Here is a 111,593-nt window from a genome sequence, read left to right as displayed (position 1 = left end):
GTGTCGTACTCGACCGCGACCCGGAGCTCGGGGAGCAGGATGTCGGGCCACACCTCCCGATGGCGGAAGAACGGTCGCGTCACCCGGACCGCCGTCATCCCCTCGGTGAACAGCATCGCCGCGGTCAGATCCGCGCGCAGCCGCGCTTCGGCAGCGGATGCCGGTGGGGGAGCGCACGCGCTGACGAACGGCTCGCCCGCGGGAAGGTCCGGGGTCTTTTCGCAGATGGCCGGCACCGCGCGCTTCCGCGCGGGAGCTTTGGCGGGGGCTACCGGCATCCGCACCGCTTTCGCCTGCTGCACGGCGGCGAGGACCGCGCCCGCGTCGATGCGTTCGACGACCCGCACGGGGCGGGGCGCCGCGAGCGCTGAGCACTCCGGGCACCAGGCCGACCGCCGTCGCACGCGCCCCGGACGCTCGCGCTGCTCGGTCGGCGTCGCGGCGAACCGATGGCCGGCGGAGCACTCCCAGCACAGCAGCACGTCTGCGGCGGGCGGGATCTGCGAGAGGACGATGCCACCGTTGAGGTCGGGGTGGTACTGCCGGACGAGCTCCGGGTACGCGGCCCACGCCGACCCGTAGGTGCCGACGGCGTAGGGGACATCGGTGCCGCGCGAGAACTGCCGCCGCTCCCACCACCACCGCACCGGTTCCGTCACGGGTCGACGGTAGGGGAGGGGGCGGACACGTCACGCGGCTCGGGCACCATACTGGCGAGATGCGATCACTCCCAGGCCTTCCCATCGTCCTTGTGCTCGCTGTGCTCGCTGTCATCCTGACCGGGTGCGTGTCGACGAATGGCCTCGAGTCGGAACAACCACGCTCCGCTGCGCCGACTCCCACGATCGCCCAGCCGGCGGAGGAGGCTTCGTGCACTCGAGAGATCCCCTTCGACGCCCCCTTCGCGAACGCCCTCGACGGTACGCCGGTGGGTGAGGACATGATCCAGATGACGTCGACGTCCCACGGCTACACGCGCGGGAAAGGCGCGTGTACTCCCGCAGGAACGCTGCCCGGGCCGTCCACGGAGATGTGTACGGTCGCGATCGGCGACAACCCCGCCAACTCGGAACCGGTGGACTACATGTTCGCCGCCGGAGCGACTGAACAGCTCTCGGCCCGCGTCACCGGGAAGACCGAGAGGGGATCCATGGCCGCCTATGTTCTCTCCTCATGGAGCTTCGCGTCGGCTGCGGACGCTGCTGCGGCCCCGTGGGTCGACCTGGTCGAGTCGTGTGACGGCGTGATCGAATCGACGGAGGGCGACCGGCGGAGCGAAGACCTCTTCGAAGGCGATGAACCGCATCTTCGACTAGTCGTCGCCAATACCGATGTCCTGCTGTACCGCGCTGTCCGACTCGCCGACGGATCAGAAGGGTTGTCGTCGACGGCGTCGGGTCTGCTCCCCGCCGCCGTGGTCGATCAACTCGAGACGTGGTGGCTGTCGAACGCCGCGGGCGCGACGGTCACCGAGCCCTGATTCCGGCTCAGGCGACCTGCTGGCCGCACATCCCGCACTCGCCGGTCGCGGAGACCTCGACGAAGCAGTTCGGGCACATGGCGCGGACGACGTCGAGCGAGGCCGCAGGGCGCTTTGGCGCAACGGTCCGCTCGAGACGCGGCTTCGGCGCGGTGCCGCGGGCCTTGCCCGGCCGGGCGACCGACGGCGGGGGCGGCGGCGCGGTCTTGGGGGCGTGCTCGGCGCAGTAGTAGCGCACGAATCCAGCGTGGTTGTTGGGATGCCGGTGCTTGACGGCCCACAGTTCGGTCCGCTCCAGCGGCTCGCTGCCGGCGGGGCAGCTGACGCAGCGCGTCGGCTCGCCGGGCACGGCCTCGGCGGCGAGGACGGGTACCTCGAACGGAAGAGCGTCCCGCCAGTCGGATGATCTCGTGATCTTCATGCGGGGGTCCCTCCGCGGCCTCGTCGGGGGTGAGGGCCGCCCTACAAGCTTCGCACGATCGGACCGCCCGTGGGGCCCGCGCGTAGGCTGGCAGGGTGACCGTCTCCGAGCTCTTCGACCCGTCGGAGTGGACCGAGGCGCCCGGCGCCGCGGACTACACCGACATCACCGCGCACGTCTCGATCGACGGGCGGATCGCCCGCATCGCGTTCGACCGTCCCGAGGTGCGCAACGCCTTCCGGCCGCACACCGTCGACGAGCTGTACCGCGCGCTCGACATCGCGCGGCAGGACCCGAAGATCGGCGTCGTGCTGCTCACGGGCAACGGCCCGAGCGCGAAGGACGGCGGCTGGGCGTTCTGCTCCGGCGGCGACCAGCGCATTCGCGGCCGAGACGGCTACACGTACGCCGCGGATGACGCGACGACACCCGATCCGGCACGCGCGGGGAGGCTCCACATCCTCGAGGTGCAGCGCCTCATCCGCTTCATGCCCAAGGTCGTCATCGCCGTCATCCCGGGCTGGGCGGCGGGTGGCGGGCACTCGCTGCACATCGTCTGCGACCTGTCGATCGCGAGCGCGGAGCACGGCAGGTTCAAGCAGACGGATGCCGACGTCGGATCGTTCGACGCCGGGTACGGCTCGGCGTACATGGCTCGCCAGGTCGGTCAGAAGGTCGCGCGCGAGGTGTTCTTCCTCGCCGAGGAGTACTCCGCCGAGCGCGCGTACGAGATGGGCGCGGTGAACCGCGTCGTCCCGCACGCCGACCTCGAGCGCGAGGCGATCTCGATGGCGCGGACGATCCTCGGCAAGTCCCCGACCGCGATCCGCATGCTGAAGTTCGCGTTCAACGCGATCGACGACGGCATGGTCGGCCAGCAGGTCTTCGCCGGCGAGGCGACGCGCCTCGCCTACGGCACCGACGAGGCCGTCGAAGGGCGCGACGCCTTCCTCGAGAAGCGCGATCCGGACTGGTCGCCGTACCCGTACCACTACTGAGTCCGCGCCATGCAGCTGAGCCGCCTCGATTCCGCGGATCCGCGTGACGTCCTCCGTGCGCTCCGCGCGGCGGTGCTCGGCGCGGGACCGGCGGTCGCCCTCGGCGCGGCATCCGGTCTTCCGACCGACGTCCCCGCGGGCACGGCCGTCGTGGTCACGACGAGCGGGTCGACCGGGTACCCGAAGTCCGTCGCGCTCAGCCGGTCGGCGCTGACCTCGTCTGCACTCGCGACGGCGGACCGGATCGGCAGCGGCTCGTGGCTGCTCGCCCTCCCCGCGACCTACGTCGCCGGCGTCCAGGTGATGGTGCGGGCACTGGTCGCCGGTCGCGACCCGGCGATCCTGGCCGGCTCCTTCACGGCGCAGACCTTCACGGCCGCAGCGTCCGCGATGGCCGCGAGCGAGGGCGGACACCGGGTCCCGACCTACACGTCCCTCGTCCCCGCCCAGGTGCAGACCCTGGTCGAGGCGGGGGAGGCGGATGCCGCGGTCGCCCGCGCATTCGCCTCGTTCGACGCCGTGCTCGTCGGCGGGCAGGCGCTGCCGCCCGCGCTCGCCGACCGCGCCGCAGCTCTCGGCGCCCGCATCGTCCGCACCTACGGGTCGACCGAGACGAGCGGCGGATGCGTCTACGACGGGCGTCCGCTCGAGGGTGTGCGGCTGCGTGTCGAGGACGGCGAGGTCCAGCTCGGCGGTCCGACACTGGCCGACGGCTACCTCGGCGATCCCGAGCGGACGGCCGACACGTTCGTCCGCGACGGCCACGGTGCGCGCTGGTACCGCACGGGCGATTCCGGGTGGGTCGACGACGGGGTCCTCCGCATCACGGGCCGTCGCGATAACGTCATCGTCTCGGGCGGCGTGAACGTCTCGCTCGACCGCGTCGAACAGGCCGTCCGGGCGCTCGAGGGTCTCGAGGGCGCGGTCGTCGTGCCGACGCGCGACGAGCGGTGGGGTGAGGCATCCGTCGTCGTCCTGGCGCGCCGCGCGCTCAGGGGCCGGGCCGAGCCCGACGTGCTCCACGACGTGCGCCGGGTCGTCGCCGAGGCGATCGGGGCACCCGCGCGACCGCGTGAGCTGCTCGTGCTCGATGAGGTGCCAATGACTTCGACCGGCAAGCCCGATCGCGCGCTTCTGCGCCGACTGCTCGCGGACGACGAGGAGCCCACGCCGCGCGGGGAATAGGATCCTTGCTCGTGGCCGCATCCCGAAAGACCCCCCGCAAGCCCGCCGCGAAGCGCTCGGCGCCGCGAGGCAACCCGGCGAAGGCGCGCGTGTCGTCGGCGCCGCCGAAGCCCGCCCCGGTGACCGCTCGCGACTGGATCGGGGCGGCCCGCCTCCGGACGCTCCCCCTCGCGATCAGCCCGATCCTGGTGGGCACGGGCGCGGCGATCGCCGTCGGCGGCGGCTTCCACTGGGTGCTCGCCCTCTGCTGCCTCGCCGTCGCCGTCTCGCTGCAGATCGCGGTGAACTTCGCCAACGACTACAGCGACGGCATCCGCGGGACCGACGACCACCGCGTCGGCCCCCCGAGGCTCACGGCGTCGGGTCGCGTCACCCCCCGCGCCGTGCTGATCGCCGCCCTGCTGTTCTTCGCGATCGCCGCGCTCGTCGGCATCGCCGTGGTCATCCGCACGCAGCACTGGTGGCTGCTCGCGGTGGGCGCGGTGTGCATCGTCGCGGCGTGGTTCTACACGGGCGGCAAGCGGCCTTACGGCTACTCGGGCCTCGGCGAGGTGTTCGTCTTCGTCTTCTTCGGGCCCGTCGCCACGATCGGGACGACCTTCGTGCAGGCCGGATCGGTGCCGCAGGAGTCGTGGATCCCCTCGATCGGGGTGGGAGCGCTCGCGTGCGGTGTGCTCGTCACCAACAACCTCCGCGACATCGCGCAGGATCGCGTGGCGGGCAAGCGCACGCTGACGGTGCTCATCGGCAAGCGCGCATCGCAGGTGCTCTACACCGTGCTCATGCTGGTGCCGTTCGCGACCGTGCCCGTCGTCGCACCGTTCTACCCGGTCGCGTGGCTGTCGCTGCTGGTCCTCCTGGCGACGCTGTCGGCGACGCTCATCGTCTGGACATACCGCACGGCGCGCGAACTGATCGTCGCGCTGCAGCTCAGTTCGCTGGCGTCGCTCGCCTGGAGCGGCTTCATCCTCTGGGCGTACGTCGCCGCCTGAGGCTCAGCGGGCGGAGTCGTCGGATGCCGACTGCGGCGTCGCCGCGGCATCCGGATCGTGCTCGTCACGGAAGGCGTCTTCGACGGCCTCGTCGCTGTCGGTCCGGCGCCGCGCCTCTCGGCGCTCGGCCATGCCGACGGAGACCTCGTCGAGGGGACGGCGCAGGAACAGCACCGACAGGCTCAGGCCGATGAGGGCCGCGAAGATGGCCGCGAGCCAGTACTGCTCGCGCAGCACCGGGAACAGCATCATGACCCCGAAGGGGACGAAGAAGGCGAGCAGCCGCAGCAGCGCGTAGACGAAGGCGGACCGGGCACGCATACCGACATTCTACGGCCGCCGGCTGTGCGGTCGGCGTCGGTGCGCGGCGGCCTCGGGGCGGGGGAGCGCGCCTAGGATGGGGGGATGGCGCGCGTGTACCTCGTTCTGGCGCTGCTGCTGGCCGCCTTCTGGGTCTACAGCATCGTCGACTGCGCGGTTCAGCCGCCGACACGGCATCGCGGTGTCAGCAAGCCGATCTGGCTGCTCATCGTCATCCTGCTGCCGGTCGTGGGCGGTGTGCTGTGGTTCGTCATCGGCCGGTCGCGGGCCTCGTCGAGCCGGGTCGTGTTCAGGGCGCCCGACGACGACCCCGACTTCCTCGGACGCATCGGCACGTCGAGCGACCAGGACGACCGCATCCGCCGCCTCGAAGAGGAGCTCGCCGCGCTCGACTCCGAAGCGCCGGACCCGCGGGACCGTCCGGCGGATCCACCCGCCGAGGACGACAGCGACGAGCAGTCGCGCGGCTCGCGGTCCTGAGATGGCGACGGACGGACCCGGCCGTGCGCCCGCGACCGATGCCGCAGCGGCGCTCCTGACGCGACTCGTCGAGCGGGGTCTGCGTCACATCGTCCTCTCACCCGGGTCGCGCTCTCAGGGGCTCGCCCTCGTCGCCGCCGAGCTCGAGGCGCGCGGGCTGGTCCGTCTGCACGTCCGCATCGACGAGCGCGTCGCGGGTTTCACCGCGCTCGGGATCGGCCGCGAGGACCGGATGCCGGCGGTCGTCGTCTGCACCTCGGGTACCGCCGTCGCGAACTTCCTCCCCGCCGTCCTCGAAGCCCATCATTCCGGTGTGCCCCTTCTCCTCCTCACCGCCGATCGGCCGCCGGAGCTCCGTGGCATCGGCGCCAACCAGGCCACGCGTCAGCCGGGCATGTTCTCCGGTTTCGTGCGCCTCGAATCCGACCTTCCCGTCGCCGAGGCGCTCGCCGAGTCCGCCGAGGCCGACGAGGTCGCCGCCTTCCGGGCGGCCGCCGACGTGGGGTGGGATGCCGCCGTCGGCAGCGGTTCGCGGGTCGCGGGGCCCGTGCACCTCAACATCCCGTTCCGGGAGCCGCTCGCGGGCGAACTCCCCGGGTGGGTGCCGTCGTCGAGTGCGGAGGATGCGGCATCCGATCCGACCGAGGCCGACGTCGAGGCGGAGACCGTCGAGGCCGAATGGGGCGCGCATTACCAGGGCGGCGGCGGTGTCGGTGCGGCACTCGAGGTCGTCGAGTCGGAGCCGGTCGTCCTCGAGGCGGGACCGCGCACGGTGGTCGTCGCCGGCGCGGATGCCGGGCCGGATGCCGAGGAACTCGCGCACGCCGGCGGCTTCCCGCTGATCGCGGAGATCGTGAGCGGCGCGCGGTACGGACGGCACCTGGTCCACGGCTACCGCACGCTGCTGTCGGATGCGGAGCTCGGCGGTCGCATCGAACGAGTCGTCGTGTTCGGGCATCCGACTCTGAGCCGCGAGGTCGCGAGACTGCTCAGCCGCAGCGACGTCGAGGTGATGGCGGTCCGCGGGCCGGGGGAGCAGCTGAATCTCAACGGCGTGACGGTCGCGGTCGACGATGTGACCGCGGCGCGAGGCACGGGCGACCGCGACTGGCTGGGGGCGTGGATGCGCGCGTCGCGAGACCAGGTGGTCGACCTCAGCCCGGCGGCACCCGACGCGGATGCGCTGTCCTCGGCCGTTCCCGCCGAACGGCTCGGCGCGATCTCGGCCGAGCTGGGGGCGGTCCGTGCCCCGGTCGATCGGGCCGCTCTCGTCGACGCGGTGTGGCGGGCGACGTGGCCGCACGACCGGCTGCTCTTCGGATCGTCGCGGCTGGTGCGCGTGGCCGACGAACTGCTCGGCGGAAAGAAGGTCCCCGTTCACGCGAACCGTGGGCTCGCCGGCATCGACGGCACCATCGCGACGGGTCTCGGCATCGCTGCGGCGTCTCAGCGCGGCGCGGTACCGGGCGTCACCCGGGTGTTGCTCGGCGATCTCGCCTTCCTCCACGACGTCGGAGCGCTCCTGCATCCGGCCGCAGAAGACGAACCGCGCATCCAGGTCATCGTCGGCAACGACGGCGGCGGGACGATCTTCGACGGCCTCGAGGTCGCCGGCGTCGCGAGCCCGCCGGCGTTCGATCGGGTGCAGTACACCCCGCAGACCGCGCGTCTCGAGGAACTCGCCCGCGCCTACGGCTGGGAGTACCAGCGCATCACGACGCGGGGTGCCTTGGATCAGGCGCTCACGTCGCCCGCGGGAGGACGCCAGATCATCGAAGTGCCCCTGAGCCGGTAGTCGCGGCATCCGCAAGGCGGTCGCGCCGGTCACGGCGGCACGGCAGGATGTGGCGCATGACTGACGCTCACTGGACCGCTTCCCCGTCGACGCTGCTGCGGGTGGGGCCGAGATTCGGGCTCGCGGACGTGGACCCGGCATCCACCCCCGGTTACGACGGCGGCAAGAAGGCGGGGCAGGCGGATCTCGCCGCCGCGGCGGAGCGGTTCGACCAGCTGCAGGAGCGGCTCTACGCGCAGAGCCGCACGCAGCCGGATTCGCCGTCGGTCCTGCTCGTGCTGCAGGCGATGGACTCTGCAGGCAAGGGCGGCATCGTCCGTCACGTGATCGGGGCGACCGACCCGCAGGGCGTGCATCTGAAGGCGTTCAAGAAGCCCACGGCAGAGGAGTCGGCGCACGACTTCCTGTGGCGCATCGAGAAGGAGGTGCCGGAGCCGGGGTACATCGGCGTCTTCGACCGTTCGCACTACGAGGACGTCCTGATCGGCCGGGTCCGCCAGCTCGCACCCGCGGAGGAGATCGAACGACGTTACGGAGCGATCGTCGATTTCGAGGAGCGGATGGCGAGGCGTGGGGTGCACATCGTGAAGGTGATGCTCCACATCTCGGGCGACGAGCAGAAGTCCAGGCTCGCCGAGCGGCTCGACCGCCCCGACAAGCACTGGAAGTACAACCCCGGCGACGTCGACGAGCGCGAACTGTGGCCGGCGTACATGGAGGCCTACCAAACGGTGTTCGAACGCACCTCCACCGACCGGGCGCCGTGGTTCGTCGTCCCCGCGAACGCCAAGTGGTACGCCAGGCTGGCCGTGCAGGCGCTGCTGATCGACGTCCTGGAACGCATCGATCCGCAGTGGCCCGTGGCGGACTTCGACGTCGAGGCCGAGAAGGCGCGTCTCGCGGCGACGTGACGTCCGTCAGGGCAGATGGGAGCGGATGGCGCGCACGACGGCATCCGCTCGCTCGACCGGGACGAAGTGCCCGCAGTCGGTGACGACCTCGAGGCGGGCGTCGGAGAAATGCTCGGAGAGGTTGTCGGCCCATTCGACGGGGAACAGCGGGTCGCTGTCGGGCCACAGCATCGTCGTCGGCACAGTGATCGGCTCATCGTCCGCGGCGTATCCCCGGTTGGCGACGTACCACTGCAGGCTCGCGGCGAAGGCCCCCGGCCGTGCGTAAGCCGCGACGATCTCGTCGAGGTGCGGCGGCGGCGCGGCATCCGCTCGCCACGTGTCCCAGAGGTAGGTGAGGTACGTGCGGACGGCGCGTTCGTCGCCGTCGATGAGGGCGGCGGCGACGGGTTCGCGGTGGAAGTGCTGGTACCAGAAGGTCGAGGCGAGGGCGGGGGATGCCGCGCGGTCGCCGATTCCCGGATAGGCGGGCGTGAGCACCGCGCCGCGGAACCGGTGCGGAGCCGTGCGGAGGGCGGCCTGCGCGATGCGGCTGCCGATGTCGTACCCGACGATGACGATTCCGTCGGCGGCGCCGTGATCGTCGAGCAAGGAGAGGAGCCGGTCGGCGTGCGCCGCGGCCGTCGCATCGAACGGGGCCGACGTGCCGGCGAAGCCTGCGCCGAACCCTGAGAGGTCGGGGACGATCACCCGCTGCCCGCTCAGGTGGGTCACCACGTCGTCGTAGTCCGAGGGGAGTCCGGGCCAACCGTGCAGGAAGACGACAGTCATGCGACGAGGCTAGCGACGCCGACGGACACGGAGCACGTTCGCGATTTCCTGACGGGAGCGGACGGCACCCCGTAGGTTGAAGGCATGATCAAGGCCTATATCGCGATCCTGCTCATCGTCGGTGTCGCCATGGCGGCCTTCGGCATCTTGTTGCCTCTCGGCGGTGGGTTGATCATCGCGGCCATCGGAACGGCCGCGATCGCGGCGGGACTCACGCTCATCGGCGTCGAACTGCGGTCGCCCGCTCGCTGACCTGAGGAGATCCGTTGCCTTTCGAACCCGTTGCGCTCGACCACACCTTCACGGCCCCGATCGGCGTGGAGGTCAAGGGTGAGACCTGGTCCTGCGTCGAGATGCCCGGTTCGGCGGACTTCTTCGGCACCGGCCGTTCCGTCCGGGTGGACCTCACCGTCGACGATGTCGAGATGTCGAACGTCGGGTTGATGGTGACGGGCACGGGTGGGCACATGGTCTCCCTGAACGCTGGGGTCCGCCGGAAGCTGGGCAAGGACATCGGCGACACGGTGACCGTCCGCCTGACGCGTCGGCTGAGGTAGGTCAACCCCGCATTCGTCGGCGCAGGTGACGGCTAGCGTGGTGCTCCTCGATCTCGGCTGCGCTTGTCGAGACGAGCGGGAAGGAACGTGTGAGTCTTCGTCGAAGCGAGCCGGTCGTCCATGTGCTGACGGTGGACGGGCTGAACTTCCGCATCGTGCGTTCGTCCCATGCCGCTGCTCAGCGCACTTTCTTCCTCATCCACGGAATCGGGATGTCGCATCGGTACCTGCGTCGGCTCCACGCCGAGCTCGCGCTCACGCACTCCGTGATCTCGATCGATCTGCCCGGCTTCGGCGGCCTGCCCCGCCCCTCTCGAGACCTCGACGTCCGCGCGATGGCGGGTGCCCTCGCGACGCTGCTCGACCGCGTGGCGGTGACGGATGCCGTCGCCGTCGGCCACTCGATGGGGAGCCAATGGGCCGTCGAGCTCGCGGTGCAGCGCCCCGACCTGGTGACGCACGTCGTCGCGATGGGACCCGTCGCCGACGATCACCACCGGACGGCGTTCGCACAGGCGCGCGCTCTCGCACTCGACGTGGTGGGTGAGACGCCGCGCGCGAACTGGCAGGTGCTGAGCGACTACGTGCGATGCGGCATCCCCTGGTACCTGCGTCAGCTGCGGCACATGGTCGCGTATCCGATCGAGGAGCGCGTGGGACTGCTGACGAGGCCGCTGCTCGTGCTCCGCGGTGCGCAGGACCCGATCGCAGGGCTGTCGTGGTGCCGCCGGTTGCGGGATGCCGCTCCGGATGCCGCGGTGATCGAGGTTCCGCGGGGGTGGCACGTCGTGCAGGACCGCGCTCCGCGGGCGGTCGCCGGAGCGATGGAAGCGTTCCTTTTCGGGCATACGTCGCCGAGCCCGGGAAGGTCGTCGCGATGACGGCGCTCGTGCGCAACGCCGTGTGGTGGGCGAGGGACTACCTGTATGCGGCGGTGTGGCAGATCCGGGCGACGCTGAACCGCACCGACCCCCAGACGTTCTCGGAGGGGGATCGCACGCCCATCGTCATCCTCCCGGGCGTCTACGAGACCTGGCAGTTCATGTATCCCCTCATCACCGCGATGCACGACCGGGGGCATCCGGTCCACGTCGTCCAGGTGCTGCACCACAACCGTCGCCCGGTCGACGAGGCGGCCGCCCGGGTCATCGAGTATCTGCGCGCGAACGGTCTGCGCGGCTGCGTTCTCCTCGCACACAGCAAGGGCGGGCTCGTCGGTAAACGCGCGATGGTGATCGACGCGGGGGACGGGCGGATCGCCCGCATGCTCGCCGTCGCGACGCCCTTCGGCGGATCGCGGTACGGCCGGCTCATGGTGTTGCCGTCCCTCCGGATCTTCTCACCGAGGAGCGCGACGATCCGTACCCTCGCGAAGGAGCGGGAGGCGAATGGCCGGATCGTCTCGGTCTTCGGGGAGTTCGACCCGCACATCCCGGAAGGGAGCGAGCTCGCCGGTGCGGCGAAGAACGTGCGGCTCGACACCGGCGGCCACTTCAGGGTGCTCGCGGACCCTCGTGTCATCGCGGAACTGATCGCCCTGTCGGAGGGCGACCGGAGTCCGAACGGTCAGGCCACGCCCTGAGCGACGAGCGCGTCGTCGACGAAGGCGTAGACCTGCTGCGGACGGAACCCCGCGAAGAACGTCGCGCGATGCTTCTCGATGCGCACAGCGTGCCGTTCCTGCTGGCCGACCTCGAATGCCCACGTCTTCACCGTGCTCACGGAGAATCCGCGAACGGTGTCGACGACGCTCTGCCCGTCGACGGTGATGGTCAGCCGACCCCAGAACTTGTCGAAGGAGAAGACGACGGTGTGCTTCTCGGTGTCGCCCACGGGGAAGGTCATGATCACAGCGTCAGCCTAGGGGTGCTCGGGTTCATACCCGACTGGAGTGCGGCACGCTCCCCGTCACTGAGGGGAGCGAGCGGGTAGCGGGTGGCGTCCTCGCGGAACTCGTAGCCGTCGCCCGGCTGGCGGGGGATGACGTGGAGGTGCGCGTGCGGGGTGCCCTGGTCGGCATCCTCTCCGTTCGACATCACGAGGTTCGTCCCGGTCGTCGTCGCCGCGAGCACGTCCCGGATGGCGCGATCGGCGGCCTGTGCGACCAGGGCGAGCTCGATCACCTCATCCGACGTCAGCGACGCGAGATCTGGGGCGTGGCGGAGCGGGATGACCAGCACGTGCCCGCGGTTGATCGGATGCCGGTCGAGGACCGCGAGGACGCGTTCGCCGCGGGCCACGACGTCGAAGCCGTCCTCGGCGATGTTCCGACAGAAGCTGCAGGCGTCGTCGTTCATACCGGTGAGACTACGGCGGGCGGTCATCGTCGATGAGTTCCTCGAGGCGCTGCCGTGGCGGAGGATGGAACGATGGACACCGCCGTGCCGATCGACCTCGATACCTGGCCGCGACGCTCGCACTTCGAGCACTATCGCCGCCGTGTGCCCTGCACGTACGCGATCACCGTCGAGATCGATGTGACCGACTTCGTCCGCCGCGTCCGTTCCGCTCGGCGCCGGACGTACGTCGCGCAGGTGTGGGCGATCGCGACCATGGTGAACCGGTACGAGGAGTTCCGGCTGACGCTCGACGACGCCGGCGCGCCGGCGGTGTGGTCGCGTGTGCATCCGTCCTTCACGGTCTTCGACTCGGACCGCGAGACCTTCGCGAGCATCTGGGTGGAGTACGACGACGACTTCGGGGCGTTCCACGATGCCGCCGTTCGGGTCATCGCCGACCATGCGCGCGCGACCGAGCTCTTCCCCCAGGGCGCGCCGCCGGCGAACACCTTCGACGTCTCCAGCATCCCGTGGACCAGCTTCACCGGCTTCACCCTCGACGTCGACGGCGCGTGGGACCATCTCGCCCCGATCTTCACGCTCGGCCGGTACGTCGAGCGCGACGGGAGGACCTTCCTTCCGCTCGCTGTGCAGGTACACCACGCGGCGGCGGACGGCTTCCACACCGCCCGGCTCATCGATGCGCTCCGGGACTTCTTCGCCGATGCGACGTGGCTCGGCTCAGACGTCTCGGTTCCCGACTCGTCCGCGATCGATTCCCGCCGGCACGGCTGAAACCACCGAGCGCCGGGGCCTACGGCGCACCTCTCCTTCGACGACGGCCGCAACGGAGGCGAACACCAGCGCGACGCCGCAGACCTGCGTCAGGGTGAGGGTCTCTCCCGCGACGAGGCCGCCGATCGCGAGCGCCACGACCGGGCTCAGGAGTCCGAGAAAGGCAGGGACCCTTGCCGGCAGTGCGGCGACGCCGCGGAACCACACGGCGTAGGCGAGCGCGGTGCCGATGAGCGTGAGATAGGCGTAACCGGCGATATTGGTGAGCGTGGGGGGCTGCTCGGGGAGCGGCTCGAAGACGGCGACGAGCGCGGCGAGGATGAGGCCGCCGGCGACGAGCTGCCAGGCGGTGACCACGAGGGGCGGGTGATCGTGCGACCACGCCTTCGTCAACACGACGCCCGTCGCCATCGACACGGCACCCAGAAGGGCGGCGGCGACGCCGATCGCATCGAGCCCGCCCGAGGCCCGCAGGACGATGAGGGCGACGCCGATGACCCCGGCGGCCCCCGCGGCGACGACCCGCCCCGTCAGCTTCTCGGCGAGCACGCGCGAGGCGAGCACCGCGACCAGAAGCGGTTGGATGCCCCCGACCACCGCCGCGACGCCGCCGGGCAGTCGGTCGGCGGCGATGAACAGGAACGCGAAGAAGCCGCCGATGTTGAGCGCGCCGAGCACTGCGGACTTCCACCACCACGAGCCGCGGGGGAGTCGCCGTCCGATGAGGAGGAGCAGGATGCCGGCGGGCAGTGCGCGCACGGCCGCGGTCAGGAGCGGATGGCCCACGATGAGGAGGGTCGTCGCGGTGAGGTACGTGGTGCCCCAGAGGATCGGAGCGACCGCGGTCATCGCGACGACCGACATCGTTTTGCTAAGCACTTAGTTAATATAGCTCACTGCTTAGCGATACGGTCGAGGCATGGACCACGTCGATCGCATCCTCAGCCAGTGGCGCACCGCTCGGCCCGGTCTCGATGTGAGTCCGATGGCGGTGATCGGTCGCCTCAGTCGCGCCGCGGCCGTCGTCGACGCGAGACTCGCGGCGACCTTCGCGTCTCACGGCATCGATGCCGGGACGTTCGACGTGCTCGCGACGCTCGCGCGTCAGGGCGAGCCCTTCCGGATCACTCCCGCCGAACTCGCCGCCGACGCCATGATCACCTCGAGCGCCGTCGCCCAGCGCCTCAACCGCCTGGATCGGCTGGGTCTCGTGGTCCGCGAGCCGAATCCCGACGACGGACGCGGCAAGTTCGTGCGACTCACCGATGCCGGACGTGAGCTGCTCGACGCGGTCCTGCCCGATCATCTGGCGACCGAGCGCGAGATCCTCGCACCGCTCACGGCCGCTGAGCGGGACACGCTCGCCGGGCTGCTGTCGAAGCTGACCTCCGAAAGGTGAGCGACGCGCCCGTCAGGCGAGCGCGTCGACGATCGGGCGGAACTTCACCCGGGTCTCGAGCATCTCCGTCTCGGGGTCGCTGCCGGCGACGATTCCCGCACCGGCGTGCGCGATGAGCGGGATGTCCGCCCCGGCATCCGTGTGCACGTCGAACTGCGCGCAGCGCAGGGCGATCGCCCACTCTCCGTCACCCGCGGCGTCGATCCAGCCGACCGGGCCGGCGTAGCGGCCTCGGTCGAACGGCTCGACCCGGCGGATGACCTCGAGCGCAGCCTGTGTCGGCGTGCCGGCGACGGCCGCCGTCGGGTGCAGGACCTCGACGAGGTCGAGGGACGACGCGTGGCCTGACAGGGTGCCCTCGACGTCCGTCGCCAGGTGCCAGACGTTCGGCAGTTTCAGCATGAACGGCTCGGGCTCGGCGACCAGGGCCGACGTGTGCGCACGCAGCGAGGTGAGAACGCTCTGCACGGCGTACCGGTGCTCGTCGAGGTCCTTCGGGCTCGTCGCCAGGGCGAGGGATGCCGCGGTGTCGGCATCCGCGTCGGCTCCGCGCGCGGCGGTCCCGGCCAGCACGCGGGCAGTGACCGTGCCGTCCGAGACGGTCACGAGGGTCTCGGGGCTCGCCCCGATCGCGCCGTCGACGGCGAACGTCCAGGTGTCGGGGTACGCCGTCGCCAGCGCACGGACGAGCCGGCGCAGATCGGAACCCGCCGGCACGGTGCCCACCAGGTCGCGGGCGAGGACGACCTTGGCGACCTCGCCGGAGGCGATCGCCTCGAGCCCGGCGCGCACTTCGCCCTGGTAGCCGTCGGGCGTGCAGGCGCCGGGGCCAACGGTCGCCGACCAGTGCGGTCCGAAACCGATCGCCTGCGGCTCGTCGCGCTCCGGCTCGCCCTCGACGAAGACATGGGTGACCCAGCTCGTGTCGCCGCGGCGACCGATGATCATGCGCGGCACGGCCAGCGCGGCGCTCGCCGAGCTGTTCGCGGGGTCGAACGGCAGCGTGCCGAAGGCGACGAGGCCGGACCCCGGCATCCCCACCTTGTCGTCGATCTCCGCGACGGCAGCGACGTCGCGCCACCACTGCGCAGCAGGCGTGCCCGCGGGGAGCTCGGCGGCACGACCGACACCGACGAGCAGATCACCGCGACGCGACCACACGGTCGGGTCGTCGGGAGAGGCGTAGACGAGCGGCTCGTCGACCGGTTCGATCCGGCGGGTCACGGCATGCAGCCGCGGGATGCCGAGTGCAGACGTGGTCACCCCGCCAGCCTAATCCGGCGGTGGTGCGGCGGGCCGCGCCTCTCAGCCCCGCCGCACAGCCTCACCGCACCCTGCCCGGATTAGGCTCGACACGTGACCGACCAGCCCTCCCGCACCCCGTCCACCCGCGCGGACCTCGGCAAGGACCCCGCGCGCGTCAGCGGCATGTTCGACGAGGTCGCGGCGGCCTACGACCGCACCAACACGGTGCTGAGCCTCGGCAACGACAAGCTGTGGCGCATCGCGACCACCCGAGCCGTCGCCCCGCGTCGCGGTCAGCGCATCCTGGACCTCGCCGCCGGCACCGGGGCGAGCTCTGTCTCGCTCGCCCGCTCGGGTGCCGAGGTCGTCGCCGGCGACTTCTCGGCCGGGATGATCGCCGAAGGGAAGCGGCGGCACGGCGGCATCCCGAACCTGTCGTTCGTCGAGGCCGACGCGACGGCCCTGCCCTTCGCCGACGAGGAGTTCGACACCGTCACGATCTCGTTCGGCCTGCGCAACGTCAACGATCCCGAGAAGGCGCTCCGTGAGATGCTCCGCGTCTCGAAGCCCGGGGGAACGCTCGTCATCTGCGAGTTCTCGCACCCGCCGGCGGCGCTCATGCGTGGGCTGTACCGCTTCTACAACGACCGCGTCCTGCCCATCGTCGCCCGCGCGTTCAGCTCGAACGCCGCCGCCTACGACTACCTCAACGAGTCCATCCGCGACTGGCCCGACCAGCGCACCCTCGCCGGTCGCATGCGCGAGGCCGGCTGGGATCAGGTGGCCTGGCGCGACCTCAGCTTCGGGATCGTGGCCCTCCACCGCGCACGCAAGCCCGTCACCCCGGACCAGGCGTAGGGCGCGACGGGTACGCTGGAGCCATGACCCCCCGCCCCGGTACTCCGGGCTCGCAGATCGCGAGCCGACTCGGCGTCACCGAACGCATTTTCGTGGGACCGCGGATGCGGAAGCTCCTCACCACGGTCGAAGAAGGGCTCGACCTCGTCGAAGCCCGCCTCGCCGGTGAGTTGAAGGTCGGCGACTCGCTCGCCGACGTCACGTCCCGCTACCTCTACGAGGCCGGTGGGAAGCGGATGCGGCCCATGCTGGCGATCCTGACCGCGCAGCTCGGCTCGGGGGTGACCGACGACGTCCTCGCGGGTGCGACGGCGCTGGAGATGACCCACCTCGGCTCGCTGTACCACGACGACGTCATGGACGAAGCCGACCGTCGACGTGGCGTTCCCAGCGCCCACGCCGTGTGGGGCAACAACGTCGCGATCCTCACCGGCGACCTGCTCTTCTCCCGTGCGAGCCAGCTCATGGCGCAGGTGGGGGAGCGGGCGATTCGCCTGCAGGCCGACACCTTCGAACGTCTCGTACTCGGGCAGATGCACGAGACGGTGGGCGCCCAGCCCGGCGACGACCCGGTCGAGTTCTATCTGCAGGTCCTGAGCGACAAGACCGGTTCGCTCATCGCCGCCGCCGCCGAGACGGGCGTCGTCTTCTCCGACGCGTCCGACGAGTACGCGGCTCCCGTCCGCGAGTTCGGTGAGCGCGTGGGCGTCGCCTTCCAGTTGCTCGACGACGTCATCGACCTGTCGGCCGACCCCGCCGAGACCGGCAAGGTGCCCGGCACCGACCTGCGTGCCGGCGTCCCGACCATGCCGTACCTGCTTCTCGGCCGCGCGACCGACCCGGCCTCGCAGGCCCTCAAGGTCACGATCGACGAGGGTGTCGCGCGCATCTCCGACGGCGCCGACCCCGCGATCCTCGACGAACCGCTCGCGCAGCTGCGCGTCCACCCCGCGACAGAGGCGACCCGCCTGCTCGCGCACGAGTGGTCCGACCGCGCCGTCGCGGCTCTCGCGCCGCTCCCCGACGGGCAGGTGCGGGATGCGTTGACCCGCTTCGCCCAGGTCGTCGTCGACCGCTCCAGCTGAAACCCGGCGGAATCGCCGCTTCTTCGTCACGCCCGTTCGCGGGCTCTCGGAAAGGACACCCATGACCAAGCTCCGGCTGGCCATCGTCGGCGCAGGACCCGCCGGCATCTACGCGGCGGACATCCTCCTCAAGGCAGAGCGCAAGTTCGACGTCTCGATCGACCTGTTCGACCACCTGCCCGCCCCGTACGGGCTCGTCCGCTACGGCGTCGCCCCCGACCACCCGCGCATCAAGGGCATCATCAACGCCCTCCGCGACGTGCTCGACCGCGGTGACATCCGCATCTTCGGCAACGTCCGCTTCGGCACCGACATCACCCTCGCCGACCTCAAGAAGCACTACAACGCGGTCATCTTCGCGACCGGCGCCATCAAGGATGCCGACCTCGACATCCCCGGCATCGACGCCGAAGGGTCGTACGGCGCCGCGGACTTCGTCAGCTGGTACGACGGGCACCCGGACTTCCCGCGGGAGTGGCCGCTCGATGCGGCATCCGTCGCCGTTCTCGGCAACGGCAACGTCGCGCTCGACGTCGCGCGCGTCCTCGCCAAGCACGCGGACGATCTGCTGTCGACCGAGATCCCCGCGAACGTCTACGAAGGGCTCAAGGCCTCTCCCGTCACGGACGTCCACGTCTTCGGTCGCCGCGGTCCCGCGCAGGTGAAGTTCACGCCGCTCGAGCTCCGCGAGCTCGGCGAGCTGAACGACGTCGACATGGTCGTCTACGACGAGGACTTCGACTACGACGAGGCTTCCAAAGCGGCGATCGCGTCGAACAAGCAGGTCATGGTCATCGACCGCGTGCTGCAGTCGTGGCGCAAGCGGCCCAGTGTCAACAACGCCGGCGGCGAGGCCAGTCGTCGTCTTCACCTCCACTTCTGGGCGCGTCCCGTCGAGATCAAGAAGGATGCCGACGGTCGCGTCAGCGCGATCGTCACCGAGCGCACGCGGCCCAACAACTCCGGCGGCGTCGAGGGCACGGGCGAGATGCGCGAGATCGCCATCGGCCAGGTCTACCGCGCGGTCGGTTACTTCGGTTCGCCGCTGCCCGACGTCCCGTTCGACAAGCGCCACGGCGTCATCCCGAACCACGAGGGTCAGGTCGTCGAGAAGGGCTCGAACGAGCGCGTCCCCGGCGTCTACGCGACGGGCTGGATCAAGCGGGGCCCGGTCGGACTCATCGGCCACACCAAGTCCGACGCCATGGAGACCATCCGTCACCTCATCAACGACCAGGCGTCCTGGTGGACTCCCGAGGACCCGTCCGACGAGGCGATCATCTCGCTGCTCGCCGAGCGCCAGGTCGCCTGGACCGACCTGGACGGCTGGCACCGACTCGACGAGCACGAGGTCGCCCTCGGCGCCCCGCACGAGCGCGAGCGCATCAAGGTCGTCGACCGCGACGAGATGGTGCGGGTCTCGCGCGGGGAGTGATCACGCGATGACCGGCGGCTGGGAGCAGGACGTCCTGGGGCGTCCGTTCGAGCGGCTCACGCTGCCCCTGGGCAGCGACCAGGAAGGCGAGGTCGTCGCGACGCTCGTCCGGCTCGATCCGCCGAGACTCGCGAGCCTCACGGGACCGTTGCGCGACGTCGACGTTCTGTACCTGCACGGCTGGTCGGACTACTTCTTCCAGGTGGAGCTCGCCCGGTTCTGGGCGTCGCTCGGCGCGCGGTTCCACGCCCTCGACCTCCGCAAGTACGGTCGAAGCCTCCGGCCGGGGCAGACGCCCGGCTTCGTCACCTCGCTCGACGTGTACGACGCCGACATCGCCGCGGCTCTCGAGGCCATGGGGCATCCGCTCGTGGGGCCGCCCTCACGTCGCCGACTCGTGATGATGGGTCACTCCACGGGTGGTCTCACCGCGACGCTGTGGGCGTCGCGGCATCCCGGCCGGCTCTCGGCGCTCGTCCTGAACAGCCCATGGCTCGAGCTGCAATTGGGGACCCTCGGTCGGCAGGCGCTGTCGCCGCTGGTGCAGATGCGTGCCCGAGTCGATCCGATGGGGGCGCACCCGGTCGTCGACCTCGGGTTCTACACGCGCGCGCAGACCGAGGTCGGTGCTCTCCCGGTGCGCGGCTACCGCCGGGAGTGGCGACCCGAGCGCGGGTTCCCTACGCATCCCGCCTGGTTGGCGGCGGTGGTCGAGGCGCACCGGCGGGTCGCCTCGGGCATCGACGTGGCCTGCCCGACGATCGTGCTGCTGTCGACGAAGTCCACGAATCCCTTCGCCTGGAACGCGGAGATGACCGGGAGTGATTCGGTCCTGGTCGTCGACGACATCGCGCGCGCCGCGACCCGCATCGGCCGCGACGTCACGCTCGCGCGGATCGACGGCGGCATCCACGACCTCTTCCTGTCCCGTCCCACCCCGCGCGAACAGGCCTACCGGACGCTTGAGCGATGGCTCGCCCAGGGTGCCCTCGGGCGACCACGCGGATCGCGGCGAGGGCGGTCCGCGCACTGACGGCGGACGCGGTCAGGCCGGCCGCAACAGGGCGCCGAGGGTTCGGAGCGTAGGCTCCAGCCCGACGCCGGGGTCGAGCAGCCACTGGATCTGCAGACCATCGGATGCCGCGATGAGAAGGGCTGCGAGGTGCTCGGCGGGGACGTCGTCCCGCACGAGACCTTCGCGCTGCTGGACCCGGAGGCTCTCGGTGATGGATCCGCGGAGTCCCTCGAAACGGGTCGTGAAGAAGTCCCGCCCGACGCCCTCCTCGTCCTCGAGGGACGCGGCGAGCAACGTGGAGTAGAGGGTCACGAGGCCCGGGATGTCGACGTTGCGCCGCGCGGCGTGGATCATCGTGTCGATGCCGGGTCGGAGCTCGGGCGGATTCTCGTGGTTCTGCTCGGCGTGCGCGTAGACGGCGACGAGCAGCTGCTCGCGCGAGTCGAAGTAGTGCAGGAGAGCGGCGTGGGACACTCCGATGGCCTCGGCGATCCTGCGGAGCGACGTGCCGCTGGCACCCCGCTCGCGGAACACCTCGATGGCGCGGTCGAGGATCTCCTGGCGCCTCGCGACGCCCTTGGGCATCGATCCGCGGCGACCGATGACGTCGTCCTGACCCTGCTGCATGGGGCCAGCGTAGGCCCGCAGAATCAAAACCTCCACATGGAGGTTAATTCTGTTATCGTCGGGGTCACGCCGCCTCGCGGCATCCGACAACGACGTTACGAAGGAAGGCCCATGGCTCTGCCACTCGCCTCAGTCCAGCTCTACACGCTCGCGAAAGAGTTCAGCGAGGACATGTCCGGATCGCTCGACAAGCTGGCTGCTCTCGGCCTGCGCAACGTCGAAGCGTTCGACTTCGTCCGCCGTCCCGATGAGATCCGCGCGGCGCTCGACGCCAGCGGCCTCGCCTCGCCGACCGGCCACGCGCCCCTGCTGTCGGACGAGCTGTGGACGCCGGACGGCTCGATCCCCACCCCCGCGCCCGAGGTCGTCTTCGAGGCCGCCGCGAAGATCGGGATGACCACGGTCATCGACCCCTTCGTCCCCGCCGAGCGCTGGTTCACCGAGGAGGGCGTCGCCGACATCGCCGAGCGCCTCAACCGGCTCGCCGAGACGGCCGCCGGTTTCGGCATGACCGTCGGCTACCACAACCACGCGCAGGAGTTCGTGAAGTCCTTCGACGGACAGACCGCCTACGAGCGCTTCCTCGAGCTCACCGACGACCGCGTCGAGATCGAGCTCGACCTGTTCTGGGCGCTCACCGGCGGCCAGGACGTGCCGGCTCTCGTCGAGAAGCTCGGCGACCGGCTCATCGCCGTGCACGTGAAGGACGGCATCGCCCCGGCATCCAACCCGTGGGCTCCCGGCTCCGACGAGTTCGGCTCCGACTCGCTCGAGCAGTTGCGCGCCGGCACCGGAGACGTCCCGCTCGCGGCATCGCTGCGCGCCGGCACGAACATCCGGTACGCCGTCATCGAGTACGACAAGGCCCCCGGCGACGTGTTCGAGGACATCGCGGCGTCCTACGCCTTCCTGAAGGACGGCGGGTTCATCGCATGACCGGTCCCGTCGGAGTCGGCATCGTCGGTGCCGGTGTCATCAGCCAGACCTACCTCGAGAACCTGACGTCGTTCCCCGACGTGAAGGTCGCCGCCATCGGCGACATCATCCCCGAGCGCGCCCAGGCCAAGGCCGAGGAGCACGGCGTCCCCTCGTGGGGCACCCTCGAGGACGTCCTCGGAAACCCCGAGGTCGAGCTCGTCGTCAACCTCACGATCCCCGAGTCGCACATCGCGGTCTCGTCGCAGGCGGTCGCGGCCGGCAAGCACGTGTGGACCGAGAAGCCGCTGGGCCTGGACCGCGAGGGTGCTCGCCAGTTGTTGAAGGATGCCGACGCTGCCGGCGTCCGCGTCGGCTCGGCGCCCGACACGATCCTCGGCCCGGGCTTCCAGTCCGCGAAGCGTGCGATCGCTGAGGGCGTCATCGGTACGCCCCTGTTCGTGCAGACGGCCTTCCAGACGCAGGGGCCCGACCTGTGGCATCCCGAACCGGCGTTCCTGTTCGCGAAGGGTGCGGGACCGCTCCTCGACATGGGACCGTACTACTTCTCGGCGCTCGTCAGCCTGCTCGGCCCGATCGCCGGTGTCGCGGCGCGCGGTTCGCGCTTCCGCACGGAGCGTCACATCCACACCGGCCCCCGCGCCGGTGAGACATTCCCCGTCGAGGTGCCGTCCTCGGTGCAGGTCCTGTCGACGTTCGAGGGCGGCCAGCACGGCACGCACCTGCTGAGCTTCGACTCGGCGCTTGAGCGTCACGGCGTCGTGGAGATCCACGGCACCGAGGGCTCGATCGTGCTGCCCGACCCCAACCGCTTCGACGGTCCGACCCGTTACGTGAAGCCGCTCGGCGTCTTCCGCGACGGGATGAAGACCGAGCAGGAGTGGATCGACGTCGAGCAGGAGGGAACGGTCGTCGGACGCGGCCTCGGCGTGCTCGACATGGTCCGCGCGATCGCGGAGAACCGCACGCACGTCGCGACCGGCGAGCTCGGCTTCCACGTGCTCGACGTGCTGCTGTCGGCGCAGGACTCGGCCGAGACCGGCCAGTACCTCGAGATCGACAGCACCGTCGCGCCGGTGCCTGCGGTCCCGGTCGATTTCGACCCCTTCGCCCGCACGCTCTGATCAGCTGACAGCACGACGGCCCGGATCCCTCGGCGGGGTCCGGGCCGTCGTCCGTTCGTCAGCGCGGTTGGTGTGCGCGCACCCGGAACCAGAGGCTCAGCTCGCGTGCGGCGCGGAGCGTGGCCGACGGGTCGCCGTGCGCTTCGAGGTCGTCGAACGTATCCCGGAAACCTTCGGGTGCGTCGCCGTGGGAGGTCGTGATCGCCTCATAGCCCATCGTCCACTCCGCGAAGTGGCGCTCGTCGATGAACTCGTCGATCAGTACCCGCAGACGGTCGTGGCGCGGGTCGCGTTCGATCTTCCCCATCGTTTCGCGGACGGCCTGCTCGGGGCCCTCGAGGATCTGGATGAAGCGGCCGTTGCGATACAGCAGCATCCCGGTCACGTCGCGTTCCGCATTGGACGCGCGACACTGCTCCAGCAACTCGCGGAGCGCGTCATCGTCCATCGGCTCGGTCGCCGTGCTCGAGTACACGACGGAGAAGACCGTCTCGTCGGTCGCTGTCATCGGTTCTCCCGGATCGTGAGGATGCCGGGGGTCTCCGGAGTCTGGGGGGCCGCCGACAACACGCGCATCGCACTGACGAGGTCCGCGAACGTCCCGACGGCGGCGGAGCGCATGTCGAAGGCAGTGTATCGGCCGTCCCGGCGCCGCTCGATGTAGCCGAGGAAGTTGCCGTTACGGCTGCCGACATGGAAGCCGTCCTCGACGCGCGACCACACGGTCCCGGGGGCGTGACGTTGACTCTGGGGCACGAGGGATCCTCACTTACGGTGGCGCTTCCGCCACGCTAAGTGAATGGCCGTTTCTGCGGCGGGGCTTGACACTCGGGCGGGTGACTGTTGCAGGCTGGCGCTGTCTGGTAGGCATGGGGTCGGCATCGGGGCGTGCCGACCTCATCGAGCCGGGCGGAGCTGAGCGTGGAAGAGCGCAATCGTGTGGAGATGATCGCTTCGTTGAATCAAGAGGAGCTGTGGTACATGACGGGTGAGGTCGAGCTCACCGTCGGTGAATGCGAAGCGATCCTCGACCGAGGCGACGTGAGTGTGCGGGTGGCTCTTGCGTCGAACCCTGACGTTCCTCAGTCGGTCCTGGCGGTTCTCGCGAACCTGCCCGACCCCGTCGGGCGGGTAGCCAGGGAGAACACGAATGCGCCACCGGAGGCCAAAGAATTGTCGCCTATCGGTTCACAGGCCAGCTACGGGATCACCCTCTACTTGGAGCAGCGGGGTGCCAACCGTCGTCAAGCGCAGTTCGTCGCCGACGAGTACGAACGAGGACCCCACCCCGGCGGGCGCCTGCTGAGGGATGTCTGGGCAGAGGCATCCGACCTCTGATCAGCGGTAGTTGATGAACTGCAGGTCGACGTCGAGGTCGGCAGCCTTCAGCATCCGCTGCACCTCCTGCAGATCGTCGCGCGACTTCGACTGCACGCGCAGCTCGTCGCCCTGGATCTGCGCCTTGACCGACTTGGGTCCCTCGTCGCGGATCAGCTTCGTGATCTTCTTCGCGTCCTCGGAGGAGATGCCCTCCTTGAGCGTGGACACGAGACGGAACTCCTTGCCCGAGGGCTGCGGGTCCTCGGACTCGAGGCTCTTCAGCGAGATGCCGCGCTTGATGAGCTTGGACTGGAAGACGTCGAGCACGGCCTTGGCCCGCTCGTCGCTGTTCGCCTTGATGAGGATCGACTCACCGCTCCACTCGATCGAGGCGCCGGTGCCCTTGAAGTCGTAGCGCTGCTCGACCTCTTTGCGCGCCTGGTTGAGGGCGTTGTCCGCCTCCTGACGATCTACCTTGCTTACCACGTCGAATGAGCTGTCGGCCATGGCTTCGAGAGTAGCGGCGGCACGGCTGAGGGGCGACATCGCTGCATGAGCGCCGCGCTAACTTCCACGCAGCTGAGGAGCACGGATGCGGAGCATGACGGCATCGCGATACTGTGCAGCCAGCAGGTGGCCATGACCCGGAGTTTACCTTTGCCTAAAGTTGAGCGTACGATCGTAGCTGAGGGGAGCTACAGCGTCGTCGAAGGTGCGGTGGACGCTGATGGCGTCCACCCCGTGGTGGAACTGCTCCACCTCCTAGGCCAGAACATGTGGCCTAATCCAAATGTGGAGGAGCTGCCGGATGAATATCAGACCAATCAACGTTCGCGCCTGATAGCGCTGCTCGAACTTCTTGCGGAGGGGGAGGATCTTCCTCCCCGGTCGGTGAATTACCTGACGGATGGCATCTGGGAGCTAGTGGTGAACGACCTGAGGGTGACGTTCTACGGGACCGAAGGGGACGGCCTCCTTGACCTCAAGGAACCGCCGCCTCGAGGATTCTGGACCAATGCATCCTTCGAAGGCGACTACGCGTCACGCATTCGAGTAGGCCACTTTTTCGCGAAGACCGGCCAGAAGACGCTCGAGAGCGAGATACAAACTGCAATCCGAATCCGAGACGAGGACTTAGCTCATGACCGCGATTGATCGGAAACGCACCGTCCTTGATGTGGAAAATGCAACCCCCGCGAGCGCGCAAGAACTTTCCGCTGCAAGGGCGGAGATACGAGCCGAGATCCTCCTTGGAGAAGCCTTTCGCGTGAGCGGGAAGAGTCAGCGTCAGCTAGCTGACGACCTTGGAGTAACGGAAGGACGGGTCTCGCAGATTCTCTCCGGCGGAGCCTCTCTGAAAGTCTCTACACTCGCTCGCTATCTTCGAGCGCTCGGGTTCCAGCTCGAAGTAGCGGCGGAACCTCTTGAGAAGGGGCTCGATCGACTACCACGACCCAAGCGCGCCCGAGGGCGAGTCGGCAGTTCGCTGATTCTTCACTCGCGCCGCGCAGAAGGCACGAATGGTCCCTCTCAACAGATCATGTTCGCGCTCGAGCGAGCAGATGGCTCCGAAGGCTGGAAGCCTGTAGGTGAGGTCCGTGAGCTTCGCGGCCACCTGACCTCGCTCTCGAGCAACGGCTCGTCTAGCTCGGGGTCTTCTGAGTTGCGGCTCACGACTTCGGAGGAGCGATGATCCGCCTGGCAGTCTCCGTTCTCGCAGATGCGGTGAATGTTCGCGAGAACATGCTGAGCATCCTGTCTGCAGGCGTTTCCACCATTCGTGTCGAAGCCTTGCCAGCTTCGGTGAGCCTTGTTGCCGCGCTTATGCTCGAAGTGACCGGTGATGATCTCTCCACCTCCGAGACGAGGTCAATCCACTTCGCTATTGGGCACCCTGAATCTGACGCCATGCTCGTGGAAGGCGAAGGTCGCGTTGGGTGGGACGCGAGCAACTCGTCAAGCGTTTATATTCCGATGCCCATCGAGTTACCGGTCGTCAACTTCGAGTCCGCTGGCCTACACATGGTTGTGATCGCGATTGAGGGGATCGATCCCATCGAGATCCCACTAACCATCGCCCTCGACGCTTCGGCGTGACGCGCGGCTGTTTGCCCAATCTTGGGGGCAAGGTGAACCGACCGGGGTCGTCTGCATCTGCGGAGCCGTCCGGTGTGTGGATGACTTGCGCGCAACGAACGGTGTATTGAATTTCGCTGGCGCGCTCGCTCTAGCGCCAAGCAGCCGGGTGAGGTGGTTTCGCACGACTCCCATCGGCGGATTTCAGCTCAACCAACCGATTTCTGGTCGTGAATCTCGCGGGTACAACGGGGACTCGCCGACAAGAGGGATCCCGTTCGCCCGCGCCGAGGGAGAGCCCCGTCACCTTTACGGACCGCGCTTTGGGGAAAGGTGGCGGGTGCGGCGTGTGGCACGCTGTATGGCCCACGGGGCTCGTAGGGCATACGGTCGTGGCGCAGTGGCGCGTCCGGCCGACAGTTAAAGAAGCTCTTTGTCGAACGAAGAGTCTGAAGCCATGCGTTCGAGGGTACCGCTGTGCCGAGCGGATGCCGCGGGTCGCGACATCCACATCGTTGCGCGCCCGTGATCCGCGACCGTTAGCGTCGAGGCATGGATCGTCGGGGGAAGATCATGCTCGGAATCGCCGTGGGGGCGGTCGTGGGGTTGCTGGCGCTTGCGGCGCCGGCGGTCATCGGCATGATCCCGACGGATGAGGTGTTGGCGGAGGCGCCGTCGCCGTCGGCCAGTCCCGCGCGCATCGCGCCGCCGACCCCGACTCCGACCCCGACGCCGGAACCCACGGAGCCCGCACCCGTCGAGACGACGCCCGCACCGCCCGAGAGCAAGTGCCTGGGGGTCGCACCCGGCAAGGATCGCGGGTCGATCTCTCCCGGGGCGACCGGCGTCGTCGAGCGATCCAACGGGAAGGGTCTCGCGACGGTCTACCGCGTGGTGTCGAACGATTCGTACTGGGCGATCGTCGAGCGCTTCTGCCTCGACAGCGGCGACTTCGACGCCGCCAACGCGTTCGACGGTGCGGGCGACATCTACGAGGGCGACTACCTCGCGATCCTCCCCGAGGGGACGGTGACGGCGGCGGCGCTCAACGAGGCGAAGAAGGGCGGCTATCGCACCCACCAGGACTGCGACGGCATCGCACGCATCGAGGTGTCCGAGCCCACCTCGTCGGGGCGGATCTCCGTGAGTATGTCCGGCGCCCTCACCGACACCGGCACCGGCGAGTACGCGGAGGGTCCCGTCGAGAAGGTGGACGGGAAGCCCACGTTCTACACCGTGCAGCCCGGCGACACCTATCGCGGTATCGGCGACCGCTTCTGCGTCGACGCGATCACGGTGCAGCGCTTCAATGAAGCAGGCGGTCCCGAGCACATTCTGCAGCCGGGCGACCGGGTGCAGCTCCGGCCGACGAGCCGCTCCATCGAGGCCAAGGGCTGAGCCCCGCGCGCCGCCCGGCGCGGGCGCGTTCCACCCGTAGCCTGACGGGGTGAGCACGCCCGCACCTCCTCAGCTCGCGCAACGCGCGTGGGGAATCGCCGCTGTCGCCATGGTCGTCCTGTCGGTCCTGCCGACCCTCCTCGTGCTCGTCCTGGTCGCGACGGTCGACGAGCAGTACGGGTGGCTCCTCATCCTCACCTTTGCGCTGCTCGTCGCGGGCGGGTCGGCGGCGATGCTCGCCGGCATCGTCGGTCTGGTGTTCGCCGGCATCCGTCGACGTGGGTTCGTCTGGCCCGCGGCCGGAACAGTCCTCGGGATCGCACTCGTCGGCGCGGCCTCGATCATCCTGGCCGTCGGGAGCTGACGGCGGAGCCGCGGCATCCGTCGCTTCGTAGACTGGAGTGATGCGGCCGCTGACAGAGGACCAGTTGCGCGACGTGCTCGTCAATGCGACGAGAGACGAGCGGGAACGTCTCGAACTGCCCCACGACTTTCCGATCCTCGAGTGGGATCACCTCGATTTCCTCGCCTGGCGAGACCCCACGACGCGCAGCCGGGGTTACGTCGTCGCCGAGATCGGCGGCGAGCCCACCGGCATCGTCCTGCGCGCCGCGAACGGCGCCGCCCGCGCCCGGTCGGCGATGTGCAACATCTGCCACACGATGCAGCCGGGCAACCAGGTGACGATGTTCACCGCGCGACGGGCGGGGGATGCCGGTGACCGCGGCGACAGCGTCGGTACCTACGTGTGCGCCGATCTGACCTGCCACGACAACGTGCGGATCGCCGGTCCGCTCGCGCCGAGCGAGATCCGCGCGAGCGTCGATCGGCGGATCGACGGCACCCGGCACCGACTCGAATCCTTCGTGGAGCGCGTCGCCTCCGCCGCCTGAGGCCTCGGTTTTCGACATGCCCTCGGGGAGGGTAGTATCGGTGATCGCGCCTCCGGTCGACTGAGAAAGCCGGGCGGGTGCGCACCTGGCGAGTTACCCAAGCGGCCAAAGGGATCTGACTGTAAATCAGACTGCATTGCATTCGGGGGTTCGAATCCCTCACTCGCCACCAGACGAAAGAGCTGCGGACATCTCCGCGGCTCTTTCTTGTTTCTCCCCGCGTGCGCAACCCCTGTGGACATCTCCGTCGCCCACGGGGCGGTCTGACAGGATGGGGGATCGAGGGCGGGGGAGGCCTCCGCCGAAGGGATGCCGAGGATGAGCGAACCGAGCACTGCGCCGAATTCGAGCAAGATCTTCCGAGCCGCGATCTGGGTCGCGATCGGCGCCTTGATCGCCGCGGCGATCGTCTGCGTCGTCTGGGTCCTGGTAGGCGACTCCAACGGGATGGTGGCCCGGGCGTTCCTGACGATCCTCCTGCTCGCCGCCTTCGCTGGAGTGTCGATCCTCGAGGCATCCCTTGCTGAGCGCCGCCCGGCCTGGTTCGCACTGGCGAGCATCGTGTCGTGGGTCGTCGCGCTGATCGCGGGGGCGTTCATGATCTGGATGCCGGAGGCTCCCGGCGACTACGGCGTCGGCGCCGAGCGGTTCTTCAAGTTCATCCTGATCGTGCTGATCCTGCAGGCGGCCCTGCTCCACATCCGGCTCTACAGCAAGTCGTTCGCGCGACACCAGACGACCTTCACGAGCATCGTCGCCTACGTCACCATGGGCCTCGTCGTCATCCTGGCCGTCATGCTGATCATCCCGCTGCTCTTCGCGGAGTTCACCGACTTCCGCGACATCTACTGGAAGGTCGTCGTCTCGGTGACGATCCTCGCCGCCGTCGGCACGGCACTCGTCCCGCTCGTGAACGCGCTGTTCGCCCCCAAGCGCGATCGCTCCCCGATCTCCGGCTACGGTTCCCAGGGTTACGCCGCGCAGCCGTACGGCTCCGTCGCGCAGCTCGACCCCGCGCTGACCGCCCCGGCGGCTCCTGTCCAGGCCTGGCCGACGTACGCGGACGGCCGCACCCCGCTCCCGGTCATGCCCGACGGGTCGCCCGACTGGAACGCCTACTACACCGGCCAGCCGAGCTACCCGCAGCAGCCGTACGGCGCGACGGCTCCCCAGGCACCCCCGGCTCCCGAGTCCGTTCCCGCGGATGCGCCGGCGGTTCCCCCGGCACCGTCGGTTCCGGGCGACGCGTCCCAGCCCGATCAGCCTGCACCGCCGGTCCCGCCTGCGCCGGGCGCGCCGGACGTGCCGCCGCCGCCGCGCTACTGAGGCCGCGGGTCGGCTAGACCGGCAGCATCTCGAGAGCGGCCATCGCCGCGTTGTGTCCGCCGATCCCGCTGACCGCTCCACCACGGCGGGCACTCGATCCGCAGAGCAACACACCCTCGACACCGCTCGAGACTCCCCACCGTTCGGCGGGGGTCTCGAGCGGTTCGTCGTCTCGAGCCCACGGCCACGACAGCTCGCCGTGGAAGATGTCACCTCCGACCATGCCGAGGTCCCGCTCGAGGTCCGCCGTCGTGCGCACCTCGACGCAAGGGCTCCCGTCCGGTGCCCGGTAAAGCAGGTCGGCGATCGGCTCGGCCAGCACCGAGTCCAGCGACCGCTCGGCCGCCGTCCACAGGGCGTGACGGTCCGCGGCACCTCTGGCGACCAGTCGATGGGGGACCTGCAGCCCGAACAGGGTGAGTGTTTGCGCCCCCGACGCGCGCAGCTCGGGTCCCAGGATCGACGGGTCGGTGAGGGAGTGGCAGTAGATCTCCGCCGGCAGCGGATCCGGGATCGCTCCGTCCGCCGCACGGTCGTGGGCGGCATCCACCTGCGACAGGGTCTCATTGATGTGGAACGTGCCGGCGAACGCGGCGCGAGCGTCGACCGAGGTGTCCCGCAGTCGGGGCAGGCGGGACAACAGCATGTTGACCTTGATCTGCGCCCCCTCGGGACGGGCGGCGCCGGTGCCGATGCCGCCGCTGGCGCGCAGGAGGCCGTCGAGCACCGCCGCGCCCACGCCGCTCAGAATGAGCCGCGCCCCGAGCCGTTCGCCGTCGGCGAGTTCCACGTCACCGTCGGGGGAGACCGCGACGACCTCGGCGCCGGTTCGGATCTCGGCGCCCGCCGACCGGGCCGCGCGCTCGAGCTCGGCGCTGACGGCACCCATGCCGCCGACCGGGACGTCCCAGTCCCCGGTTCCGCCACCGATGACGTGATAGAGGAAGCAGCGGTTCTGACGGAGCGACTCGTCGTCTGAGTGGGCGAAGGTTCCGATCAGGCCGTCCGTGAACGCGATGCCGCGGGCGACGTCGGTCGCCAGTGCCCCTCGGATGAACTCGCCGAGCGGACGGCCCGACACCGCCTCCCAGAGGGCGTCGTCGCCGACGGCGGCGCGGACGCCGGACTCTCTCCGCAGAGGCGCCGTGACGGTCGGGAAGAGCGCCCTGCCCAGCGGGGCCACCCTCTCGTACAGTGCCGAGAACCGTGCCGCCTCGCCGTCGTCGCCCGTCGCGTGCGCGAAGCTCGCCGCGGTGGCGGCGGCATCCGCGTTGTCGATGAGGATGCCGCGGTCCGGGGACTCCGGCATGGGCGTGTACGACGAGTAGCGTCGCCGCTCGAGTCGGATGTCGAGTCCGAGATCGTCGATCACGGTGCGGGGGAGCAGGCTGACGAGGTACGAGTAACGAGACAGGCGCGCGTCCACCCCCGGCCAGGGGCGCTCCGAGACGGCTGCGCCGCCGACGTGACCCTGACGTTCGAGCACCGTCACGGTGCGTCCCGCGCGGGCGAGATAGGCGGCGGCGACGAGGGCGTTGTGCCCTCCGCCCACGATGACGACGTCGCGGATGGCGCTCATGATGCTCAACCTAGCGGCGTACCGTGGAGGGATGGATGCCGCTGCGCTCGCCGACCTCGCCCTCGACATCGCCCGTGACGCCGGCGCCCTGGCGCTGCGCCGTCGCCAGGAGGGTGTCGCGATCGCCGCGACCAAGTCCGTGATCGCCGACATCGTCACCGAGGCGGACCGCGAGGTCGAAGCCCTCATCCGCGCGCGGCTCGCCGCCGAGCGCCCCGACGACGGCTTCCTCGGAGAGGAGTCCGGCGCCGAGCGGGGCACCTCCGACATCACGTGGGTCGTCGACCCGATCGACGGGACCGTTAACTACGCCTACGGGATGCCGCACTACGCCGTGAGCATCGCGGCGGTGTCCGGAGAGCCCACGCCCCCGACCTGGACGGCCCTCGCCGGTGTCGTCCACAACCCGGCTGTCGGCGAGACGTTCCACGCGGTGCGCGGTGGCGGAGCCTGGCGGGGCGAGGAGCGCCTCGCCGTGTCGAGCGTCGGCGAGGCGGGTGGGCTCGTGGCCACCGGCTTTGGGTACGACCCGAAGTACCACGAGGAGGACCTCGCCCGCGTCGCCGCGGTCATGCCGCTCTTGCGCGACCTGCGGCGCGCCGGAGCGGCGTCGCTCGACCTCGCCTACGTGGCCGCCGGGCGGCTGGACGGCTACTTCGAGCGCGGCCTCCACCCCTGGGATCACGCCGCCGGCGCACTGCTGGTGGCCGAGGCGGGCGGGCGGGTCGCGGGCGCTCCCGGTGGATTCCCCGGGCGCGACATGACCGTCGCGGCGGGCCCCGAGCTCTTCGCGCGACTGACGGCCACCATCGGGTTGTGAATGGACATCCCATTCCCAGGCCCGTTCGTGTAGCGTGTTTATCTGATCGTTACCTTCGCTGCCCGAGCGAGGGTGTCTGTCCTTGAAGCCCCGCGGCCCAGGCCGCTCTACCCGAGAGCCCGCACGTTTGACTTTCGAGACCTCCCCGACTGACGCGCCCGCTGCGCGTCGCGATCGGCGACCCGCCGCGTCCGGCTCCATGCCGTTGACCCGTGCGGAGTATCGCAAGCAGGCTGCGGCCCCGGTCAGCGACGCCGAGACGGCAGCCGTCCAGGCCGTCGCCGCTATGGGTGACGTCATCGCCCTGATCCAGGCCACCGACACCCCGGCGCTGCGTCGTCGCCGCACGCGTGCCGTTGCGGCGGACTCCTCGGCAGCAGACCTCGGGCCTGTGTCGCTGGCGGAATCCGTCGTGTCCGAGACCATCGTCGACGCCGTCATCGCCGACTCAGTCCCCGTGCCGTCTGCCGATGTCGCATCCGTCATCGCGGCGAGCCCGGTCGCGCAGACCCCGGTCGCCTCCGTCCCGCTGCGTCGTCGCGTTCGCGCTGCGCGCTCCGCGACTGCCGAGGCCACCGCGACCCCCGAGGCGACGCCGGTTCGCGAGTTCCTCGACGAGACGATCGTCCTCCCGTCCGCGGACTCGACGCACGCCTCCGGCCACGACGCGGCTCCCGGCATCGACGAATTCGAACTCGCGGCGAAGGTGTTCTCCTTCACCGGCGAGACGCCGATCCAGGTCGCCCGCGCAGCCGCTGACGCCGACGAGCAGACTCAGCGCAAGACCCGTGTCCGCATGGCCGACCAGCCCCCGCGCCCTCGGCGCGGCCGCGTCGTGTTCAAGCGGCTGGCCGCGGCATCCTTCTCGGTCAGCGTCGTCGGCGTCGTCGGCCTTCTCGCCATTGGAACGACCACCCCGGTTGCGGCCGTGGGTGCGTTCGGCCAGGAGGTCCGCGGCGACATGACGCTCGCCAGCGAGAAGACCACGACCGAGGCTCCCGAGATCCAGGCGTACGTCTCGGGTTCGACGGCCGCCGCCGGCGATCTCGCGCGTTCGGACGAGTACGACATCGAGTCCATGGCCGACGTGGCCGCCGAATCCGGCGTCACCAAGTTCGCGGGAACGTGGGTGAACGATGCGACCGCCGAGGTGCAGTGGCCGTTCCCGGTCGGTGTGCCGATCTCGGCGCAGTTCGGATCCACCTCGTACCTGTCGAAGTTCTCGCGGGTGCATCACGGCACCGACTTCACCCCCGGGCGCGGCGCCGAGATCCACGCGGTCGCAGCGGGTACCGTGCGCATCGCCACCGAAGCGGGCGGGGACTACGGCGTGACGGTCGTCCTCGACCACATCATCGACGGCCAGCTCGTGTCGACCCGCTACGGCCACATGGAGTACGGCTCCCTCCGCGTTTCGCCCGGCGAGACCGTCAAGGCCGGCCAGGTCCTCGGCAAGGTCGGCAGCACGGGCAAGTCCACCGGTCCTCACCTCCACCTCGAGGTGCTGCTCGGCGGAACCACCCGCATCGATCCGCTTCCGTGGCTGAAGGAGCACACGCGAGGCTGACCCGGTTACAGAGGGATGCCGCGACTCTGGTATCCTCTTCTAGTTGCCCGCTTGCGGGCAGCACGCCCCGATAGCTCAGTGGCAGAGCACTTCCATGGTAAGGAAGGGGTCGTCAGTTCAATCCTGACTCGGGGCTCGCAGCATCCTTCAGATGCGCCACGGCGGGGTAGCTCAGCTGGTCAGAGCGCACGACTCATAATCGTGAGGTCGCGGGTTCAAGCCCCGCTCCCGCTACGCAAAACCCCTGGGCTCCACCCCGGGGGTTTTGTCATGTCCGGGCGGGGGTCAGCTCGCCGTTCCCATCGCGTCCAGCAGCGCATCCTCCGGATCGACCGGTCGCGGTGGCCGCCGCTCACGGCGTGCACGTGACAGGAACGCCACTGCTCGCGCCGCTGCTACGCAGATGCCGCAGAGTACGGCGACACCCAGCATCCGCAGACTAAGGACGGGTTCGCCCTCCAGCGACGTCCACGGGAGCATGACCCAGACGACGGGGACGGAGGCCACAGCGCCCAACGCCCCGAACGCGACGATGTGCACCCACGTCGAGGTGACGGTCCGCAACGCTCGCGCCGTCAGCCACGCCAGCGGCGAGCCGAGGCAGCAGAGGATGAATACGGCGACGGTGCTGAAAGCGAGGAACCAGCCGAGATAGTCGAACCCGCCGCCCGGCGAGGACGCCTCCGCCACCCAGTACGCGCCGACCATGACCGATCCGAGCGCCCACGTCGTGAGCGTGTGCACCGTGATGTCGGCCGACGTGAACGGCACCTGCGCATCGGGAGCGGTATTCATGACCTGAATCTGACACAGATCTTCGGGGAGATGAAGACGCAGGTCGAACCGCGGCATCCTCACCTATCGGCGGATGCAAGGGATTCGACGCGACACGCCGCCTCACCGGGTCGGTGGGCGGCGTGTCGAGCACGATCTGTTGCATCGGTGAACGCGATGCGTCGTTCGAGATGTCAAACGTCGATGGGGGAGAGGTCGCCCTCGCCCTCCTCGCCGAGCTCGACGACCACCGGATCCTCGCCCTGCGATTCGGGCTGGATGTCGGTTGCGGCATATGTCTCTTCGGGCTCGTCCGCAGGGATGTCGAGGGGGCGTCCCTCGAACTCGGCGTCGGCGGCCTCGGTGTCTCCGACCGTGGTGTCCTCGGTGGGTGCGTCATTCGGGTCGAGGCGGATGCCGTCGTCGCCGGTCTGCTCGGGAGTGCTCATGGTTGTTCCTTCCTTCGAGAACCCCACCTTCACCCACTCCACCTTGCTCACGCAGAGGCTGTCGCGTCGCGCCGGGCTGGGCTACCCTGCCGCGGTGACCACGCGACTGCTGCTGATCTCCGACACCCACATCCCCGGCCGTGCGCGCACTCTGCCCGACGCGGTCAGGCGCGAAGCGGATGTCGCCGACCTCATCGTCCACGCGGGGGACTGGGTCGCGGCATCCGTCCTCGGCGACCTTCGTGACCACGGTGACGTGCTCGGCGTGTACGGCAACAACGACGGCGACGATCTGCGTGCCGTCCTCCCCGAGATCGCGCGTCGCGAGATCGAGGGCGTCCGCGTCGCCGTGGTGCACGAGACCGGGCAGAAGCAGCGCCGCGAGGAGCGGATGGATGCCGCCTTCCCCGATGCCGACCTGCTGGTCTTCGGCCACAGCCACATCCCGTGGGACACGACGTCGCCGAGCGGGATGCGGCTCCTGAACCCCGGTTCGCCGACCGATCGACGGCGTCAGCCCCATCACACGCTGATGGTGGTGGAGCTCGCGGACGGCGGCATCCGTTCCGTGGATCTTCGTCGCATCTGACGGGTTGCACCCCGCCGTCGGAGGAGTACTATCGCTGTCGGATTGCTAGAAAAGCGAGGTAAATCTCATGGCGAAGGACTCCCGCCGGTGGCTTGGACTGGTCTTCATCAGTGTCGCGGTGTCGCTGATCATCGTCGACTCGACGATCGTCAACGTCGCGGTGCCGTCGATCGTCGAGGAGCTGAAGATCAGCTCGACCGAGGTGCAGTGGGTCCAGGAGGTCTACATCCTCGTCTTCGCCTCGCTGCTGCTGCTGTTCGGTGCCTTCGCCGACCGCTTCGGCCGTCGTCGCGTCATGCTCATCGGCGTCTCGGTCTTCGCGGCGTCGTCGGTGCTGGCGAGCTTCGCGCCGACGGGTGAGCTGCTGATCCTCGCCCGCTTCGTGCAGGGCGTCGGCGGAGCGATGATCCTGCCGACCACCCTGTCGCTCATCAACTCCACGTTCCGCGGCCGTGAGCGCGGTATCGCGTTCGCCGTCTGGGGATCGACGATCGGCGGCATGGCCGCGGTCGGCCCGCTCCTCGGCGGCTGGCTGACCACGGCGTTCTCGTGGCGGTGGGCGTTCGGCATCAACATCCCGCTCGGCATCATCATCGTCATCGGTGTGCTGCTGACCGTCGCCGAGTCGCGGGAGAGCCGCAAGCGCTCGATCGACGGGGTAGGCGCTCTGCTGTCCGTCATCCTCTTCGGCTCGCTCGTGTTCGGCCTGATCGAGGGCAGGACGTTCGGCTGGTGGCTCGCCGAGGACGGTCTCACGATCGGCGGCTGGACCTGGCCGCTCTCCGTCTCGCCGATCCCCTTCGCCTTCGCCATCACTCTCGTCGCGCTGGTCCTGTTCGTCTGGTGGGGCCTCCGTCGCGGTCGCCGCGGCCAAGACCCGCTCATCGACTTCTCGCTGCTGAGCATCTCGTCGTTCCGGAACGGCAACATCGCGGCTCTCGTCGTCTCGCTCGGCGAGTTCGGGCTCATCCTCGCGCTGCCGCTGTGGCTGCAGTTCGTCCTCGGCTTCGACGCGCTCCAGGTCGGGCTCCTCCTCCTCGCCCTCGCCGGGGGATCGTTCGTCGCGAGCGGCGCCGCGGGCGCGTTCAGCGGCAAGGTCCCGGCGGTCGTCGTGGTGCGCGTCGGCATCCTCGCCGAGATCATCGGCATCGCCTGGGCGGGGTTCATCATCGGACCGGAGGCCGCCTGGGGCTGGCTCATCCCCGCTCTCGCCGTCTACGGGTTCGGCGTCGGACTCGCGACGGCCCAGCTGACCGGTGTCATCCTGCAGGACGTCCCCGTCGAGAAGTCGGGCCAGGGCTCGGGCATGCAGTCCACCGCCCGCCAGGTCGGGTCGGCGCTCGGCGTCGCGATCCTCGGGACGGTGCTGTTCACGACGACGGGCGGTGTGCTCGCGGCATCCCTCGACGATGCTGGTGTCCCGTCGACCGCCGCCGACAAAGTCGTGACGGCCGTCGTCGACTCGGCGGGAGCGGCGATCGCCGGTCTCGAGGCGGACCCGTCGCAGGCGCAGATCGCGGATGCCGCGCGCACCGCCTTCTCGGACGGCACGCGCGCCTCGGCTCTGACAGCCGCCGGCTTCCTCGTCATCGGGCTGGGCGCGACGGTCGCTCTCGGTTCCGGCCGCCGCCGCGACGTCGAGGCTCAGGAGGCGCGACCAGTGGAGCGCGTCCAGGGGTCGTAGTCGACCTCGAGTGGCTCCTGGGCCGGCCGCTCGGCCTCGGGGACCTGCTGCAGGTTGACGCGCACGCGGTACCAGAGCGAGCTCGACCCGCGCATGCCGTCGACCATCACATCGGCGGGGGAGAGGTGGGCAGCGACGTCCGGGTGGCGTTCGCGCCACCGGTCGAGTCCGCCGAGTGCCTCGTCTTTCGTCGCGGCGCGGGAGATCTCGACGAGCGGCATCGTCGACTGCCGCCGCCCAGAGCCGTCCCCACCTCGCGGGGCACGTTCGGCGGGACCGAGCTCCTCCGCGAGCGCCAGCAGCTGCCCGAGTGATCCGGGAGCGTCGTCGATGCCGGCGTGGGCGTCTCCTCGCTCCGCGAAGAGGCCGGGCACCGTGCGGACGGTGAACTCCTCCGGACGGATCGTCCGCAGTGTGTCCCATTCGACGGGCATCGAGACACGGGCGTCGGCGAGCGGCCGGACCGAGTACGCCGAGGCGACCGTCCGGTCCTTCGCATTCTGGTTGAAGTCGACGAAGACGCTTTCGCCGCGCTCCTCCTTCCACCAGTGCGCGGTCGCCAGCCCCGGCGCGCGGTTCTCGACCTCGCGCGCGAAAGCCTGTGCCGCCAGCCGCACCTGCGGATAGTCGTTCGTGCGGTCCGTGCGAACGAGAATGTGGATGCCGCGCGATCCCGACGTCTTCGGCCACCCCACGAGCCCGACATCGGTCAGCAGGTCGCGCGCCACGAACGCGACGTCGACGATCTGCGACCACTCCACGCCGGGCATCGGGTCGAGGTCGATGCGCAGCTCGTCGGGGTGGTCGAGGTCGTCGGCGCGGACGGGGTGGGGATTCAGGTCGAGGCACCCGAGTCCCACTGCCCAGACCAGGCCCGCAGCGTTCCGGATCACGGCTTCCTCGGCGCTCGACCCCGAGGAGTAGCGGAGGGTCGCGGACGAGACGAAGTCCGGCCGGTTCTCGGGGACCCGCTTCTGGAAGAAGGCCTCCTGGTCGCTCCCCTTCACAAAGCGCTTCAGCACCATCGGGCGATCTGCGACGCCGCGAAGTGCTCCCTTGGCGACCGAGAGGTAGTACTCCGCGAGCTCGCGTTTCGTGATCCCGGGCTCCGAGAACACGACCTTGTCGGGGCTCGAAAGCCTCACTTCGTGCCCGTCGACCTCGAGCGTGACCGCATCGTCCTTCTTCGCCATGCGCCCGGTCTACTCCGGCAGGGACCGGCCCGCCACGGGGTTGCGCCGGACGCGGCCGAACTACGATCGGAGGGTCCCGCCCGGCATTCTTCTCTGGAGGTACACCCATGTCCACGCCCCTCACCGGCTCGGCAGCGCTCGACCACGCCGCCGATCTCGCCGACTTCGTCGCCGCCTCGCCCTCGAGCTACCACGCTGCCGCCGAGGTCGCCCGCAGAGTGCGCGACGCGGGCTTCACGGAGCTCGACGAGCGCGACGCATGGCCCTCCCAGCCCGGCGGGCGGTTCTTCGTCGTGCGCGACGGAGCTGTCCTCGCGTGGGTCGTCCCGAACGGGGCGGATGCCGCGACCGGCGTCCATGTCTTCGGCGCACACAGCGACTCCCCGGCCCTGAAGCTCAAGCCGCGTCCCACGACGGGGAGCCTGGGCTGGCTGCAGGCCGGCGTCGAGGTCTACGGCGGGCCGCTGCTGAACTCGTGGCTCGACCGGGAACTGCGCCTCGCCGGTCGCCTCGTGCTCGACGACGGGACGAGCGTCCTCGCCGCGACGGGCGCTCTCCTGCGCCTGCCGCAGCTCGCCATCCACCTCGATCGCGAGGTCAACGACGGCCTCGCCCTCGAGAAGCAGCGTCAGACCCAGCCGGTCTGGGGCCTCGGCGACGCGGACTCCGCCGACCTGCTCGGCGAGCTCGCCGCCGAGGCCGGCGTCGACGCCTCGCGCATCCGCGGGTACGACGTCGTCACGGCCGACGCCGCCCGAGGGGCTGTGTTCGGCAAGGGCGATGTGTTCTTCGCCTCGGGCCGTCTCGACGACCTCGCCTCGGTCCACGCCGGCGTCGTCGCCCTCGAGCGTGCGGCCGACGGGTTCGACGCGGAGCGCATCGCGATGCTCGCCGTGTTCGATCACGAGGAGGTCGGGTCCGCGACCCGCTCGGGTGCCGCCGGACCGTTCCTGGCAGACGTCCTCGAGCGCGTCCAGCTCTCGCTCGGGGCCGACCGCGAGCAGCAGCTGCGCTCGCTCGCGTCGTCGTGGTGCGTCTCCAGCGACGTCGGGCACGCGGTGCACCCGAACTACGCCGAGAAGCACGACCCGGTGGTCCAGCCTCGCCTCGGTTCCGGCCCGATCCTCAAGATCAACGCGAACCAGCGCTACGCCACCGACGGCGCCGGCGCGGCCGCCTGGCACGGCTGGTGCGACACCGCCGATGTCGGCTCGCAGGAGTTCGTCTCGAACAACGCCGTGCCGTGCGGCTCGACCATCGGTCCGATCACGGCGACCCGGCTCGGGATCGCGACGGTGGACGTCGGCATCCCGATCCTGTCGATGCACTCCGCGCGCGAGCTCGCCGGCGTGAGCGACCTGCACGACCTGTCGCGGGTGGCGGAGGCCTTCTTCACCGCCTGAGGCTCAACGCCGAAACGACGGATGCCGCGGGCCCACCGACGTCATGTCGGGGACCCGCGGCATCCGCGGTGTCAGCTGGTGATCAGTACCAGCCGTTGTTCTTCGAGTGGTTCCAGGCGCCGCACGGGCTGCCGTAGCGCCCGTCGATGTAGCCGAGGCCCCAGGCGATCTGCGTGGCGGGGTTGGTCTCCCAGTCGGATCCGGCGCTGCTCATCTTGCTGCCGGGGAGCGCCTGCGGGATGCCGTACGCGCCGCTCGAGGAGTTGTGCGCGCGGTAGTTCCAGCTCGACTCCTTGTCCCAGAGCGAGACGAGGCAGGAGAACTGGTCGTCGCCCCAGCCGTAGTTTCCGAGCATGCCCCGCGCGGTCGACTGCGCGGCGGCGGCCGACGTGCCGCTGCGGGCCTTGCCGCTGGTGGGGATGGAGCTCGACGAGCTGGACGAAGAAGAAGACGACGAGCGGGACTCGCTGGCCTCGGCCTCGGCGGCCGCTGCCTCTTCGGCGGCCTTCTTCTCGGCTGCAGCCTTGGCGGCAGCCTCGGCCTTGCGCTTCTCCTCGGCGAGGCGTTCCTTCTCCTTGGCGATCGCGGCGTCGAGACGTCCCCGGAGGGCGCTGGTCTTCTCGGTGACGGCGGTGATCTCGGTCTCGAGCTCGGCCGTCGCGTCGCGGGTGTCGAGCAGGAGCGGCAGCGACGACACGGTCTCGAGATCGTCGACGGCCTTCGAGAGGCCGTCGGTGGGGACCGTGATGTCCGTCGTGCCGACGTTGAGCTTGGATGCCGTGATGTCGGCGGTCACGTCGGTGGAGGCGGCCGCGGCGTCCTGCGCACGCTGGAGCGTGGACTGGATCTTCGACTCCGGAGCGGACGTCGCGACACCGTCGGTCAGCGACTCGGGGAGCTTCTGAGTGAAGGAGGCCAGGGCGATCGCCGGAGTGGAGGTCTCCGATGATGTGGCCTGCGGCGCGGGGGCCATGGCGGTCGCGCTCGCGGCGATGACGAAGGCCGTGGTCAGCGTCGAGAGGACGAGGACCGGGCGCCGCCGGAGGCGACGGGCTTCGATCTGGGTGGAGCGGATGGAGCGGCGGGTGGAGGGCACAGTCGAGTCAGTAGGCATGCAGCAGTAATGGTTCCGTGTAGCGAGGGCACGCCTGTGAAAGGCGAGCGTGACCGTTCGGGCGGGCACGAGTCGCCCACTCTGGCCGACGTACCTGAGCGTTACCCGAACGTTACCTGGATGTCCTCGATCGGTCACCCGCTCACAAAAGTCCTGATCACGGAGCCTGGCAACTTCCTGAGGTCCGCCGCGGACCCTTCCAAGCGATATATCGTTGTGTATCGGTCACCACGTGAAGGAGACATCATGAACAGTCCATTCGGTTCGCAGGGCTTCGGGTCCAGCGGCTTCGGCGGCAGCGGCCGCGGGTTCGGATCCGGCCCCCAGGGCATGGATCTCGGCAACCTCGGTGCCGGGCTCATGGAGGCGTTCGAACAGTTCCGCACGTCGTTCGATCAGCGTCCCGGCCCCTCCCGTATGAGCCGCGGGGACGTCCGGACCGCGGTGCTCGCGCTCCTCTCCGAGAAGCCCATGCACGGGTACCAGATCATTCAGGAGATCGATTCGCGAAGCGGCGGATCGTGGAAGCCCAGTGCGGGGTCGGTCTACCCGACGCTGCAGCTCCTCGCGGACGAGGGGCTCATCGTCGCCGAAGAGGCGGGCGGGCGGAAGACGTACTCGCTCACCGACGCGGGTCGGATGGTCGCTGACGAGGCGGCCGGCTCGGCGCCCTGGGAGACCGCTGGCCCGACGAAGGAGCACCACCCGCGCGCGACGGCGCTGCCGAAGGCGGGCGTCGAATTGGCGCAGGCCGCCGCGCAGGTGGCGCGATCCGGGTCCCCCGAGCAGGTGGCGGAGGCCGTGGAGATCCTCGAAGAGGCTCGCCGTCGGCTCTACGCTCTGCTCGCGCAGGGCTGATCCGCGTGGCAGCACGGCGTCGGGAAGGCGAGAACCTTCCCGACGACCGCGACGCGCGGGCGCGCTATCGACGGATCCTCCGTTTCGCGGCGAGGGCACTTGCCGTCACATGGTGGTTCGAGCTCTTCCTGCCGCGCATCGGCCTCGGCTGGATCGGTGTGCGGGGGCGATCGGCGCGTATGCAGCGCATCGCCCGCCGATTCCACGGTCTCGCGATCGACCTCGGTGGCCTGATGATCAAGGTGGGCCAGTTCATGTCGTCGCGCCTGGACGTCCTCCCTCCCGAGATCACGAAGGAACTGGAAGGACTGCAGGACGAAGTCCCTGCCGTCCCGTTCCCCGAGATCCGTGCCGAGGCCGAAGGGCAGCTCGGCGTGCCGCTCGACCGCGCGTTCGTCGCCGTGGAGAGCGTGCCAGTGGCCGCGGCATCCCTCGGTCAGGCCCATCGGGCCCGGCTGTCGGAGGAGGATGCCGCCCTCACCGGGCTCGACGCCGTCATCCTGAAAGTGCAGCGCCCCGGGATCCAGCGGATCGTCGACACCGATCTCGCGGCGCTGCGTCGCGTGGGCCGGTGGCTCAGCCACGTCCGCATCGTGTCGGACCGCGTCGACGCCCCCCAGCTCGTCGAGGAGTTCGCCGAGACGAGTCTCGAGGAGATCGACTACCTGCAGGAGGCGGCCAACGGCGAGCGGTTCGCGGCGGACTTCGCCGGTGATCCCCGCGTGGGCGTCCCCGCGGTCGTCTGGGAGCGCACGTCCCGTCGCGCGCTCACGCTCGAGGACGTCACGGCGATCAAAATCACCGACCACGACGCGTTGCGTGCCGCCGGGATCGATCCCGCCGAGGTCGCGAAGGTGTTCGCGTCGGTCATGTTCGACCAGGTGTTCACCCACGGGTTCTTCCACGCCGACCCGCATCCGGGGAACATCTTCGTCACACCCCTCACGGGGACGGATGCCGCCGGTGCCGACGCCCCGTCGTGGCGGCTCACCTTCATCGACTTCGGCATGATGGGCGAGGTCCCGCCGGGTCTGCGGAACGGATTGCGGCGCCTCATGATCGCCGTCGCCGCCCGCGACGGCGTCGCGCTCGTGCAGAGCATCCGCGACGTGGGCGTCCTGCTGCCGAGCGCGGACACGACCGAGCTCGAACGAGCGATGACGCAGCTCTTCGCCCGCTTCGGCGGCATGGGGTTCGCCGAACTCCGCGAGGTGGACCCGCGGGAGTTCCGCGCGTTCGCGATCGAGTTCCAGGACGTCGTGCGGGCACTCCCGTTCCAGCTGCCGGAGAACTTCCTCCTCATCGTTCGCGCGATGTCGCTGACCTCGGGTGTCTGCAGCGCGCTGGATCCGACCTTCAACCTCTGGGATGCGGTCGAACCGTACGCCTCACGTCTCGTCCGCGAGGAAGGACGTAACGCCGTCGGCGACGTCCTGCGGCGTGCCGTCTCGAGCATCACGACCGCGTCGCGGCTGCCGGGGCGCGTGGATGAGCTCATCACGCGTGTGGAGGACCGGCGGATCTCGTTCCCCGACCCGGCACTGGAACGCCGCGTCGCGCGGCTGGAGCAGCTGGGCCGTCGCACGCTGTCGGGACTGCTGTTCGCCGCCCTCCTGGTCGGTGGGGCGACACTGCGTCCCGACGACCCGGTTCTCGGCGGCGTCCTGATGACCGGTTCGCTCCTGCCTCTCGCCCACGCGCTCCTGGCGGGCGTCTTCGGCCGCCGCGGGTGACGCGCGGCCGCCGCCTAGGATGAGTCGGGCGCACCGGCACAGCTCTGACGGTGCGCGTGGAGGAGGCGGCATGGCCGACAACCGGAGGACCTGGATTCTCGTCGACGGCGAGAACATCGACGCGACCCTCGGCGGATCGATCCTGGGGCGGCGCCCCCAGCCCGACGAGCGGCCCCGGTGGGACCGCATCCTCACCTTCGTCGCCGACCAATGGAACCAGGACGCGCGCGGCCTCTTCTTCCTGAATGCCTCGACGAACCTGCCGATGTCGTTCGTGCAGGCCCTCCTCGCGCTCGGCTACCAGCCCGTGCCGCTGTCGGGCGACCCCGACGAGAAGGTCGTCGACCTCGCCATCCAGCGGACGCTCCAGGCACTGCAGCAGCACGGTGACGACGTGGTACTCGTCAGTCACGACGGCGACTTCGTCGACGACCTCGGCGTCCTCGCCGACGGGTCGCGACGCATCGGCGTGCTGGCATTCGAGGAGTTCCGCAACGCCGGCTTCGCTCAGATCCCCGGCATCCGCTTCTTCGATCTCGAATACGACGCCGGCGCGTTCGACGCGCAGTTGCCGCGCGTGCGGATCATCCCGATCGACGAGTTCGACCCGGAGCAGTTCCTGCGCTGAGCGGGGTCAGGCGAACCGCACCCAGTTCGCGCCGCGGCCGGTCTCGTACCGCCCCTGCAGGTGCAGGTCGGCGCCGTCGACGCGGTACAGCGAGACTGTCGTCGACCGCTCGCCCGCCGCGACGAGCAGCGCGCGGTCGTCGCTCACGGCGAACCCGCGCGGCTGCTCCTCGGTCGCCGCGAAGCCGGTCGGCGCGCTGAGCGAGCCGTCGGCGTCGATGCGCAGCGCCGCGAGGGTGCTCGCCGTGCGCTCCGACGCCCACACGACGCCGTCGGTGAGGTGGATGTCGGCGCCCCAGACGTAGTGGTTCTCGCGCGGGTCCTCGTCGATGACGCTGTGGCGGAGCTTCTCGGACGGGTCGTGGGCCGGGGTCGCGTCGACGAAGTCGAGGATGCCGCTCACCGGGTCGCGGCGGAAACGCAGCACCTCGCCGGTGAACTCGGTGAGGACGTAGACGGTCCTCTCGTCGTCGCTGAACGCGAGGTGCCGCGGTCCACTCCCTGCGGGGGCGTCCGCGGTCGCCGGGTCGAGCGGGGAGAGGGAGAGGTCGTCGCCCAGTGCGTACTGGGCGATGAGGTCGGTCTCGAGCGAGACGAAGTAGGCGTGGCGCCCGTCGCCGCTCGCGAGCACCGAATGCAGCCGCGGGAACCGCACCTCGGCGGTCGGTGCGGAGACGACGCCGTCGTCGCCGACCGCGCATACGATGCCGTACCCGCCCGAGTAGGCCGCGCCGAGCAGCACGGAACCCTGCCGCGTCAGCGAGAGGTAGTTCATCGCGCCACCGGGCAGCGCGACCCGCGAGAGCGGGGTGAGCGCGCCGGTCTCGCGATCCAGCGCGAGGGTCAGGATGCCGGCGCCCGGGTTGTCGTCGTCGGCCTTCACCGATGCGTACACGAGGCCACGGTCGACGTCGACGGCGAAGTTCGAGCAGCCGGTGGTGCCCGCAGTGACGGCGAGGCGTTCGAGCCCGGCATCCGTCACGCGGAACGTGCTGATCGAGGAGTCACCGGCATTGGCCACGAGGACGAGCGAAGAGGACATGATCCGATCGTATGCCGCTGACCGGAGCGGCCGCTGCGGTCCCCGGGAGTAGGGTCGAGGCATGCGTTTCGTGTCGGATCTGCCCTCGTGACCGCGCTCCCGACCATCGACCGCACCCCGCGCTACTACCTGAGCGCCCTCGGCATCGGTCTGCTCGCCGGGCTCATGTCGGGCATGTTCGGAGTCGGCGGCGGCACGGTCATCGTCCCGCTCCTTCTGACGCTCCTCGTTTTCGACCAGCGCCGCGCCGCGGGCACGTCGCTCGCCGCCATCGTCCCGACCGCCGCCGTCGGCGTCATCTCGTACGCCGCTGTCGGCGCGGTGGCGTGGATCCCCGCGCTCATCCTCGCCGCGGCCGCCGTCATCGGTGCGCAGGTCGGCACCTGGCTGCTCGCGCGGCTGCCGCAGAACGCGATCCGGTGGGGGTTCATCGCCTTCCTCGTCGTCGTGATCGTGATGCTGTTCATCGTGGTGCCGTCGCGTGATGCGGAGGTCCCCCTGACGTGGGGCACCGGCATCGGATTCGCCGTGCTCGGCGTCTTCACCGGGATCATGGCGGGGCTCCTCGGGGTGGGCGGCGGCGTCATCGTCGTGCCGGCGCTCATGTTCCTCTTCGGGACGAGCGACCTCGTCGCCAAGGGCACCTCGCTGCTGATGATGATCCCCACCGCCATCTCGGGGACGATCGGCAACCTGCGTCGCCACAACGTCGACCTCGTCGCGGCGGCGGTCATCGGCGTCGCGGCGTGCACGACCACGGCCCTCGGCGCCTGGCTCGCGACCCTCGTCGATCCCTTCACGGCGAACGTCCTCTTCGCGGTGTACCTCACCTTCATCGCGGTGCAGCTCGGGATCAAAGCGATCCGCGCCCACCGCGCCCGCTGACCGGACCCGCGGGAGGCCCGGACGGTAGGATCGTCCGGTGCCTGTGAATCCCGAGTTGCTCGGTCGAGCCTTCCCGCCGACCACCCCGTACCTCGTCGGACGCGAGAAGGTGCGCGAGTTCGCCCGTGCCGTCTTCGCGACCGACCCGCAGCACGACGACCCCGCCGCGGCTCAGGCCCTCGGCTACGCCGACGTCGTCGCGCCGCCCACCTTCGCGATGGTGATCCAGGACATCACGCTGCAGCAGCTGCTGGGCGAGCCCGACTCGGGCATCGTGCTCGAGCGCGTCGTCCACGCCGAGCAGCGCTTCCGCTACACGCGACCCATCGTCGCGGGCGACGAGCTGACCGGGCGCCTCACGGTCACCGGCATCCGTGCATTCGGCAAGGGTGCGATGGTGACGAGCGAAGCCGAGATCACGGATGCCGGTGGCGACCACGTCGTCACGGCGACGTCCGTCCTGCTGGTGGGAGGAGACGAATGATCCCCCTCGAGGTCGGCGCGGTCGTCGCCGAGCGCACCGTCCACCTGACGCGCGCGTCGCTCGTCCGGTACGCGGGAGCGTCGGGCGACTTCAACCCCATCCACTACAACGACGCCGTTGCCGAGCGCGTCGGCCTGCCCGGCGTCCTCGCCCACGGCATGCTGACGATGGGCCTCGCCGTCGAGACGATCGTCGAGTGGCTCGGCGACTCCGGTCGCATCCTCGAGTACGGCGTGCGCTTCACGCGCCCCGTCCTCGTGGACACCGAGGCCGGCGCGGACGTTACGGTCGTCGCGAAGGTCGGCGCGGTCGACGACGATGCCGTGCGTATCGATCTGACGGTCAGCCACGACGGCACGACCGTCCTCGGCAAGGCGCAGGTGCGCGTCCGCGCGGCATCCTGATGCCCGAGATCACGCCCGTCCCGCTCTCTCAGCTCACGACTCTCCGGGTCGGCGGGTCTCCGCAGCGGATGGTCGAGGCGACGACGGCCGACGAACTCGCCGACACCCTCCGCGAGGTCTGGGCGGCGGGGGAGCCGTGGCTGGTCCTCGGCGGCGGATCGAACCTGCTCTTCTCCGATGAGGAGTTCGAAGGCACCGTGATCCTCGTCCGCTCGTCGGGCATCGAGCGGCTGCCCTCGCCGAACCCCGGTCACGTGCGCCTCAAGGTGCAGGCGGGTCACTCGTGGGACGACCTCGTCGCGCAGACGGTCGCGGCTGGGCTCAGCGGCATCGAGGCGATGGCCGGGATCCCCGGCACGACGGGCGCCGCGCCCATTCAGAACGTCGGTGCGTACGGTCAGGAGATCGTCGAGACGCTGGTCGAGGTCGAGCTCATCGACGAGGCGACCGGGGAGGTGTCGGTGGTCCCGGCATCCGATCTCGGTCTCGGTCTGCGCACCTCGGTGCTGAAGAAGCACTACGGGTCGGTGCCGGAGCGTTCGGCCGTCATCCTGTCGGTGACCCTCGAACTCGCCCAGGTCGGCCACGGCGCGGTGCCCGTCCGCGGTGCGCAGCTGCGGTCGGCGCTGGGACTCGACGCGGATGCCGAGGTCACCCTCGCGTGGATCCGCGAGACCGTCCTCGAGATCCGCGGACGCAAGGGCATGGTGCTCGACGAGGACGACCACGACACGTGGAGTGCCGGGTCGTTCTTCCAGAACCCGGTCGTGTCGGCGCAGTTCGCCGCGACCCTCCCCGCGGAGGCGCCGCGGTGGTCGATGGCGCCCGCCCTCGAGGCGGATCGCGTCATCCCGCTCGACCGGTTCGACGGGTTCATCCCGCCGCGCGCCGGCGGACCCGCGCCCGTCAAGATCAGCGCCGCATGGCTCATCGAGCACGCGGGGATGCGCAAGGGCTTCCGCCTGCCCGGGTCGCAGGCATCGCTGTCGACCAAGCACGCCCTCGCGCTCACGAACCGGGGACGTGCGACGGCCGAAGAGGTCGCCGCCCTCGCTCGGCTCATCCAGCAGCGCGTCCAGTCCGAGTTCGGCGTGCTCCTGCAGCCCGAGCCGGTGCTCTTCGACGTCGAGCTCTGACCCGGGGCGTTCGACGCCGAGGTCCCGATCCGGCCGGGAACAGCACGCTCATTCCCGGCCGGAAGGGGACCTCGGCGATCGTCGCCGGGGTCCGGCGCGTCAAGCGAAGAGGCGCTGAAGGCGCTGGACGCCCTCGAGCAGCTGGTCCTCGCCGAGCGCGTACGACAATCGCAGGTAGCCCGACGGGCCGAACGCCTCGCCCGGGACGACCGCGACCTCGGCGCGCTCGAGGATGAAATCGGCCAGCTCGAGGGAGGTCTCGATGCGGACGCCGTCCCATTCGCGCCCGAGCAGGCCCGTCACGTCGGGGTAGACGTAGAAGGCACCGAGCGGGTTCGGGACGGTGACACCCGGGATCTTCGCGAGTTCGGCGACGATCAGCCCGCGACGACGGTCGAACGCCTGTCGCATCTTCTCGGCCTCGTCCTGCGGCCCGGTGAGGGCGGCGAGGGCCGCGCGCTGCGCGATGTTGTTGACGTTGGAGGACAGGTGCGACTGCAGGTTGCCGGCGACCTTGATGGCGTCGGCGGGGCCGACCATCCAGCCCACGCGCCAGCCGGTCATGGCGTACGTCTTCGCGACGCCGTTGACGAGGATCGTCTGGCCGGCGAGCTCCGGCACGGCCTCGACGATCGACTGGGCCCGCGCGCCCTCGTAGACGAGGTTCTGGTAGATCTCGTCGCTGATCACCCAGATGCCGTGGGCGAGGGCCCACTCGCCGATGGCCTTCGTCTCGTCGGGGGTGTAGACCGCGCCGGTCGGGTTCGACGGCGAGACGAACACGAGCACCGTGGTCTTGTCGGTGCGAGCGGCCTCGAGCTGGTCGACGGTGACCTTGTACTCCTGGTCGGCGCCGGCGAACACCTCGACGGGCACGCCGTCGGCGAGGGCGATCGCCTCGGGGTAGGTGGTCCAGTAGGGCGCGGGGAGGAGGACCTCGTCGCCGGGGTTCACGACCGCCTGGAAGGCCTGGTAGACGGACTGCTTGCCGCCGTTGGTGACGATGACCTGCGACGGCGCGACCTCGAGCCCGGAGTCGCGGAAGGTCTTCGCCGCGATCGCCTCACGGAGCACCGGGAGGCCGGCGGCGGGCGTGTAGCGGAAGTTGGCGGGGTCGCGCAGGGCCTCGGCCGCGGCATCCACGACGAACTGCGGCGTCGCGAAGTCGGGTTCTCCGGCCGCGTACGAGATCACCGGGCGACCGGCGGCCTGCAGGGCCTTGGCCTTGGCATCGACCTTGAGGGTCGCGGACTCGGCGATGGCGGTCAATTTGCGGGAGAGCGGGGCGCGTTCGGTCACCCTCCGAGCGTAGCGTCGCGGGGTGGGCACGCACAGCGCGTCGGCCCCTGTTACAGCGTCGTCGGGAGCCACACGCGCATCGTCGACGGTCCCCGGTCTCCCCAGTCGCGATATGGCACGAGCCTGACCTCGCGCGCCGCTGCGGCGGAGAGATCGGCCGGGCCATACGGCCACGTACGGGCGTCGTCGTCACGGATCCCGATGGGCAGCCAGACCTCGCCATCGCGTTCGACCGGACGCGCCCCTCGATCGACGACGGCCCGGTCGACGGAAGCGCCGAGGTCGGTCGATTCGAGCGCGTAGACGACCGGACCGCGCTCTATCGCGACACTCCCGCGCACCGCGTCGATGAGCGGATGCGGATGCGTCACCCTGGCCTCCAAGGGCAGACGCAGCTCGATCACATCACCGGCACGGAAGACACGATGCACCGTCGCCATGCCCGGGGCGAGCGTCTGCACGTCTCGTCCGTCGGTCAGGGTCGCAGAGTCGGCCCAAGACGGCACCCGGAGACTCAAGGTCCACGGGTCCTCCGGCGACTCGGTGATGCGCACCCGGATGAGTCCGTCGTCCGGGTACGCCGTCTCGACGTGGAAGGCGATGACGTCTCCGAACGGCGCGGTGGTGCGGATCTCGGCATCGGCGTATTGGTGGACCTGGATGCCGCGATCGTCCGCCGTGGCGACGTAGGCGCCCAGCGCGGCGATCGTGCGTGCCAGATTCGGCGGACAGCACGAGACCTCGAACCACGGCGCACGCACCGATGACGAGGCGCGCGGCGACGTCGTCTCGGGATCGACGGGTTCGCCGGGGGTGCGCTGGTGGAGCGTGTTGGCATAGAAGAACGAGCGCCCGTCCGACCCGACCGCGGTGGCGACGACGTTGAAGAGCGTGCGCTCGATGAGGTCGGCGTGCGCAGGGTCGCCGTCGGCGAGCAGCAGCCGCCACGACAGCATCACGGAGGAGACGCCCGCACACGTTTCGGAGTACGCGCGGTCTGCCGGCAGTTCCCAGTCCTCGCCGAAAGCTTCGTCCTGATGATGCGAGCCCTGGCCACCGGTCAGGTAGGTGCGCCGCGCGACGGCGTGCGAGGTCTGGCGACGGACGGCATCCAGCAGCTCGTCGTCGCCCTGCTCGACGGCGACGTCGACGGCACCGGCGGCGAGGTAGTTCGCGCGAACCGCGTGGCCGCGCAGCGAGTGCGCCTCGCGGACCGGCACATCGTCCTGGAAGTACGCGCGCCCCCACTCGATGTCGGCGAGCGTGCCGTGCCCGCGTCGCTCGATGAACAGCGCCGATTGCGCGAGGTAATGCGGCTCGCGGAGGGCGCGCCCGAGTTCGGCGAGCCCGGTCTCGATCTCGGCGTGGCCGCAGACCCGCTCGATCCCGCCGGGTCCGAACACCCGGCAGACGAGGTCGGCTGCCCGCCGCGCGACCGCCACCAGGCCGTCGTCGGCGTCCGGTCGCGTGCGGTGCCGGGCGACGGCGGCCTGGAAGAGGTGACCCAGGCAGTACAGTTCGTGTCCCCACTCGAGTTCGGACCACCGGGGTGCCTGGCCCGCGCGCCCGAACATGGTGTTCAGGTACCCGTCCGGCTCTTGCGCCGCCGCGACCCTCGCGACGACGTCGCGGAAGGTCTGTTCGGCGGCCGCGTCGGGGCGTCGTCCCACCTCCCAGGCGAGGGCCTCGAGGTACTTGTAGACCTCGGAGTCCGAGAACTCCCGCCCACGACGCCCCTCGGGGAGCCCGCCGCGCGCGGCGAGATCGAAGTTGCCGAGCCAGCCCTCGGACTCCAGCCGTGCATGGATGTGGGGGAGGGTCTCGGTGGCGTTGAGCCGCTGACGCTCGGCCCACAGCCCCCCCGTCACGGTGACCTCGGACAGGCCCAGCGGGCGCACACGCCCACGACTGGGGCTGGCAGGCGCGACGGGCGGAGTGATCGCAGTGTGCGGGAACAGAGGAGTCATGGTCATCCCTTGAAGGCGCCGGACATGAAGCCGCGGACGTAGTGGCGTTGCAGGATCAGGAAGAGCAGGATGCAGGGCAGTGCCAGCACGACGACCCCGGCCTCGGTAGCGCCGTAGTCGACGACTCCCTGGGCCTGACCGCGGAGGTTCGCGACGGCCAGGGGGAGGGTCATCCGGGCGGAGTCGTTGATGAGGATGAGCGGGGCGAAGAAGTCGTTCCACGCCGTCAGGAACGCGAACAGGCCGACCGTGATGAGACCCGGCTTGACCGCGGGGATGAGGACCCGCCACAGGGCACTCAGCGGTGTGCATCCGTCGACCATGGCGGCCTCGTCGAACTCGCGGGGGACCGACTCGAAGGAGACCCGCATCATGAACATCGAGAACGGCAACTGGAACATGGTGATGACCAGCGCCACGCCGACGAGCGAGTTCTGCAGCCCGACGGCGTTCAGCAGAACGTAGAGCGGGATCAGGAGGGTCGCGTAGGGCACCATCAGGATCGCCAGGACGAGCAGGAACAGGACGTTCTTCCCGGGGAAGTCGAAACGCGCGAACGCGTAGCCGCCCGTCAGCGAGAGCAGCAGTGTCAGGGTCACGGTCAGCAGTGAGACGAAGAGCGAGTTGCCGAGGTACACCCAGACGCCGGCTTGATAGTCGGCGAGAGCGAGGTAGTTGCCGAAGCCCCATCCGTCGGTCTGGCTGGTGCCGGCCCGCGGGCCGACGGACGAGATCGCCGTCCAGATGAGCGGGTACAGGAAGATGATCGCGAGGGCCGTCGTGAAGACGGCGGACGGGATGCCGAGCACCGCCCGTCGCGCACGGGACCGGCGGCGTCGGGGCGGCGTCGGGGCGGAGCCGGGGGCGATCAGGGTGCGGGTGGCGGTCATGGCCATCGCTTCAGCTTTCGTCGGGGCGGCGGAACGCGCGCAACTGGAAGATGTTGATGACGACGAGGGTGAGCAGCACGATCACCGAGAGGGCTCCGGCGACACCGAGGCTGTTCTGCCCTTGGAACGCGACGCTGTAGATGAGCTGCACGATGGTGACGGTGCTGTTGTCCGGGCCACCCTTGGTGAGGATGTAGAACTGCTCGAACGCCAGCAACGAGCCGGTGACGCACATCACGGTGGTGAGTGCGAAGGTGGGGCGCAGCAGCGGAACGGTGACGTCGCGGAACGTCTGCCATCGTGACGCGCCGTCGATGCGCGCCGCCTCGTACACCTCGTCCGGGATGCCCTGCAGCCCCACGAGCATCAGCAGCATGTAGAAGCCGGCGTAGCGCCACACGATGAGGAACACCGTCGACCACAGTGCGCCCTCGGGGGTGCCGAGGAAGGTGATGCCCCAGGCATCCATCAGGTCGGCGAAGGGGCCCGCGATCGGCGAGTAGAGCACGTAGAAGAGCAGCGACGCGGAGGCGAGACCGAGGGCGCTCGGTACCAGGAACGCCGTCCGCAGGAACCCTTTCCAGCGTGTGCTCTCTTGCACGATGAGGGCGAGTCCGAGGCCGAGGCCGAGGAGGAGGACCGTCGTGATCACGGTGTAGATCAGGGTGAACCGGATCGAGTCCCAGAACAAGCGGTGATCGACCGCATCGATGTAGTTCTCGGGGAAGTTCACTCCCCGGTTTCCCCCGAGCAGGGGCCAGTCGGAGACCGACATCTGGAGCACGAGCAGCAGGGGGATGACGAACAGGAAGATGACGAACAGCGCCGTCGGGGCGGCGAAGCCCCAGCCCTGAGCGGGTCCGCCGAGGGGGCGGGACCGCCGTCGGGTGCGCGGAAGGGGAGCGGTGACGACCATGTCGACCTTTCGTGCCGGGGTGGAAGCGGGGGTCGCATCGGTCGAGGCGACCCCCGCTCGGATCACTGCTGGAGGATCGCGGTGATCTCGTCGTTGTCGGCGTCGACCGAGTCGCCGTCGCCGAGAACAGCGTTTCGGACGAGGGTCAGCCACGGGCTTCCGGGTGCGTTGAACGCCTGCTGGAAGTTGAGCGCGACCGGGGTGTCGCCCTTGCCGGCGACCTCGTTGATGGTGACGAGTCGGGGGTCGGCGTCGGAGAACGTGTTCGACGCGAGGTCAGCCCTCGAGACGACGTCCTTGTTCTTCGCGAGGACACCCACCTGCGCGTCCTCGGACATCAGCCAGTTGAGGAAGTTCCATGCCTGCGGGGACTTCTTGGAATCCTTCGAGATGCCGATACCGTCACCGCCGACGAAGGTCGAGGCGCCGCCGTTCGGTCCCGCGATGCCAGCGACTCCGGCGTCGAAGGGCGTCGAGGACAGCAGGGTGGCCGGGTAGTACATGAGCCCGACCTTGCCTTCGGTGAATCCGGCCGTCCAGGTGGGACCCGTCTCGTCCTGCGAACTCGGAAGGACCGCGCCCGAGTCCCAGAGGTCTTTCCACGTGGAGTAGATCTCCTTCGCGGTGTCGCCGGCGAGCAGCGATTCGGTACCGTCCTCGCTGAGCACCTTCTCGCCGTCGGCCCAGATCGCGGGGAACCAGGTGAAGAGCAGGCAGCCGCCGCAGTTCAGGCCGGTCGCGGTTCCGTAGACACCGGGCTTGTCGAGGGCCTGGATCGCCTTGGCCGCCGCGGCGAACTCCTCGAGGTCGGCGGGGGCCTTGTCAGGGTCGAGGCCCGCCTCGGTGAAGAGCTCCTTGTTCCAGAAGAGCATCGACAGGTCGAGCACGAACGGGAGCACGTGCTCCTTGCCGTCGGAGGTTCCGGCGCTCAGGTGGCCCTGGTTGATCTGGTCCTTGAAGTCGAGCCCGTCGATCTGCGCGGAGATGTCCTGGAAGAGACCCTGCTCCACCCAGTTCGGGACATAGACGATGTCGGCGGCGAACAGGTCGGGAAGGCCGTTCGAGCCGGCGGCCGCGCCCACTTTGGCGACGTAGTCGTCGTTCGGGACGACCGTCAATTCGACCTGGTTCTCGTGCGAGTCGTTGTACGCCTCAACGAGGAGCTTGGCCTGCTTCTCGAGCGGTGCGCGGGTCCACAGGGTCAGGGTCGATCCATCGTCGACGCCCTCCGCGGGGATGTCTGCGGGAGGTGTGGTGCCGGGCGAGCCGCCGGCGCAGGCCGCGAGCGAGCCGATGAGTGCTCCGGCTGCGAGCAAGGCCGTCAGTGTCCGCCGTCGGGAGCGGCGGGGGAAGGTGTTCATCGCGATGTCCTCTTACTCTCCGTCGAGTGAGTGTCGCGGCGGTCGCCGCAGGCACCAGGTGCTTCGGTCGGGTCCCGAAAATATCGAAACCCATTTCGGGACGATACTGCCGGTAGGGAGTAGGGTCAAGAGCGTCCACCGAAATGATTTCGAAAAGGGATCGCATGGCCAGTAACGACACGGGCGTCCGCACCACGACGCTCAGCGACGTCGCCCGACTCGCCGGGGTGTCGCTCGCGACCGCGTCGAAGGCGATGAACGGTCGCACCGACGTCGCGCCCGCGACTCGTCGGCGCGTGCTGGAGGCCGCCGAGGACCTCGCCTTCACCCCGAACGCCATGGCCAGAGGGCTGCTCGCCGGTCGGACGGGGACCGTCGGCCTGCTCACGAGCGACCTCGACGGTCGTTTCATGCTGCCGATCCTCATGGGCGCCGAAGACGCTTTCGGGGCCGGTCAGGTCAACGTCTTCCTCTGCGATGCGCGCGGCGACGCGATCCGCGAGCAGCACCACCTGCGCGCGCTGCTGAGTCGCCGGGTCGACGGCATCATCGTCGTCGGGCGCCAGACCGACCCGCGCCCGTCACTCGGGCAGGACATCCCGGTGCCCGTCGTCTACGCGTACGCTCCGTCGGACGACGACCGGGACCTCTCCCTCACCCCGGACAATCGCGCAGGCGGTCGCCTCGCCGTCGAGCACCTCCTCGCGTGCGGGCGGACCCGTATCGCCCACATCTCGGGCGACCCGACCTACGCCGCCGCACGCGAACGGCTCGACGGCGCCCGCTCAGCGCTCGCCGACGCCGGGCTCGAATTCGTCGGCGAGCCGCTCTCGGGCGATTGGTCCGAGCACTGGGGACGGGATGCCGCGGCCACCCTCCTCGGGCGCCACCCTGAGATCGACGCGGTGTTCGCGGCATCCGATCAGATCGCGCGGGGCGTCATCGATACGGCGCGCGATCTCGGACGCTCCGTTCCCGACGACCTCGCCGTGATCGGATACGACAACTGGGAGCTCCTCGCGACGAACTCCCGCCCCGAGCTCACGAGTATCGACGCCAACCTGCAGCAACTCGGTCGTCGCGCGGCCCAGCGCGTGTTCGAGGCGATCGATGGAGCGGAGATGGGTGAGGGTGTCCGGCATCTGCCGGTCCGCCTGGTCATCCGCGGGTCGACGGTTCCCCGTCGCTGAGGCTCAGCGGGTGGGTCGCGTGAGGATCTCGTTGCCGGACTCGAGGATCGCCACGGTGTGCTCGGTGTGCGCCGTGCGGCATCCCGTCGCGCTCCGGAGGGTCCAGCCGTCGTCGTCGACCTTCAGCTCGTCGGTGTCGACCATCACCCAGGGCTCGATCGCGAGCATGAGGCCCGGACGCAGGCGGTAGCCGCGGCCGCCGCGGCCGATGTTCGACACGTGCGGATCCTGGTGCATCGTCGTACCGATGCCGTGCCCGCCGAACTCGGTGTTGACGGGGTAGCCCGCGGCGGTGAGGACGTCGCCGATCGCGGCCGAGATGTCGCCGATCCGGGCGCCGGGCTGCGCCGCCTCGATGCCGGCGGCCAGGGCCTCCTGGGTCGCCGTGATGAGCGGGTCGTTCTCGGCGTGGGCGCCGCCCCCGACGGTGAAGCTGATCGCGGCGTCCGCGGCCACGCCGCTCGTCTTGATCGCGAGGTCGAGGGTCAACAGGTCGCCCGCGACGACGCGCTGATCGCGCGGCCGACCGTGGAGGACGGCGTCGTTCACGGCCGTGCAGATGTAGTGGCCGAACGGGCCGCGACCGAACGACGGCGCGTAGTCGACGTAGCAGGATTCGGCACCCGCGCCGAGGATCATGTCCTTCGCCCACGCGTCGATCTCGAGGAGGTTCGTCCCCGGCTTCACGCGCTCCTTGATCCCGTGCAGGATGTCGCCGACGAGTCCACCCGTCGTGCGGGCGCGGTCGATCTGGTCGGGGGTGAGGATTTCGATCACGAGGCAGTCCGTTCGGTCATCAGGCGCAACGGACAATCATACGTCCGCATGCCTCGTCGTGGTCGGGAGCCGCTCGACGCCCATCTAGGCTCGTCGTGTGCTCGAGTGGATCCTGGCCGAATGGATGCAGATCGTCGGATTCGCGACGGGGGCCGCGTGCGTGTTCCTCGCCGCTCGCCGGAACATCTGGACCTACCCCCTCGGCATCGCCAACAACATCGTCTTCCTCGCCGTCTTCGTGCCGGCCGGGCTCTACGCCGCCGCAGCACTCCAGGTCGTTTACCTCGTGCTCGGGGTCCACGGCTGGGTGCGCTGGGGGCGCGGCGTCGAGCAGGACAAGGGCTACATCGCCCGCACGCCGCGCCGTGCCGTCCCCTGGCTCGTGGTCGCCGGCATCGGCGGGACGGCCGTGCTCGCCTGGTTCCTGGCGACCTTCACCGACTCGCAGGTGGCGGTGGCGGATGCCGCGACCACCGCGGCGAGCCTCGTCGCCCAGTACATGCTCAACCGCAAGTGGATCGAGAACTGGTTCGTCTGGATCGGGGTCGACATCGCCTTCGTCGCGCTGTCCATCGTGACCGGCCTGTGGATCGTCGCGGCCCTCTACGTCCTGTTCATCGGTCTGTGCGTCGGCGGCTACGCGGGCTGGCGGCGCGTCGAGCGGACGTCGGCCCCCGGCGAGGTCGCGGCCGCGCGTGTCTGACACGCGGTTCCGCCACGGCGTCGTGGTGGGGAAGTTCTACCCCCTGCACGCCGGGCACGCCCACCTCATCCGCTCCGCGGCGCGTCAGTGCGAACGGGTGACGGTCGAGGTCATCGCCGCGTCGGTCGAATCGATCCCGCTCGCCGAGCGCGCGGCCTGGATCCGCGAGGAGCACCCGACCGTCCGTGTCGTCGACCACCTCGACGACACCCCCGTCGACTTCGCCTCCGACACCGCGTGGCAGGCGCACACCGCGACGATCGCGGGCCTGCTCGACAGCCCGGCGGATGCGGTCTTCACGTCCGACGCCTACGGCGAGGAGCTCGCCCGACGCCTCGGCGCGACCTGGGTGCAGGTCGACCCGGGGCGCATCCACAACCCCATCTCGGGAACGGCGATCCGCGCCGACATCGCTGCGCACTGGCACGAACTCGCCCCCGCGGCCCGGGCGTCGCTTGCGGCCCGCATCGTCGTGCTCGGTGCCGAGTCGACCGGTTCGACGACCCTCGCCGCGGCGCTCGCCGAAGAGCTCGGGACGACGTGGGTGCCCGAGTACGGCCGCGAGTACTCCGAGATCCGTGACGGCGGCCTCGACGCCCCGTGGCGGAGCGACGAGTTCGATCTCGTCGTCGACCGCCAGATGGCGATGGAGGATGCCGCGCTCCGCCGCGTCCCCACGCCGGTGCTCGTCTGCGACACCGACGTGCTCGCCACGGCGCTCTGGCATGAGCGCTACGTCGGGCGCCCGGCCCGCGGCATCCGTCGTCGTGCGGACGGCCACCGGCCGGCCCTGTACGTCCTCACGGGGGACGAGATCCCGTTCGTACAGGACGGCATGCGCGACGGCGAGCACATCCGCCACGCGATGCAGCGCCGCTTCCGCGAGGTGCTCGCCGAGCAGCCGGTGCCGTGGCTGGAGGTGCGCGGCTCGGTCGCCGAGCGGGTCGCCGCGGCGCTTCCCGCCGTCCGCGACGCGACGGCGCGCGCGACGTCGTTCGCGGCTCCGCTCGAAGGGCGTCCGCTCGCCGAGCAGGAGGCCCTCCGCGGGCGCACCGCCGGCGACGCGTCCCGTTAGGCTGGCGCGATGGCGGACCGCTGGCACAAGCTCTCGGAATCACCCACGACGAGTGCAGCGGATGCCGGTGTCGCACCACTCACCGCGGAGGATCTCTTCCGCGCACCCGGCCGCGCCGAGGCTCCCGCGCTCGATGAGAAGGCCCGTCGCGCCTATTACTGGATCGTCAACCGTGCCGTCATCTCGCCCTACTACGACATCGAGTTCTCCGACGGCGATCCGCTGACCTTCGGGGTGGGGGATGCCGGGGCGGAGATCACTCTGCCGACGCAGCCGTCCTTCTCATCGAACGTCCTCCTCCCGCTCCTGTCCTTCGTCGTCGGAGGCAAGTGCCTGCTGATCGGCGGACCCGGCCGCGGCAAGACGACCGTCGCGGTCCTCATGGGCGTCCTCTCGGGGTCGACCGCCGAGGAGGTGCGCCGCGGCGTGCAGCAGGGGCAGCCGCAGCTCACGATCAGCGACCTCGTCGGCATCCCGCTGCCGCGCGACCTCGTGCAGGCGGGTTCACTCGCCGAGATCGGCATCGCGTGGCGCGAGTGGCTCACGCGCCCCGTGAAGATCGTCGACGAGTACAACCGCATCCCGACCAAGACCCAGTCCGCGCTCCTGACGATGGTCGCCGAGGGCTATGTCGAGAGCCACGACCAGATGCGGCGGACGGCGCCGGAGTCGGGCGTCGAGAGCTGGTTCTTCACCGCCAACGACGACGCCGGCGGCGGGACGTTCCCCGTCATTCAGGCGCTCCGCGACCGCATGGACGTCACCGTCCCGGCGGCGGGGTTCAACAGTCGGTTCTTCGACGAGCTCGTCGCCCGCGTCGAGGCGGGCGAGAAGCCGGAGGAGCACGTCCCCGACGAGCTCGTCTTCGACGGCGAGGAGCAGCGTCGGATGCGCGACGAGGTGCGGGCGGTGCCCGTTCCCGACGCCGTGCGTCGCCGCCTGGAGTTCTTCTTCAGCCACTTCGAGTTCGTCCAGGGTGGCGGGCGGCGGTTCGAGTACCGGACGAAGGACACCGTCACGACGGCCGGCGGCCGGGTGCCCGAGGTCATCGAGTCGAACTCCGGCGCCGACCTCACCGCGGACCTCGGCGCCCAGACGATCAACGGGCTGTCGGTCCGGGCTCTCCAGACGCTCATCCTCTACGCGAAGGCGATGGCGTGGTTCCGCGGCCGGCCGACGGTCGAGATCGCCGACGTCGCCGCGATCCTGCCGTTCGTCCTGCGTGGCAAGCTGCTGCCGAACCCGACGCATCCGCGGTTCGACGTCGGCGCCGAACGCGAGCTCGCCACCGACCTGTCGAGCTGGCTGAGCGACATGTTCGCGGAGTCGTGCCGGCAGTACGAGGCGCTCGGCCGCGGGCAGGACGATCCGGTCCGGACGCTGCTGGCCGACCTCGACCGTGGGCTCGACGGCGTCAGCGCTGTGGACGCGTCGCGCCGCCTCACCGAGATCGAAGCGCGCATCCGCGCGATCGCGGCGACGGGCAAGGTCTACGGCCGCGATTTCGACGACCTCGTGACGCTCAAGTACCTCCACCAGCGCTACACGGCCTACCTGCGGTGGGCGGAGCGCCGCGCGTGATCCGGCGTCCCGGGCACCTCGCGGCTGCGCCCCCGTCCGCGCCGATGCCGCACGTCGAGGGCCTCGACATCGACCTCGCCGCCCGGAACACGGCGGCAGCCGGGGGTGACCCCGCACGCTTCGCGGCGTCGTTCGCCGCCGGGTTCGCCGCGGCATCCGACGTCGACGCCGTCGACCTCGCCGGTGTCGCCGCCTGGCGAGCCGGCGCCCTCGCGTTCCGGGACGACGCCCTGCAGCGTGTCGCACGGCTGTCGCAGACGCATCCGGATGCCGCGGCCGCAGCCCTCGGGCTCGATTCCGCCGACCTCGACGCGTTCCTCGAGGCGCAGCGGGACGACCGGTTCTGGTGGCCGGGGCGGGCGGCATCCCGCGGCTACGTATGCGCCGTCGGCGGCTTCGCCGGCCTCGGCGGGGCGTGGATCGCACCGCCCGTCGAAGCGGCTCCGCTCGGCGACCCGGGAGCCTTCGGCGTCCGGACGGGCGAGCAGTGGTGGCGCCTCGACGCCGACGCGTGGGGATCGCGGCTGCGTGCTCTCGACGCCGCGCCCGAGGCGGCCGCCGGGGGAGCGGCGAGCATCGTGCTGTTCCCCGATTCCTACCTCGCCTGGGTCCACGTGCGGGATGCCGCGTGAGCGCCCCGGCGACGGTCGTCCCGCTGGAGGGCGGGACGCGGGAGGCGTGGGAGAGCGCCCTCGGGCTCTGGGGTGTGCACCTGCGCGACGTGCGTCTCGCACCGGGTGAGGGCGCCGCGAAGGGCACCGCTGCTTGGTTCTCGTTCCCGCCGTCGGTGACCGTCGACCCCGACATGATCCGCACGTGGGGCGTCGAACACGAGGCCGAGAGCCTGTTCGCCCACGAGATCGGCCATCACGTCCTCGCCCCGGCCACCCGGATGGATTCGCTGAAGATCCGCCATCAGCTCGCTCGCGCACTCGCCGCCGCGGGGGCGGACCCGGTCACGGCGGACGACCTCGCGCTCCTGTCGAACCTCTGGACCGACCTGCTCGTCAACGCCCGGGTCGCGCTGCTGCAACGCCGCCGCGGCGACACGGAGCCGGTCGGGATCGTGCGACTCGTGCAGGCGACGCTCCCCGCGCCCGAGAGCGCCGATCGCCTCTGGTGGGTCTACCTGCGGACCTTCGAACTCGTCTGGGGCCTCCCCGCCGGACGACTCTGCCCGCCCGCGCCGCCGGCTCCGGCCCCACCGGCTCCGCCGCGCGGACGCTCCGACGCACCGTGGGAGGAGATCCCCGAGAAGCACCGCGAGCAGGAACGCGCGCTCCGCGAAGCGCGTCGCGAGCGCGAGCGCATCGCCGCCGAGCTCACGGGAGCGATCACGACGCGTCCCGAGGCGGATGCCGACCAGCTCGCCGGCGTCGTGCGCTCCTTCGCGCACGATCCGGTGCTCGGGGCGTTGCGGTTCGGGGTGCTCACGGCGCCCTACATCGTGGAGCGGCAGCGGTCGTCGCGACGGACACCGCCGGCCGGGCCGGGCCACGGCGCGGGCTGCGCCGCCGACGACGCGCCGGTGACCGCCGAGGAGCTCGGCCGCATCCTCTCCGACCGCCGGTTGCACGGCGGAATCCCGGCTCATCCCGGGTCGAGCGGTCCGGGTGCGATCGGCGAGGCCGGCGAGGGAACCGGCGTCGGCGGCGGTAACGGCCAGGCGCTCGGGCTCGCCCGCACCCTCGCGCTGTACGGGGCGAGCGACCCGGACGAGGTCATGGCCGCCTGGTACCGCGCCGAGGCGGCCCCGTGGGTGCGACCGTTGACGCAGCGGATGCCGGCGGTCCCCGCTCCGGAGCTGCCGGGGCCGCTCGAGGTCTGGGAGACGGGCGACGACCTCGCCGACCTCGACCTGCCCGCGACCCTGCAGGCCGGGGCCACCGTCCTCCCCGGGGTCACGACGCGTCGGCGATCGTTCCTGCCCGACGAGCCGACGCCGCGTGAGGCGAGCATCGCGCTCGACGTCTTCATCGACTCGTCGGGCTCCATGCCGCGGCCGGGCCGCGGATCGTCGGCGGTCCTCGCCGGCATGATCGTCGCGCTGTCGGTGCTCCGCGGCGGGGGCCGCGTGCGCGTCACGAGCTTCTCGGGGCCGGGCCAGGTCGCCGGCTCCGACGACTACCAGCGGACGGTCGGCGGCGTCGTCCGGGACCTCGCGTTCTTCTTCGGCGGCGGGACGACCTTCCCCCTCGACCTGCTCGAGCGCCGCTACGCAGGGCTCCGCCCACCCGCACCGGATGAGCGGCGGCACCTCCTCGTCCTCTCCGACGACGGTCTCGTGTCGATGTTCGGCGACGGCAATGCGGAGTACGCCGACGTCGCCGCGCGTGTGCGGCCGCTGCTGACGACGGCGACCCTCCTGCTCTCGGCGCGCTCGACGCGCGTCGACGCGCAGGCCGCGGCGGCCGGGTACGACGTCCTGCACGTCCAGACGATGGACGACGCCCCCGCTGCGTGCGCCCGATTGGCGGAGGCGCTCCGTGGCTGAGTCCGAAGAACTGCTGTCGGCATGGTCGGCATCGGCCCCGCCCGAGGACCGCGCGTGGGAGGCGACCGTTCCGGGTCCTTCTCTCGCTGCGGTCGCGGCACGGATGGCGAGCGTCCCGCGCTCCTTCCTGGACGCGCGGGTCTCGATCGCCGCGCTCGCCGGCGACGTGCTCCGTCCCCGGCTGCTCGCGGTGTCCCACGAGGACGACGACCGCGTGCGCCGCGGGGCCGCGGTCGGCCTCTGGCTCGTCGCGAGCGAAGACCTCGTCGAACCGTTCGCACCCTCGGTGGCAGCGGCCCCGGGCATCGGGCGCGCCGTCGACGCCCTCGCGCTCCGTCTCTCCCCGGTCGTCGATCCGTGGGAGTGGCTGTCGGACGACGAGCGCCGCGAGGAGGCGGTCCGCACGTTCCTCCTGTGGGCGGGGCTGCGACCCGCCGGCGAGGACGTGACGACCGCCCGCAGCCTGCTCGAGGCACGGGATTCCCTGCGCCGGAACGCCGCCCTCGCGCAGGCCTACGCCGCGCACCGCCACCGCGACGAGATCGCCCGCCGGCTCGCCGAAGCGCGGGCGAAGGAGGCCGCCGCGAGGTACTCGAGTGAGTGACCCCGACGACTCCCTCGCCCTCGCCGAGTACACCCCGGGGTCGGCGGCCGTCCTGACCGACGCGGAGCGATGGCCGACGATGGATGCCGCCGGTGCCGCACGCCTGGACCGGTGGCGCCGGCATCCCGCCGCACCCGACTGGGTCCACGCGACCGGCGACCGGCTGACGGCCGAGATGGTCGAGCGCACCCGCCGGCCGCTGCCGACGGACGGCTGGCTCGAGGAGCACCTCGGGGCGGCGCGGAACCTGCTCGCGTACCGGGGGCTCGGCGACCTCGCCGCGCTCACGGACTTCCCGCCGATCACGCGGCAGCACCTCGTCGACGACCTCGCCGCGTTCGTCCCGTTCGACGCGGACCTCGACCGGATGCTGCACGGCACGAGCTCGGGGTCGACCGGCGCCGCCCTCCTCATCCCCGACGACGTCGAAGAGGTCGCCCGCGGCTTCCACCTCATGGTCTCGCTCGTCCGGGCGCAGGGGATCGACTGGTCTCCGGACGGCGAGCGGCTCGCCGTGGCATCCGTCGTCTTCCAGCGGCAGGCGTTCACGTACGTCTCGCTCGTGAGCGGGTTCGCGCACCGGGCGATGGCGCGTCTGAACCTCGACACCGGCGCGTGGCGGCGACCGGGCGACCGTGTCGCGTTCCTGCGCGACGCCGATCCCCAGGTGATCTCGGGGCACCCGACGAGCCTCGCCGAGTTGCTCCAGCCCGAGCTGCGGGGCGTCCTGCGTCCGCTCGCGCTGTTCTCGGGCGCGATGGCGCTGTCGGGGCCGCTCCGCGCCGACCTCGAAGAGGCCTACGGATGCCCCGTCTTCGACGTCTACGGTCTGCACGAGACCCGGCCGATCGCCGTCCGCACGGACGACGGACCGTTCCGTGTGCTCGACCGCCGCGTGCACGTCGAGGTCCTCGACGCAGAGGGAACCGTGGTGCCCGAGGGTGAGGTGGGGGAGATCACGGTGACGGCGGGGGAGAACCCGCTGCTGCCGCTCGTCCGCTACCGCACCGGTGACACCGGACGGTTGATCCGCTTCGCCGACGGCGGGATCGGCATCGCGGACCTCGAGGGGCGGGAGAACACCGTGTTCCTCGCCACCGACGGCCGGCGGATCCCGTGCGTCGACCTCACCCAGCAGTTGCAGACCCACGGGGCTCGGGGGTGGAGCATCGAGCAGGCGGCGGACGGGAGCGTCGACGCGCGGATCGTCGGCGGCGATGCGGATGCCGTCGAGCGCGTCCTGTCGGCGTTGCTCGGTCGAGGCGTCGACGTGCGGCGGTACGAGCGGCTCATCGAGCTCGGCGAGGGCAAGCCGCGGCGCTACCGCAGCGCCGCCGGCTGACCGGCCCGGGCGCTTCTCAGCCCACTCCACTACGGTGGATAGGTGAGTGACCCCCAGACCCCGACCGAATCCGCTGAAACCCCCGCCCTCCCCGGCTTCGATGAACTCGGTTTGACCGGTCCCGTCCTCGCCGCCATCAAGGACCTCGGCTACGAGACGCCCTCCGCGATCCAGGCCGCGACCATCCCCGTCCTCCTCGGCGGCCGCGACGTCGTCGGCATGGCGCAGACCGGTACCGGCAAGACCGCCGCATTCGCCCTTCCCATCATGGAGAACCTGGATCTGACCCAGAAGACTCCGCAGGCGCTCGTTCTCGCCCCTACCCGCGAGCTCGCGCTCCAGGTGTGCGAGGCGTTCGAGTCCTACGCCGCCCGCATGAAGGGCGTCCACGTCCTCCCCGTCTACGGCGGGCAGGGCTACGGCGTGCAGCTGTCGGCCCTCCGCCGCGGCGTGCACATCGTCGTCGGCACCCCCGGCCGCATCATGGACCACCTCGAGAAGGGCACCCTCGACCTCTCGCAGCTCAAGAACCTCGTCCTCGACGAGGCCGACGAGATGCTGAAGATGGGGTTCGCCGAGGACGTCGAGCAGATCCTGGCGAAGACGCCCGCCGAGAAGCAGGTCGCCCTGTTCTCCGCGACGATGCCGCCGTCGATCCGCCGTCTCGCGCAGCAGTACCTTCGCGACCCGGAGGAGATCACGGTCAAGACCAAGACCTCCACCAACACGAACATCACGCAGCGCTACCTGATCGTGTCGTACCAGCAGAAGGTCGACGCACTCACCCGCATCCTCGAGGTCGAGGACTTCGACGGGATGATCATCTTCGTCCGCACGAAGAACGAGACCGAGACCCTCGCCGAGAAGCTCCGCGCCCGCGGATTCAGCGCCGCACCCATCAACGGCGACATCCCGCAGCCGCAGCGTGAGCGGTCGATCTCTCAGCTCAAGGACGGCAAGCTCGACATCCTCGTCGCGACCGACGTCGCCGCTCGTGGTCTCGACGTGGAGCGCATCAGCCACGTCGTGAACTTCGACATCCCGACCGACACCGAGTCGTACGTGCACCGCATCGGCCGCACCGGCCGTGCCGGCCGCAAGGGCGACGCGATCAGCTTCGTCACGCCCCGCGAGCGCTACCTGCTCGCGCACATCGAGCGCGCGACGCGTCAGGCGCCCACGCAGATGCACCTGCCGACCACCGAGGACATCAACTCGACGCGGCTCGCCCGCTTCGACGACGCGATCACCGCCGCGCTCGCCGAGACCGACCGCATCACCGGGTTCCGCGACGTCATCGCGCACTACGTCCGCAACCACGACGTGCCCGAGCAGGATGTCGCCGCCGCCCTCGCCGTCGTGGCACAGGGCGAGACGCCGCTGCTCCTCGACCCCGCATCCGACCAGCTCGCGAAGACGCTGGCCGCCGACGCCGACCGTGGCAACCGCAGCAAGGACCGTCCGGCGCGCGAGCGTTCCGACGCTCCGCGCGAGCGTCGCGGCAAGGGCGACTTCACGACGTACCGCATCGCGGTCGGCCGCCGCCACCGCGTCGAGCCGCGTCAGATCGTCGGCGCGCTCGCAAACGAGGGCGGCCTCGGCCGTGATGACTTCGGCGCGATCACGATCCGGCCCGACTTCTCGCTCGTCGAGCTGCCGACGTCGATGGACCCGTCGGTCCTCGACCGTCTGAGCGGCACCCGCATCTCGGGCCAGCTCATCGAGATCCGCCCCGACCGCGGCCGTCCCGGTGGCGAGCGCCCGCAGCGCTCGTTCGACGACCGGCCGAAGCGCTCGTACGACGACCGCCCGGAGCGCAAGCCCCGCCACGGCCGCGACTGACGGCATCCGCCGACCGGGCGGCGTGCTGCGGCATCCGCTCGTTCGGCGATGCCCCGGCTCGCCGTTCGTCGGGGCGGACCGCTGCCGCTGCTCACCGTTCGCGGATGCAATGGATCGCGCGCGACGCGCCGTGCGCGGGCCGGATGCCGCGGCGTGTCGGGCCGAAACTATTGCATCCGCAGACGGCTCACCGGGCGCCCCGCCTCAGCCGTCGTGGCTCCCGATGATCGCCGCGCGGATGCGGTCGATCGGGATCTTCGGCGTGCGGTCGTCGGTCACGAGGCCGTTCGTCTCCTGCAGGGTGTCGGCGAGCTGGGTGTAGCAGAAGCCCGCGAGTGCCTCGCTCGCATGGACGGCTGCCATGAGCCCCTCGAAGCGTTCCGCGAAGTCGTCGGGCGAGGTCGCGGAGGAGTAGCCCCAGGCACCCTCGGCCGCGGCGGTGTCGAACGAGATGCCGCCGAACTCGGTGAGCATGACGGGCGCATCCGACACGTCGCCGCCGAGGATCAGGTCGCGCCCCGCCGGTCCGGTCGCGTCGATGAGGCGACGGATGCCGGCATCCGTCGCATACCGCTCCCGCACGACCTCGGGCCGCCACTCGTAGTCGTGGATCGCGACGATGTCGGTGTCGACCTGCTCCCAGCCGTCGTTCGACACGACGGGCCGGGTCGGGTCGAGGGCCTTCGTGAGCGACACGAGAGCGCGGGCGAAGTGCTGCATCCGCGGATCCGTCGCGATGTGCTGCACGCCCCAGCTCTCGTTGAGCGGCACCCACGTGACGATCGACGGGTGGGATGCGTCGCGGCGAACGACCTCGAGCCACTCGCGCGTCGTGCGCTCGATGGCGGTCTGCGTGAACGTGTAGGTGCCGGGCGCCTCGCCCCAGACGAGCAGACCCAGTTGGTCGGCCGCGAGGAGGAAGCGCGGATCCTCGAACTTCTGGTGCACCCGCGTCGCGTTGAAGCCCATCGACAGGATGAGCTCCGCCTCCTCTCGCAGGGCAGCCGCCGACGGCGCGGCGAGGTGCGACTCGGGCCAGTACCCCTGGTTGAGCACGGAGCGCACATAGTAGGGACGGTCGTTCAGCCAGAACCGTCCGCGCGCGACATGAGCGGTGCGGATGCCGAGGTACGAGGCGACGACGTCGTCACCGACCCGCACCTCGGCGTCGATGAGGCGCGGATGCTCGGGCGACCACAGCAACTCCTCGTAGGCCTGGCCGTTGCGGAGCTCGGCGATGGGCAGGACGACGGTCGCCTCGTTCTCGGTGACGACGGCGCGGACCGTCGCGAGCGTACGTCCCGCGAACGAGAGGGAGATCGCGGCATCCGTCCCTGACCGGGGTCGAGCGGATAGTTCGAGGTCGACCGTGACGATCCCGGCGCGCGGGTCCGTCGTCCACCGGAGCCCGGTGATGTGGAGGGGTGGCACGCTCTCGAGCCACACCGGTTGCCAGATCCCGGTCGTCCGGTGGTACCAGATGACGTGGGGATCCTCGCGCCAGTCCTGCTTTCCGCGGGGCTGAGCGATGTCGAGCGGGTCGTCCTCGACGCGGACGACCACACGGGACCCCGAGCGTGCAGCGCGGGTCACATCGAGGACGAACGGCGTGTGACCTCCCTCGTGCGAACCGACGAGTGATCCGTCGACCCAGACGTCGCAGCGGTAGTCGACGGCTCCGAAGTGCAGGAGGAGGCGCCGGCCCGACTCGTGACCGGCGGCCCGCAGGTCGGCGTCGGTGAGGTCGCGGGAGTACCAGACGATCGGGTGCATCCCGGTGTCCCCGACGCCCGACGCGGACGACTCGGGCGGGAATGGGACAACGATGTCCCGTTGGGCGACCCCGGATGCCGGCCACCCAGAGGCGACGCCCTCGTCGGCGTCGTCGTGGGCGAAGGCCCACGAGCCGCTCAGGTCTGCCCATGTCGACCGGACGAGCTGGGGCCGGGGGTAGGTGCCGTCTTGCGTGCTGGCACGCACGGCGCCGTGGTCGTCATCGATCATGGCGTCCAGCATGCCTCATGCTGTGCAGCGCTGTAAACCTGGAAGGTTCGATGGGCCTGTTCAGGGTGCAGGGATCGACGGCGCGCTCTCGCGGATGGCGATCCGATGGGGGGCGATCTCATGCCGCCCTGCGCCGTCATACCCCGCGACCCGCTCTAGGAGAAGCTCCATGGCACGGGTGAACAGTGCATCGACGTCGGGACTGACGCTCGTCAGGCTCGGGAACGTGACGGCGCTGAGGCGTGTGTCGTCCCATCCGGTCACCGCCACGTCCTCCGGCACGCGGATCCCGCGCTCGTGCAAGGCTCGAAGGGTGCCCATCGCGGCGAGGTCGTCGCGGCACACGACGGCGTCGACATCCCACCCGTCGCTCAGTGCCTGACGCACCGCGGCCGCCGTGTCGGCGGCATCTATGGACGCTGTGGCCACGAGCATCCGCGGGTCGGCCCGGACGCCCGCCCCCGTCAGGGCTTCCTGGTATCCGATGATGCGCTGGCGGGACGTCTCGCTGAGGGACGTCGTCTCGTGGCCGACGAAGCCGATCCGTCGTCTGCCTGAATCCAGCAGGTGTGTCGTGATCTCGCGCGCTGCGGCCACGTTGTCGATCATGACGTGGTCCATCGTCAGGGGCGCAGGCATCTCGCCGAGGAGCACGATGGGGATCTGCGAACGATGCTGGGCGATCTCGGAGGGGCTCATCTTTGACGGCTGGAAGAGCATGCCGTCGACGAGGCCCGCCTCGGAGCTCGCGATGAGGGCGCGCTCGCCCTCGATCGTGTCGTCGGTCTCTTCGAGGAGCACGCGGTAGTCGAAATCCCGAGCCCGTCGCGACGCCACGTGCGCGAGTTCGGCGAAATAGGGGATCGCGACATCGGCGAAGGCGACGGCGACGAAACCCGTTCGCCCGGTCGCCAAGCGTCGGGCGACGACGTTGGGCCGGTAGCCGAGTTCGTCGATCGCCCGCTGAACTCGCTCGCGCATCGCGGCCGAGACGTGTGGGTGGTTGCGGACGACGTTGGAAACGGTCTTCATCGACACGCCCGCCCGTTCTGCGACGTCCTGTAGGCGCGGTCCTCGCATGGAGATTCCCTTCAACGGCTCGCGGGCCACAGTACAGCGCTCACCCGGTTCGCTCCGGCGAGCGGTGGCCGAGCCCGTTGACACCAAATTTCTAGCGCTGTAAGTTCGACGACACTCACACAGCGCGCCCGAGCTTCCGGGCGGGGAGTACTCAAAGGAGAGCAATCACATGACTACGCGACTTTCGCGGGGCCTCGGTCTCGGCGTCGCCACGGCGCTCGCCGTCACACTCAGCGCCTGCGGGGCAACGAACTCCAGCGAGGGCGGGGTGTCGGGCGAGGACTACGACGGCCCCGCCGTCGAAGTCACCTTCTGGCACGGCTGGACGGGCGGCGCCGCGCCGACCATCGTCCCCAAGCTGATCGACAAGTTCAACGCCGAGCACGACAACATCAAGGTCAAGAACGTTCCCCAGGAATGGGCGGACATCAACTCGAAGATGCCGCTGGCGGTAAAAGCGGGCAAGGGGCCCGATGTCGCCGTCCTCCACGGCGACGACCTGGCGACGTACGCCGCGCAGAACCTGCTGCAGCCCGCCGACGAGATCATCGACGGGCTCGGTTACAGCGAGGGCGACTTCCCGCCCGACGTGTTCGGGATGGGGGACTTCCGCGACGCGCAGTACGCCGTGCCGTGGAGCGTCACGCCGCTCGGGATGTTCGCGAACAAGGACGTCATGAAGAAGGCCGACCTCACCGAAGTGCCGACGGACCGTCAGGGCTACCTCGACGCGCTCGAGAAGCTGAAGGCGGCCGGCGTCCAGGGCGAGTGGGTCGACGGCTACGTCTTCACGGGGACGTTCGAGTTCCAGAGCCTGCTCTGGCAGTTCGGCGGCGATCTGTACAACGACGACGTGACCGAGGCGACCTTCAACTCGGATGCCGGGGTCAAGGCGCTCACCTGGATGACCGACCTCGTCGACAAGGGCTACAGCCCGAAGAACGTCGCGCAGGACGGCAACATCAAGGCGCTCCTCGCCGGCGACACCGCCTTCAACTGGAACGGCGTGTGGCAGACCACCAACACCGCCTTCGGCGACCTCGATTGGGCAGCCGCCCCGGTGCCGCAGATCGGCGACGAGAAGGCCGTCTGGTCGAGCTCGACGCACTGGGTTTTCCCCGCGAACAAGGGACAGAGCGCTGACGAGACCTCGGCCGCCGCGACCTTCGTGAAGTGGATGAACGACAACTCGGCCGGCTGGGCGGAGACGGGCGAGCTCCCCGCGGCCAACACGGTCCGCGAGGACCCGGCCATCCTCGAGAAGTACCCCAACCTCGAGCCGTTCATGGAACAGCTCGATTACGCCCACTATGAGACCGTGTCGCCCGGCATCAACGAGGCCAACGCGCTCATCACCACCGCGATCAATGAGGCGCTGACCGGCAAGAAGACGCCGCAGGCTGCGCTCGACGATGCGAAGGCGAAGGCGGACGCGATCATCGAACAGAACCAGCAGAAGTATGGCGAGTGACCTCGCCGCCACGACGGCCGTCCCGGCCGACCGCATCGTCGGTCGGCCGGGCGGTCGTGGCCGTCGTCCGGCCGCACGCCGTCGGCGCACCCTCATCGCTTACCTGTTCCTCGCACCGTTCCTGGCGTTGTTCGTCACGTTCGTCATCGTGCCGGCCGTGTTCGGCGTGTGGATCAGCCTCACCAACTGGTCCCCGTTCCGCGACAGTCAGGACTTCATCGGCCTGAAGAACTACCTCGACCTCTTCACCGCGGGCTCGACCACGTCGGCGGACTTCTGGAACTCGATGCGGGCGACGGGGCTGTTCGTCGTCCTGAGCGTCCCGTTCCTCGTGGTCGTGCCGCTGTTCATCGCCGTCCTCCTGAACCGCAAGCTGCGGGGAGCCACCTTCTTCCGAACCGTCTTCTTCGCGCCGTACGTGCTCGGTGTCGCGATCGTCGGCGTGATCTGGAGCTACGTCTTCGACACGCAGTCCGGCATCCTGAACCACCTGCTTGGGCTGTTCGGCCTGCCGAGCGACACTCCGTGGGTGGTCGACACGCCCTGGGTGTGGGTCTCGCTGGTCGGTGTCACCGTCTGGTGGACCGCGGGGCTCAACACCGTCATCTTCCTGGCCGGTCTCAAGGGCATCAACACCGACCTCTATGAGGCCGCGGCGCTTGACGGCGCGGGAGCCGCCCGCACGTTCTTCAGTGTGACGCTGCCCGGACTGCGCCCCGTCATGATCTTCATCACGACGACGACGATCCTCGCCTCGGCGAACATGTTCGGACAGTCGTTCCTGTTGACGAACGGTGGTCCCGGCAACGAGACCCGCACCGCGATCATGTACATCGCCGACCAGGGCCTGTCCCAGAACAACATGGCGCCGGCCTCGGCGATGAGCTACGTGCTCTTCGCCTTCCTGGCGATCATCAGCGTCGTCAACTTCCGCCTGCAGCGCGAGCGCAGCGAGAAAGCCGCCTCATGACCGACACCGCCGTCCGTCCCGCCACGACGAAGCCGTCGCGCCCCGTGCGCCGCCGATCCCCCCGTCGAGCGGGGGACCTCACCGCATACGCCGTTCTCGGCGCCCTGGCGCTCGTCGTGATCTTCCCGCTCATCTGGATGCTGCTCACCTCGGTGAAGACCGACGCGGATGCCGTCCGCAACCCGTATGCCCTTCCTTCCCCGCCCTCGCTCGAGGCCTACCAGACGCTCCTGCTCAGCGGTCAGCAGCCGATCTTCCTCTGGCTTTGGAACAGCTTCGCCGCGGCGACGCTGCAGACCGTACTCATCCTGGTCACCGCGTCGATGGCCGCCTACGCCCTGGCCCGGCTCGATTTCGCAGGCCGGAACATCGTCTTCGGTCTCATCATCGCGACTTTGCTCGTGCCGCCGGTCGTCTTCCTGATCCCGAACTACCTGCTGGTCGAAAACTTCGGGTGGCTCGATTCGATCCTCGCGATCACGGTGCCGGGGGCGGCGAGCGCTTTCGGGGTCTTCTTCCTCCGCCAGTTCTTCCTCGGCATCCCTCCCGAGATCGAGGAGGCGGCCCGCATCGACGGTGCGGGGGACTTCCGAATCTTCTTCCAGGTCGCGCTCCCTCTCGCGCGGCCGGCTCTCGCGACCCTGGCCGTTCTCTCCTTCCTCGGCAACTGGAACGATTTCCTGTGGCCCGTGTACGTCCTGCTCTCGCCCGAGAACATGACGCTCCAGCCCGGACTCGCCATGCTTCAGGGCGCGTTCCGAACCCACTTCGGCATCGTCATGGCCGGCGCCGCGATCGCCTCGATTCCGGTCCTCATCCTCTTTGCTTTCGCACAGCGGCAGATCGTCGATTCGGTGGCCGGAGCGGCGGTGAAGGGATGAGACGCGCCCTAGAGCTGGCAGCGTTCACAATCGTGGGGGTGCTGGCGATGAGCGGTTGCGGCGCCGCGTCGCAGTCCGCGCCGGCGCCCTCCGCGGACTCGGCATCCGGAACGGGTTTCGTGCTCGACGAGGATTTCCCCGATCCCGACGTGGTGTCGACCGATTCCGGGTACGCCGCGTTCGCCACCGGGAGCCACGGATTGAACATCCGCGTCGCAACGTCGGCCGACCTCGAGAGCTGGACGGTCGAACGGCGCGATGCGCTGCCGACGCTGCCGGCGTGGGCGTCACCCGGGCGGACCTGGGCGCCCGAGGTGACGGCTCTCGGTGAGGAGTACGTCATGTACGTCACCGCAGAGCACGCTGCGTCGGGTCGGCAGTGCATCGGCGTCGCCGTCGCGCCGTCGCTCGACGAGCCCTTCGTCCCGGCATCCGACGAGCCGCTCGTGTGTCCCGTCGAGGAGGGCGGCGCGATCGACGCCGCCACCTTCGACGACCCGGACGGCACCCGCTACCTGCTGTGGAAAACGGACGGAAACTGCTGCGCCCTCGACACACGGCTCATGATGGCCCCGTTGGCGGCCGACGGGCTGTCGCTGGCCGGCGCGCCCGTCGCCCTCCTTGCGCAGGACCAGCCATGGGAGGGGGCTCTCGTCGAAGCACCCACCCTGGTCGCCCGCGACGGGGGCTACGCCCTTCTCTACTCGGCGAATGACTACGGCGGCGACTCGTACGCCGTCGGTGCGGCCTGGTCGGACGAGCTCGAGGGCCCGTATCGGAAGCAGCCCGAGCCGATCCTGACGACCTCCGGCAGCGACGGAGCCTTCCGTGGTCCCGGAGGCCAGGACGTCGTGTCGACCGCCGACGGCGATGTGCTCGTCTTCCACGGCTGGGACGAGCAGTACATCTATCGCGGCCTGCACGTCGCGCCCATCCGCATCGCGTCCGGCGGGGTGGCCGTCGACCTCGGCTGACGGTCACCCCGACGGCGGGTCACTCCACGAGGAATCGCGCGTAGGCGCCGAGGGTGAGGAACGCCGGGAAGTCCTCGTCGAGCGCGACCTCGCGGAACACCTGTGCGGCGTCGTCGAACCGGTCGCCGTCGTGGCGGATCGCCTCGTCGAGCACCTGCGCGACGAGGCCCTCGACGTAGTCGCGCGTGATGCGCGTGCCGTCCTCGGTGGACAGGTCCTGGTGGATCCAGTGCCAGATCTGCGAACGGCTGATCTCGGCGGTCGCCGCATCCTCCATCAGCCCGTCGATCGCGACCGCCCCGAGGCCCCGCAGCCACGCCTCGATGTACCGGATCGCGACCGATACGTTGCCGTGGACACCGGCTGCGGTGATCGGCAACCCGATGTGGCAGTCGATGAGCTGTGCGGGCGACACGTGGACCTCGTCCCGTCGGCGATCGACCTGATTCGGGCGGTCGCCGAGGACGGCGTCGAACTCGGTCTGCGCCACCGGGATGAGGTCCGGGTGCGCCACCCAGGTGCCGTCGAACCCGTCGCCCGCCTCGCGCTTCTTGTCGGCGGCGACCTTCTCGAACGCGGTGCGGGTCGCCTCGGGGTCGCGCCGATTCGGGATGAAGGCACTCATGCCGCCGATCGCGAAGGCGCCCCGCTTGTGGCAGGTCTGGACGAGCAGTTCGGTGTAAGCCCGCATGAACGGCACGGTCATGGTCACCTGGCTGCGGTCCGGCAGGACGAAGCGCGCACCGCGGCCGCGGTAGTTCTTGATCATCGAGAAGATGTAGTCCCAGCGGCCCGCGTTCAGTCCCGCCGCGTGGTCGCGGAGCTCGAAGAGGATCTCCTCCATCTCGAACGCGGCGGGCAGCGTCTCGATCAGCACCGTCGCCCGGATCGTGCCGTGGGCGATCCCGAGGAACCGCTCGCTGAAGGTGAAGACGTCGTCCCACAGCTTCGCCTCCTCGGCCGACTCGATCTTCGGCAGATAGAAGTAGGGGCCGCGGCCGTCGGCGATCAGGCGTTCGGCGTTGTGGAAGACGTAGAGGCCGAAGTCGACGAGTGAACCGGATGCCGCGAGCGTCCGGCCCGAGCGGTCGGTGACGTCGATGTGCTTCTCGGGCAGATGCCACCCGCGCGGACGCATGACGATCGTCGGCGTCCGTTCCGCGGTGACCTCGTAGATCTTCCCTTCGGGGCTCGTGAAGCTCAGCTCGCCGCGGATCGCGTCGCGGAGCGTCAGCTGCCCCTCGATCACGTTCTTCCAGGTGGGGCTCGTGGCGTCCTCCTGGTCGGCGAGCCACACGCGGGCACCCGAGTTCAGCGCGTTGATCGTCATCTTCGGGTCGGTGGGGCCGGTGATCTCGACGCGGCGGTCCTCAAGGCCGGGGCCGGCTCCGGCGACCTGCCAGTCCGGGTCGTCCCGGATGTGCGCGGTGTCGGAGCGGAAGGTCGGATCCTGACCGTTGCCGATCTCGAAACGGCGCCGCATCCGGTCGGCGAGACGGTCGTGGCGGCGTCCGCCGAACCGCTCGTGAAGCTGCGCGACGAAGTCGAGGGCGCCGGGCGTGAGGATCTCCTCGTACCGCTCGCGCAGCGGTCCGCGTACGGTCAGGGCGGTCGTCGTGGGGGGAGGGGTGTCGATGAGGGTCATGTCGTACTCCTGAAGAAAGGGGATGCCGGGGCATCCGGGCGTGTCAGTGGAATTGCGCCGTCTCGGTCGATCCGACCAGGGCGAGGGTGGCGCTGTCGGGGTTGAGCGCCGAGGAGACGAGGTCGAAGTAGCCGGTTCCGGCTTCCCGCTGGTGCTTGGTGGCGGTGTAGCCGTGCTTCTCGGCGGCGAACTCCGCCTCCTGCAGGGCCACGTACGCGGTCATGCCGCTCTCCGCATAGCCCTTCGCGAGGTCGAACATCGAATGGTTGAGGGCGTGGAAGCCCGCGAGGGTGATGAACTGGAACGCATAGCCCAGCTCGCCGAGGTCGCGCTGGAAGGTCGCGATCTGCTCGTCGTCGAGATGGCGTTTCCAGTTGAAGCTCGGCGAGCAGTTGTAGGCCAGCAGCTTGCCCGGGAAGCGCTCGTGGATCGCCGCCGCGAAGGCGCGGGCGATCTCGATGTCGGGCTCGCCGGTCTCGACCCAGAGCAGGTCGGCGTATGGGGCGAAGGCGAGGCCGCGGCTGATGACGGCGTCGAGTCCGGGGCGCACCCGGTAGAAGCCCTCGGCCGTGCGCTCGCCCGTCGTGAACTCCTGATCGCGCGGGTCGACGTCGCTCGTGAGCAGGTCGGCGGCGAGCGCGTCGGTGCGGGCGATGATGATCGTCGGCACTCCCGCCACGTCGGCGGCGAGCCGGGCCGCGTTCAGCGTGCGGATGTGCTGCTGCGTCGGCACGAGCACCTTGCCGCCGAGGTGGCCGCACTTCTTCTCGCTGGCGAGTTGGTCCTCCCAATGGATGCCGGCGGCCCCCGCCTGGATCATCGACAGCGCCAGCTCGTACGCGTTGAGGGGGCCGCCGAATCCGGCCTCGGCGTCGGCGACGATCGGAGCGAGCCAGTCGCGGGTCGCGCCGCCCTCGGCGTGCTCGATCTGGTCCTGCCGCGTCAGGGCATTGTTGATGCGGCGGACCACGGACGGCACCGAGTTGGCGGGGTACAGGCTCTGGTCGGGGTACGTCTGGCCCGCGAGGTTGCCGTCGGCGGCGACCTGCCACCCCGAGAGGTAGATCGCCTTCAGTCCGGCGCGCACCTGCTGGACGGCCTGGCCGCCGGTGTACGCGCCGAGCGCGTTCACGTAGTCCTCGGTGTGCAGCAGGTTCCACAGGTTCTCCGCGCCGCGACGGGCGAGGGTCGCCTCTTCGCGGACCGACCCGCGCAGCCGGATGACGTCCTGGGCGCTGTAGGTGCGTTCGACGCCGTCCCAGCGCGGGTCGGCGTCCCACTCGGCCTGCAGGTCGGCGGCGCTCTGCGTCTGATCTCCGGCGCGCATCGGATGGGCCGGCGGGGTGGTGGGGAAGGTCATGGCGTCCTCCTGAGGGGTCGGGAGCGGGTCGTGACACCACTGTGCGAGAAGAAGGCCGTACTGCGAGACGATTCGGGACGGGAAGATTGCGCGATCTTCTGCTGCCGTGACACACTCCCCGTCATGACGATCGATGAAGATCGGGCGGATGCGGCATCCGCTGATCACGGACCGGACGCGCTGAGCATCGGGCGGCGCGTGCGACAGGTGCGCACGGCGCGCGGGATGACCCTCGACGAGCTGGCGGCCGCCGTCTCGCGAGCGCCGAGCCAGCTGTCGATGATCGAGACCGGTAAGCGCGAGCCGAAGCTCTCACTGCTCCAGGCGATCGCCCGGGCCCTCGGCACGACGATCGACGCGCTCCTGACGGCAGAACCGCTCGACGAGCGCGCGACCCTCGAGATCTCCCTCGAGCGCGCGATGAAGGGACCGACGTTCCAGGCTCTCGGCATCACGCCCTTCCGTATCGGGAAGTCCGTCCCCGACGGCGTCCTCGAGACGCTGCTGACACTCCACGGCGAGATCGAGCGGCTGAACGACGAGCGCTCCGCGACACCCGAAGAGGCACGTCGGGCGAACGTGGAGCTGCGGCACCTCATGCGCAGGCAGGACAACTACTTCGCCGAACTCGAGGAGCAGGCCGAAGCCATCCTCGCGGCCGTCGACCACCCCGGCGGGCCGCTCACGCAGCGGACCGCGTCCGAGATCGCGGCGCACCTCGGGTACTCGCTGCACTACGTGTCGGACCTGCCGGCATCCACCCGCTCCGTCGCCGACAACCGCACCGGGCGGCTGTACCTCTCGAGCACGATCCCAGGCCGCAGCGACTCGCGGACGCCGGTGCTGCAGGCGCTCGCCGGTCGCATCCTCGGGCAGGCGGAGCCGACCTCGTACGCCGAGTTCCTCCGCCAGCGCGTCGAGACCAATTACCTCGTCGGCGCGCTCATGGTGCCCGAGTCGCACGCGACGGCGTTCCTGCAGGACGCGAAGACGCGCCGCGCGATCTCGATCGAAGACCTGCGCGACGCGTACTCGGTCTCGTACGAGACCGCCGCGCACCGGTTCACCAACCTCGCGACCCGGCATCTCGGCATCCCGGTCCACTTCCTGAAGGTGCACGAATCGGGCACGATCACGAAGGCGTACGAGAATGACGACGTGAACTTCCCCGCCGACCGGTTCGGCTCGATCGAGGGGCAGCTGTGCTGCCGGCGGTGGACGAGCCGGGTCGTGTTCGACATCCCCGACAAGTTCAACCCGTACTACCAGTACACCGACACCGGCAACGGGACGTACTGGTGCACGGCCCGTGTGGAGTCCTCGAGCGACGGCGCTCACTCGGTCAGCGTCGGCGTCCGCTTCGACGACACGAAGTGGTTCATCGGGCGCGAGACGCCGAACCGCGGGGTGTCGCGCCACGGCGTCGAGGTCTGCTGCCGGCGTCCCCCGGTCGAGCTCGAGCGCACGTGGCGCGACCAGGCGTGGCCGAACGTCCGGACGCCCCGCACCCTGCTCGCGACCCTCCCGACCGGAGCCTTCCCCGGGGTCGACACGACCGACCTGTACGAGTTCCTCGAGGCCCACGCGCCGGAGTGAGGTTCGGGTCGCACGGCGGAGATCTGCGCGACGCGCCGCGGTGCGGCATCCGTTCCCCGGCGTGTCGGACAGGAGCTCCGCCGCACGGCTCGAGTCAGGAGCGGTGGATGCCGGAGGCCAGGAGCCCGTCGACGGCGGCGCGCACCGTGTCCCAGTCGTGCACGATCATCGCGTAGTCGAAGCGGAGCGTGACGTAGCCCCAGGCTGCGGCATTCGCGTCGCGCAGCAGGTCGCGGTGCCGCGCGCGCTCCGAGGCATGGTGCTCCGCTCTGTCCGCCTCGAGGATCACGCGGTCGCCGAGGAGGAAGTCCACCCGGCCCACGCCGGCGACGTCGACTTGGGCGCGCAGGGAGACCCCGGTGCCCCGCAGGCGCCAACGCAGGAGCGATTCGAGGCCGCTCTCCGAATCGCTTCCGGCGAAGTCCAGCGCCACGCGGGCGCCGTCTCCGCAGGTACGGCGCAGCCACGCCCGACCCGCGGGCGTCAGCATCCCGAGATGCAGCGCGGACTCGACCGCCACGAAGAACTCCTCGACGCCGCGGCACAGCCAGATCTGCCTCAGGATGCGGGGAACGGATGCCGCGGCGAGACGCCCGGCCGACGGTGCGGCATCCCAGTGGTCGAGGCACCGGCATCCGTCATGGGGAAGGCGGTGACCATCGGCGCGCATCCAGACGTGGAGGTCCGTACCGGCCTCGAGCGTCCACAGGCCTCGGTGCCGCGCGGCGCTGAGGCAGCCGAGGACGCCGCCGTGCCGCGCCGCCTCCCGCACGGGCACGCATGCTCCGCGTGCGGCATACGTGCCGCGGCGCATACGCGTGATCGTTCCGGCCCGCACTGCGGCAGCGATCGCCGCGGGGCTCAGCCCCGATCGCCGGAGTTCCGCCGTCGTCGTCAGCCCCGCCCCGTCCTCGCACACGACGGCACCCTCCCGCAGACCCGCCGGCCGTGGCCGTTCGTCCGCCGAGGTCGTGGACGGAGCAACCGCCGCCGCGGGGGTGGAGGACTCCCCGGTGCCACGAACGGCGGAGATCCAGCGGGACACGCCGCCCGCCGCCACGGCGAGCCCGGCGCGGCGCGAGATTCTCCGCCGTTCGGTCCCGCACCGCGCCACACGACATGCCCGCCCCGCCGTCACCGCCCGAGGTGCAAGGCCGCCCACAGCTCGGCACGGGCGGCGAACGACGACAGGTCGACGCCGAGGATGCGCTCGGCGGCGGCGAGGCGCGTGCGGACGGTGTGCCGGTGGACCCCGAGTGCGGTCGCGGCGGCATCGTTCGAGCCGTCGGCGACGACCCAGGCCCGCAGGGTCTCCTCGAGCCGGGCGCCGTGCGAGCGATCGTGTTCGCGGAGCGGGTCGAGGTACGCCGCGGCGACCGTCGACGCCTGCCCTGCCGACAGGGCTGAGAGGATGCCGCGGGCCTGCACCTCTTCGAACCTCACGATCCCCGGGCCCGAGGCGCGGCCCCGTGCGGCGCGGGCCTGGTCGAGGGCGCGCGCGAATTCGGCGTAGGGTGCCGGCTCCGACAGGCCGAGGCGCACGTCGAACCGTTCCGGGAACTCGTCGAGCACGGGCGCAGCGGATGCAGGGACCACGATCACGACGTCGTCGTCGACGCTGCCGAAGAACAGACCGCCGTGGCGCTCCTCGGCGCGCAGCTCGAGCAGGTCGAGGAGGGCGTCCGTGCGCCGACCGGCGGCATCCGTCACCGCGACCACGACCGGCGCGGGCGGAAGGGCGCCCCACACGTCGCGGGAGATCTGCCGGGCGAGGCCCGGGTCGCCGGTAAGCATCGAGCGCACCATCCCGGACCGTAGCGCCTTGCGGGCGCGCGACAGTCGTTGGTGCTGTTCGAGGGCGAGGCCCGCCATCGCGATGACGGCCGTGACGACGTCTCGGCCGGCGCGGTCGAGCTCGCCCGCCGCGATCGCGAGGACGCCGCGCAGCTCTCCGCCGCGCCCCAGGGTCTGCAGCGTGAACGCGTCGGAGTCGGAGCGCAACGACGAACCGGCGCGCGCTCCGCGTCGCAGCACCGCCCCGACTTCGGCTCGGAGTGCTCCCGCCGCTCCCTCCGAGAGGGCGCCGGCGGGGTGTTCGCGGACGAGCTCGCCGGCCGCGTCGTACATCCCCACCCACGTGTCGAGCTGACGGGCGAGCTCGGCGATCGTCGCGTCGAGTCCGTCGGGCCGGAGCGCCGCGAGGGCGATCGCGCGTTGCGCCGACAGCGCCCAGCTGCGCCGCGCGTACGCCTGGGCGGCGACGGCTTCGGCGTTGGCGCGCGCGACGGCGATGAACGGCGTGCTGTAGGGCACCTCGAACAGCGGCAGGTTCGCACGGCGGCAGGCGACGGCGAGTCCCGGCGGGATGCCGTCGCGCACCACTTCGGTCCCGAACCCGAGTGCGGCGACACCGCGGTCGACGAGTCTCCCCACGTAAGCGTCGAAGGGGTAGCGGATGCCGGTGGGGAACTGCGTCCCGGTCGTCAGGAGCACGAGATCCTCGGCGAGGAACGGTGTCGGATCGTCGAGGTCGGAGCTGTGCACCCACCGCGTCGCCCGGTCGAGGGCGCCCGGCGGCAGATCGGCCTCGTCGCCCGCGAGTCGTAGTCTCAGCTCCCCCCGACCGAGGAGGGCGCGCAGGGTGGGATCGGCATCCCGTGCCACCATGTCGGCCTCTCCGGTGTACGACGCGTACAGTCCTGCGCCGAGAATAGACGCAATGGCGAGTGACCGCACGCGTTCACACCTCTACGCTCGCCGCATGAGTACCTCGATCGCTCCCGTCAGCACGCCCCTCGGTGGACCGTCCCTTCCGCAGGAACGCCGCCTCGAGACCGCGATCCCCGGCCCCCGCTCGCAGGAGCTCCTCGCGCGCAAGGCCGAGGCCGTCGCTGCGGGCGTCGGTCACACCGTCCCGATCGCGGCCGTCGCCGCCGGCGGAGGCGTCGTCCTCGACGCCGACGGCAACTCGCTCATCGACCTCGGCTCCGGTATCGCCGTCACGACGGTGGGCAACGCCCACCCCAAGGTCGTCGAGGCGATCGCCGCGCAGGCCGCGCAGCTCACTCACACCTGCTTCATGATCTCGCCGTACGAGTCGTACGTCGAGGTCGCCGAGACCCTCAACCGGCTTACCCCCGGAGACCACGCCAAGAAGAGCGCGCTGTTCAACTCCGGCGCCGAGGCGGTCGAGAACGCGGTGAAGATCGCCCGCAAGTTCACCGGCAAGCAGGCCGTCGTCGCGTTCGACCACGCGTACCACGGCCGCACGAACCTCACGATGGCGCTGACCGCGAAGTCGATGCCCTACAAGAGCGGCTTCGGTCCGTTCGCCTCCGAGATCTACCGTGTGCCCGGTTCGTACCCGCTGCGCGACGGACTGTCCGGGGCGGATGCCGCGGCCCGCGCGATCTCGATGATCGAGAAGCAGGTCGGTGCCGACAACCTGGCCGCCGTCATCATCGAACCCATCCAGGGCGAGGGCGGCTTCGTCGTCCCCGCCGACGGCTTCCTCTCGGCCGTCGTCGACTGGTGCCGCGAGAACGGCGTCGTCTTCATCGCCGACGAGGTGCAGTCCGGGTTCGCCCGCACCGGCGCCATGTTCGCGAGCGAACACTTCGGCATCGTGCCGGACCTGATCACCACGGCCAAGGGCATCGCTGGGGGAATGCCCTTGGCCGCGGTCACCGGACGCGCCGACATCATGGATGCCACGCACACCGGTGGCCTCGGCGGCACCTACGGCGGCAACCCCGTCGCCTGCGCCGCCGCTCTCGCCGCGATGGACGCGTTCGAGAACGACGGCCTCATCGAGCGGGCGCAGGAGATCGAGAAGGTCCTGACGACGCGGCTCCGCGAGCTTGCGGCATCCGATCCCCGCATCGGCGAGGTGCGCGGATTGGGCGCCATGATCGCCGCCGAGTTCGTCGATCCGACCACGGGCGCCCCCGACGCCGCGCTCACCGGGGCGATCGCGAAGGCATGCATCGCGGCGGGCGTCATCGTCCTGACCTGCGGCACCTACGGCAACGTCATCCGGTTCCTGCCGCCGCTGTCCATCTCGGACGAGCTCCTGGCGGAGGGCCTCGACGTCGTCGCAGAGGCGCTGGGGAAGGCCTGAGTATGGCGGGTTCGGACAACTGGTCGAATCCCGTCTCGCCCGAGACCTCGGCGGGACTCGGAGCGGTCACCAAAGCGCGCTCGAACAAGCTCCGTTCGCGTCACGTGACGATGATCACCCTGGGCGGGATCATCGGCGCCAGTCTGTTCGTCGGCTCCGGCAACGTCATCCGGACGGTCGGCCCGGCCGCCGTCCTGTCCTACCTCGTCGGCGGCCTCCTCGTGTTCTTCGCCATGCGCATGCTCGGCGAGATGGCTGCATCCCGTCCCGCGATCGGCTCGTTCATGGAGTACGCGCGCGTCGGGCTGGGCGACTGGGCGGCCTACCTCGTGGGTTGGCTCTACTGGTACTTCTGGGTCGGCGTGCTCGCCTATGAGGCGGTCCTCGGGGGCGAGACGATGCAGACGTGGTTCCCCGCCGTGCCGTCGTGGGCGTGGTCCCTCATCCTCATCGCGATCTTCGTCGGCACGAACCTGATCTCCGTCCGCACCTTCGGTGAGGTCGAGTTCTGGCTGGCGAGCATCAAGGTCCTCGCCATCGTCGTGTTCCTCGGCGCCGGTCTCCTGTTCGCGCTCGGACTGTGGCCGAACGCGACCTTCTCGGTACCCAACCTCTGGGAGCACGGCGGGTTCGCCCCCAACGGCATCGGCGTCGCCTTCACGGGCGTCGCGCTCGTGATCTTCTCGTACTTCGGAACCGAGATCGCCGTCATGGCCGCCGCCGAGTCGGTCGACCCGGCAAAGGGCATCCGTCAGGCCACCAGCACCATCATCTGGCGCATCCTGCTCTTCTTCGTCGGCTCGGTCCTCGTCATCGTGGCGGTCGTCCCGTGGGATGAACTGCCCGTGCCGACCGACGTCGCCAACGCGCCGTTCACGATCGCGCTCGCCAAGTTCGGCATCCCCGGCGCCGACGTCATCATGCAGCTGGTGATCTTCACCGCCGTGCTCTCGGTGCTCAACTCCGGTCTGTATTCGGCGTCGCGCATGTTCGCCGCGCTCGCGGACAAGGGCTTCGCGCCGAAGGCCGTGACCACACGGTCCAAGACCGGCGTCCCCGTCGTCGCGCTTCTGGCCTCGACGATCGGCGGGCTCATCGCCACGCTCGTCAACTTCCTCGCCCCCGCCTCGGGCATCTTCGACTTCATCATGAACTCGGCCGGCCTCGTGGCCCTCTTCGTCTACGTCTTCATCGCGCTCACGCAGATGCGACTGCGCCAGAAGATGACGCCCGAAGAGGTGGCGAAGCTGAAGCTCAAGGTGTGGTTCCACCCGTGGCTCAACATCCTCCTCATCGCGGCGATCGCCGCCGTGGTCGTCGTGATGCTGACGTCCGAATCGGGACGCTCCCAGGTGTGGACGAGTCTCATCGCCACCGGCGTCCTCCTCGTGTTCTGGCCGCTCGTCCGCCGCAACCTCCGTCGCCGTCCCGACCACGCGTCGAACGAGCGCATCCCCTCCAACGAAGGAGTCGTGAATGACTGAGATCACCCGAGACGTCGTCATCGTGGGCGCCGGCGCCGCCGGCCTCACCGCCGCGCACGAGCTGCGCAAGGCGGGCCTGTCGGTCGCGATCCTCGAGGCGCGCGAGCGCGTCGGCGGGCGTCTGTGGACCGACGTCATCGACGGCGCCATGCTCGAGCTCGGCGGGCAGTGGGTCTCGCCCGACCAGGACGCGCTCATCGACACGGTCGCCGAGCTGGGTCTCGACACCTTCAGCCGCTACCGCGAAGGAGACAGCGTCTACGTCGGACCCGACGGCACCGTCTCGCGCTTCACGGGGGAGATGTTCCCCGTGAGCCCCGAGACCGAACGGACGATCGACGAGATCACCCGGCGTCTCGACGCGATGGTCGCCGAGATCGACCCCGACCGTCCCTTCGCGCACCCGAAGGCCGCCGAGTGGGACACGATCACGTGGGATGCGTGGCTGCGCCAGCAGACCGACGACGATGAGGCGGTCCGCAACCTCGCGTTCGCGACCGGATCCGCCATGCTCACCAAGCCCACGCACGCGTTCTCGCTGCTGCAGTCGCTGCTCATGGCGGCGAGCGCGGGCAGCTACTCGCACCTCGTCGACGCGGACTTCATCCTCGACAAGCGCGTCGTCGGAGGACTCCAGCAGGTTCCCGTCCTCCTGGCCGAGCGGCTCGGCGACGACGTCTTCCTGAACCGTCCCGTCCGCACCATCGAGTGGTCGGATGCCGGGGTCACGGCGCACGCGGACGGACTGACGGTCCGCGCCCGGAGCGCCGTCCTCGCCGTCGCACCCGTGCTCTACAACCGCATCTCCTTCGTCCCGCCGATGCCGCGCCTGCAGCACCAGATGCACCAGCACATCTCGATGGGCTTCGTCATCAAGGTCCACGCCGTGTACGAGACGCCGTTCTGGCGCGAGAAGGGGCTCTCGGGAACCGCGTTCAGCCCGTACGAGATCTGCCACGAGGCGTACGACAACACGAACCACGACGACCCGCGCGGGACGCTCGTGGGCTTCGTCTCGGACCGGAACGCCGACGACATGTTCCGCCTCACCGCGGAGGAGCGCAAGGAACGGATCCTCGAGTCGCTGTCGCACTACTACGGTCCCGAGGCGAAGGACCCCGTCGTCTACTACGAGAGCGACTGGGGCACCGAGGAGTGGACCCGCGGCGCGTACGCGGCCAGCTTCGACCTCGGTGGTCTGCACCGCTACGGCGCCGACGTCCGCACCCCGGTAGGCCCGATCCAGTTCGCGTGCAGTGACATCGCCGGTGCCGGCTACCAGCACGTCGACGGCGCGATCCGCATGGGACGCCTGGCCGCGCGGAACGTCCTCGCGGACGGCCGGGTATGAGCAGCCGCATCGTCGTCGGGTACACCGCGACGAAGGCGGGCCGCGATGCGGTGGCCGTCGCGGGCGGGATCGCGGCGGCATCCGGATCCGAACTCGACATCGTCCTCGTCCTGCCGGGCGAGGGGAGGAGCGTCATCACCCCGCCCGACGCCTCGTACGACCGGTACCTGCTCGGTCAGGCGGAGTCCTGGCTCGCAGAGGCCGCCGCGTCGGTGCAGACGGGCGTCGTGCATCGTGAGCACGCGCGCTACGCCGAGTCGTTCGCCGAGGGGCTCGTCGAGGCCGCGGACGAGTTCGGCGCGACGCATCTCGTCGTCGGTGCGGCAGACGGCGGCGCCCGCGGACGGCACCGGCTCGGTTCCACGACGAGCCAGCTGCTCCACTCCTCCGACGTGCCGGTCGTCCTCGTGCCGCGCGGTGCCCGCAAGCGGGTGACGGATGCCGGTGTCCCGCGCCTCACCGTCGCCGTCGGCACGCGTGCCGGAGCGGACGTCCTCCTCGAGGAGGCCGTCGCCCTCGCCTCGGCGACCGGTGCCTCGCTGCGGCTCGTCTCGCTCGTGACGGTCGACCTGCCGGCATCCGTCGACACGGGTGTCATCCGCCTCGCCGGCGCGGCGCACGCCGAGCAGGTCCTCACCGATGTGCTCGCGGCGATCCCGGAGGGGGTCCGCGCCGACATCGTGACCGCCAAGGGCGACAGCATCGAGGACGCCGTCGCGCACCTCGACTGGCTGCCGGGAGAACTGATCCTCGTCGGGTCGAGCCGGCTCGCGCAGCCGCGCCGCCTCTTCCTCGGTTCCGTCGCCGCGAAGCTCCTGAGCGAGATCCCGGTCCCGATGGTCGTCGTCCCCCGTACCCGTACCACCGACCCGTCCCGCTGACCCGAAGGAGCTCGACGATGAGCCAGCACGCAGCAGAGAAGGCCCCCGTCGCCGACGGCGGCCTCTCGAAGAAGGGCCTCAGCGCCGGGACGATCGGCCTCATCGGGGCTGTCGTCATCGGCATCTCCTGCATCGCGCCGGCGTACACGTTCACGGCCGCCGTGGGGCCTACGGCCTCCGTCGTGGGCTCGCAGATCCCAGCGATCATCCTCGTGGGGTTCATCCCCATGCTGTTGGTGGCCTTCGGTTACCGCGAACTGAACAACCGGATGCCGGATGCCGGGACGTCGTTCACGTGGGCCACCCGCGCCTTCGGTCCGTGGATCGGATGGATGGCCGGCTGGGGCCTCGTCGTCGCGACGATCCTCGTGCTGTCGAACCTCGCCGGAGTCGCGGTGGAGTTCCTCTTCCTCCTGATCTCCCAGATCACCGGCAACCCGGGGATCGCCGACCTGGCGTTCATCCTGCCGATCAACATCGGCGTCTGTCTGCTGTTCATGCTCGCCGCCACGTGGATCTCGTACCGCGACATGCAGACGACGCAGAAGCTCCAGTACGTCCTCGTCACGTTCCAGATCGCCGTGCTCGTCCTGTTCGCGGTCGTCGCGATCGTCCAGGCGGTCAGCGGCGGCGGATTCGACCCGCAACCGTTCGACCTCGAATGGTTCAACCCGTTCGCGGTGTCCTCGTTCGGTGCCTTCGCCGCCGGGCTTTCGCTGTCGATCTTCATCTTCTGGGGGTGGGACGTCACCCTGACGATGAACGAGGAGACGAAGGACCCCGAGCGTACGCCCGGTCGCGCCGCCACTGTCACGGTCATCACCATCGTCTCGCTGTACCTGCTGCTGGCGGTGGCGATGATCATGTTCGCCGGCGTCGGCACGGGGGAGCTCGGCCTCGGCAACGAGGACATCCAGGCGAACGTGTTCTTCTTCCTGTCCGATCCGGTGCTCGGGCCGCTGGCCTTCCTCGTCTCCCTCGCCGTCCTCACGAGCTCCGCGTCCTCGCTGCAGTCCACGTTCGTGGGACCCGCGCGGACGCTCCTGGCGATGGGGCACTATGGCGCCCTGCCGCCCTCGTTCGCGAAGGTCAGCCCGCGGTTCTTCACGCCGGGTTACGCCACCGTCGTCTCCGCGATCGTGGCCTCCGCCTTCTACGCCGTGATGCGCATCGTCAGCGAGGACACGTTGTGGGACACGATCCTCACCCTCGGCATGATGATCTGCTTCTACTACGGCATCACGGCCTTCGCGTGCGTCTGGTACTTCCGCAAGCAGTGGTTCGACTCGGTGAGGAACGTGTTCTTCACGTTCCTCTTCCCACTGATCGGCGGCGTGATCCTCGCCGTGCTGTTCGTGACGACCCTCGTCGACTCGATGGACCCCGCCTACGGGTCCGGTTCGCAGATCTTCGGCGTCGGGATCGTCTTCATCCTCGGCATGCTGATCATCGTCGTCGGGATCGTCACGATGATCTGGCAGTCGATCCGTCGTCCCGCGTTCTTCCGCGGCCAGACCCTGTCCCTCGACGCACCCCCCAGCGCGCGAAAGCTGCGCGCAGAAAGTGAGACCCTCCGATGACCTCCCGCGAGTCCGACCTCCTGTCCCGCATCCCGAACCAGCTCTTCATCGGCGGGGAGTGGGTGGATGCCGAGGGAGGCAAGACGCTCGACGTGGTCGACCCGTCGACGGGCGAGGTCATCCGCAGCATCGCGGACGCGTCCCCGGCCGACGGCATCCGCGCCCTCGACGCCGCCGTCGCCGCGCAGGAGGCCTGGGCGGCGACCGCCCCGCGCCAGCGGAGCGAGATCCTCCGCCGGGCGTTCGACCTGGTGCAGGAGCGCAAGGAGGACCTCGCGCTCCTCATGACGCTCGAGATGGGCAAGCCGCTCGCCGAGTCCCGCGGCGAGGTCGCCTACGGCGGCGAGTTCCTCCGCTGGTTCAGCGAAGAAGCGGTCCGCATCTCGGGCCGGTACGGCATGAACCCCGAAGGGACCGGGCGCATCGTCGTCTCGCAGCGTCCCGTCGGGCCGTCGTTCTTCATCACCCCGTGGAACTTCCCGCTCGCGATGGCGACCCGCAAGATCGCCCCGGCGCTCGCCGCCGGCTGCACCGTCGTGATCAAGCCCGCCGAACTCACGCCTCTGACGACGCTGTTCTTCGTCGAACTGCTCGCCGAAGCCGGCGTCCCCGCCGGTGTCGTCAACGTCATCACCACGGCATCGTCGGGCGCGGTCTCCGGGCCGATCATCGCCGACCCGCGACTGCGGAAGCTGTCCTTCACCGGATCGACACCGGTGGGCCAGAAGCTCATCGCGCAGGCCGCCGAGGGTGTCCTCCGCGTCTCGATGGAACTCGGCGGCAACGCCCCGTTCGTCGTGTTCGACGACGCCGACCTCGACAAGGCGGTGGACGGCGCCATGCTCGCGAAGTTCCGCAACATCGGCCAGGCCTGCACGGCGGCGAACCGCTTCATCGTGCACGAGTCGGTGGCCGCCGAGTTCTCGCGCCGCGTCGCCGACCGGGTCCGCGAGATGACCGTGGGTCGCGGTACCGAGGAGGGCGTGCAGATCGGACCCCTCATCGACGACCGTGCGGTGTCGAAGGCGAAGGACCTCGTCGGCGACGCCGTCGAGCGGGGGGCCCGCATCGTCGTCGGCGGCAACGCCCTGGAAGGACCCGGCACGTTCTACGAGCCGACCGTCGTCGAGGGCGTCGTCCCCGGCAGTGCGATCCTCCGCGAGGAGATCTTCGGGCCGGTCCTCGCCATCAGCACGTTCTCGGACGAGGACGAGGCCGTGCGCCTCGCGAACGACACCGAGTACGGCCTCGTCTCGTACGTCTTCACCCAGGACCTCGCCCGCGGGCACCGCATGATCGACCGCCTCGAGACGGGGATGATGGGGCTCAACGTCGGTGTCGTCTCGAACGCGGCAGCGCCCTTCGGCGGCGTGAAGCAGTCGGGCATCGGCCGCGAGGGTGGCCTCGAAGGCATCCACGAGTACCTGAACGTGAAGTACACCCTGATCCCGGCCTGACCGGATCCCCTGACCGACCGGAATCACTGGAGAGAATCATGAGCGACTACGCCGTCATCGACCCCGCCACCGGCGAGACCCACGCGACGTACCCCACCGCCACCGCCGACGAGGTGGAGCGCGCCCTCGGGGCCGCCGACGAGGCCGCCCGGGGGTGGGGGCGGACCTCCACTCCCACCGAGCGCGCCGACCTCCTGCGCCGTGCGGCGCAGCTGCACCGCGAGCGGCGCGAGGGCCTCGCGAAGATCATCGTCCGCGAGATGGGCAAGCAGATCGACGGTGCTCTCGGCGAGGTCGACTTCGCCGCCGACATCACCGAGTACTACGCCGACCACATCGACGAGATCACCGCCGACGCGCCGATCCCGATCGAGGGGGAGGGGACCGCCGTCATCCGCAAGGCGCCCCTCGGCGTGCTGCTGGGCGTCATGCCGTGGAACTTCCCGTACTACCAGGTGGCCCGGTTCGCCGCCCCCAACATCGCGGTCGGCAACACGATCCTGCTCAAGCACGCACCGCAGTGTCCCGAGTCGGCGGCCGCCATCGAGGCGATCTACCGCGATGCGGGCTTCCCGGCGGGGGTCTACACGAACGTGTACCTCACGAACGAGCAGGCCGCCGACGTGATCGCGGACCCGCGTGTGCACGGTGCATCGGTGACGGGGTCGGAGCGCGCCGGCGCCGCCGTCGCCGAGGTCGCCGGACGCAACCTCAAGAAGGTCGCCCTCGAGCTCGGTGGCTCGGACCCGTTCATCGTGCTGTCGGCCGACGACATCGACGCGGTCGCGCAGGCCGCCGTCGACGCGCGTCTCGACAACACGGGCCAGTCCTGCAACGGCGCGAAGCGCTTCATCGTCGTCGACGGCCTGTACGACGCGTTCGTCGAGGCGTTCACAGCGAAGATGTCGGGGGCATCGGTGGGCGACCCGTGGAGCACCGACACCGTCCTCGGCCCGCTCTCGTCCGTCGCCGCGGCCGAGCGTCTCGAGAAGCAGATCCAGGATGCCGCGGCCCAGGGCGCGACGATCGTCACCGGCGGCACGCGCGACGGGGCGTTCTTCGCGCCGACCGTCCTGACGGACGTCACCCCCGAGATGGACGTCTACCGCGAGGAGCTGTTCGGTCCCGCCGGCGTCGTCTACCGCGTGGCCGATGAGGACGAGGCGGTCCGCGTCGCCAACGACACCCCGTTCGGCCTCGGGTCCTACGTCTACACGACCGACCCCGAGCAGGCGACCCGCGTCGCCGACCGGATCGAGGCGGGCATGGTCTACGTCAACCTCGTCCTCGCCGACGAGCCGGGCCTGCCCTTCGGCGGCATCAAGCGCAGCGGCACCGGCCGTGAGCTGGGCCTGCTGGCAGCCGACGAGTTCGTCAACAAGAAGCTCGTCCGCATCGGCTGAACGAGTCGTGAGGGGCGGCATCCGATCGGATGCCGCCCCTTGTCGTTCCCGCTCAGGCCGAGGTCGTCGCGCGGACCTCCGCAGCGTCGCCGTGGCGACCGAGTCCCTCGTAGACGTCGCCGAGTTCCAGCGCCGCCTGCTGGCGGAGCGGCTCGTTCTCGCTCGCGGTCGCGTGTTCGATGGCGGCTCGGTAGAGCGGGACGGCATCGGCCGGTCGCTCCGCGCCGACGAGCAGCCGGGCGGCGAGGAGTTCCGACCCCGCGCCCGAGCCGGCGTCGCCGGCCTGTGCGAACCCGTCCGCGGCCTGGAGTGCGGTCGCGACCGCTTCGTCGGTGCGCTGGCGCGCGGCCAGCAGGCGGGCGCGGGTGTCGAGCACGTCGGCGACGTACCAGTGCGCCTCGTTGGCGCGACCGAGCGTCAGCGCCTGGTCGATGACGTCGAACGCGTCCTCGTCTCCGCGCTGCATCTTCGCCTGCGCGAGCAGATGGAGCGCCTCGGCGTGCAGGCCGATCTGCTCCTCGCGGCCGGCGATCAGTGCGATGGCGGTGTCGAGCGCGATCACGGAGTCGTCGTACTCGCCGAAGTTGCCGAGGTGGCGGCCCTGCGCGACGAGCGCGAAGGCCTGACCCTCGGCTTCGCCCGCCTCTTCGTGGAGGTCGGCGGCGAAGCCCCACGCCCCGACGGCGTTCCCGAAGTCGCGGGCGCCCTCGTAGGCCCGGGCAAGAAGCCCCACCGTGATCGCGCGCGATCCGGCGGGCACCTCAGCGGCGGTCTCGTCCGAGAGGACCTGGTGGAGTGCGTCGACCGCCTCCTCCGGCATCCCGGCGGAGATCACGGCCCGGCCCAGCCGGTACCGCGGATCGGCCGTGGGAGCACCCGCCGATTCGAACCGCTCGACCGCGGATCGGTAGCGACCCGCGGCGAGGGAAGCGGCTCCCGCATCCTCGTGCAGGGCGCCGGCCAGGACGAAGGCCTCGCCCATGCGCAGGTCGTCCGCGCCCAGCGAGAGGAGCAGCCTCACCGCTTCGTCTGCGGCGGCCGCGCCCTCGGCGAACTCCTCGGCCACGCCGTGCAGGCGGGCCTTCGCCGCGAGAGCCCGCGCCCGACGGCCGTCGCTGATCGGTTCCGAGAGCAGTGCGTCCAGATCGGCCCGGGCATCGTCGAAGAGCGACGCGGATGCCGCGGCGTCGACCGCGAGCAGTCGCACGCCCTGCGCGCGCACCGCGTCGCCGGACTCGAGGAACAGGCGCACGCCCTCGCGCGCGTCGTCGCGGGCCTCTGCGAACGATCCCTCGTACATCTTCGCGACCGCCAGCGTCGCGACCAGGTCGGCCCGGACCGCGGGGGGAGCGCCGACAGCGGCGGCAGCCTCGGCTCGGAGGGCCTCACCGGCCTCCGCCAGATCCTTCCCGAAGAGGACCAGGCCGAGGCGGTCCTCGAGATCGGCCTGCTCGGCGTGGCCGGCAGCGCGCAGGATGGCCAGGCGCTCGGGGAGGAACGCCTCGGCCTCGTCGATCCGATCGGTGGCGACGAGGCCGCCCAGCAGGTGGGACGACAGTGTCACGCGCTCAGCGGGATCGGCATCCGTCAACAGGTCGCGGAGCGGGTCGATCGCGGCGGACGAGCCGGCGTGTGCGAGGGCGACGGCGCGCGCGACCCGGTCCTCCCGCGTGAGGACGGGAGCTGCCGCGACCACCGTCGAGAAGTCATGCGAGCGGATCGGCACGTCGTAGCGCTCCGTGCCGATCTCGCGCAGGCGCTCGAGGTTCCGGGTGTGGGCGTCCGTGCCGTTGCGGCGGTCGAAGGCGTCGGCGATCGAGCCCGCGGCGGCCCAGGCGGCGGTCGCGAGGTCGTCGACGCGCCACGGGCCGTCGTGTTCGCCGAAGACGGGGACCAGGTTCTCCGCGTCCGAGCCGCGGACGGTGAGCTCCGGGTGGCCGGCCGCAGCGACGGCGTCGAGGGCGAGTGCGAATGCGCCGAGGGCCGTGCCGTGTCCGTCGGCGTCGAGACCGTCGTGGACGAGCCACGGCAGGTGGCGCTCGACGAGGGCGAGGGCGCGCGCCTCGTTGCCGGTGACGGCGCAGAACACGACGTTCTTCGCGACGATCGCGAGGTTGTCGGGGTTGTCCTTCGCAAGACGGTAGCTGCGCAGGTGCGCGGTACGGGCCTCATCGAGCATCCCGGCGTGCAGGTAGGGGAGGAGGATGCGCGCCAGCGCGTGCTCGGGCTCTTCGCCGCACGAGAAGCCGTTCTCGATCATCTCGCCGACGAGACGGATGGCGTCCTCCTCGCGGCCGGTCTCGATGAAGAACCCGGCGAACTGGCTGCGCACGCACGCGTCGCAGTGGCTGTAGTCGTCGCGGGGCGTCGCCTCGAGCGTCCGCTGCAGCTCCGTCGCCTCGTCGATGCGCCCCGCGGCCCAGGCATCCTCGAATCGGGCCATGAGTACCCCGCTGGGACCCACGCCCGCCCGCTGGTAGTGGGCCTCCATGTCGTCGAGCACGGCGGCGATCTGCTCCGAGGGGAACTCCGGCGAGTTGCCGAGGGCGCTCGCCATCCACTTGTACTGCCACAGGACGTCACCGGCACCGTCGACCTCGGCGGGGAACCGCTCCGGGTCGGCGTCGTGGTGGGCCAGGCACCACGCGAACGACGTCAGCATGAGGTCGGTGTCGCCGCCCATGTTGGCGCTCGAGGTCTGCCGCAGGCGGGCCTCGTACTCCAGGCGCTCGTCGCCGCTCTCCTGGGCCAGCGCGACCGCCTGTGCGACGAGGGCCTGCTCCTGCGGGCCCCACGGGGTGTTGTCGATCTCGTAGAAGAGGGATCGGATGCGGGTGGCATAGCCGGTCATGAGGCTCCTTCTGTCGCGGGCGGGATGTCGGTGTCGATCGCGCGGTCGACCAGCTCCGAGAGTGCGGTCGACATCATCGTGCGGTCGCGCGGTCCGAGGGGGTGGTGGCCCGCGAGCAGCGACTGCACGTACAGCAGCTGCACGCTCAGGTCGAACACGCGACCCGCCGGGGTCGCGGCGAGCTTGCGGATCACCGGGTTCGTCCAGTTGAGGCAGAGTCGCGCGGCAGGCTCCTCCGCCCCGCGGCCCGACACGACGCTCGCGGCCCGGTCGAGGACGCCGCCCCACAGGGCTCCGCCGGCGCTGCGTGCCCGGCCGCGATCGAGTGCGCGCAGGACTTCGGGGTCGGCGACGAACAGACCCGGGAGCTCTGGACGCTCGAAGGTGCGGACGGCGACGTCCACGTCCTCGAGTGCGGCCCGGGCCCGGTCTTCGAGAGCGGTCGCCGCAGCGCGGTCGTCGAGCGGCGCCAGATCGAGACGGTCGATCTCGCCGACGACGTCGACGCGCTCCACCTCGACACCGGGGAACAGCTCCGGGATGCGGCGGACGAGGTCTGCGTCGTAGAGGTAGCCGCCGTTGACGAGGATGCCGCCGGCAGAGGTCATGCTGGCGACCTGGCGGAACTCGTCGACGCTCTCGGCATAGCGCACCAGCGGAAAGCGGCGGGCGATCTCCTCGATGCGCAGCCGCCCGGCGGTCGTGTCGACCGACAGCCATCGCACGATGAACCGGGCGAGTTCGTCGTCGTGGCGGACGAGCGATTTGAGGGCCACCTCGTGGATCGACACGAACTGCGACAGCCGCAGGGGGTCCTGCAGTGCTGCGTCGAGGATCCAGCGGCGGATCGCCTCGCCGATCTCCTGCCGGGTCTGCTCGAGCGCGTCGTCATCGACGAGCGACTCCCGACTGGCGGTGGGGTGCAGCGAGCCGGAGTCGACGACCGCTCGGGCGAAGAACGCCCAGGCGGGCAGCAGCTCATCGGCGCGCTCGGTCAGCAGCATCCGCCGCAGGTAGACACGGGTGCTCTGACGGGCCGTCGGGGGAGGGGCGAAGGGCAGGACGAAGGCCACGCCCCGCGTCTGCGTTCCCGGCACGTGCAGCGGGATGACGTCGAGGGGCTCGGCGCCGATGAGCTCGCGGCCGTAGGCGAGCTGTCGCTCCATGTCGCCGTCGAGGAAGGGCGCCGGTTCGGTCACGGTCGTCTCGCCGCCGCCGGGAAGGTCGACGACCACCGTGTGCGGCAGGTACCGGCCGAACGTCTCGGCGAGTTCCATGACGGTGCTCGTGCCGAGGAGCGCCCGGGTGTCGGCGCGCGGAGTCAGGTGCACGCTCGTTCCGACCGGGATGTCCTGGGCGTACGCCGCGACCGTGAAGGTGCCGTCCGAGTGGCCGGTCCACTCGACGGCAGCCGATCCGGCGGCGCTCCGTGAGCGGATGACGATCGTGTCGCACACCATGAAGCACGACAGCATCCCGATGCCGAACTGCCCCAGGAAGTCGCCGCGCGGCAGATCGAAGATGTCGCGTTTCGAGCTGCGTCCCACTGTCGCGAGCAGGTCCGCGACCTCGGTCTCGGTGAGACCCACGCCGTCGTCGCGCATCACGAACTCCGTCGACCCGTCGCTGACGGGTGTGATGCGGATGCGGCCGCCGCCCCCGTCGAGCGCCCGTCGCGCCGCGATCGCGTCGACGGCGTTCTGGAGCAGTTCGCGCAGGAACACCCGCGGGCTCGAGTAGATGTGGCGGCTCAGCAGGTCGATGACTCCGCGGAGGTCGACCTGGAACTGTTGGGCGGCAGTACTGTCGGTCACCGCGCTCCTCGGTAGTCGTCGTTCGTCCGATGCCGCACCCCCCGATGCACCGGCTGCGGGACGGCCGATCAAGCCTACCGACGGCGCCCGACGGCGACGAGGGATGCCGCGCGTTCGCCACCCTCCGAGCCATGCCGTATGCTTGTCCACGCAGTTGTCTGCATTCTTTTGCCGTGCCCATGGGCCCGGCAGGATGCGGATTCCCGGGTCGCAAGACCTTAGGGCGGTAGCTCAATTGGCAGAGCAGCGGTCTCCAAAACCGCAGGTTGCAGGTTCGATTCCTGTCCGCCCTGCGCGTCAGCGTCAGCTGACTCGAACCGAGCAACAGGTGGGTTGAATGGTCCAGGATGAGCCGAACGGCGAGGTCGTCGCTGCCAGCAGCGGCGCCACCCGTGAGAAGAAGCTCAACTTCTTCCAGCGAATCGCCCTCTTCATCCGCCAGGTGGTCGCCGAGCTTCGCAAGGTCGTCACGCCGACTCGCCAGGAGCTGGTCAAGTTCACGCTCGTCGTCCTGGGCTTCGTCGTGGTGGTGATGGCCATCGTGTACGGCCTCGACCTGCTCTTCACCTGGGTCGTCGACGTCGTCTTCGGCGTACCGAGCTGACGACCGGACGACCATCCGTCGCGGTGACGGGCGGCATCCCGGGCAACCGGACGCACCCGCTGTCGCCGCTGAACATCGAAGCCGAACCTGCAGGGAAGTGAATCACGTGACCGAGAGATATGTGGACGACGCCGACTGGTCGACCGCCGCAGAGCAGTCCAGCGAGGACGACGAAGCCCAGGAGGGCAACGTCCTGGCGAGCCAGGAGCGTTCCGCCGAGTCCGCCGAGCACGCCGCCCTGCACATCGAGGATGACGAGCCCGTCGAGGACGAGCCGACCGGAGAGGATGCCGTCGTGATCGAAGACCCCGAGGCAGACCGCATCGTCAACGACGCGCTCGAAATTGACCAGGCCGACGAGGCCGAGGCCGCCGCCGAGGTGCTCACCGAGTCACTCGCCGACGAAGAGGAAGAGCGCGCCGCGGCAGCCGCCGACGAGGTGGCTCCGTACGACGGTCCCGAGCTCGGCGACGACGAGGACGAGACCTCCGACGACCCGTACGAGGCGTTCCGGCAGGAGCTCCGCTCCCTCGAGGGCAAGTGGTACGTCATCCACTCCTACGCCGGCTTCGAGCGCAAGGTGAAGGCCAACATCGAGCAGCGCAAGTCCACGCTCGAGGTCGAGGACGACATCTACCAGGTCGAGGTCCCGATGGAGGACGTCGTCGAGATCAAGAACGGCCAGCGCAAGATGGTCAACCGCGTGCGGATCCCCGGCTACGTGCTGGTCCGCATGGAGCTCAACGAGGACACCTGGTCCGTCGTGCGCCACACCCCCGGTGTCACCGGCTTCGTGGGCAACGCCCACAACCCGACGCCGCTGCGCTTCGAAGAGGCCTTCAACATGCTGAAGCCGCTCGTCGAGGCCAAGGAGGTCGCGCCTGCCAAGGGTGGAGCCGCTACGAAGGGCTCCGCCACGCAGGCCCGCTCGGTCATCACCGAGGTCGACTTCGAGATCGGCGAGACCATCACGATCAAGGAGGGTTCGTTCGCGGGCCTGCCCGGATCGATCTCCGAGATCAAGCCCGAGAGCGGCAAGCTCACCGTCCTCGTCTCGCTCTTCGAGCGCGAGACGCCGGTCGAGCTGTCCTTCGATCAGGTCACCAAGCAGTAAGCGCAGCATCGCGCGATGCGAAGGCCCCGCTCCGGCGGGGCCTTCGTCATGCCGGGGGATGCCGGATGCGGTAGACTCATGTGGTTTGTGCGCCGTTTCGTCGTGCGCGCAGACACCACCACGACCCGGATCCGCCGGGAGCGTGGGAGAACGAGGCATCCGCCTCGCTCGTGAAAGGAAGAGGAAATGGCACCGAAGAAGAAGGTGACCGGCCTGATCAAGCTTCAGATCAACGCCGGTGCAGCCAACCCGGCGCCGCCGATCGGCCCCGCGCTCGGTCAGCATGGCGTCAACATCATGGAGTTCTGCAAGGCGTACAACGCCGCGACCGAGTCGCAGCGCGGCAACGTCATCCCCGTCGAGATCACCGTCTACGAGGACCGCAGCTTCACGTTCATCCTGAAGACCCCGCCCGCCGCGGAGCTCATCAAGAAGGCCGCCGGTGTGGCCAAGGGTTCTGCGACCCCGCACACCACCAAGGTCGCGAAGCTCACCAAGGATCAGGTTCGCCAGATCGCCGAGACGAAGATGCCCGACCTGAACGCCAACGACATCGAGGCCGCCTCGCTGATCATCGCCGGCACCGCCCGTTCCATGGGCATCACGGTCGAGAGCTGAGGGGAACAGAACAATGGCTAAGTCCAAGGCTTACGAAGCAGCAGCGGCCAAGATCGACCGCTCCACGTTCTACTCCTCCGAGCAGGCTGTCGCCCTCGCCAAGGAGACCGGTTCGGCCAAGTTCGACTCGACCGTCGAGGTCGCGCTGAAGCTCGCCGTCGACCCGCGCAAGGCGGACCAGATGGTCCGTGGCACGGTCATCCTGCCCCACGGCACCGGCAAGACCGCCCGCGTCATCGTTTTCGCGACCGGTCCCGCCGCTGAAGCCGCTCTCGCCGCTGGTGCGGACGAGGTCGGTGGCGCCGAGCTCATCGAGAAGGTCGCCGGTGGCTACACCGCGTTCGACTCGGCAGTCTCGACCCCCGAGCTCATGGGCCAGGTCGGTCGCCTCGGAAAGGTCCTCGGACCCCGTGGCCTCATGCCGAACCCGAAGACCGGCACCGTGACCCCCAACCCGGCCAAGGCCGTCGAGGAGATCAAGGGCGGAAAGATCGAGTTCCGCGTCGACAAGCACGCCAACGTGCACTTCGTCGTCGGCAAGGCGTCCTTCTCGGAGGACCAGCTCAACGAGAACTTCAACGCCGCTCTCGAAGAGATCGTGCGTCTGAAGCCCTCGAGCTCGAAGGGCCGTTACATCCAGAAGGGCGCCATCTCGACCACGTTCGGTCCTGGCATCCCGCTGGACGTCAACGCTCTCGTCTGAGTCGTCCAGACAGCAAGGGGCTCCACCTCCGGGTGGGGCCCCTTCGTCGTTCCCGCCTTGATAGCGTCGTCGCGTGACCCGCGACATCCCGACGCTGTTCGGCATCGACGCCCCCATCGTGCTCGGGCCGTTCGGCGGTCTGTCCTCGGTCGCGCTGACCGCGGCAGTCAGCGACGCCGGAGGTCTCGGCTCGTTCGGCCTCTACGGCTACTCCGGCGCCCGCATCCGCGAGACGGCGTCCGCTCTCCGCGCCGCGACGAACCGCCCGTTCGCACTGAACCTCTGGCTCCCGACGGGTGACGAGGTCTCGCCCGCTGAGACGGACCTCGATGCCGCCCGGGTCGCCGTGGCGCCGCTTCTGGCGGCGGCGGGTGCGGCGGCGCCCGTCCTCCCCGATACCTTCCTCCCCGACCTCGGCGAGCAGCTCGAGGCCGTGTGGGATGCCGCCCCCGCAGTGCTCAGCGTCGTGTTCGGCGTGCCGGCGGCCGAGATCGTCGACGAGGCGCATCGCCGCGGCATCCGTGTCGTGGGAACCGCCACCTCGGTCGCCGAGGCCGCCGCGCTGGCGGAGGGGGGAGTGGATGCGGTCGTCGCCAGCGGCGCGGAAGCCGCCGGTCACCGGGTGAGCTTTCTGCGCCGGGCGGAGGAATCGCTCGTCGGCACGTTTGCGCTCGTGCCGCAGGTGGTGGACGCTGTGGACGTACCCGTCATCGCGGCCGGCGGCGTCGCCGACCGACGGGGCGTCGCGGCCGCGTTCGCGCTCGGTGCGGCCGGCGTCCAGGTGGGGAGCGCGTTCCTGCAGACGCGGCAGTCTGCGGCCTCCGACGCGCATCGGACGGCGCTGCGCGCAGCGGCCGATACGGACACCGTGCTGACGCGGGCGATGAGCGGGCGGTTGGCCCGCGGCATCCCGAATCGGGCCGTCCGGACCATCGAGGCTGCGGGCGCGATCGCACCCTTCCCGGCACAGAACTGGCTGACGGCCGCGTTCCGCACCGCTGCGCCTCACGACGCGGACCTCATCTCGCTCTGGGCCGGTCAGGCCGCGGGGTTGTCGCACCGGGGTGACGTGGGCGAGGTCTTCGCCGAACTCGCCGCGGGGCTTCCGCCGGCATCCCGCTGACACAGTCCGTCACCTGCGGGAATCATTCACGCGGATGCGTGTTGTACTGGGGGTCCGTGCGGGCCACAGCCTTCGCGTGCCTCCCCTTCCCCCTCACCAAGGAGACCCATGTCCCGTCGTCGTACCGCCGCCCTCGGAGCCCTCGCCCTCAGCGCCGTTTTGGCTCTGACCGCCTGCTCCTCGAGCTCGAATGCTCCCGGCGCCGGTGGTGACGACCTCGGTCTCGCCAAGGGCGGTACGTTGACCGTCGCGACCGAGGGCACGTACCGTCCGTTCACTTACCACGACGAGAGCGGCAAGCTCGTCGGCTACGACGTCGAGATCATCGAAGCCGTCGCGAAGAAGCTCGACCTCAACATCGAGTTCAAGGAGACGCAGTGGGACGGCATCTTCGCCGGGCTCGACGCGGGTCGCGTCGACGTGATCGCCAACCAGGTCTCGATCAACCCCGAGCGCGAGGCGAAGTACCTCTTCAGCGAGCCGTACACGGTGTCGCCGAGCGTCGTCGTGGTCAAGGACAGCGACGACTCGATCTCGAGCTTCGCCGACCTCGAGGGCAAGAAGACAGCGCAGTCCCTCACGAGCAACTTCTACAAGCTCGCCGAAGAGGCCGGTGCCGACGTCACCCCGATCGAGGGCTGGGCGCAGGCTGTCGAGCTGCTGCGCCAGGGCCGCGTCGAGGCGACTGTCAACGACAAGCTGACCTTCCTCGACTACGAGAAGACCGACGGTCCCACTGGGCTGAAGATCGCCGCCGAGACCGATCCCGCCAAGAGCGCCGTCGTCACGACCAAGGGCAAGAAGGCGCTCATCGAGAAGATCGACGGTGCGCTGGACGACCTGCGCGAAGATGGAACCCTCGCGAAGATCAGCGAGAAGTACTTCGGGGCCGACGTCACCGAGTGACATTCGTGTCGACGGGCTCGGCGCGGCGCGGTAACGCGACCGCCGAGCCCGTTCCCTGTTCTGCGAAAGGATGCCGGTGGACGCCGATACATGGCAGTTGATCCTGACCTCGTTCTGGCCGATGTTCAGCGCCGGGATCACCGCGACGATCCCGCTGGCGCTGATCTCCTTCGCGCTCGGACTGGTGCTTGCGATCACGGCCGCCTTGATGCGGATTTCGGGCAACCGGCTTCTCTCCGGCGTGGCGCGTGTCTACATCTCCGCCATCCGCGGTACGCCGCTGCTCGTGCAGATCTTCGTGATCTTCTACGGTCTGCCGCAGATCGGTGTCCTGATCAATGAGTACCTCGCTGCAGTCATCGCCCTCTCGCTGAACGTGGGCGGATACGCCGCTGAGGTCGTGCGGGCGGCGATCCTGTCGGTGCCGAAGGGGCAGTGGGAGGCGGGCTTCACCGTCGGGCTCTCGCGGGCGACGGTGCTCCGGCGCATCATCCTCCCGCAGGCGGCCCGCGTCTCGGTGCCGCCGCTGTCGAACACCTTCATCTCTCTCGTGAAGGACACGTCGCTGGTGGCCCAGATCACCGTCGCGGAGCTCTTCCTCTCGGCGCAGCGCATCGCCGCCTTCACCTCGGAGTTCCTCGTCATCTACATCGAGGCGGCGTTCATCTACTGGCTCTTCTGCCTCGTCCTGTCCTTCGGCCAGGACCGCATCGAACGGAGGCTCGACCGCCGTGTCGCACACTGACGCACCCCTTCTCGCCGTCACCGGGCTCCGCAAGTCGTTCGGCGACAACGTCGTCCTCGACGGCGTCGACTTCTCCGTCGCGCCCGGGCAGGTCGTCTGCCTGATCGGCCCCAGCGGTTCGGGCAAGACGACGGTCCTCCGCTGCCTCAACGGCCTCGAGACCCCCGACGCCGGTGTCGTCGCCTTCTCCGATGGTCAGCGTCACGACTTCGCACAGCCTCTCAAGGGCCGCGCGGCCAAGCTCGACCGCGCGGCCCTCCGCGACCGGTCCGCCATGGTGTTCCAGCAGAACAACCTGTTCCCGCACCTCACCGTGCTCGAGAACGTGATCGAAGGTCCCGTGCACGCCCACGGTGCGTCGAAGGATGCCGCGACCGCAGAGGCCGAACGGTTGCTGGGTCGCGTGGGACTCGCCGAGAAGCGCGATGCGTACCCGCACGAGCTCTCCGGCGGTCAGCAGCAGCGTGTCGGCATCGTCCGGGCGCTCGCCCTCGCGCCCGACGTGCTCCTGTTCGACGAGCCGACGAGCGCGCTCGACCCCGAGCTGGTCGGCGAGGTGCTCCTCGTCTTGAAGGAGCTCGCCGAGGAGGGGTGGACGATGGTCATCGTCACGCACGAGCTGGCCTTCGCGCGGCAGGTGGCGGACGAGGTCGTGTTCTTCGACGACGGCGTCATCGTCGAGCGCGGGCATCCGCGCGACATCTTCACCGCGCCGACGAACGAGCGCACGCGGCGATTCCTCGACCGCATCCTGCGTCCGCTCGAGGACTGAGCCTCAGGCGTCGCGCCGGATCTCGAACCCGTCCTCGTCCGTGACCGGCGTCAGCTCGGTCATCGCGACGTGGTCCACGACCGCTCCGCGCGGGCCGGTCGCCGCCCACTCCACCACGGACTCGACGGCGGCGGCATCCCCCTGCACCTCGGCTTCGACGGAGCCGCCTGCGAGGTTCCTGACCCATCCCGTCGCGCCCGCGCCGCGAGCGATGTGCTGCAGGGAGTAGCGGAACCCGACGCCCTGGACGATGCCGCGGACGACCAGACGGATGCGCCGCATCACGCCTCCGTCACGCTGAGGACGACCTTGCCGCGGACGTGACCCCGCTCGACCTCGCGGTGCGCGTCCGCGGCGTGGGCGAGGTCGAAGACCTTGTCGATGTAGACCTGGATGGCGCCCGAGTCGAGCAGCCGACCGAGGGTCGCCAGCACCGACCCGTCGGGCACGACCTTGTACGTCGTCGCGCGCACGCCGGCCGAGGCGGCGGCATCCGCGTAGCCGTCCCATCCGCCCGTCGGGACCATGATGTACAGGCCCCCGGGCCGCAGGACGCCGAGAGAGCGGGCGCCCGTGTCGTCGTGGACGTTGCCGACGAGGTCGATCACGACGTCCATGTCGCCGACCACGTCCTCGAACCGGGTCGTCGCGTAGTCGATCGCGACCGACGCCCCGAGTTCGCGCAGCCACCCGAGGTTGCCCTCGGATCCCGTCGCGGTGACATGGGCTCCGAAGTAGGCGGCCAGCTGCACGGCGAAGTGGCCGACACCCCCGGATCCGGCGTGGATGAGAACCCGCTGACCCTCATGCGCGTGAGCGGTCTCGACGACCAGTCCCCAGGCCGTGAGCGCGGCCAGGGGGACCCCGGCGGCCTCGACGTGCGACAGCGACGCGGGCTTGCGGGCGACGGAGAGCGTCGGCACGACCACGTACTCCGCGTAGGTCCCGCCCGACCGCGGGAAGGGGACCATGCCGAAGACCTGATCACCCGGTTGCAGGGGGTGAGCTTCGAAGGGGCTCTTCACGACGATGCCGCTGAAGTCGAACCCGAGGGTCGAGGGATACTCGGGGATCTGCCCCGAGACGCCCCGGCCGGAACGCGTCTTCGCGTCGATGGGATTCGTGCCGGCGGCGACCACGCGCACGAGCAGTTCGCTGAGAGCCGGCTCGGGGACCGGGATGTCGGCTTCGCGCAGGACCCCGGCATCGCCCGGCCCGTCGTACACGACGGCGCGCATGGCAGCGGGGGGAGCGGTCACCTCGACGATGTCGCTCGCGGTGGGGGTTGCGGATCGCAGTGGCCGGAATCGCATCGGCGGCTCCTTCTCACCAGCGCTCGACGGCGGGCGCTCTAGGTGCTCGGTGGATGACCAGTCAACCTCGCCATTGTCTCGGCGGTGTTACGTCGGCATCACCGGGGCAAGAAGCCCGGGGCGGGGCCTAGGTGAGAGATCTGCCGTCGGGCCGCGATCCGGCGACCAGGGCGTGCAGGAGGTGTGCGAGGTTCTCGATGTCCTCGACGCGCCAGTCGCTGAGGGCCTCGAGCAGTGCCCCCTCCTGCGGGCCGCGTGCATCCGCGAGGCGCTCGTGACCGTGCGCCGTGGCGGACAGGAGGCTGGAGCGACCGTCGGTCGGGTCAGGGGTGCGCTCGATGAGGTCCAGATCGGCCAGCTCCCGGACGGTGCGACTCAGCTGGCCCTTGTCGACCGCGAGCATCTCGGCAAGAGCGGACTGCGTTACAGGCTCGTGCCGCGCGATCGTCGTGAAGACCTTGTACGCACCCGGCAGCATGCCGGGGCTCACCCGGTTCGCGTTCTCGGTGATCCGGCGGCGGAACAGGGCGATCAGATCACTGAACTCACCCTCGAGGGCGCGCACCGCCAGGGTGCGCGCCTCTCGATCGGACTGCGTAGACATCTCGGCCATATTATCGGCGGGTCGGCGCCTCGGCCTCGGAGCGGGCGTCGGTGTCGACGTCGGAACCGGTGACGGGCACGGTGCCGGTGGCGGTGATGCCGTCCATCCCGGCGGGGACCGAGACGGTCGCGAGGTCCGCCTCCGACGCGTTGCGACGCTCCGAGGTGGTCATCGTGCTCAGCGACCGATTCGGCAGGAAGATCACCGCGATGATGCTCAGGATGCCGAAGGGCACCGCGATGAGGAACGCGGACGAGATCCCCTGGGCGTAGATGTCCTCGACGATGACGCGGAGCTGGTCAGGCATCTCCGAGACACGGGGGAGCGTTCCCGAGCTGAGCTGCTTTCCCCACGGCGCGCCGGCCGGGCCGAGCGCGGTGAGCGCCGCGACGATGCGATCCTGCGCGCCGGTGAACAGGTCGGTGACCCGCGATGCGAGGGCGGCGCCCATGAGTGAGACGCCGATCGTGCCGCCGAGGCTGCGGAAGAAGGTGACTCCCGAGCTCGCAACGCCGATCTCGCTCGGCTTCGCGCTGTTCTGGACCGCCAGGACGAGGTTCTGCATCGTCATGCCGACACCGGCGCCGAGCAGGAACATGTACACCGACACGAGGAAGAAGTCGGTGTCGTAGTGGATGGTCGACAGGAGGGCGGCGCCCGCGGTCAGGAGGATGCTGCCCACCACGAGGTACGGCTTCCAGTGTCCGTAGCGGGTGATGAGGGCTCCGACGCCGACGGAGGAGAGCAGCAGACCCGCGATCATCGGGATCGTCATGAGGCCCGCCTCGGTCGGGGTCGCGCCGCGGGCCATCTGCATGTACTGGCCGAGGAAGACCGATGCACCGAACATCGCGATGCCGGTCGCGATCGAGGCCACCACCGCGAGGGTGAACGTGCGGTCGCGGAAGAGGGTCAGCGGGACGAGCGGCTCCGAGCTGCGGAGCTCGACGATGACGAACAGGATCGCGGCCAGGACGGCGCCGCCGACCATGAGGATCGTCTCGGTGCTCCACCAGTCGTAGCTGCGGCCGGCGTTGGTGACCCAGATGAGCAGGAGCGAGACGGCGGTGGAGAGGAGGACGATGCCGATGTAGTCGATCTTCGGTCGGCGCGAGGATGCGGCAGAAGCCGGGATCGTGCGCTGCACCATGATCAGGGCGGCGACGGCGACAGGGAGCGAGACGAAGAAGTTCCAGCGCCAGCCGAACCCGTCGGTGATGACACCGCCCAGGAGAGGCCCGCCGACCGTGGCGACGGCCATGACGGCCCCGAACAGGCCCATGTAGCGTCCGCGCTCGCGCGGGCTGATGATGTCGGCCATCAGCACCTGGCTGAGGGCGGCGAGGCCACCGGCGCCGACGCCCTGCGCGGCGCGGAAGGCGATGAGCGTGCCGGGGTCCTGCGCGAATCCGGCGGCGGCGGTCGCCAGCACGAAGATCACGAGGGCGATCTGGTAGAGCGTCTTGCGGCCCATGAGGTCGGCGAGCTTGCCCCAGATCGGGGTCGAGATCGCGGTGGTGAGGAGGGTGGCGGTGACGACCCAGGTGTAGGCGCCCTGGTCGCCGTTCAGGTCGTGGATGATCACCGGAAGGGAGGTCGATACGACGGTCGAGGCGATCATCGAGACGAACATGCCGAGAAGAAGGCCCGACAGGGGGGCGAGCACCCGACGCCGGGTCGGAGTGGTGGTGGTCATGTACAGCTCCAGATGGTTGACTCACATCAAAGATTGAGAGAAGTCAACTATATGCTGATGATTGATCCGTGTCAACTATCTGCAGCGCGTGACGTACGGGCGCGCCGAGAAGGCGGACCGCAGCTCCGAGATCGCGTTGCGGTCAGTCCGCGAGGGCGAGCGCGCGGAAGATGTCGCGCTCGCGCAGCTGCTCACGACGACTGACCGGTGCAGGCTGCTCGCGTCGCGGCGGGGTGTTTCCGGTGGTGCGGCGGTACAGCTCATCGATGAGGGACGTCGCCAAATGCACGAGCGCGCCGATCTCGGCCTCATCCCGGTCGATCCACGCGCAGCGCGGCTCGTCCCGGAGAGGCACGAAGTCCTGGTGCTCCTCCCACACGACGAGCGTCCGCTCGGCGCCGAGGACGTGCTGCTGCCACCACACCTGACGCATGTAGGTGCGGGGGATCGACTTCCAGATCTTGTTGGTCGTCTTGATCTCCGCGAGAACGACACGGCCCCCGGCATCCACCATGATCCCGTCAGGGGTCGCGAGGTGACGCTTCTCGACCTCGGCGTGGAACAGGGCGGACGAGGGCAGGATGCCGTGGGTCGCCGCCACCCACGCGGCGATCTCGGGCTCGCGGCGTCGGCCGTGGTCGGTGTAGGCGTTGCCGCTGAATCCCGACCCGTTGAGCTTGGCCTCGGCCGCCCGGGCGATGGCGCGCTCGCTCGTGAGCGACGCGACGTCCGTGGCGGTGATCCCGCGGGAGCGAGCCCGCATCCACGCGACCCGGTCGCGGGAGTCCGCGACGATCCGGGCAGCGAGTTCGGGAGTCACCCGTCGATCCTAAGTCGCCCCTCCCGCAGGCTCGCCCCGACCCGCCGGATGCCGACGGCGATGATGCTCACGCCCTCAGTGACGTCGAGGCGAGGACGTCGTGCGAGAGCGCGTGCTCGATCGCCAGCATCCCCGCGCCCAGAACGCCGGCGTCGGCGCCCGTCGCGGACTGGACGATCGACAGATGCGCCGTCGCCAGCGGGGCGGATCGGGAGTACACGACCTCGCGGATGCCGGCGATCAGGTGCTCTCCGACGCGGGCCATCGACCCGCCGACGGCGATCACCGAGGGGTTGACCAGGCTGACGCAGGTGGTGAGGACCTCCCCGATGTCACGGCCCGCCTGCCGGACGGCCTGGATGGCTTCCACGTTTCCCCGCTTGACGAGTTCGACGACGTCGTTCGAGGTGCGCGCGTCGACGCCGATCGCGCGCAGCCCGCGCGCGATCGCCGGTCCCGAGGCGAGTGCCTCGAGGCAGCCCCGGTTGCCGCAGGTGCACGGCACATCGCCGCCGCGAGCCACATGAACGTGGCCGATGTCGCCGGCTGCGCCCTGGGCGCCCCGCCTGAGCTGCCCATCTGAGATGAGTCCTGCGCCGATCCCCGTCGCGATCTTGACGAAGAGCAGATCCTCGACTGAGGGCCATGCCGCGGCGCGTTCGCCGAGGGCCATCGTGTTGACGTCGTTGTCGACGAGGACGGGTACCGGGAGGTGTTCCTGGAGGCGGCCGGGGATGTCGAACCGGTCCCAGCCGGGCATGATCGGAGGGTTGGACGGCCGGCCGCTCGAGTGCTCCACGGGTCCGGGCACGCCGATGCCGATCGCCGCCACCGAGGCATCGTCGCGACCGACCTGCGCAAGGAGCCGTCGCGCGACGTCGAGCAACCACGCGAGCACCGAGTCCGGGCCGTCGGCGATGTCGATGGGCTCCGACGACTGCGCGAGGACCACTCCGGCCAGGTCGCTGACAGCGACCGTCGCGTGGGAGGCCCCCAGATCCGCGGCGATGACGACCCGGGCTGCCGGGTTGAGGGCGAACTGGGACGGAGGGCGACCGCCCGTAGAGACCTTGTCCGCCACCGCCGTCACCAGACCCATCCGCATGAGCTCCTCGACGCGCGCCGCGATCGTGGACCGTGCGAGACCCGTCGACTTGGCGAGTTCGGCACGGGTGCGGGGTGCCCCGTCGCGGAGCAGCTGGAAAAGCTCGCTGGCTCCGGGAGCCAGGGCGGGGGAGTCGGTCATCGGATCATCTCTTCCGGGTCCTGCGATCGGGCGCACGCCTCGACATCCGTCGATTCTCCACCGCCGCGCTATGTCTGACGTGCATGTGACCTCGTCGGCCTGCGGCGCGTGTGGCGTCAGGAGGTCCGGCCGGCCGGTCGCGCGAACCGCTGCTGCAGCAGCACGGCGATGACGATGATGACGCCCTTCGCCACGGCCTGCACCGACGACGACATGTTGTTCTGAACGAAGACGTTGGTCAGGGTGGCGAAGATCAGGACGCCGAAGACGGTCCCCGTCACGGTGCCCCGGCCGCCGATGAGGAGCGTTCCGCCCACCACGACCGCCGCGATCGCATCGAGCTCGAGGAGTTGCCCGTTGACCGACGCTCCCGCGGTCGTGCGCCCGAGGATCATGACGCCGGCGATTCCCGCGCACAGGCCCGAGATCGCGTAGAGGTACATGACGTGGCGCTTGACGTTGATGCCGGCCAGGCGTGCCGCCTCGCGGTTGCCTCCGATGGCGACGGTGCGGCGACCGAAGATGGTCCGGTTCAGCAGCACCCAGCCGAGGACCGACACGACCAGGAAGATCCAGATGAGCATGTCGACTCCGAGGATGTCGAGGTTCATGAACGTGATGAACTCGCGCTGTCCGCCGACCTGCAGCGTCCTGCGGTTGGCGAGGATCTCGGCGAACCCGCGCGCCCCGACGAGCATGGCCAGAGTGGCCATGAAGGCGACGACGTTGCCGTAGGCGATCACGATCCCGTTCAGGAACCCCGCGAAGACGCCGACCGCGAGGGCGACGATGACCATCACGATCCAGTGGGTCTGGTCTGCGAGGTCCTGGACGGCCGCCAGCGCTCCGACGACCGATGCGAGGCCCAGGACGGACCCGACCGAGAGATCGATTCCGCCGGCGATGATGACGAGCGTCATGCCGATGCTGATCACGCCCACGATCGACGCCTGGCGCAGGATCACCATGATGTTCGACAGGCCGAGGAAGGTGTCGGGGGCGGATGCCGCGCCCACGATGACGAGGACGAGCAGCGCGAGCACCAGGCCCATGTTGCGTCCGACCGACCCTGACAGGACGCGGCGCCAGAGGGGTGCGTCCTCGACCGTGACGGTCGACGTGGTCGGAGGTGCGTCGGTCGAGGTCAGCGGGGTGTCCGCCCCGGCGGTGGTCTGCTCGCTCACGCGGCGGTTCCTTTCATGACGAGGTCGAGCACGCCGTGCTCGTCGATCTCGGAGGACGGAAGGGTGGAGAGGATGCGGCCCTCCGCGACGACGAGCACGGTGTCGACGAGGCCGATCACCTCCTCGATCTCGCTGGAGACCACGACGACCGCGTTGCCCTCGGCTGCCAGTCGGCGGATGAGGGCGTAGATCTCGGCGCGCGCGCCGACGTCGACGCCGCGGGTCGGCTCGTCGAGGAGGAGGACCCGCGTTCCGTGCACGAGCCAACGGGCGAGCAGGATCTTCTGCTGGTTGCCGCCCGACAGCGTGCGTGCGGGCCGGTCGGGGTCGGCGGGTCGGAGCTCGAGCGCCTCGATCTGTTCGCGAGCCGCGGCGCGCTCGCCGCGGAAGTCCAGAAAGCCACCGCGCGAGAACCTCGACATCGACGGCAGGGTCACGTTCATCGCGATGGGTTCGTCCAGGACGAGGCCTTGGCTCTTGCGCTCCTCGGGGGAGAGCCCCACCCCCGCCGCGACGGCGTCGACGACGGAGCCCCGGCGCAGGGGCCGGTCCGCGACGGTGACGGTGCCGGAGGTCGCGCGGCGGGCGCCGTAGACGGTCTCGAGAATCTCGGATCGTCCCGATCCGACGAGGCCGGCGAGACCGACGACCTCGCCGGCGCGCACCTGGAAGGTCACGTCCTCGAACACGTCGCGCAGCGACAGGTCTCGGACGTCGAGGACCACCGGGGCGTCGGCGGCGGGCGGGGAGGACGGCGGGAAGACGTTCGCGACGTCGCGCCCGGTCATCAGGCGGATCAGATCGGGTGTCGGCGTGTCGGCGACGGCGAGTCCTGTCGCCGTCGTCCGGCCGTCCTTGAGGACCGTGATGCGGTCGCCGATCTGGCGGATCTCCTCGAGGCGATGGGTGATGTAGACGACGGCGATCCCCGCCGCCGTCAGCTCGCGCACCACGCCGAACAGGTTCTGCACCTCGTGGCTGTCGAGGACGGCGGAGGGCTCGTCCATGATGATCAGCTTGACCTCGTGGGAGAGCGCTCGCGCCATCGCGACGATCTGCTTGTTGGCCGCGCTCAGCTGCCCGACCTCGGCGTGGGGCGAGAGGGATTTGTGACCGAGTCGTCGCAGCAGCTCGCGGGTCCGCCGCGCCGCCTCGCCCCGTCGGGTGAATCCGCCGCGGGAGAGTTCGTGGCCGAGGAAGATGTTCTCGGCCACCGTCAGCCCGTCGACGACGTCGAGCTCCTGGTACATCGTCGCGATGCCGAGGGCGAGACCGGCATCCGGGTCGGGGATGTCGACGATCGCGCCGTCCCACCGGATCTCTCCTGCGTCGGGTCTGTGCACGCCAGCGAGGGTCTTGATCAGGGTGGACTTGCCGGCACCGTTCTGTCCGAGGATGCAGTGCACTTCGGCGGGGCGGACGTCGAGGTCCACTCCGCGCAGGGCGCGGACACCGGCGAAGGACTTCGTCACTCCTCGCACCTCGAGTAATGACGGTTCATGGTCATCTTTGATCACGTCGCGAACATAACATGCGCGTCTAGCCTTTGGCGAGGGGCACAGCGCCGAGATATCAGCAGTCTCTCCGAAGCATCTCGCCCGAAATTCCACCATTTACGCTCAGGATTTTGGCGCCGGTACTTCTGACGATAGAAAAACAAAAGTTGACGGACACGACATCCGTTCTGTTATGTTCATCCCGTCAGCGCTGACCCTCCTCGTGTGCGTTCTCGAGGCCGAGAGGTGCGCTGGTCGCTTCACACCAGAGCTGCATCACATTCAAGGAGGAAGACATGCGCTCACGCATGACGGCGCGCACGCGCCTCATCCTGACCGGCGTCGCCGCCGCCGCTTCGGTCGGCCTGCTGGTCGGCTGTACGGGGACCGGAGCCGACGAGAACGGTGCCGAGAGGCAGGGCACCACGTCGGAGGAGAACGCGGAGAGCGGGGACACCGTCACGATCGGGTTCTCCGGTCCCGCAGCCGACCACGGCTGGCTCGGCGCCATCAACTCCGGCGCCGCAGACGCCGCCGCGAGCTTCGACGACGTCGAGCTGAAAACGGCGGAAGGAACCAACGACCCCATCGCGCAGATCGCCGCCGTGGAGACGTTCGTCAACGACAAGGTGGACGCCATCGTCCTCCTGCCCACCGACGGTGCGGCCCTGACCGAGGCCGCGATCGCCGCCATGAACGCGGGCATCCCCGTCATCAACGTCGACCGCGAGTTCTCGAGCCCCTTCGCGGCCCGGGCCACCGTCCTCGGCGACAACTACGGCATGGGAGTCTCTGCGGGCACCTACATCTGCGAACAGCTCGACGGGAAGACTGACGCCGTCGTGGCCGAGATCGCCGGCATCGATTCGCTACCCCTCACGCAGGACCGGTCGCAGGGGTTCGCCGACGCGCTGAAGGACTGCGGACTCGACGTCTCCGCCCGGGTCGCCGCCGACTTCACGGTCGCCGGTGGCGAGTCCGCGGCATCGCAGCTGCTCTCGGCCAACCCGAAGATCGACGCCATCTGGAATCACGACGACGACCAGGGAATCGGCGTCCTCGCCGCCATCGCCTCCGCGGGCCGCGACGAGTTCTTCATGATGGGCGGCGCGGGCAGCAAGGCGGCCATGGAGGCCATCGAAGCGGACGACAGCGTCCTCAAGGCGACCGTCATCTACCCGTCCACGCAGGCTGCGGATGGCGTGGCGTTGGCCCGTCTGATCGCGCAGAGCAAGACCCTCGGGGACATCGTGACCCCCGGCATCCCGAACCGGATCGTCCTCGACGCGCCGGTCGTCACGAAGGAGAACGTCGACCAGTACATCGACCTCGCCTTCGAGTGATCACCACGGGGGCGCCCGGTGCGTGGGCGCCCCCACCTTCTTCGAGAGGACACCGTCATGACGACAAGGCTCCGGGTCGCGATGATCGGCCACGGCTTCATGGGTGCCGCCCATTCACAGGGCTGGCGGGTCGCGCCGAGGTTCTTCGACCTGCCGCTCGACCCCGTCCTGCACGTCGTGACCGGCCGCGACGCCGGGTCGACGGCGGCGGCGGCGGCCAAATGGGGCTGGGCGGAGTCCTCCACCGACTGGCGCGCGACGATCGCCCGGGACGATGTCG

The 111,593-nt window shown here is 69.9% G+C and carries 110 protein-coding genes and 4 tRNA genes (2 of these 114 only partly in view); 74 read left to right on the top strand and 40 right to left on the bottom strand.

Annotated elements, in window-relative coordinates; all coding sequences use genetic code 11:
• A protein-coding gene (locus BLR68_RS10475; protein WP_018186869.1) for a zinc-ribbon domain-containing protein crosses the window boundary here: on the bottom strand, positions 1-659 show its 5' portion. Its footprint begins 235 nt before the window's first position; only the first 659 of its 894 coding nucleotides appear in the window; the start codon lies at positions 657-659; its stop codon lies beyond the left edge, outside the window.
• Between the two features lie 59 nt (positions 660-718).
• Here BLR68_RS10475 and BLR68_RS10470 point away from each other — a divergent pair, with 59 nt between their 5' ends.
• Positions 719-1,480: a hypothetical protein gene (locus BLR68_RS10470; RefSeq protein ID WP_256335375.1), complete on the top strand. Its 762-nt coding sequence runs from the start codon at positions 719-721 to the stop codon at positions 1,478-1,480.
• 7 nt (positions 1,481-1,487) lie between these two features.
• Here the strand turns inward: BLR68_RS10470 and BLR68_RS10465 are convergent, their stop codons facing one another.
• The gene (locus tag BLR68_RS10465) at positions 1,488-1,901 is read right to left on the bottom strand and encodes a hypothetical protein (protein WP_018186871.1); all 414 of its coding nucleotides are present in this window, start codon (positions 1,899-1,901) and stop codon (positions 1,488-1,490) included.
• 95 nt (positions 1,902-1,996) lie between these two features.
• Between BLR68_RS10465 and BLR68_RS10460 the strand changes: the two genes are divergently transcribed.
• Genes BLR68_RS10460 through BLR68_RS10450 form a run of 3 tightly spaced genes read left to right on the top strand, consistent with a single transcriptional unit; the run spans position 1,997 to position 5,076 of the window.
• Positions 1,997-2,899: a 1,4-dihydroxy-2-naphthoyl-CoA synthase gene (locus BLR68_RS10460; protein ID WP_018186872.1), complete on the top strand. Its 903-nt coding sequence runs from the start codon at positions 1,997-1,999 to the stop codon at positions 2,897-2,899.
• A gap of 9 nt (positions 2,900-2,908) precedes the next feature.
• Positions 2,909-4,084, top strand: coding sequence for an AMP-binding protein (locus BLR68_RS10455; RefSeq protein ID WP_018186873.1), 1,176 nt, complete (start codon positions 2,909-2,911; stop codon positions 4,082-4,084).
• 11 nt (positions 4,085-4,095) lie between these two features.
• A complete protein-coding gene (locus BLR68_RS10450; RefSeq protein ID WP_018186874.1) occupies positions 4,096-5,076 on the top strand; it encodes a 1,4-dihydroxy-2-naphthoate polyprenyltransferase in 981 nt (326 codons plus the stop codon).
• Positions 5,077-5,079: 3 nt separating this feature from the next.
• Here BLR68_RS10450 and BLR68_RS10445 read toward each other — a convergent pair whose 3' ends face one another.
• Positions 5,080-5,397 carry a DUF4229 domain-containing protein gene (locus BLR68_RS10445; protein ID WP_018186875.1) on the bottom strand — a complete coding sequence of 106 codons (318 nt, stop codon included), beginning with the start codon at positions 5,395-5,397 and terminating at the stop codon, positions 5,080-5,082.
• Positions 5,398-5,481: 84 nt separating this feature from the next.
• Between BLR68_RS10445 and BLR68_RS10440 the strand changes: the two genes are divergently transcribed.
• Genes BLR68_RS10440 through BLR68_RS10430 form a run of 3 tightly spaced genes read left to right on the top strand, consistent with a single transcriptional unit; the run spans position 5,482 to position 8,583 of the window.
• Positions 5,482-5,877 (top strand): PLD nuclease N-terminal domain-containing protein, encoded by a 396-nt coding sequence (locus tag BLR68_RS10440; protein ID WP_018186876.1) that lies wholly within the window; start codon positions 5,482-5,484, stop codon positions 5,875-5,877.
• Between the two features lies 1 nt (position 5,878).
• Positions 5,879-7,672 carry a 2-succinyl-5-enolpyruvyl-6-hydroxy-3-cyclohexene-1-carboxylic-acid synthase gene (gene menD / locus BLR68_RS10435; protein ID WP_018186877.1) on the top strand — a complete coding sequence of 598 codons (1,794 nt, stop codon included), beginning with the start codon at positions 5,879-5,881 and terminating at the stop codon, positions 7,670-7,672.
• 56 nt (positions 7,673-7,728) lie between these two features.
• Entirely contained in the window at positions 7,729-8,583 is an 855-nt protein-coding gene (locus tag BLR68_RS10430; RefSeq protein ID WP_018186878.1) for a PPK2 family polyphosphate kinase, read from the top strand.
• A 6-nt stretch (positions 8,584-8,589) separates the two neighbouring features.
• On the opposite strand, the gene BLR68_RS10425 is transcribed toward BLR68_RS10430, so the two are convergent.
• On the bottom strand, positions 8,590-9,354 hold the full coding sequence (locus BLR68_RS10425; RefSeq protein ID WP_018186879.1) for an alpha/beta fold hydrolase: 765 nt from the start codon (positions 9,352-9,354) through the stop codon (positions 8,590-8,592).
• Between the two features lie 84 nt (positions 9,355-9,438).
• Between BLR68_RS10425 and BLR68_RS17980 the strand changes: the two genes are divergently transcribed.
• From BLR68_RS17980 to BLR68_RS10410, 4 genes are all read left to right on the top strand, one after another.
• Positions 9,439-9,606, top strand: a complete 168-nt coding sequence (locus tag BLR68_RS17980; RefSeq protein WP_018186880.1) for a hypothetical protein — start codon at positions 9,439-9,441, stop codon at positions 9,604-9,606.
• A gap of 14 nt (positions 9,607-9,620) precedes the next feature.
• Positions 9,621-9,911: a DUF1905 domain-containing protein gene (locus tag BLR68_RS10420; protein ID WP_018186881.1), complete on the top strand. Its 291-nt coding sequence runs from the start codon at positions 9,621-9,623 to the stop codon at positions 9,909-9,911.
• Between the two features lie 89 nt (positions 9,912-10,000).
• Positions 10,001-10,792 carry an alpha/beta fold hydrolase gene (locus BLR68_RS10415; RefSeq protein ID WP_256335374.1) on the top strand — a complete coding sequence of 264 codons (792 nt, stop codon included), beginning with the start codon at positions 10,001-10,003 and terminating at the stop codon, positions 10,790-10,792.
• Positions 10,789-11,493 (top strand): esterase/lipase family protein, encoded by a 705-nt coding sequence (locus BLR68_RS10410; protein WP_018186883.1) that lies wholly within the window; start codon positions 10,789-10,791, stop codon positions 11,491-11,493. The genes BLR68_RS10415 and BLR68_RS10410 overlap by 4 nt, the downstream gene beginning before the upstream one ends.
• Here BLR68_RS10410 and BLR68_RS10405 read toward each other — a convergent pair.
• Positions 11,478-11,756: a hypothetical protein gene (locus tag BLR68_RS10405; protein ID WP_256335373.1), complete on the bottom strand. Its 279-nt coding sequence runs from the start codon at positions 11,754-11,756 to the stop codon at positions 11,478-11,480. The two genes, BLR68_RS10410 and BLR68_RS10405, sit on opposite strands and share 16 nt — an antisense overlap.
• 2 nt (positions 11,757-11,758) lie before the next feature.
• Positions 11,759-12,208: an HIT family protein gene (locus BLR68_RS10400; RefSeq protein WP_018186885.1), complete on the bottom strand. Its 450-nt coding sequence runs from the start codon at positions 12,206-12,208 to the stop codon at positions 11,759-11,761.
• A gap of 72 nt (positions 12,209-12,280) precedes the next feature.
• Between BLR68_RS10400 and BLR68_RS10395 the strand changes: the two genes are divergently transcribed.
• On the top strand, positions 12,281-12,985 hold the full coding sequence (locus BLR68_RS10395) for a CatA-like O-acetyltransferase (RefSeq protein ID WP_018186886.1): 705 nt from the start codon (positions 12,281-12,283) through the stop codon (positions 12,983-12,985).
• On the opposite strand, the gene BLR68_RS10390 is transcribed toward BLR68_RS10395, so the two are convergent.
• Positions 12,932-13,864, bottom strand: a complete 933-nt coding sequence (locus BLR68_RS10390; RefSeq protein WP_256335372.1) for a DMT family transporter — start codon at positions 13,862-13,864, stop codon at positions 12,932-12,934. The two genes, BLR68_RS10395 and BLR68_RS10390, sit on opposite strands and share 54 nt — an antisense overlap.
• A 40-nt stretch (positions 13,865-13,904) precedes the next feature.
• Here BLR68_RS10390 and BLR68_RS10385 point away from each other — a divergent pair, with 40 nt between their 5' ends.
• The gene (locus tag BLR68_RS10385) at positions 13,905-14,384 is read left to right on the top strand and encodes a MarR family winged helix-turn-helix transcriptional regulator (protein WP_018186888.1); all 480 of its coding nucleotides are present in this window, start codon (positions 13,905-13,907) and stop codon (positions 14,382-14,384) included.
• A 12-nt stretch (positions 14,385-14,396) separates the two neighbouring features.
• Here the strand turns inward: BLR68_RS10385 and BLR68_RS10380 are convergent, their stop codons facing one another.
• Positions 14,397-15,647 (bottom strand): isochorismate synthase, encoded by a 1,251-nt coding sequence (locus BLR68_RS10380; RefSeq protein ID WP_018186889.1) that lies wholly within the window; start codon positions 15,645-15,647, stop codon positions 14,397-14,399.
• A gap of 93 nt (positions 15,648-15,740) precedes the next feature.
• On the opposite strand from BLR68_RS10380, the gene BLR68_RS10375 reads away from it, so the two are divergent.
• From BLR68_RS10375 to BLR68_RS10360, 4 genes are all read left to right on the top strand, one after another.
• On the top strand, positions 15,741-16,487 hold the full coding sequence (locus tag BLR68_RS10375) for a demethylmenaquinone methyltransferase (RefSeq protein ID WP_018186890.1): 747 nt from the start codon (positions 15,741-15,743) through the stop codon (positions 16,485-16,487).
• Positions 16,488-16,510: 23 nt separating this feature from the next.
• Positions 16,511-17,572, top strand: a complete 1,062-nt coding sequence (locus BLR68_RS10370; protein ID WP_018186891.1) for a polyprenyl synthetase family protein — start codon at positions 16,511-16,513, stop codon at positions 17,570-17,572.
• Positions 17,573-17,633: 61 nt separating this feature from the next.
• Positions 17,634-19,007: an FAD-dependent oxidoreductase gene (locus BLR68_RS10365; RefSeq protein WP_018186892.1), complete on the top strand. Its 1,374-nt coding sequence runs from the start codon at positions 17,634-17,636 to the stop codon at positions 19,005-19,007.
• A gap of 7 nt (positions 19,008-19,014) precedes the next feature.
• Positions 19,015-20,040, top strand: coding sequence for an alpha/beta hydrolase (locus tag BLR68_RS10360; protein ID WP_018186893.1), 1,026 nt, complete (start codon positions 19,015-19,017; stop codon positions 20,038-20,040).
• A gap of 12 nt (positions 20,041-20,052) precedes the next feature.
• Here the strand turns inward: BLR68_RS10360 and BLR68_RS10355 are convergent, their stop codons facing one another.
• The gene (locus BLR68_RS10355) at positions 20,053-20,649 is read right to left on the bottom strand and encodes a TetR/AcrR family transcriptional regulator (protein WP_018186894.1); all 597 of its coding nucleotides are present in this window, start codon (positions 20,647-20,649) and stop codon (positions 20,053-20,055) included.
• A 111-nt stretch (positions 20,650-20,760) separates the two neighbouring features.
• On the opposite strand from BLR68_RS10355, the gene BLR68_RS10350 reads away from it, so the two are divergent.
• Both BLR68_RS10350 and BLR68_RS10345 read left to right on the top strand, forming a co-directional pair.
• Positions 20,761-21,585: a sugar phosphate isomerase/epimerase family protein gene (locus BLR68_RS10350; protein ID WP_018186895.1), complete on the top strand. Its 825-nt coding sequence runs from the start codon at positions 20,761-20,763 to the stop codon at positions 21,583-21,585.
• Complete coding sequence (locus BLR68_RS10345) at positions 21,582-22,709, top strand: Gfo/Idh/MocA family protein (RefSeq protein ID WP_018186896.1); 1,128 nt, start codon at positions 21,582-21,584, stop codon at positions 22,707-22,709. Before BLR68_RS10350 ends, BLR68_RS10345 begins: the two co-directional genes overlap by 4 nt.
• 58 nt (positions 22,710-22,767) lie before the next feature.
• On the opposite strand, the gene BLR68_RS10340 is transcribed toward BLR68_RS10345, so the two are convergent.
• Positions 22,768-23,217 (bottom strand): BLUF domain-containing protein, encoded by a 450-nt coding sequence (locus BLR68_RS10340; protein WP_018186897.1) that lies wholly within the window; start codon positions 23,215-23,217, stop codon positions 22,768-22,770.
• Positions 23,214-23,465: a hypothetical protein gene (locus BLR68_RS10335; RefSeq protein ID WP_018186898.1), complete on the bottom strand. Its 252-nt coding sequence runs from the start codon at positions 23,463-23,465 to the stop codon at positions 23,214-23,216. The genes BLR68_RS10340 and BLR68_RS10335 overlap by 4 nt, the downstream gene beginning before the upstream one ends.
• A gap of 165 nt (positions 23,466-23,630) precedes the next feature.
• Between BLR68_RS10335 and BLR68_RS10330 the strand changes: the two genes are divergently transcribed.
• Complete coding sequence (locus tag BLR68_RS10330) at positions 23,631-24,047, top strand: hypothetical protein (RefSeq protein WP_176770682.1); 417 nt, start codon at positions 23,631-23,633, stop codon at positions 24,045-24,047.
• Here the strand turns inward: BLR68_RS10330 and BLR68_RS10325 are convergent, their stop codons facing one another.
• Positions 24,048-24,536: a YajQ family cyclic di-GMP-binding protein gene (locus BLR68_RS10325; RefSeq protein WP_018186900.1), complete on the bottom strand. Its 489-nt coding sequence runs from the start codon at positions 24,534-24,536 to the stop codon at positions 24,048-24,050.
• 45 nt (positions 24,537-24,581) lie between these two features.
• Here BLR68_RS10325 and BLR68_RS10320 point away from each other — a divergent pair, with 45 nt between their 5' ends.
• The 8 genes from BLR68_RS10320 (at position 24,582) to BLR68_RS10285 (ending at position 29,722) form a co-directional block, all read left to right on the top strand.
• Positions 24,582-25,184, top strand: coding sequence for a type II toxin-antitoxin system RelE/ParE family toxin (locus BLR68_RS10320; RefSeq protein WP_018186901.1), 603 nt, complete (start codon positions 24,582-24,584; stop codon positions 25,182-25,184).
• Positions 25,171-25,722: a helix-turn-helix domain-containing protein gene (locus BLR68_RS18285; RefSeq protein WP_081626448.1), complete on the top strand. Its 552-nt coding sequence runs from the start codon at positions 25,171-25,173 to the stop codon at positions 25,720-25,722. Before BLR68_RS10320 ends, BLR68_RS18285 begins: the two co-directional genes overlap by 14 nt.
• Positions 25,719-26,126, top strand: a complete 408-nt coding sequence (locus BLR68_RS10310) for a DUF6941 family protein (RefSeq protein ID WP_018186902.1) — start codon at positions 25,719-25,721, stop codon at positions 26,124-26,126. The genes BLR68_RS18285 and BLR68_RS10310 overlap by 4 nt, the downstream gene beginning before the upstream one ends.
• Before the next feature lie 531 nt (positions 26,127-26,657).
• Complete coding sequence (locus tag BLR68_RS10305; RefSeq protein WP_051082787.1) at positions 26,658-27,503, top strand: LysM peptidoglycan-binding domain-containing protein; 846 nt, start codon at positions 26,658-26,660, stop codon at positions 27,501-27,503.
• Between the two features lie 49 nt (positions 27,504-27,552).
• Positions 27,553-27,867, top strand: a complete 315-nt coding sequence (locus BLR68_RS10300; protein ID WP_040570560.1) for a hypothetical protein — start codon at positions 27,553-27,555, stop codon at positions 27,865-27,867.
• Positions 27,868-27,907: 40 nt separating this feature from the next.
• Positions 27,908-28,396, top strand: coding sequence for an FBP domain-containing protein (locus BLR68_RS10295; RefSeq protein ID WP_018186904.1), 489 nt, complete (start codon positions 27,908-27,910; stop codon positions 28,394-28,396).
• Positions 28,397-28,483: 87 nt separating this feature from the next.
• Positions 28,484-28,568: transfer RNA gene (locus BLR68_RS10290), tRNA-Tyr, on the top strand.
• Positions 28,569-28,714: 146 nt separating this feature from the next.
• A complete protein-coding gene (locus BLR68_RS10285) occupies positions 28,715-29,722 on the top strand; it encodes a hypothetical protein (protein WP_051082789.1) in 1,008 nt (335 codons plus the stop codon).
• A gap of 13 nt (positions 29,723-29,735) precedes the next feature.
• Here the strand turns inward: BLR68_RS10285 and BLR68_RS10280 are convergent, their stop codons facing one another.
• Positions 29,736-31,301: a phytoene desaturase family protein gene (locus BLR68_RS10280; RefSeq protein ID WP_018186905.1), complete on the bottom strand. Its 1,566-nt coding sequence runs from the start codon at positions 31,299-31,301 to the stop codon at positions 29,736-29,738.
• Positions 31,302-31,332: 31 nt separating this feature from the next.
• Between BLR68_RS10280 and BLR68_RS10275 the strand changes: the two genes are divergently transcribed.
• The 4 genes from BLR68_RS10275 (at position 31,333) to BLR68_RS10260 (ending at position 33,922) form a co-directional block, all read left to right on the top strand.
• Positions 31,333-32,121, top strand: coding sequence for an inositol monophosphatase family protein (locus BLR68_RS10275; RefSeq protein ID WP_018186906.1), 789 nt, complete (start codon positions 31,333-31,335; stop codon positions 32,119-32,121).
• Positions 32,122-32,320: 199 nt separating this feature from the next.
• Positions 32,321-33,688: a M23 family metallopeptidase gene (locus tag BLR68_RS18260; RefSeq protein ID WP_018186907.1), complete on the top strand. Its 1,368-nt coding sequence runs from the start codon at positions 32,321-32,323 to the stop codon at positions 33,686-33,688.
• Positions 33,689-33,752: 64 nt separating this feature from the next.
• Positions 33,753-33,824, top strand: a tRNA-Thr gene (locus BLR68_RS10265).
• A 24-nt stretch (positions 33,825-33,848) separates the two neighbouring features.
• Positions 33,849-33,922 (top strand) — tRNA-Met (locus tag BLR68_RS10260).
• Between the two features lie 51 nt (positions 33,923-33,973).
• Here BLR68_RS10260 and BLR68_RS10255 read toward each other — a convergent pair.
• Positions 33,974-34,483, bottom strand: a complete 510-nt coding sequence (locus BLR68_RS10255; RefSeq protein ID WP_256335371.1) for a hypothetical protein — start codon at positions 34,481-34,483, stop codon at positions 33,974-33,976.
• 173 nt (positions 34,484-34,656) lie between these two features.
• A complete protein-coding gene (locus BLR68_RS10250; protein ID WP_018186909.1) occupies positions 34,657-34,911 on the bottom strand; it encodes a hypothetical protein in 255 nt (84 codons plus the stop codon).
• A gap of 94 nt (positions 34,912-35,005) precedes the next feature.
• Here BLR68_RS10250 and BLR68_RS10245 point away from each other — a divergent pair, with 94 nt between their 5' ends.
• Positions 35,006-35,500, top strand: a complete 495-nt coding sequence (locus BLR68_RS10245; protein ID WP_026302864.1) for a metallophosphoesterase family protein — start codon at positions 35,006-35,008, stop codon at positions 35,498-35,500.
• Between the two features lie 67 nt (positions 35,501-35,567).
• Complete coding sequence (locus BLR68_RS10240) at positions 35,568-37,184, top strand: DHA2 family efflux MFS transporter permease subunit (protein ID WP_018186911.1); 1,617 nt, start codon at positions 35,568-35,570, stop codon at positions 37,182-37,184.
• Here BLR68_RS10240 and BLR68_RS10235 read toward each other — a convergent pair.
• Positions 37,145-38,377, bottom strand: coding sequence for a DNA polymerase domain-containing protein (locus tag BLR68_RS10235; protein ID WP_018186912.1), 1,233 nt, complete (start codon positions 38,375-38,377; stop codon positions 37,145-37,147). The two genes, BLR68_RS10240 and BLR68_RS10235, sit on opposite strands and share 40 nt — an antisense overlap.
• A gap of 107 nt (positions 38,378-38,484) precedes the next feature.
• Between BLR68_RS10235 and BLR68_RS10230 the strand changes: the two genes are divergently transcribed.
• Positions 38,485-39,780 (top strand): M18 family aminopeptidase, encoded by a 1,296-nt coding sequence (locus BLR68_RS10230; protein ID WP_018186913.1) that lies wholly within the window; start codon positions 38,485-38,487, stop codon positions 39,778-39,780.
• 82 nt (positions 39,781-39,862) lie between these two features.
• Here BLR68_RS10230 and BLR68_RS10225 read toward each other — a convergent pair whose 3' ends face one another.
• The gene (locus BLR68_RS10225; protein ID WP_040570561.1) at positions 39,863-40,894 is read right to left on the bottom strand and encodes an aggregation-promoting factor C-terminal-like domain-containing protein; all 1,032 of its coding nucleotides are present in this window, start codon (positions 40,892-40,894) and stop codon (positions 39,863-39,865) included.
• A 246-nt stretch (positions 40,895-41,140) separates the two neighbouring features.
• Here BLR68_RS10225 and BLR68_RS10220 point away from each other — a divergent pair, with 246 nt between their 5' ends.
• From BLR68_RS10220 to BLR68_RS10210, 3 genes are all read left to right on the top strand, one after another.
• Positions 41,141-41,752, top strand: coding sequence for a PadR family transcriptional regulator (locus BLR68_RS10220; RefSeq protein WP_018186915.1), 612 nt, complete (start codon positions 41,141-41,143; stop codon positions 41,750-41,752).
• A gap of 5 nt (positions 41,753-41,757) precedes the next feature.
• Entirely contained in the window at positions 41,758-43,485 is a 1,728-nt protein-coding gene (locus BLR68_RS10215) for an ABC1 kinase family protein (RefSeq protein ID WP_018186916.1), read from the top strand.
• A gap of 70 nt (positions 43,486-43,555) precedes the next feature.
• Positions 43,556-44,113: an NYN domain-containing protein gene (locus tag BLR68_RS10210; protein ID WP_018186917.1), complete on the top strand. Its 558-nt coding sequence runs from the start codon at positions 43,556-43,558 to the stop codon at positions 44,111-44,113.
• A gap of 6 nt (positions 44,114-44,119) precedes the next feature.
• Here the strand turns inward: BLR68_RS10210 and BLR68_RS10205 are convergent, their stop codons facing one another.
• A complete protein-coding gene (locus BLR68_RS10205) occupies positions 44,120-45,154 on the bottom strand; it encodes a lactonase family protein (RefSeq protein WP_018186918.1) in 1,035 nt (344 codons plus the stop codon).
• 87 nt (positions 45,155-45,241) lie between these two features.
• Here BLR68_RS10205 and BLR68_RS10200 point away from each other — a divergent pair, with 87 nt between their 5' ends.
• The 4 genes from BLR68_RS10200 to BLR68_RS10185 are packed head-to-tail and all read left to right on the top strand — an operon-like array spanning position 45,242 to position 48,063.
• A complete protein-coding gene (locus tag BLR68_RS10200) occupies positions 45,242-46,039 on the top strand; it encodes a sulfite exporter TauE/SafE family protein (RefSeq protein WP_018186919.1) in 798 nt (265 codons plus the stop codon).
• Positions 46,040-46,076: 37 nt separating this feature from the next.
• A complete protein-coding gene (locus BLR68_RS10195; RefSeq protein WP_036324300.1) occupies positions 46,077-46,523 on the top strand; it encodes an FAS1-like dehydratase domain-containing protein in 447 nt (148 codons plus the stop codon).
• Positions 46,520-46,927, top strand: a complete 408-nt coding sequence (locus BLR68_RS10190; RefSeq protein WP_018186921.1) for a MaoC/PaaZ C-terminal domain-containing protein — start codon at positions 46,520-46,522, stop codon at positions 46,925-46,927. The genes BLR68_RS10195 and BLR68_RS10190 overlap by 4 nt, the downstream gene beginning before the upstream one ends.
• Entirely contained in the window at positions 46,927-48,063 is a 1,137-nt protein-coding gene (locus BLR68_RS10185) for a UDP-N-acetylmuramate dehydrogenase (protein WP_018186922.1), read from the top strand. Before BLR68_RS10190 ends, BLR68_RS10185 begins: the two co-directional genes overlap by 1 nt.
• 99 nt (positions 48,064-48,162) lie before the next feature.
• Here the strand turns inward: BLR68_RS10185 and BLR68_RS10180 are convergent, their stop codons facing one another.
• The 5 genes from BLR68_RS10180 to BLR68_RS10160 all read right to left on the bottom strand — a co-directional run bounded on the left by BLR68_RS10180 (position 48,163) and on the right by BLR68_RS10160 (position 54,496).
• Positions 48,163-49,362, bottom strand: a complete 1,200-nt coding sequence (locus BLR68_RS10180) for a pyridoxal phosphate-dependent aminotransferase (protein ID WP_018186923.1) — start codon at positions 49,360-49,362, stop codon at positions 48,163-48,165.
• 50 nt (positions 49,363-49,412) lie between these two features.
• The gene (locus tag BLR68_RS10175) at positions 49,413-51,335 is read right to left on the bottom strand and encodes a glycoside hydrolase family 127 protein (RefSeq protein ID WP_051082791.1); all 1,923 of its coding nucleotides are present in this window, start codon (positions 51,333-51,335) and stop codon (positions 49,413-49,415) included.
• Positions 51,332-52,219: a carbohydrate ABC transporter permease gene (locus BLR68_RS10170; RefSeq protein ID WP_026302866.1), complete on the bottom strand. Its 888-nt coding sequence runs from the start codon at positions 52,217-52,219 to the stop codon at positions 51,332-51,334. Before BLR68_RS10170 ends, BLR68_RS10175 begins: the two co-directional genes overlap by 4 nt.
• A 10-nt stretch (positions 52,220-52,229) precedes the next feature.
• Positions 52,230-53,135: a carbohydrate ABC transporter permease gene (locus BLR68_RS10165; RefSeq protein ID WP_026302867.1), complete on the bottom strand. Its 906-nt coding sequence runs from the start codon at positions 53,133-53,135 to the stop codon at positions 52,230-52,232.
• 62 nt (positions 53,136-53,197) lie between these two features.
• Positions 53,198-54,496, bottom strand: a complete 1,299-nt coding sequence (locus BLR68_RS10160; protein ID WP_018186927.1) for an ABC transporter substrate-binding protein — start codon at positions 54,494-54,496, stop codon at positions 53,198-53,200.
• Between the two features lie 164 nt (positions 54,497-54,660).
• Here BLR68_RS10160 and BLR68_RS10155 point away from each other — a divergent pair, with 164 nt between their 5' ends.
• Complete coding sequence (locus tag BLR68_RS10155) at positions 54,661-55,686, top strand: LacI family DNA-binding transcriptional regulator (protein ID WP_018186928.1); 1,026 nt, start codon at positions 54,661-54,663, stop codon at positions 55,684-55,686.
• A gap of 3 nt (positions 55,687-55,689) precedes the next feature.
• On the opposite strand, the gene map is transcribed toward BLR68_RS10155, so the two are convergent.
• On the bottom strand, positions 55,690-56,463 hold the full coding sequence (gene map, locus BLR68_RS10150) for a type I methionyl aminopeptidase (protein ID WP_018186929.1): 774 nt from the start codon (positions 56,461-56,463) through the stop codon (positions 55,690-55,692).
• A gap of 97 nt (positions 56,464-56,560) precedes the next feature.
• On the opposite strand from map, the gene pnuC reads away from it, so the two are divergent.
• Genes pnuC through BLR68_RS10110 form a run of 8 tightly spaced genes read left to right on the top strand, consistent with a single transcriptional unit; the run spans position 56,561 to position 66,104 of the window.
• Positions 56,561-57,166 (top strand): nicotinamide riboside transporter PnuC, encoded by a 606-nt coding sequence (gene pnuC / locus BLR68_RS10145; protein WP_018186930.1) that lies wholly within the window; start codon positions 56,561-56,563, stop codon positions 57,164-57,166.
• A complete protein-coding gene (locus BLR68_RS10140; protein WP_018186931.1) occupies positions 57,159-58,241 on the top strand; it encodes an AAA family ATPase in 1,083 nt (360 codons plus the stop codon). Before pnuC ends, BLR68_RS10140 begins: the two co-directional genes overlap by 8 nt.
• Positions 58,242-58,250: 9 nt before the next feature.
• Positions 58,251-59,822: an AAA family ATPase gene (locus BLR68_RS10135; RefSeq protein ID WP_018186932.1), complete on the top strand. Its 1,572-nt coding sequence runs from the start codon at positions 58,251-58,253 to the stop codon at positions 59,820-59,822.
• Positions 59,819-60,454, top strand: a complete 636-nt coding sequence (locus BLR68_RS10130) for a hypothetical protein (RefSeq protein ID WP_018186933.1) — start codon at positions 59,819-59,821, stop codon at positions 60,452-60,454. Before BLR68_RS10135 ends, BLR68_RS10130 begins: the two co-directional genes overlap by 4 nt.
• On the top strand, positions 60,451-62,316 hold the full coding sequence (locus BLR68_RS10125; RefSeq protein ID WP_018186934.1) for a vWA domain-containing protein: 1,866 nt from the start codon (positions 60,451-60,453) through the stop codon (positions 62,314-62,316). Before BLR68_RS10130 ends, BLR68_RS10125 begins: the two co-directional genes overlap by 4 nt.
• Positions 62,309-62,920 (top strand): hypothetical protein, encoded by a 612-nt coding sequence (locus BLR68_RS10120; protein ID WP_018186935.1) that lies wholly within the window; start codon positions 62,309-62,311, stop codon positions 62,918-62,920. Before BLR68_RS10125 ends, BLR68_RS10120 begins: the two co-directional genes overlap by 8 nt.
• The gene (locus tag BLR68_RS10115) at positions 62,913-64,262 is read left to right on the top strand and encodes an AMP-binding protein (protein WP_018186936.1); all 1,350 of its coding nucleotides are present in this window, start codon (positions 62,913-62,915) and stop codon (positions 64,260-64,262) included. Before BLR68_RS10120 ends, BLR68_RS10115 begins: the two co-directional genes overlap by 8 nt.
• Positions 64,263-64,304: 42 nt before the next feature.
• A complete protein-coding gene (locus tag BLR68_RS10110; RefSeq protein ID WP_018186937.1) occupies positions 64,305-66,104 on the top strand; it encodes a DEAD/DEAH box helicase in 1,800 nt (599 codons plus the stop codon).
• A 204-nt stretch (positions 66,105-66,308) separates the two neighbouring features.
• Here BLR68_RS10110 and BLR68_RS10105 read toward each other — a convergent pair whose 3' ends face one another.
• Positions 66,309-68,108 carry a glycoside hydrolase family 2 protein gene (locus BLR68_RS10105; RefSeq protein ID WP_026302868.1) on the bottom strand — a complete coding sequence of 600 codons (1,800 nt, stop codon included), beginning with the start codon at positions 68,106-68,108 and terminating at the stop codon, positions 66,309-66,311.
• 60 nt (positions 68,109-68,168) lie between these two features.
• Positions 68,169-69,140, bottom strand: coding sequence for a LacI family DNA-binding transcriptional regulator (locus tag BLR68_RS10100; protein ID WP_018186939.1), 972 nt, complete (start codon positions 69,138-69,140; stop codon positions 68,169-68,171).
• A 217-nt stretch (positions 69,141-69,357) separates the two neighbouring features.
• Between BLR68_RS10100 and BLR68_RS10095 the strand changes: the two genes are divergently transcribed.
• The 4 genes from BLR68_RS10095 to BLR68_RS10080 are packed head-to-tail and all read left to right on the top strand — an operon-like array spanning position 69,358 to position 73,484.
• Positions 69,358-70,659 carry an ABC transporter substrate-binding protein gene (locus BLR68_RS10095; protein WP_018186940.1) on the top strand — a complete coding sequence of 434 codons (1,302 nt, stop codon included), beginning with the start codon at positions 69,358-69,360 and terminating at the stop codon, positions 70,657-70,659.
• Entirely contained in the window at positions 70,649-71,629 is a 981-nt protein-coding gene (locus BLR68_RS10090) for a carbohydrate ABC transporter permease (protein WP_018186941.1), read from the top strand. Before BLR68_RS10095 ends, BLR68_RS10090 begins: the two co-directional genes overlap by 11 nt.
• Positions 71,626-72,510 carry a carbohydrate ABC transporter permease gene (locus tag BLR68_RS10085; RefSeq protein ID WP_018186942.1) on the top strand — a complete coding sequence of 295 codons (885 nt, stop codon included), beginning with the start codon at positions 71,626-71,628 and terminating at the stop codon, positions 72,508-72,510. The genes BLR68_RS10090 and BLR68_RS10085 overlap by 4 nt, the downstream gene beginning before the upstream one ends.
• The gene (locus BLR68_RS10080; protein WP_026302870.1) at positions 72,507-73,484 is read left to right on the top strand and encodes a glycoside hydrolase family 43 protein; all 978 of its coding nucleotides are present in this window, start codon (positions 72,507-72,509) and stop codon (positions 73,482-73,484) included. The genes BLR68_RS10085 and BLR68_RS10080 overlap by 4 nt, the downstream gene beginning before the upstream one ends.
• Before the next feature lie 19 nt (positions 73,485-73,503).
• Here BLR68_RS10080 and aceB read toward each other — a convergent pair whose 3' ends face one another.
• Both aceB and aceA read right to left on the bottom strand, forming a co-directional pair.
• Positions 73,504-75,129, bottom strand: a complete 1,626-nt coding sequence (gene aceB / locus BLR68_RS10075; RefSeq protein ID WP_018186944.1) for a malate synthase A — start codon at positions 75,127-75,129, stop codon at positions 73,504-73,506.
• 43 nt (positions 75,130-75,172) lie between these two features.
• Complete coding sequence (gene aceA / locus BLR68_RS10070) at positions 75,173-76,489, bottom strand: isocitrate lyase (RefSeq protein ID WP_018186945.1); 1,317 nt, start codon at positions 76,487-76,489, stop codon at positions 75,173-75,175.
• Positions 76,490-76,612: 123 nt separating this feature from the next.
• Here aceA and BLR68_RS10065 point away from each other — a divergent pair, with 123 nt between their 5' ends.
• Positions 76,613-78,085 (top strand): helix-turn-helix transcriptional regulator, encoded by a 1,473-nt coding sequence (locus BLR68_RS10065; RefSeq protein ID WP_018186946.1) that lies wholly within the window; start codon positions 76,613-76,615, stop codon positions 78,083-78,085.
• Positions 78,086-78,179: 94 nt separating this feature from the next.
• On the opposite strand, the gene BLR68_RS10060 is transcribed toward BLR68_RS10065, so the two are convergent.
• Together BLR68_RS10060 and BLR68_RS10055 are read right to left on the bottom strand one after the other, a co-directional pair.
• A complete protein-coding gene (locus tag BLR68_RS10060; RefSeq protein ID WP_256335370.1) occupies positions 78,180-79,130 on the bottom strand; it encodes an endonuclease domain-containing protein in 951 nt (316 codons plus the stop codon).
• Between the two features lie 89 nt (positions 79,131-79,219).
• Positions 79,220-80,752: a PucR family transcriptional regulator gene (locus tag BLR68_RS10055; RefSeq protein WP_018186948.1), complete on the bottom strand. Its 1,533-nt coding sequence runs from the start codon at positions 80,750-80,752 to the stop codon at positions 79,220-79,222.
• A gap of 94 nt (positions 80,753-80,846) precedes the next feature.
• Here BLR68_RS10055 and gabT point away from each other — a divergent pair, with 94 nt between their 5' ends.
• The 7 genes from gabT to BLR68_RS10020 are packed head-to-tail and all read left to right on the top strand — an operon-like array spanning position 80,847 to position 90,361.
• A complete protein-coding gene (gabT, locus tag BLR68_RS10050; RefSeq protein ID WP_026302871.1) occupies positions 80,847-82,205 on the top strand; it encodes a 4-aminobutyrate--2-oxoglutarate transaminase in 1,359 nt (452 codons plus the stop codon).
• A gap of 2 nt (positions 82,206-82,207) precedes the next feature.
• Positions 82,208-83,689 carry an amino acid permease gene (locus BLR68_RS10045; RefSeq protein WP_018186950.1) on the top strand — a complete coding sequence of 494 codons (1,482 nt, stop codon included), beginning with the start codon at positions 82,208-82,210 and terminating at the stop codon, positions 83,687-83,689.
• Positions 83,682-85,040: a flavin monoamine oxidase family protein gene (locus BLR68_RS10040; protein WP_018186951.1), complete on the top strand. Its 1,359-nt coding sequence runs from the start codon at positions 83,682-83,684 to the stop codon at positions 85,038-85,040. Before BLR68_RS10045 ends, BLR68_RS10040 begins: the two co-directional genes overlap by 8 nt.
• Positions 85,037-85,921, top strand: a complete 885-nt coding sequence (locus BLR68_RS10035) for a universal stress protein (RefSeq protein WP_018186952.1) — start codon at positions 85,037-85,039, stop codon at positions 85,919-85,921. The genes BLR68_RS10040 and BLR68_RS10035 overlap by 4 nt, the downstream gene beginning before the upstream one ends.
• Before the next feature lie 17 nt (positions 85,922-85,938).
• A complete protein-coding gene (locus tag BLR68_RS10030; RefSeq protein ID WP_018186953.1) occupies positions 85,939-87,501 on the top strand; it encodes an APC family permease in 1,563 nt (520 codons plus the stop codon).
• The gene (locus BLR68_RS10025; RefSeq protein WP_018186954.1) at positions 87,498-88,958 is read left to right on the top strand and encodes an NAD-dependent succinate-semialdehyde dehydrogenase; all 1,461 of its coding nucleotides are present in this window, start codon (positions 87,498-87,500) and stop codon (positions 88,956-88,958) included. The genes BLR68_RS10030 and BLR68_RS10025 overlap by 4 nt, the downstream gene beginning before the upstream one ends.
• Positions 88,959-88,996: 38 nt before the next feature.
• On the top strand, positions 88,997-90,361 hold the full coding sequence (locus tag BLR68_RS10020) for an NAD-dependent succinate-semialdehyde dehydrogenase (protein WP_018186955.1): 1,365 nt from the start codon (positions 88,997-88,999) through the stop codon (positions 90,359-90,361).
• Positions 90,362-90,413: 52 nt separating this feature from the next.
• Here the strand turns inward: BLR68_RS10020 and BLR68_RS10015 are convergent, their stop codons facing one another.
• Together BLR68_RS10015 and BLR68_RS10010 are read right to left on the bottom strand one after the other, a co-directional pair.
• Positions 90,414-93,212 (bottom strand): hypothetical protein, encoded by a 2,799-nt coding sequence (locus tag BLR68_RS10015; protein WP_018186956.1) that lies wholly within the window; start codon positions 93,210-93,212, stop codon positions 90,414-90,416.
• Entirely contained in the window at positions 93,209-95,026 is a 1,818-nt protein-coding gene (locus BLR68_RS10010) for an HSP90 family protein (protein ID WP_018186957.1), read from the bottom strand. Before BLR68_RS10010 ends, BLR68_RS10015 begins: the two co-directional genes overlap by 4 nt.
• Before the next feature lie 220 nt (positions 95,027-95,246).
• Between BLR68_RS10010 and BLR68_RS10005 the strand changes: the two genes are divergently transcribed.
• From BLR68_RS10005 to BLR68_RS09965, 9 genes are all read left to right on the top strand, one after another.
• Positions 95,247-95,319 (top strand) — tRNA-Trp (locus tag BLR68_RS10005).
• Between the two features lie 44 nt (positions 95,320-95,363).
• Complete coding sequence (gene secE, locus BLR68_RS10000; protein ID WP_018186958.1) at positions 95,364-95,630, top strand: preprotein translocase subunit SecE; 267 nt, start codon at positions 95,364-95,366, stop codon at positions 95,628-95,630.
• A gap of 106 nt (positions 95,631-95,736) precedes the next feature.
• On the top strand, positions 95,737-96,744 hold the full coding sequence (gene nusG, locus BLR68_RS09995) for a transcription termination/antitermination protein NusG (RefSeq protein ID WP_026302872.1): 1,008 nt from the start codon (positions 95,737-95,739) through the stop codon (positions 96,742-96,744).
• A gap of 186 nt (positions 96,745-96,930) precedes the next feature.
• A complete protein-coding gene (gene rplK / locus BLR68_RS09990) occupies positions 96,931-97,362 on the top strand; it encodes a 50S ribosomal protein L11 (protein ID WP_018186960.1) in 432 nt (143 codons plus the stop codon).
• Positions 97,363-97,375: 13 nt separating this feature from the next.
• The gene (rplA, locus tag BLR68_RS09985; protein WP_018186961.1) at positions 97,376-98,065 is read left to right on the top strand and encodes a 50S ribosomal protein L1; all 690 of its coding nucleotides are present in this window, start codon (positions 97,376-97,378) and stop codon (positions 98,063-98,065) included.
• A 73-nt stretch (positions 98,066-98,138) separates the two neighbouring features.
• Complete coding sequence (locus tag BLR68_RS09980; protein ID WP_018186962.1) at positions 98,139-99,188, top strand: NAD(P)H-dependent flavin oxidoreductase; 1,050 nt, start codon at positions 98,139-98,141, stop codon at positions 99,186-99,188.
• A gap of 108 nt (positions 99,189-99,296) precedes the next feature.
• Positions 99,297-100,094, top strand: coding sequence for an amino acid ABC transporter substrate-binding protein (locus BLR68_RS09975; protein ID WP_018186963.1), 798 nt, complete (start codon positions 99,297-99,299; stop codon positions 100,092-100,094).
• 76 nt (positions 100,095-100,170) lie between these two features.
• Positions 100,171-100,839 (top strand): amino acid ABC transporter permease, encoded by a 669-nt coding sequence (locus BLR68_RS09970; RefSeq protein ID WP_018186964.1) that lies wholly within the window; start codon positions 100,171-100,173, stop codon positions 100,837-100,839.
• Positions 100,826-101,611 (top strand): amino acid ABC transporter ATP-binding protein, encoded by a 786-nt coding sequence (locus BLR68_RS09965; protein WP_018186965.1) that lies wholly within the window; start codon positions 100,826-100,828, stop codon positions 101,609-101,611. Before BLR68_RS09970 ends, BLR68_RS09965 begins: the two co-directional genes overlap by 14 nt.
• 3 nt (positions 101,612-101,614) lie before the next feature.
• On the opposite strand, the gene BLR68_RS09960 is transcribed toward BLR68_RS09965, so the two are convergent.
• The 8 genes from BLR68_RS09960 to BLR68_RS09925 all read right to left on the bottom strand — a co-directional run bounded on the left by BLR68_RS09960 (position 101,615) and on the right by BLR68_RS09925 (position 109,946).
• On the bottom strand, positions 101,615-101,893 hold the full coding sequence (locus BLR68_RS09960; RefSeq protein ID WP_018186966.1) for an acylphosphatase: 279 nt from the start codon (positions 101,891-101,893) through the stop codon (positions 101,615-101,617).
• Positions 101,893-102,924 carry an NADP-dependent oxidoreductase gene (locus tag BLR68_RS09955; RefSeq protein ID WP_018186967.1) on the bottom strand — a complete coding sequence of 344 codons (1,032 nt, stop codon included), beginning with the start codon at positions 102,922-102,924 and terminating at the stop codon, positions 101,893-101,895. Before BLR68_RS09955 ends, BLR68_RS09960 begins: the two co-directional genes overlap by 1 nt.
• Positions 102,925-103,051: 127 nt before the next feature.
• A complete protein-coding gene (locus BLR68_RS09950) occupies positions 103,052-103,537 on the bottom strand; it encodes a MarR family winged helix-turn-helix transcriptional regulator (protein ID WP_018186968.1) in 486 nt (161 codons plus the stop codon).
• Position 103,538: 1 nt separating this feature from the next.
• Positions 103,539-105,224: an MDR family MFS transporter gene (locus BLR68_RS09945; RefSeq protein ID WP_018186969.1), complete on the bottom strand. Its 1,686-nt coding sequence runs from the start codon at positions 105,222-105,224 to the stop codon at positions 103,539-103,541.
• Between the two features lie 142 nt (positions 105,225-105,366).
• On the bottom strand, positions 105,367-106,044 hold the full coding sequence (locus tag BLR68_RS09940) for a YqaJ viral recombinase family protein (RefSeq protein WP_018186970.1): 678 nt from the start codon (positions 106,042-106,044) through the stop codon (positions 105,367-105,369).
• A 67-nt stretch (positions 106,045-106,111) separates the two neighbouring features.
• Positions 106,112-107,290, bottom strand: a complete 1,179-nt coding sequence (locus BLR68_RS09935) for an ROK family transcriptional regulator (RefSeq protein ID WP_018186971.1) — start codon at positions 107,288-107,290, stop codon at positions 106,112-106,114.
• Between the two features lie 116 nt (positions 107,291-107,406).
• Positions 107,407-108,474, bottom strand: a complete 1,068-nt coding sequence (locus BLR68_RS09930; RefSeq protein WP_018186972.1) for an ABC transporter permease — start codon at positions 108,472-108,474, stop codon at positions 107,407-107,409.
• Entirely contained in the window at positions 108,471-109,946 is a 1,476-nt protein-coding gene (locus tag BLR68_RS09925) for a sugar ABC transporter ATP-binding protein (RefSeq protein WP_018186973.1), read from the bottom strand. The genes BLR68_RS09930 and BLR68_RS09925 overlap by 4 nt, the downstream gene beginning before the upstream one ends.
• A gap of 320 nt (positions 109,947-110,266) precedes the next feature.
• Between BLR68_RS09925 and BLR68_RS09920 the strand changes: the two genes are divergently transcribed.
• On the top strand, positions 110,267-111,313 hold the full coding sequence (locus BLR68_RS09920) for a substrate-binding domain-containing protein (protein WP_018186974.1): 1,047 nt from the start codon (positions 110,267-110,269) through the stop codon (positions 111,311-111,313).
• 81 nt (positions 111,314-111,394) lie between these two features.
• Positions 111,395-111,593, top strand: the start of a protein-coding gene (locus BLR68_RS09915; protein ID WP_018186975.1) for a Gfo/Idh/MocA family protein. Its footprint extends 947 nt past the window's final position; only the first 199 of its 1,146 coding nucleotides appear in the window; the start codon lies at positions 111,395-111,397; its stop codon lies off the right edge, out of view.

The organism is Microbacterium sp. 77mftsu3.1 (assembly GCF_900100525.1).
Taxonomy (GTDB): domain Bacteria; phylum Actinomycetota; class Actinomycetes; order Actinomycetales; family Microbacteriaceae; genus Microbacterium; species Microbacterium aquilitoris.
The sequence above is the reverse complement of the archived record's forward strand: the minus strand, read 5'-3'. Positions and strand labels throughout refer to the sequence as shown.

Bases quoted from the DNA above. Each gene is read 5' to 3' on its own strand.
- BLR68_RS10425 (WP_018186879.1), bottom strand. From the start codon at position 9,354: ATGACTGTCGTCTTCCTGCACGGTTGGCCCGGACTCCCCTCGGACTAC.
- BLR68_RS10230 (WP_018186913.1), top strand. From the start codon at position 38,485: ATGTCCACGCCCCTCACCGGCTCGGCAGCGCTCGACCACGCCGCCGAT.
- BLR68_RS09960 (WP_018186966.1), bottom strand. From the start codon at position 101,893: ATGCGGCGCATCCGTCTGGTCGTCCGCGGCATCGTCCAGGGCGTCGGG.
- BLR68_RS10355 (WP_018186894.1), bottom strand. From the start codon at position 20,649: ATGCAGCAGGGTCAGGACGACGTCATCGGTCGCCGCGGATCGATGCCC.
- BLR68_RS09920 (WP_018186974.1), top strand. From the start codon at position 110,267: ATGCGCTCACGCATGACGGCGCGCACGCGCCTCATCCTGACCGGCGTC.
- BLR68_RS10185 (WP_018186922.1), top strand. From the start codon at position 46,927: ATGCCCGAGATCACGCCCGTCCCGCTCTCTCAGCTCACGACTCTCCGG.
- BLR68_RS10465 (WP_018186871.1), bottom strand. From the start codon at position 1,901: ATGAAGATCACGAGATCATCCGACTGGCGGGACGCTCTTCCGTTCGAG.
- BLR68_RS10400 (WP_018186885.1), bottom strand. From the start codon at position 12,208: ATGAACGACGACGCCTGCAGCTTCTGTCGGAACATCGCCGAGGACGGC.
- BLR68_RS10410 (WP_018186883.1), top strand. From the start codon at position 10,789: ATGACGGCGCTCGTGCGCAACGCCGTGTGGTGGGCGAGGGACTACCTG.
- BLR68_RS10340 (WP_018186897.1), bottom strand. From the start codon at position 23,217: ATGACAGCGACCGACGAGACGGTCTTCTCCGTCGTGTACTCGAGCACG.
- BLR68_RS10095 (WP_018186940.1), top strand. From the start codon at position 69,358: ATGACTACGCGACTTTCGCGGGGCCTCGGTCTCGGCGTCGCCACGGCG.
- BLR68_RS10035 (WP_018186952.1), top strand. From the start codon at position 85,037: ATGAGCAGCCGCATCGTCGTCGGGTACACCGCGACGAAGGCGGGCCGC.
- BLR68_RS10470 (WP_256335375.1), top strand. From the start codon at position 719: ATGCGATCACTCCCAGGCCTTCCCATCGTCCTTGTGCTCGCTGTGCTC.
- BLR68_RS10295 (WP_018186904.1), top strand. From the start codon at position 27,908: ATGCGGCCGCTGACAGAGGACCAGTTGCGCGACGTGCTCGTCAATGCG.
- BLR68_RS10015 (WP_018186956.1), bottom strand. From the start codon at position 93,212: ATGACCGGCTATGCCACCCGCATCCGATCCCTCTTCTACGAGATCGAC.
- BLR68_RS10135 (WP_018186932.1), top strand. From the start codon at position 58,251: ATGGCGGACCGCTGGCACAAGCTCTCGGAATCACCCACGACGAGTGCA.
- BLR68_RS10160 (WP_018186927.1), bottom strand. From the start codon at position 54,496: ATGAACACCTTCCCCCGCCGCTCCCGACGGCGGACACTGACGGCCTTG.
- BLR68_RS10190 (WP_018186921.1), top strand. From the start codon at position 46,520: ATGATCCCCCTCGAGGTCGGCGCGGTCGTCGCCGAGCGCACCGTCCAC.
- BLR68_RS10065 (WP_018186946.1), top strand. From the start codon at position 76,613: ATGACGATCGATGAAGATCGGGCGGATGCGGCATCCGCTGATCACGGA.
- rplA (WP_018186961.1), top strand. From the start codon at position 97,376: ATGGCTAAGTCCAAGGCTTACGAAGCAGCAGCGGCCAAGATCGACCGC.
- BLR68_RS09975 (WP_018186963.1), top strand. From the start codon at position 99,297: ATGTCCCGTCGTCGTACCGCCGCCCTCGGAGCCCTCGCCCTCAGCGCC.
- BLR68_RS10080 (WP_026302870.1), top strand. From the start codon at position 72,507: ATGAGACGCGCCCTAGAGCTGGCAGCGTTCACAATCGTGGGGGTGCTG.
- BLR68_RS10165 (WP_026302867.1), bottom strand. From the start codon at position 53,135: ATGGTCGTCACCGCTCCCCTTCCGCGCACCCGACGGCGGTCCCGCCCC.
- BLR68_RS10020 (WP_018186955.1), top strand. From the start codon at position 88,997: ATGAGCGACTACGCCGTCATCGACCCCGCCACCGGCGAGACCCACGCG.
- BLR68_RS10055 (WP_018186948.1), bottom strand. From the start codon at position 80,752: ATGGTGGCACGGGATGCCGATCCCACCCTGCGCGCCCTCCTCGGTCGG.
- BLR68_RS10360 (WP_018186893.1), top strand. From the start codon at position 19,015: ATGACCGGCGGCTGGGAGCAGGACGTCCTGGGGCGTCCGTTCGAGCGG.
- BLR68_RS10045 (WP_018186950.1), top strand. From the start codon at position 82,208: ATGGCGGGTTCGGACAACTGGTCGAATCCCGTCTCGCCCGAGACCTCG.
- BLR68_RS10455 (WP_018186873.1), top strand. From the start codon at position 2,909: ATGCAGCTGAGCCGCCTCGATTCCGCGGATCCGCGTGACGTCCTCCGT.
- BLR68_RS10105 (WP_026302868.1), bottom strand. From the start codon at position 68,108: ATGATCGATGACGACCACGGCGCCGTGCGTGCCAGCACGCAAGACGGC.
- BLR68_RS09935 (WP_018186971.1), bottom strand. From the start codon at position 107,290: ATGACCGACTCCCCCGCCCTGGCTCCCGGAGCCAGCGAGCTTTTCCAG.
- BLR68_RS10175 (WP_051082791.1), bottom strand. From the start codon at position 51,335: ATGACCATGACTCCTCTGTTCCCGCACACTGCGATCACTCCGCCCGTC.
- BLR68_RS10155 (WP_018186928.1), top strand. From the start codon at position 54,661: ATGGCCAGTAACGACACGGGCGTCCGCACCACGACGCTCAGCGACGTC.
- BLR68_RS10275 (WP_018186906.1), top strand. From the start codon at position 31,333: ATGGATGCCGCTGCGCTCGCCGACCTCGCCCTCGACATCGCCCGTGAC.
- BLR68_RS10395 (WP_018186886.1), top strand. From the start codon at position 12,281: ATGGACACCGCCGTGCCGATCGACCTCGATACCTGGCCGCGACGCTCG.
- BLR68_RS10320 (WP_018186901.1), top strand. From the start codon at position 24,582: ATGAGCGCCGCGCTAACTTCCACGCAGCTGAGGAGCACGGATGCGGAG.
- BLR68_RS10445 (WP_018186875.1), bottom strand. From the start codon at position 5,397: ATGCGTGCCCGGTCCGCCTTCGTCTACGCGCTGCTGCGGCTGCTCGCC.
- BLR68_RS10365 (WP_018186892.1), top strand. From the start codon at position 17,634: ATGACCAAGCTCCGGCTGGCCATCGTCGGCGCAGGACCCGCCGGCATC.
- BLR68_RS10405 (WP_256335373.1), bottom strand. From the start codon at position 11,756: ATGACCTTCCCCGTGGGCGACACCGAGAAGCACACCGTCGTCTTCTCC.
- BLR68_RS10250 (WP_018186909.1), bottom strand. From the start codon at position 34,911: ATGAGCACTCCCGAGCAGACCGGCGACGACGGCATCCGCCTCGACCCG.
- BLR68_RS10170 (WP_026302866.1), bottom strand. From the start codon at position 52,219: ATGACCGCCACCCGCACCCTGATCGCCCCCGGCTCCGCCCCGACGCCG.
- BLR68_RS10210 (WP_018186917.1), top strand. From the start codon at position 43,556: ATGGCCGACAACCGGAGGACCTGGATTCTCGTCGACGGCGAGAACATC.
- BLR68_RS10220 (WP_018186915.1), top strand. From the start codon at position 41,141: ATGAACAGTCCATTCGGTTCGCAGGGCTTCGGGTCCAGCGGCTTCGGC.
- BLR68_RS10025 (WP_018186954.1), top strand. From the start codon at position 87,498: ATGACCTCCCGCGAGTCCGACCTCCTGTCCCGCATCCCGAACCAGCTC.
- BLR68_RS10305 (WP_051082787.1), top strand. From the start codon at position 26,658: ATGGATCGTCGGGGGAAGATCATGCTCGGAATCGCCGTGGGGGCGGTC.
- BLR68_RS10370 (WP_018186891.1), top strand. From the start codon at position 16,511: ATGACCCCCCGCCCCGGTACTCCGGGCTCGCAGATCGCGAGCCGACTC.
- aceA (WP_018186945.1), bottom strand. From the start codon at position 76,489: ATGACCTTCCCCACCACCCCGCCGGCCCATCCGATGCGCGCCGGAGAT.
- BLR68_RS09955 (WP_018186967.1), bottom strand. From the start codon at position 102,924: ATGCGATTCCGGCCACTGCGATCCGCAACCCCCACCGCGAGCGACATC.
- BLR68_RS10345 (WP_018186896.1), top strand. From the start codon at position 21,582: ATGACCGGTCCCGTCGGAGTCGGCATCGTCGGTGCCGGTGTCATCAGC.
- menD (WP_018186877.1), top strand. From the start codon at position 5,879: ATGGCGACGGACGGACCCGGCCGTGCGCCCGCGACCGATGCCGCAGCG.
- BLR68_RS09945 (WP_018186969.1), bottom strand. From the start codon at position 105,224: ATGACCACCACCACTCCGACCCGGCGTCGGGTGCTCGCCCCCCTGTCG.
- BLR68_RS10310 (WP_018186902.1), top strand. From the start codon at position 25,719: ATGATCCGCCTGGCAGTCTCCGTTCTCGCAGATGCGGTGAATGTTCGC.
- BLR68_RS10100 (WP_018186939.1), bottom strand. From the start codon at position 69,140: ATGAAGACCGTTTCCAACGTCGTCCGCAACCACCCACACGTCTCGGCC.
- BLR68_RS10325 (WP_018186900.1), bottom strand. From the start codon at position 24,536: ATGGCCGACAGCTCATTCGACGTGGTAAGCAAGGTAGATCGTCAGGAG.
- rplK (WP_018186960.1), top strand. From the start codon at position 96,931: ATGGCACCGAAGAAGAAGGTGACCGGCCTGATCAAGCTTCAGATCAAC.
- aceB (WP_018186944.1), bottom strand. From the start codon at position 75,129: ATGACCCTCATCGACACCCCTCCCCCCACGACGACCGCCCTGACCGTA.
- BLR68_RS10240 (WP_018186911.1), top strand. From the start codon at position 35,568: ATGGCGAAGGACTCCCGCCGGTGGCTTGGACTGGTCTTCATCAGTGTC.
- BLR68_RS18260 (WP_018186907.1), top strand. From the start codon at position 32,321: ATGCCGTTGACCCGTGCGGAGTATCGCAAGCAGGCTGCGGCCCCGGTC.
- BLR68_RS10225 (WP_040570561.1), bottom strand. From the start codon at position 40,894: ATGCCTACTGACTCGACTGTGCCCTCCACCCGCCGCTCCATCCGCTCC.
- gabT (WP_026302871.1), top strand. From the start codon at position 80,847: ATGAGTACCTCGATCGCTCCCGTCAGCACGCCCCTCGGTGGACCGTCC.
- BLR68_RS10085 (WP_018186942.1), top strand. From the start codon at position 71,626: ATGACCGACACCGCCGTCCGTCCCGCCACGACGAAGCCGTCGCGCCCC.
- BLR68_RS18285 (WP_081626448.1), top strand. From the start codon at position 25,171: ATGACCGCGATTGATCGGAAACGCACCGTCCTTGATGTGGAAAATGCA.
- secE (WP_018186958.1), top strand. From the start codon at position 95,364: ATGGTCCAGGATGAGCCGAACGGCGAGGTCGTCGCTGCCAGCAGCGGC.
- BLR68_RS10205 (WP_018186918.1), bottom strand. From the start codon at position 45,154: ATGTCCTCTTCGCTCGTCCTCGTGGCCAATGCCGGTGACTCCTCGATC.
- BLR68_RS10285 (WP_051082789.1), top strand. From the start codon at position 28,715: ATGAGCGAACCGAGCACTGCGCCGAATTCGAGCAAGATCTTCCGAGCC.
- BLR68_RS10235 (WP_018186912.1), bottom strand. From the start codon at position 38,377: ATGGCGAAGAAGGACGATGCGGTCACGCTCGAGGTCGACGGGCACGAA.
- BLR68_RS10090 (WP_018186941.1), top strand. From the start codon at position 70,649: ATGGCGAGTGACCTCGCCGCCACGACGGCCGTCCCGGCCGACCGCATC.
- BLR68_RS10280 (WP_018186905.1), bottom strand. From the start codon at position 31,301: ATGAGCGCCATCCGCGACGTCGTCATCGTGGGCGGAGGGCACAACGCC.
- BLR68_RS10440 (WP_018186876.1), top strand. From the start codon at position 5,482: ATGGCGCGCGTGTACCTCGTTCTGGCGCTGCTGCTGGCCGCCTTCTGG.
- BLR68_RS09950 (WP_018186968.1), bottom strand. From the start codon at position 103,537: ATGGCCGAGATGTCTACGCAGTCCGATCGAGAGGCGCGCACCCTGGCG.
- BLR68_RS10350 (WP_018186895.1), top strand. From the start codon at position 20,761: ATGGCTCTGCCACTCGCCTCAGTCCAGCTCTACACGCTCGCGAAAGAG.
- BLR68_RS10030 (WP_018186953.1), top strand. From the start codon at position 85,939: ATGAGCCAGCACGCAGCAGAGAAGGCCCCCGTCGCCGACGGCGGCCTC.
- BLR68_RS10430 (WP_018186878.1), top strand. From the start codon at position 7,729: ATGACTGACGCTCACTGGACCGCTTCCCCGTCGACGCTGCTGCGGGTG.
- BLR68_RS10040 (WP_018186951.1), top strand. From the start codon at position 83,682: ATGACTGAGATCACCCGAGACGTCGTCATCGTGGGCGCCGGCGCCGCC.
- BLR68_RS17980 (WP_018186880.1), top strand. From the start codon at position 9,439: ATGATCAAGGCCTATATCGCGATCCTGCTCATCGTCGGTGTCGCCATG.
- BLR68_RS10255 (WP_256335371.1), bottom strand. From the start codon at position 34,483: ATGAATACCGCTCCCGATGCGCAGGTGCCGTTCACGTCGGCCGACATC.
- BLR68_RS10385 (WP_018186888.1), top strand. From the start codon at position 13,905: ATGGACCACGTCGATCGCATCCTCAGCCAGTGGCGCACCGCTCGGCCC.